Origin of the sequence: Pedobacter sp. N36a, assembly GCF_014472395.1 — a bacterium.
Classification (GTDB): Bacteria; Bacteroidota; Bacteroidia; order Sphingobacteriales; family Sphingobacteriaceae; genus Pedobacter.
This window is the reverse complement of record NZ_JACSZW010000006.1, coordinates 288358-403700: the sequence shown is the minus strand read 5'-3', so window position 1 is coordinate 403700 and position 115343 is coordinate 288358. Positions and strand designations below refer to the sequence as shown.

At 41.3% G+C, this 115343-nt stretch carries 90 protein-coding genes (2 of these 90 only partly in view); 50 read left to right on the top strand and 40 right to left on the bottom strand.

Annotated elements, in window-relative coordinates; all coding sequences use genetic code 11:
• Positions 1-1149, bottom strand: partial view of a LuxR C-terminal-related transcriptional regulator gene (locus H9X96_RS14580; RefSeq protein WP_187666995.1) — the 5' portion only. The gene continues 78 nt to the left of window position 1, outside the view; 1149 of the gene's 1227 nt are visible here — the first part of the coding sequence; it begins with the start codon at positions 1147-1149; its stop codon lies beyond the left edge, outside the window.
• Positions 1150-1769: 620 nt separating this feature from the next.
• On the opposite strand from H9X96_RS14580, the gene H9X96_RS14575 reads away from it, so the two are divergent.
• The 6 genes from H9X96_RS14575 (at position 1770) to H9X96_RS14550 (ending at position 13286) form a co-directional block, all read left to right on the top strand.
• Positions 1770-4316 carry an SEL1-like repeat protein gene (locus H9X96_RS14575; RefSeq protein WP_187666994.1) on the top strand — a complete coding sequence of 849 codons (2547 nt, stop codon included), beginning with the start codon at positions 1770-1772 and terminating at the stop codon, positions 4314-4316.
• Positions 4317-4446: 130 nt separating this feature from the next.
• Positions 4447-5397 carry a hypothetical protein gene (locus H9X96_RS14570; protein WP_187666993.1) on the top strand — a complete coding sequence of 317 codons (951 nt, stop codon included), beginning with the start codon at positions 4447-4449 and terminating at the stop codon, positions 5395-5397.
• Between the two features lie 101 nt (positions 5398-5498).
• Positions 5499-6878, top strand: coding sequence for a PP2C family serine/threonine-protein phosphatase (locus H9X96_RS14565; protein WP_187666992.1), 1380 nt, complete (start codon positions 5499-5501; stop codon positions 6876-6878).
• Positions 6879-6931: 53 nt separating this feature from the next.
• Positions 6932-10915 carry an FtsW/RodA/SpoVE family cell cycle protein gene (locus H9X96_RS14560; RefSeq protein WP_187666991.1) on the top strand — a complete coding sequence of 1328 codons (3984 nt, stop codon included), beginning with the start codon at positions 6932-6934 and terminating at the stop codon, positions 10913-10915.
• Positions 10916-10926: 11 nt separating this feature from the next.
• Positions 10927-11730, top strand: a complete 804-nt coding sequence (locus tag H9X96_RS14555; RefSeq protein WP_187666990.1) for an FHA domain-containing protein — start codon at positions 10927-10929, stop codon at positions 11728-11730.
• On the top strand, positions 11730-13286 hold the full coding sequence (locus H9X96_RS14550; RefSeq protein ID WP_187666989.1) for a serine/threonine-protein kinase: 1557 nt from the start codon (positions 11730-11732) through the stop codon (positions 13284-13286). Before H9X96_RS14555 ends, H9X96_RS14550 begins: the two co-directional genes overlap by 1 nt.
• A 20-nt stretch (positions 13287-13306) precedes the next feature.
• Here H9X96_RS14550 and H9X96_RS14545 read toward each other — a convergent pair whose 3' ends face one another.
• Together H9X96_RS14545 and H9X96_RS14540 are read right to left on the bottom strand one after the other, a co-directional pair.
• Positions 13307-14014 (bottom strand): response regulator transcription factor, encoded by a 708-nt coding sequence (locus H9X96_RS14545; RefSeq protein ID WP_187666988.1) that lies wholly within the window; start codon positions 14012-14014, stop codon positions 13307-13309.
• Positions 14007-15383 carry a sensor histidine kinase KdpD gene (locus tag H9X96_RS14540; RefSeq protein WP_187666987.1) on the bottom strand — a complete coding sequence of 459 codons (1377 nt, stop codon included), beginning with the start codon at positions 15381-15383 and terminating at the stop codon, positions 14007-14009. Before H9X96_RS14540 ends, H9X96_RS14545 begins: the two co-directional genes overlap by 8 nt.
• A gap of 152 nt (positions 15384-15535) precedes the next feature.
• On the opposite strand from H9X96_RS14540, the gene H9X96_RS14535 reads away from it, so the two are divergent.
• From H9X96_RS14535 to H9X96_RS14520, 4 genes are all read left to right on the top strand, one after another.
• Positions 15536-17881 (top strand): outer membrane beta-barrel family protein, encoded by a 2346-nt coding sequence (locus tag H9X96_RS14535; protein ID WP_187666986.1) that lies wholly within the window; start codon positions 15536-15538, stop codon positions 17879-17881.
• A 111-nt stretch (positions 17882-17992) separates the two neighbouring features.
• On the top strand, positions 17993-18568 hold the full coding sequence (locus H9X96_RS14530; RefSeq protein WP_187666985.1) for a hypothetical protein: 576 nt from the start codon (positions 17993-17995) through the stop codon (positions 18566-18568).
• 284 nt (positions 18569-18852) lie between these two features.
• On the top strand, positions 18853-19107 hold the full coding sequence (locus H9X96_RS14525; protein ID WP_187666984.1) for a hypothetical protein: 255 nt from the start codon (positions 18853-18855) through the stop codon (positions 19105-19107).
• Positions 19108-19199: 92 nt separating this feature from the next.
• The gene (locus H9X96_RS14520; protein WP_187666983.1) at positions 19200-20495 is read left to right on the top strand and encodes a serine hydrolase; all 1296 of its coding nucleotides are present in this window, start codon (positions 19200-19202) and stop codon (positions 20493-20495) included.
• A gap of 65 nt (positions 20496-20560) precedes the next feature.
• On the opposite strand, the gene H9X96_RS14515 is transcribed toward H9X96_RS14520, so the two are convergent.
• Genes H9X96_RS14515 through H9X96_RS14505 form a run of 3 tightly spaced genes read right to left on the bottom strand, consistent with a single transcriptional unit; the run spans position 20561 to position 25951 of the window.
• The gene (locus H9X96_RS14515; protein ID WP_187666982.1) at positions 20561-21463 is read right to left on the bottom strand and encodes a hypothetical protein; all 903 of its coding nucleotides are present in this window, start codon (positions 21461-21463) and stop codon (positions 20561-20563) included.
• Between the two features lie 24 nt (positions 21464-21487).
• On the bottom strand, positions 21488-22873 hold the full coding sequence (locus H9X96_RS14510; RefSeq protein WP_187666981.1) for a RagB/SusD family nutrient uptake outer membrane protein: 1386 nt from the start codon (positions 22871-22873) through the stop codon (positions 21488-21490).
• 18 nt (positions 22874-22891) lie between these two features.
• A complete protein-coding gene (locus tag H9X96_RS14505; RefSeq protein ID WP_187666980.1) occupies positions 22892-25951 on the bottom strand; it encodes a TonB-dependent receptor in 3060 nt (1019 codons plus the stop codon).
• Positions 25952-26247: 296 nt separating this feature from the next.
• Here H9X96_RS14505 and H9X96_RS14500 point away from each other — a divergent pair, with 296 nt between their 5' ends.
• A complete protein-coding gene (locus tag H9X96_RS14500; protein ID WP_187666979.1) occupies positions 26248-27264 on the top strand; it encodes a serine hydrolase in 1017 nt (338 codons plus the stop codon).
• Positions 27265-27317: 53 nt separating this feature from the next.
• On the opposite strand, the gene H9X96_RS14495 is transcribed toward H9X96_RS14500, so the two are convergent.
• The gene (locus tag H9X96_RS14495; RefSeq protein ID WP_187666978.1) at positions 27318-28613 is read right to left on the bottom strand and encodes an OmpA family protein; all 1296 of its coding nucleotides are present in this window, start codon (positions 28611-28613) and stop codon (positions 27318-27320) included.
• Positions 28614-28899: 286 nt separating this feature from the next.
• Positions 28900-29994: a hypothetical protein gene (locus H9X96_RS14490; protein ID WP_187666977.1), complete on the bottom strand. Its 1095-nt coding sequence runs from the start codon at positions 29992-29994 to the stop codon at positions 28900-28902.
• A gap of 370 nt (positions 29995-30364) precedes the next feature.
• Between H9X96_RS14490 and cobT the strand changes: the two genes are divergently transcribed.
• Genes cobT through cobC form a run of 3 tightly spaced genes read left to right on the top strand, consistent with a single transcriptional unit; the run spans position 30365 to position 32702 of the window.
• Complete coding sequence (gene cobT, locus H9X96_RS14485; protein ID WP_187666976.1) at positions 30365-31369, top strand: nicotinate-nucleotide--dimethylbenzimidazole phosphoribosyltransferase; 1005 nt, start codon at positions 30365-30367, stop codon at positions 31367-31369.
• Positions 31369-32151, top strand: a complete 783-nt coding sequence (gene cobS / locus H9X96_RS14480; protein ID WP_187666975.1) for an adenosylcobinamide-GDP ribazoletransferase — start codon at positions 31369-31371, stop codon at positions 32149-32151. Before cobT ends, cobS begins: the two co-directional genes overlap by 1 nt.
• On the top strand, positions 32136-32702 hold the full coding sequence (gene cobC / locus H9X96_RS14475) for an alpha-ribazole phosphatase (protein WP_187666974.1): 567 nt from the start codon (positions 32136-32138) through the stop codon (positions 32700-32702). Before cobS ends, cobC begins: the two co-directional genes overlap by 16 nt.
• A gap of 57 nt (positions 32703-32759) precedes the next feature.
• Here the strand turns inward: cobC and H9X96_RS14470 are convergent, their stop codons facing one another.
• Both H9X96_RS14470 and H9X96_RS14465 read right to left on the bottom strand, forming a co-directional pair.
• Entirely contained in the window at positions 32760-33374 is a 615-nt protein-coding gene (locus H9X96_RS14470) for a gluconate 2-dehydrogenase subunit 3 family protein (protein WP_187666973.1), read from the bottom strand.
• Positions 33375-33398: 24 nt separating this feature from the next.
• Positions 33399-35135: a GMC family oxidoreductase gene (locus H9X96_RS14465; protein ID WP_187666972.1), complete on the bottom strand. Its 1737-nt coding sequence runs from the start codon at positions 35133-35135 to the stop codon at positions 33399-33401.
• A 249-nt stretch (positions 35136-35384) separates the two neighbouring features.
• On the opposite strand from H9X96_RS14465, the gene H9X96_RS14460 reads away from it, so the two are divergent.
• Positions 35385-35957: a DUF4142 domain-containing protein gene (locus H9X96_RS14460; RefSeq protein ID WP_187666971.1), complete on the top strand. Its 573-nt coding sequence runs from the start codon at positions 35385-35387 to the stop codon at positions 35955-35957.
• Positions 35958-36047: 90 nt separating this feature from the next.
• Here the strand turns inward: H9X96_RS14460 and H9X96_RS14455 are convergent, their stop codons facing one another.
• Together H9X96_RS14455 and H9X96_RS14450 are read right to left on the bottom strand one after the other, a co-directional pair.
• Entirely contained in the window at positions 36048-37484 is a 1437-nt protein-coding gene (locus H9X96_RS14455; protein WP_187666970.1) for a L,D-transpeptidase family protein, read from the bottom strand.
• A gap of 192 nt (positions 37485-37676) precedes the next feature.
• Complete coding sequence (locus tag H9X96_RS14450; RefSeq protein WP_187666969.1) at positions 37677-38180, bottom strand: DUF892 family protein; 504 nt, start codon at positions 38178-38180, stop codon at positions 37677-37679.
• A gap of 249 nt (positions 38181-38429) precedes the next feature.
• Here H9X96_RS14450 and H9X96_RS23110 point away from each other — a divergent pair, with 249 nt between their 5' ends.
• The 3 genes from H9X96_RS23110 to cls all read left to right on the top strand — a co-directional run bounded on the left by H9X96_RS23110 (position 38430) and on the right by cls (position 41347).
• On the top strand, positions 38430-39023 hold the full coding sequence (locus tag H9X96_RS23110) for a cation:proton antiporter (RefSeq protein ID WP_370576740.1): 594 nt from the start codon (positions 38430-38432) through the stop codon (positions 39021-39023).
• Complete coding sequence (locus H9X96_RS23105; RefSeq protein ID WP_370576739.1) at positions 38921-39805, top strand: hypothetical protein; 885 nt, start codon at positions 38921-38923, stop codon at positions 39803-39805. Before H9X96_RS23110 ends, H9X96_RS23105 begins: the two co-directional genes overlap by 103 nt.
• A 90-nt stretch (positions 39806-39895) precedes the next feature.
• A complete protein-coding gene (gene cls, locus H9X96_RS14440) occupies positions 39896-41347 on the top strand; it encodes a cardiolipin synthase (RefSeq protein ID WP_187666968.1) in 1452 nt (483 codons plus the stop codon).
• Between the two features lie 44 nt (positions 41348-41391).
• Here the strand turns inward: cls and H9X96_RS14435 are convergent, their stop codons facing one another.
• From H9X96_RS14435 to H9X96_RS14390, 10 genes are all read right to left on the bottom strand, one after another.
• Positions 41392-45771, bottom strand: a complete 4380-nt coding sequence (locus H9X96_RS14435) for a CusA/CzcA family heavy metal efflux RND transporter (RefSeq protein WP_187666967.1) — start codon at positions 45769-45771, stop codon at positions 41392-41394.
• A 30-nt stretch (positions 45772-45801) separates the two neighbouring features.
• A complete protein-coding gene (locus H9X96_RS14430) occupies positions 45802-46908 on the bottom strand; it encodes an efflux RND transporter periplasmic adaptor subunit (protein ID WP_187666966.1) in 1107 nt (368 codons plus the stop codon).
• A gap of 118 nt (positions 46909-47026) precedes the next feature.
• Complete coding sequence (gene mgtA / locus H9X96_RS14425) at positions 47027-49711, bottom strand: magnesium-translocating P-type ATPase (RefSeq protein ID WP_222943907.1); 2685 nt, start codon at positions 49709-49711, stop codon at positions 47027-47029.
• Positions 49708-50418, bottom strand: coding sequence for an MgtC/SapB family protein (locus tag H9X96_RS14420; protein WP_187666965.1), 711 nt, complete (start codon positions 50416-50418; stop codon positions 49708-49710). The genes mgtA and H9X96_RS14420 overlap by 4 nt, the downstream gene beginning before the upstream one ends.
• Positions 50419-50669: 251 nt before the next feature.
• Entirely contained in the window at positions 50670-52037 is a 1368-nt protein-coding gene (locus tag H9X96_RS14415) for an ATP-binding protein (protein WP_187666964.1), read from the bottom strand.
• 38 nt (positions 52038-52075) lie between these two features.
• Positions 52076-52759 carry a response regulator transcription factor gene (locus tag H9X96_RS14410; RefSeq protein ID WP_187666963.1) on the bottom strand — a complete coding sequence of 228 codons (684 nt, stop codon included), beginning with the start codon at positions 52757-52759 and terminating at the stop codon, positions 52076-52078.
• 237 nt (positions 52760-52996) lie between these two features.
• Entirely contained in the window at positions 52997-54157 is a 1161-nt protein-coding gene (locus H9X96_RS14405) for an iron-containing alcohol dehydrogenase (RefSeq protein WP_187666962.1), read from the bottom strand.
• A gap of 94 nt (positions 54158-54251) precedes the next feature.
• Positions 54252-55247, bottom strand: coding sequence for an NADP-dependent oxidoreductase (locus H9X96_RS14400; RefSeq protein ID WP_187666961.1), 996 nt, complete (start codon positions 55245-55247; stop codon positions 54252-54254).
• A 19-nt stretch (positions 55248-55266) separates the two neighbouring features.
• Positions 55267-55704 (bottom strand): MarR family winged helix-turn-helix transcriptional regulator, encoded by a 438-nt coding sequence (locus H9X96_RS14395; protein WP_187666960.1) that lies wholly within the window; start codon positions 55702-55704, stop codon positions 55267-55269.
• A 285-nt stretch (positions 55705-55989) separates the two neighbouring features.
• A complete protein-coding gene (locus H9X96_RS14390; RefSeq protein ID WP_187666959.1) occupies positions 55990-56481 on the bottom strand; it encodes an Lrp/AsnC family transcriptional regulator in 492 nt (163 codons plus the stop codon).
• A 131-nt stretch (positions 56482-56612) separates the two neighbouring features.
• On the opposite strand from H9X96_RS14390, the gene H9X96_RS14385 reads away from it, so the two are divergent.
• The gene (locus tag H9X96_RS14385) at positions 56613-58001 is read left to right on the top strand and encodes an MFS transporter (protein ID WP_187666958.1); all 1389 of its coding nucleotides are present in this window, start codon (positions 56613-56615) and stop codon (positions 57999-58001) included.
• Between the two features lies 1 nt (position 58002).
• Here H9X96_RS14385 and H9X96_RS14380 read toward each other — a convergent pair whose 3' ends face one another.
• Positions 58003-59859 (bottom strand): ATP-binding protein, encoded by a 1857-nt coding sequence (locus tag H9X96_RS14380; protein ID WP_187666957.1) that lies wholly within the window; start codon positions 59857-59859, stop codon positions 58003-58005.
• 122 nt (positions 59860-59981) lie between these two features.
• On the opposite strand from H9X96_RS14380, the gene H9X96_RS14375 reads away from it, so the two are divergent.
• A complete protein-coding gene (locus H9X96_RS14375; RefSeq protein WP_187666956.1) occupies positions 59982-61298 on the top strand; it encodes a sensor histidine kinase KdpD in 1317 nt (438 codons plus the stop codon).
• Between the two features lie 2 nt (positions 61299-61300).
• Here H9X96_RS14375 and H9X96_RS14370 read toward each other — a convergent pair whose 3' ends face one another.
• Entirely contained in the window at positions 61301-61957 is a 657-nt protein-coding gene (locus H9X96_RS14370; RefSeq protein ID WP_187666955.1) for a VOC family protein, read from the bottom strand.
• A 145-nt stretch (positions 61958-62102) separates the two neighbouring features.
• Between H9X96_RS14370 and H9X96_RS14365 the strand changes: the two genes are divergently transcribed.
• The gene (locus H9X96_RS14365) at positions 62103-62534 is read left to right on the top strand and encodes a VOC family protein (protein ID WP_187666954.1); all 432 of its coding nucleotides are present in this window, start codon (positions 62103-62105) and stop codon (positions 62532-62534) included.
• Between the two features lie 78 nt (positions 62535-62612).
• Positions 62613-62858 (top strand): hypothetical protein, encoded by a 246-nt coding sequence (locus tag H9X96_RS14360; protein ID WP_187666953.1) that lies wholly within the window; start codon positions 62613-62615, stop codon positions 62856-62858.
• An 85-nt stretch (positions 62859-62943) separates the two neighbouring features.
• Here the strand turns inward: H9X96_RS14360 and alaS are convergent, their stop codons facing one another.
• Positions 62944-65646 (bottom strand): alanine--tRNA ligase, encoded by a 2703-nt coding sequence (gene alaS, locus H9X96_RS14355; RefSeq protein ID WP_187666952.1) that lies wholly within the window; start codon positions 65644-65646, stop codon positions 62944-62946.
• Between the two features lie 118 nt (positions 65647-65764).
• On the opposite strand from alaS, the gene H9X96_RS14350 reads away from it, so the two are divergent.
• The 16 genes from H9X96_RS14350 to H9X96_RS14275 all read left to right on the top strand — a co-directional run bounded on the left by H9X96_RS14350 (position 65765) and on the right by H9X96_RS14275 (position 86844).
• Complete coding sequence (locus H9X96_RS14350; RefSeq protein WP_187666951.1) at positions 65765-66100, top strand: MerR family transcriptional regulator; 336 nt, start codon at positions 65765-65767, stop codon at positions 66098-66100.
• Positions 66101-66180: 80 nt separating this feature from the next.
• Complete coding sequence (locus H9X96_RS14345; RefSeq protein ID WP_187666950.1) at positions 66181-68193, top strand: helix-hairpin-helix domain-containing protein; 2013 nt, start codon at positions 66181-66183, stop codon at positions 68191-68193.
• Positions 68194-68196: 3 nt separating this feature from the next.
• A complete protein-coding gene (locus H9X96_RS14340; protein WP_187666949.1) occupies positions 68197-70026 on the top strand; it encodes a ComEC/Rec2 family competence protein in 1830 nt (609 codons plus the stop codon).
• Positions 70027-70118: 92 nt separating this feature from the next.
• Entirely contained in the window at positions 70119-70898 is a 780-nt protein-coding gene (locus H9X96_RS14335; RefSeq protein WP_187666948.1) for an enoyl-CoA hydratase/isomerase family protein, read from the top strand.
• A gap of 81 nt (positions 70899-70979) precedes the next feature.
• Positions 70980-71657 (top strand): hypothetical protein, encoded by a 678-nt coding sequence (locus H9X96_RS14330; protein WP_187666947.1) that lies wholly within the window; start codon positions 70980-70982, stop codon positions 71655-71657.
• A gap of 116 nt (positions 71658-71773) precedes the next feature.
• The gene (locus tag H9X96_RS14325) at positions 71774-73534 is read left to right on the top strand and encodes an LTA synthase family protein (protein ID WP_255431122.1); all 1761 of its coding nucleotides are present in this window, start codon (positions 71774-71776) and stop codon (positions 73532-73534) included.
• A gap of 3 nt (positions 73535-73537) precedes the next feature.
• Positions 73538-75712, top strand: coding sequence for a S9 family peptidase (locus H9X96_RS14320; protein ID WP_187666945.1), 2175 nt, complete (start codon positions 73538-73540; stop codon positions 75710-75712).
• Between the two features lie 155 nt (positions 75713-75867).
• The gene (locus tag H9X96_RS14315; protein WP_187666944.1) at positions 75868-76677 is read left to right on the top strand and encodes an ABC transporter permease; all 810 of its coding nucleotides are present in this window, start codon (positions 75868-75870) and stop codon (positions 76675-76677) included.
• Between the two features lie 11 nt (positions 76678-76688).
• Complete coding sequence (locus tag H9X96_RS14310) at positions 76689-77462, top strand: ABC transporter ATP-binding protein (protein WP_187666943.1); 774 nt, start codon at positions 76689-76691, stop codon at positions 77460-77462.
• 4 nt (positions 77463-77466) lie between these two features.
• Complete coding sequence (locus tag H9X96_RS14305; protein ID WP_187666942.1) at positions 77467-78462, top strand: MlaD family protein; 996 nt, start codon at positions 77467-77469, stop codon at positions 78460-78462.
• 161 nt (positions 78463-78623) lie between these two features.
• Positions 78624-78821 (top strand): YtxH domain-containing protein, encoded by a 198-nt coding sequence (locus H9X96_RS14300; protein ID WP_062547638.1) that lies wholly within the window; start codon positions 78624-78626, stop codon positions 78819-78821.
• A gap of 265 nt (positions 78822-79086) precedes the next feature.
• On the top strand, positions 79087-80163 hold the full coding sequence (locus H9X96_RS14295; protein ID WP_187666941.1) for a sensor histidine kinase: 1077 nt from the start codon (positions 79087-79089) through the stop codon (positions 80161-80163).
• 10 nt (positions 80164-80173) lie between these two features.
• Entirely contained in the window at positions 80174-80932 is a 759-nt protein-coding gene (locus tag H9X96_RS14290) for a LytTR family DNA-binding domain-containing protein (RefSeq protein ID WP_187666940.1), read from the top strand.
• Between the two features lie 124 nt (positions 80933-81056).
• Positions 81057-82241: an efflux RND transporter periplasmic adaptor subunit gene (locus H9X96_RS14285; RefSeq protein WP_187666939.1), complete on the top strand. Its 1185-nt coding sequence runs from the start codon at positions 81057-81059 to the stop codon at positions 82239-82241.
• Between the two features lie 26 nt (positions 82242-82267).
• The gene (locus H9X96_RS14280) at positions 82268-85423 is read left to right on the top strand and encodes an efflux RND transporter permease subunit (RefSeq protein ID WP_187666938.1); all 3156 of its coding nucleotides are present in this window, start codon (positions 82268-82270) and stop codon (positions 85421-85423) included.
• Positions 85424-85425: 2 nt separating this feature from the next.
• On the top strand, positions 85426-86844 hold the full coding sequence (locus tag H9X96_RS14275) for an efflux transporter outer membrane subunit (RefSeq protein ID WP_187666937.1): 1419 nt from the start codon (positions 85426-85428) through the stop codon (positions 86842-86844).
• A gap of 87 nt (positions 86845-86931) precedes the next feature.
• On the opposite strand, the gene H9X96_RS14270 is transcribed toward H9X96_RS14275, so the two are convergent.
• Positions 86932-89289 (bottom strand): PAS domain S-box protein, encoded by a 2358-nt coding sequence (locus tag H9X96_RS14270; RefSeq protein ID WP_187666936.1) that lies wholly within the window; start codon positions 89287-89289, stop codon positions 86932-86934.
• Positions 89290-89339: 50 nt separating this feature from the next.
• Between H9X96_RS14270 and H9X96_RS14265 the strand changes: the two genes are divergently transcribed.
• Positions 89340-90209: an aldose 1-epimerase family protein gene (locus H9X96_RS14265; protein ID WP_187666935.1), complete on the top strand. Its 870-nt coding sequence runs from the start codon at positions 89340-89342 to the stop codon at positions 90207-90209.
• 2 nt (positions 90210-90211) lie between these two features.
• Here the strand turns inward: H9X96_RS14265 and H9X96_RS14260 are convergent, their stop codons facing one another.
• From H9X96_RS14260 to H9X96_RS14245, 4 genes are all read right to left on the bottom strand, one after another.
• Positions 90212-91408 (bottom strand): GAF domain-containing sensor histidine kinase, encoded by a 1197-nt coding sequence (locus H9X96_RS14260; protein WP_187666934.1) that lies wholly within the window; start codon positions 91406-91408, stop codon positions 90212-90214.
• Positions 91409-91581: 173 nt separating this feature from the next.
• On the bottom strand, positions 91582-92490 hold the full coding sequence (locus H9X96_RS14255) for an NAD(P)/FAD-dependent oxidoreductase (RefSeq protein ID WP_187666933.1): 909 nt from the start codon (positions 92488-92490) through the stop codon (positions 91582-91584).
• 134 nt (positions 92491-92624) lie between these two features.
• Positions 92625-93422: a DUF4249 domain-containing protein gene (locus tag H9X96_RS14250; protein ID WP_255431121.1), complete on the bottom strand. Its 798-nt coding sequence runs from the start codon at positions 93420-93422 to the stop codon at positions 92625-92627.
• Positions 93423-93434: 12 nt separating this feature from the next.
• Positions 93435-95762 (bottom strand): TonB-dependent receptor, encoded by a 2328-nt coding sequence (locus tag H9X96_RS14245; protein ID WP_187666932.1) that lies wholly within the window; start codon positions 95760-95762, stop codon positions 93435-93437.
• 135 nt (positions 95763-95897) lie between these two features.
• Here H9X96_RS14245 and H9X96_RS14240 point away from each other — a divergent pair, with 135 nt between their 5' ends.
• From H9X96_RS14240 to pdeM, 4 genes are read left to right on the top strand one after another with little or no spacing between them, the layout of a single operon-like run.
• Positions 95898-96902 (top strand): ligase-associated DNA damage response exonuclease, encoded by a 1005-nt coding sequence (locus H9X96_RS14240; protein WP_187666931.1) that lies wholly within the window; start codon positions 95898-95900, stop codon positions 96900-96902.
• Entirely contained in the window at positions 96899-98494 is a 1596-nt protein-coding gene (locus H9X96_RS14235; RefSeq protein WP_187666930.1) for an ATP-dependent DNA ligase, read from the top strand. The genes H9X96_RS14240 and H9X96_RS14235 overlap by 4 nt, the downstream gene beginning before the upstream one ends.
• 4 nt (positions 98495-98498) lie before the next feature.
• Positions 98499-101030, top strand: a complete 2532-nt coding sequence (locus H9X96_RS14230) for a ligase-associated DNA damage response DEXH box helicase (RefSeq protein ID WP_187666929.1) — start codon at positions 98499-98501, stop codon at positions 101028-101030.
• A 1-nt stretch (position 101031) separates the two neighbouring features.
• Entirely contained in the window at positions 101032-101667 is a 636-nt protein-coding gene (gene pdeM, locus H9X96_RS14225) for a ligase-associated DNA damage response endonuclease PdeM (protein ID WP_187666928.1), read from the top strand.
• A 36-nt stretch (positions 101668-101703) separates the two neighbouring features.
• Here the strand turns inward: pdeM and bioA are convergent, their stop codons facing one another.
• The 3 genes from bioA to H9X96_RS14210 are packed head-to-tail and all read right to left on the bottom strand — an operon-like array spanning position 101704 to position 104332.
• Positions 101704-102972 (bottom strand): adenosylmethionine--8-amino-7-oxononanoate transaminase, encoded by a 1269-nt coding sequence (bioA, locus tag H9X96_RS14220; protein WP_187666927.1) that lies wholly within the window; start codon positions 102970-102972, stop codon positions 101704-101706.
• Between the two features lie 2 nt (positions 102973-102974).
• Positions 102975-103412: an NUDIX domain-containing protein gene (locus tag H9X96_RS14215; protein ID WP_187666926.1), complete on the bottom strand. Its 438-nt coding sequence runs from the start codon at positions 103410-103412 to the stop codon at positions 102975-102977.
• A complete protein-coding gene (locus H9X96_RS14210) occupies positions 103409-104332 on the bottom strand; it encodes a cation diffusion facilitator family transporter (RefSeq protein ID WP_370576745.1) in 924 nt (307 codons plus the stop codon). Before H9X96_RS14210 ends, H9X96_RS14215 begins: the two co-directional genes overlap by 4 nt.
• Before the next feature lie 189 nt (positions 104333-104521).
• Between H9X96_RS14210 and H9X96_RS14205 the strand changes: the two genes are divergently transcribed.
• Entirely contained in the window at positions 104522-105715 is a 1194-nt protein-coding gene (locus H9X96_RS14205; protein ID WP_187666924.1) for a pyridoxal phosphate-dependent aminotransferase, read from the top strand.
• A 297-nt stretch (positions 105716-106012) separates the two neighbouring features.
• Here the strand turns inward: H9X96_RS14205 and H9X96_RS14200 are convergent, their stop codons facing one another.
• The gene (locus H9X96_RS14200; RefSeq protein WP_187666923.1) at positions 106013-107254 is read right to left on the bottom strand and encodes an ABC transporter permease; all 1242 of its coding nucleotides are present in this window, start codon (positions 107252-107254) and stop codon (positions 106013-106015) included.
• A 195-nt stretch (positions 107255-107449) separates the two neighbouring features.
• On the opposite strand from H9X96_RS14200, the gene queA reads away from it, so the two are divergent.
• Positions 107450-108499, top strand: a complete 1050-nt coding sequence (queA, locus tag H9X96_RS14195; protein WP_062547622.1) for a tRNA preQ1(34) S-adenosylmethionine ribosyltransferase-isomerase QueA — start codon at positions 107450-107452, stop codon at positions 108497-108499.
• Between the two features lie 94 nt (positions 108500-108593).
• Entirely contained in the window at positions 108594-109268 is a 675-nt protein-coding gene (locus H9X96_RS14190; RefSeq protein WP_187666922.1) for a 2-C-methyl-D-erythritol 4-phosphate cytidylyltransferase, read from the top strand.
• 44 nt (positions 109269-109312) lie between these two features.
• Here H9X96_RS14190 and H9X96_RS14185 read toward each other — a convergent pair whose 3' ends face one another.
• The 6 genes from H9X96_RS14185 to H9X96_RS14160 all read right to left on the bottom strand — a co-directional run bounded on the left by H9X96_RS14185 (position 109313) and on the right by H9X96_RS14160 (position 112341).
• Positions 109313-109474 (bottom strand): lmo0937 family membrane protein, encoded by a 162-nt coding sequence (locus tag H9X96_RS14185; protein WP_157262241.1) that lies wholly within the window; start codon positions 109472-109474, stop codon positions 109313-109315.
• Positions 109475-109630: 156 nt separating this feature from the next.
• The gene (locus H9X96_RS14180) at positions 109631-109852 is read right to left on the bottom strand and encodes a DUF2795 domain-containing protein (protein ID WP_008240955.1); all 222 of its coding nucleotides are present in this window, start codon (positions 109850-109852) and stop codon (positions 109631-109633) included.
• 86 nt (positions 109853-109938) lie between these two features.
• Positions 109939-110487 (bottom strand): cob(I)yrinic acid a,c-diamide adenosyltransferase, encoded by a 549-nt coding sequence (locus H9X96_RS14175; protein WP_062547620.1) that lies wholly within the window; start codon positions 110485-110487, stop codon positions 109939-109941.
• Positions 110488-110496: 9 nt separating this feature from the next.
• Positions 110497-111255: an ABC transporter ATP-binding protein gene (locus tag H9X96_RS14170; protein ID WP_062547619.1), complete on the bottom strand. Its 759-nt coding sequence runs from the start codon at positions 111253-111255 to the stop codon at positions 110497-110499.
• Between the two features lie 64 nt (positions 111256-111319).
• Positions 111320-111610, bottom strand: a complete 291-nt coding sequence (gene gatC, locus H9X96_RS14165; protein WP_187666921.1) for an Asp-tRNA(Asn)/Glu-tRNA(Gln) amidotransferase subunit GatC — start codon at positions 111608-111610, stop codon at positions 111320-111322.
• Complete coding sequence (locus H9X96_RS14160; protein ID WP_187666920.1) at positions 111607-112341, bottom strand: 1-acyl-sn-glycerol-3-phosphate acyltransferase; 735 nt, start codon at positions 112339-112341, stop codon at positions 111607-111609. Before H9X96_RS14160 ends, gatC begins: the two co-directional genes overlap by 4 nt.
• 140 nt (positions 112342-112481) lie before the next feature.
• On the opposite strand from H9X96_RS14160, the gene trpS reads away from it, so the two are divergent.
• The 4 genes in view from trpS to H9X96_RS14140 are tightly spaced (at most 50 nt apart) and all read left to right on the top strand, a layout consistent with a single transcriptional unit that may run on beyond the window.
• Complete coding sequence (gene trpS / locus H9X96_RS14155; protein WP_187666919.1) at positions 112482-113480, top strand: tryptophan--tRNA ligase; 999 nt, start codon at positions 112482-112484, stop codon at positions 113478-113480.
• 50 nt (positions 113481-113530) lie between these two features.
• The gene (locus H9X96_RS14150) at positions 113531-114145 is read left to right on the top strand and encodes a deoxynucleoside kinase (RefSeq protein WP_187666918.1); all 615 of its coding nucleotides are present in this window, start codon (positions 113531-113533) and stop codon (positions 114143-114145) included.
• A gap of 1 nt (position 114146) precedes the next feature.
• A complete protein-coding gene (gene kdsB / locus H9X96_RS14145) occupies positions 114147-114878 on the top strand; it encodes a 3-deoxy-manno-octulosonate cytidylyltransferase (RefSeq protein ID WP_187666917.1) in 732 nt (243 codons plus the stop codon).
• 14 nt (positions 114879-114892) lie between these two features.
• Positions 114893-115343: the 5' portion of a hypothetical protein gene (locus H9X96_RS14140; protein WP_187666916.1), read on the top strand. It continues 98 nt past the right edge of the window; 451 of the gene's 549 nt are visible here — the first part of the coding sequence; its start codon is at positions 114893-114895; its stop codon lies off the right edge, out of view.

The following is a 115343-nucleotide window of genomic DNA, read 5'->3' as shown; positions in this document are numbered from 1 at the left end:
GATGAAAAGTTCAGCGGCAATTTCTTTATTAGTTTTACCTTCACGAACGAGTTCAATAATTTTTAAATGACGTGGCGTTAATTTAGATGTATCTGCAGCTCTTAATGGTTGCATGCTGCCATGCGTATCAGTTGGGCTTGCATCTGTTTGCAAACGGAAATGCAACAATTCCAATTCTCTTTCAGTAGAAAGACGACCTCTTTTATTAGCTTTATTCAGCTTAAACAAAGTAATAATCAACCCAAACAACAGGAGGATAACATAAACATAAAGTAAGCTCACCTTCTTTTGGTTGCTACTTTCTACCAAATTGCGATCCTGTAAGAACTCTTTCTCAAGCTGCGCCAATTTTCCGCTACGATTAGCGGCATCATATTGACGCCTTTCTTCACTTACCTTTTTCTGTACTTCATAGGCATTCTTATAATCATCATTCTCTACGTAATAGAAGATCATGCTTTCAAGCATCATAATTCTATATAAATCTATACCGTATTTAACTGCGTAATTGAAACCCTTATTAAAAGCTTCTTGAGCCTTTTGCTTACTTTTTAATTTGTTATATAATTGGATTTTGGCTTTGTATAATACCGGCAGATGCTTAGGATTTTCTTTCTCTAAAAGCTTTATACCTTCATCAAAGTACTTTTCAGCAGCTACAACATTATCTTTTTTCAGCTCTAGTTGACCTAGGACACAGGTGTAAAACGCAAGTGTTTCTTTTTTTACATAATGAAGGAGACTAGCGTCTACTTGTTTTAAATTTTCTAGTAACTCCTTCTCGTTCTTTAAATCATAGTGAATTAAGATTCGTTCAATTAATATGCAGGTTTCCGTTTCTAGCTTATGCTCAGTTTTTTGACCTTCCTGATAGGCATTTTGAAGGTTTGTCAAAGCACCTGTATAGTTATACAATTGCTTATAAACTAAGGATTTTTGCAGGTAAGCATGGTACTTATCATAGGCACTAGATGTAGGATCGCTTATGATAGATTCTAACTTTATTAAAGATTTTTCATGTTGATTATTGCCATTTAAAACTGAAATCTCTTCATGTAATTTATTATAATTAATGGTTTGACTAACGGCAGGTGTTAGAAAATTAAAAATACCAGTTGCACAAATCAGCAATAAAAAACGTAAAAACATGTGGTGTAGAAAAAAGACCAGTTAGAAAATTAGTGTGAATTCGCGAAGATAGAAAACAATTTGAAAAAACAACTACTTAACTAAAAAGAAATAAAACTACTTGAAAAACGTACACAAAATTTATTTTTACTACGGTAGAGTTAAAGCGATCAGTCAATGAGTTAGCCTAAATCCATATGTAATTTGAGTATAAGACACACAGGTTAGTGGTCGGATACTGGTCGGGAAGAGAAGGGCCTTACAATAGGGTTCGGAGGGGGTTCGCGTAGGGTTCGCGTAGGGTTGCCTTAGTCTTTGCTATCCAAACCCTAACCGAACCCCCTCCTACAGCTAAAGAATATCAGGTCTCTTCCCAACCACAACTACAGTTCTTTTTCCTTTATAAACTGCTCCCCGCTCCAAATTATACCTTATCGGCCCAGCCATCCCGAACAGACTAACAATTACTAAGTCAATTTTATCATTAAATACACATTGACTGTTCATTTTAATTGTTTAAAAAATTAAAATATCGACCAGGCATACATTTTTGTGCTCCTGAAACGATAAGCAGCTCAATAATGGCATAAAATTGGCTCTGAATTTATTACGCTTAACGAAACCCTTTAACCTCAACTGAATTGTCACACCGCGCCTATTTATACAATCTCGATACTCCTTCAATTGCTGAAAACTCCGACATCATGATGATGGAATGGAAATATGAAATGCCGCTCATGCTCCAGCCTCTATTAATTGAAGGTGGGTTTATTGCCGGCAACAGCTACAACAATCACGTAGAGTTTAACAATTCCGGTTTATTTTATGATGCCCAACCAGGCATTGAAAACCTGAAACGCTTTTATAATTTCCTGGAAGCACAGCCTAAGCTGATTGAAAACTTAGAGAAGTTTAAAGAAGCCAGGGATAAGCTATTCAATTACCTTGATCAACTTGATGGTGCTTATTTCCACCTCGATATGTGGGACATATTCAATATGGATGATATCACTCATGAAGAGCAGGCAGCCGAATGGCTGGCCAGTATTACCTATAATAATCGGGTCATTACAGCCGCAATGGACGCAAACGACATCAGTCTCCTCAACTACAAAAACCTTAAAGATGTCAGCCCTGCTTTTACCACCTTCTCCAAACTTTTGAATTATGAAGACTATGAGTATGGCTGGATCTGCATCTATCAGGAGTACGAGGAAGAAGAAGAGTTTCAATTATTCGAAGAAAATCAGCTCTGGGGCTTTAAAAATAAGGAAGGCGAGGTGATCCTCAGTCCGCAGTTTGATGAGTTTTATACTTTCAGCCACCATGACCTCGCGGTCGTTTCAAAAAAAGGCAAATATGGCTACCTGAATACCAGCGGCAAAATTGTAATTCCCTTAATCTGGGATGATGCTTTTGACTTTGAATATTCGGAAGTCGCCGTGGTGGCATTACAAGGAAAAATGGGTCTGATCAATACCAAAGGCGAACAGGTCACAGCAATCATATATGACGACCTGAAAAGCCTTAATGATGGAACCTGTTATAACGCAACCGACGGACTCTGGGGCGTCATCACTGCTGATGGAAAAGTTGTCATCCCCTTAGCATATGAAAATGAAATTGAGGAGGGTTATGGTTACTACCACGTTAAAATTCCCGGACAAAAAAATGAAAAGATTTTCAATGAACTTTTCAATTACCTGGGCGAATATCCAGTTTCGGCCCTAGAAAACATTCAAGGAGGCTTGTTACTGGTAAAACCACATAAAGGAGTCAATTTCAGCTCCATCTTTAAAAAAGACGGCTCATTACTGGTGACCGAATTTGATAAACTCAGTATGGAAACTAATTTCCCTGACCTCCTGGTGATTAGGAAAGAGAAAAAACACGCTGCCATCAGCAGGAAAACGGAAGATTTTATCCTCCCATTTGAATACGATTCCATATTGGACATCGGAATTACCCTGGATGGCGATTATAATTATACAGACCAGGCATTGGTCCAGCAAGGAAATCAAAAAGGAATTTTCAATGGAAATCCGGAACAACTGTCCTGGCTCATTCCTCTGGATAACTATCAGCAGATCATTTGGCTGAACGGCCCAATTTTCGCCCTGAAGAAAAATAAAACCTGGGCGATTGCAAATCCGGAAAGTCAGGACTTCAGTGAATTTATATTTGACCTGATCATCCGAAAACCTGGAGATAATGGCTTTGCTTATGCTTTCAAAGACGATCAGGTGTATACAGTAACCGAAAATAGTATTAGCCCAACTGATCAAGAGGAGGCACTAGAGCATGCCAGTTATGATTATGTTTACGCCTTTGAATACGACAGCAGAAAAAGACTTTTAAGCTATGGAAAAGGTCAAAAAATGACCGATCAGCAGATCGACGATGAACTCAGCGACAGCTATTTATTATTTGAAAAGGGAGAACAGGCTTACGAAGATGAGGATTATGGAATAGCCATTTACTACTATACCATCGCCTCAGAAAAAGGTCATTCCTATTCCATGAACAATCTGGCACATATCTACTACAGCATTCAAGGGTTTAAAAATAATGACAAAGCCTACTTCTGGTACCAGAAAAATGCTTTAACTCCTAATGAAGATGCCATGAATGGACTCGGCATGTGTTACAAATATGGGATTGGATGCGATGTTGATATTGAAAAGGCCATTTACTGGTTGAATAAAGCTGCAGATGCGCAATCCGCACTGGCAAACAACAACCTTGGCGACATTTATTCAGATGAGGAACTCCTGCCCTATGACCTGGAAAAAGCATTAATTTATTATCAGCAGGCAGAAAAACATGGAGAACCCAGATACAATTGGTTGGGATACCTCCATGATTTAAAAGCGGAATACGAAAAGGCCCTGGAGTATTATAAACTAGGTGCGGAAGAAGAAAATGAGATTTCCGCCTTCAACTTCGCTATTTTAAATAGCAAAGGATTGGGAACCCCTAAAAACAATGAACTGGCGATAAAATACTTTGAGCTTTCCGCAGTGCTGGGTTATCCCAACGCACACATGGAACTCGCCAGGATTTATAGAAATGAAAAGGGATTTCAGGACGAAAAGAAAGTAGAAATACACCTAAAAGAAGCCAGAGCAGCAGATTTGGAGATACCTGAAGAACTCTTAGAAAAGAAGAAAGGTTGGTTTGGTTTTTAACTGAGCCCATGAGCTATCACTTAAACCTGTTTAGGAGGACTGCAGCTAGCGCACAGCATAGTTATTTTCACAATGAATTACCTAGCTTTACCGTTATATAAAAATTTACAAGATCATTAAACGTTAATTAATGGAAGAAAAAACTTCTTTTTGGCAGCGAATAGGTATACAAGATTGGTTTTTAAGCAATAATAACACTGATCCGGTAGCTAAGGCACAGCCACTTACGCCCGACACCGTTTATACTTATATCATAGAAAAATTCAAGGAATCTATTGCGGAACTTTCCTTTGCGGAACGCGTAGTCTTCTACCATGAATATATCATCTGCTTAAACACGGAGGATTATCGTGCTTTTATGGACAACAGAAACGGTCTATTCGGATTAATTGCACAGGAATCTGTAAAGAAATTTTATGAAATACTGAATGATTATGCAGGAACTGGCAAAAGAGTGGAACCATCCAGTAATAAATGGGTATTCCGCTTTGTTTCGCACCCTGATTATAAACCCGGAGACAAAGGTTTTATTGGTAAATTAATGCCTGATGGCGGTCAGAAGCAAGAAAATCTGAGGGTTACTTTTATTCCCCGTCAAACTGGGCTGGCCCAAACTTTCGACATCAGTAACGACATCTTAAAGGATTTCATCTTTTACAGCGAAGGTTATTACGAAATCCCCTACCTGGCCAATCTGAAATTTGCTCCGAAAAATGATTCGGTAGTCGAAAATGTAGTGCTGGCAAGATTTGAAACCACCCTGCCCGATAAAGCCTTCTCCGGAAAAAAACTGGAATACCTGATGATGTCTAATGACCTCATCGTTTCAGGAAATGAAGAAATCCGGGAAGAGGCCAATATTTTCAAAATCCCTTCTGAATGGGTAAACTCCCCGCACCTTCAAATTCGCTATCGCAAAACAGAAGATAAATTCTTTCTTTCCTCATTTGGAGAGAAAACCATTCTCAACGAAAATCTGGTAGAACGAAGTAATCCGGATGATCCAAATTGGGTAGAACTTCCCCTGAATTCAAAAATAATTCTGAATGGAATTATCGGCATCAACATATTTAAAGCCTAGCGTATGTCACAAATCCTATCCCTGGCGTTATTGTTCATATGTATCATCTTACTGATCGCACATTTTGTGTCGATTAAAAACTCGACCAACAAACAGGAATAATGGATAGCAACTATTTTGGAATTACAGATGTTGGTAAAGTACGCGGCAATAACGAAGATACTTTTGTTGCACAAAAAATAGCAGGGAACGAACTGGTCCTTGCCTGCGTAATTGATGGTGTTGGAGGTTATGCCGGTGGCGAAGTAGCGGCTGCAATTGCGAAAGAGACCATACAAATGCAGCTGAGTAAGCCATCAGGCGATATTCTGCAGTTGATGCGAAATGCAATTACTGAAGCAAACGATCGCATTCTCTCTGCCAAACAGCAGGAAAAAGCGCATGAAGACATGGCTTGCGTACTCACGATTGCAATCGCCGACCTGAGCAATAACCTGTTCTACTATGCACATGTGGGCGATACCCGATTGTACCTGCTGCGCGACAACTCCCTGATCAAAATCTCGAAAGACCAATCTTTCGTTGGTTTTATGGAGGACTCAGGACGTTTAACGGAAGAACAAGCCATGCTGCATCCTAAACGGAATGAGATCAACAAGGCATTGGGTTTCCCAGGAAGTATCAATGGCCAGGAAGAGGACATCGAAACCGGCCAATCACCTTTCTTACCAGGCGATATGATCCTGCTTTGCAGCGATGGCCTGTCGGATATGGTAAATAAAGAAAGCATCACGGGCATCCTGCTGAAAGACTTTACGCTGGAACAAAAAGGAAAAGCATTAATCGACCTCGCAAATGCGAATGGCGGCCGCGATAACATTACGGTAGTACTGGTCACCAATGACAAAGCCACATTTGTTCATGAAGCCACCAAACCAAAATCTGAAGCAAGGAAAAGGAAAACCATAACAAATCCAGCACATCTAGGTTCTGAGCAAACCAGCAGAGCGCAGCTAAATCCAGAAATAACAACTCCAGAAAGAGCAGTTTCAGAAAGACTAATTCCGGAAAACAAGAAGAAGTTAAATCCAATATTACTGATCCTCGCCTTTGTGGTCATTGCTGCAATTGCTTATTTCTTCTGGAACCAGCAGAGCCCAGAAACAAAACCGACGCTGATTCCAGATTCTACAGTAGTTGAGCCTAGCCAGGCCTTTAAACTCCAGGACACCCTGAACAAGCTGAAAGGAAACATATTAATCCTGGACACGACCATGTTTAAATCGCCAATTATGATCACTGAACCGATCAAAATTACCAGAGATAGTTTATACCTCAGGGCACAGCGAAACTTGGTCATCAAAAGTGATACTGGCTATAAAGGACCGGCATTCCTGATCTCTCCCAGTAATAAAAGCACCTTACTGGAGAATTTTACTTTAGAAAACGTAATCGATAACAGTGCTTTGCAGAAAAAAGGGGTACTCCTGAAAAATGTAAATTTCATACGAACAGATATCCCGGCGGTAAAGCCAAAATAAAACGCCGATTAAACCAACCAATAGACATCAATTATCCAGAATAACACCATAATATGGGCAAACAAACAGCAAATCTCCAAAGCAGAAATATTGAGCGTATCTTTTTACTGCTCAGTACCATCGTATTGGGGGCCTTATTTGTCACGCTTTATTTTACTCAGCAGCAAAGCTTTACGGAAGTCTACACGAGATTGAAGGAAGGCACAATGGTGAATTTAAATGATGCAGAGCCTGGTAAACGGATCAAAAACCTCCTGATAAAAGGATACTATTTCGAGGATAAAAAAGACATCAACCTGATCGAAGAGGTCGTGAGCAGCCAGGTTTCCCTGCATAAACAAGGCATAGACAACATCGGGGAGCTGAACAAACGCAAATTTTTCGTTCCCGCAGATCTCGCTTTTTCAAATGGCGGAAAAAACTTTAAAGAAAGAGTTTTGGCTTCGCGCCTGTTATTGGGCTTTACCGGAACAGACTCTTTAAAATATCAGCAGGAACAAAAACACCCGCAGCAATTACCTTCGGTCAAAGATTTCGCCAAAGGCAGTTATGGACTGAGTGGAAAGATAACCGACACGGCAAACAGGCCGGTTGCCGGTATTTTAGTACGCCTGCAAATGATCCTGCCTCAGGATACCGCATACACTGAAGACGAGGTGGTCAATGATTTCATTGCCTATTTAAGAACCGACGCAAATGGCGAATACCATTTCCAGCATTTACCAGACCATGAAGCTTATGGCGTACTCCCACTAAAACCAGGCGCTCAGTTTGGAAAATCGCAGGGTCTGCAGGAACTGGACAAAGAGGTAACGCTCAATTTTAAGCTATCTCCGCATAGCATTAAGCTGTTCTCCACCCGTGATTTCAAGATCCTGAAAAAGGAAAAATCATTGATTGTACGAACCCCGGAAAACTATAACCAATGGTACTGGATCATATTGGGCTGTTTCTTTAGCGGCTTCTTCCTGCTTCACCTCCTTCTAAAGGCTAGATATCCCCAGGCAGATCAATTGATACTGCCCATCATTATGCTGATGACCGGGCTTTCTTTCCTGACTTTATTGAGTTTACAAGACCCTTTAAGGGATCGATTTTTAGCCCGAGACAGCCTTATTTTTTATGGCTTAGGGGTATTGAGTATTGGAATTATCCTCTCCTTAAACCTGCGAAAGTTCAATGTAGACTCGCGTTTGTACCGTATGTTCCTCGTTAAAAATGCCTTCAGTAAGGCAAAAGGCTGGCAATGGGCCATCCTGGCACTTTGCTTATTGGCTTTTACCATCGTATTTGGTACCGGTCCGGAAGGCAGTGGCGTAAAAGTGAACCTCTTTGGTGTACAGCCCAGCGAAATTGTAAAATACGCCATCATCCTCTTCCTTGCTGGTTTCTTCGCCTCAAATGAGCGCTTTATCACCGAGTACAGCAGCTGGAAAAAGCGCTGGTTCTTCTTCTCATTTGCTTTAATTGCCATTCTGACCGCGATATTGCTTTACTTATTATTAGGCGATTTAGGCCCGGCAATGGTGGTTTGTTTCACCTTTATCATTCTCTTCTCTTTTTCCCGAGGAGATTTTATGATGATGCTGACCGCGATTATTATCTATGTCATCAGTGCATGGCTGCTGAATGTATGGATCGCGACTTTAGTGACCGCCGCATTGGTTTCCCTGATTATGGTGATCAATAAAAAGACCAGCGAATCGGCCATCATGATCGTAGTAGTCATGGCCGCATTTTTACTGATCGATCAGGTTCCATACCTGGATAAACTAATTCCTGGCCCTGTAAACAGGCTTAGCGAACGTAAATCCATCTGGCAGGACCCCTGGAACAATGAAGTCTATGGTGGTGATCAGGTGGCCAATGGCATCTGGGCAATTTCCAGTGGCGGCATTAGTGGTCAGGGCATCGGACAAGGTTTTGCGAAAACCATCCCTGAGGCTCATACCGACATGATCTTACCCGCAATCGGAGAAGAATTTGGCCTCGCCGGAATTATAGGCATCTTCATTGTGTTCCTAATATTTTTACACCGCTCCATCCTGATTGGGCGGCAAACCGGCATGCCCTTCCTCTTCTATCTATCAGCAGGGATCGGCATCAGCTTATTCATCCAGTTTTTACTCATCGCAGGTGGTTCTACCGGCGCATTGCCCCTATCAGGCGTGGCCCTGCCTTTCATCAGTTACGGTGGTTCTTCTCTGGTGGCGAATATGCTTGCCGCAGGATTTTTATTAGCGGTATCATTGGTAAAAGGCACAGAGGTACAGATGACTTACATCACCAAACAACAGGATAAAAACCTGGTTCCAGCCCTCCTGGCAGCGAGTATCGCAATCGTATTGCTTTCATTTACGGTAGCCGGATACATTACCCACAATAAAAAATGGGTAGTGCAGCCCGCAATGGTGGCAGACAGAAGTGGGGCACGTATGTTCAGTTATAATCCCAGAATTGCCATCTTAATGAACAAATTGGCCGCAGGCGATTTATACGATAGAAACGGATTGATATTGGCAACAGGTAACCCGGAACACATCAAAAAACAAGAACAGCAACTCAGTAATGCAGGAATTTCCTATAACCTGGATTCCGCAGAACATAAACGTGTAGACAGATATTACCCTTTTGAAGAACAGTTATTTTTCTGGGTTGGCGATCAGAATACCAATGTTTTTAACGGCAGTACCAATGGTTATTTTGCCGAATACGAACATGGTGCAGAACTCAGAGGTTTTCAAACACCAACGGTCTCCTTTAATACCCAAGCGCATAAATACCGTGAAAATAGGTTCCTGCCAAGGGGAGTAAAAGAAATGACGCTGAGCAAAAGAGATTATGCCGCATTGGCTCCGCTTTTACTTTCCGGAATCAACAGCAATGAGGTCGAAGCCTTTAAAAAACGAAACCGCAATGTGAAGCTGACCATAGATGCGGCTTTACAAACCACCATCCAGCATACCATGGCTCAGGATACTGCCATCAGAAACAGTCGGGTATCGGTAGTGATTATGGAAGATGCAACCGGCGATGTGCTCAGTTCGGCAGTGTATCCCCTCCCTCCTGTTAAAAACTGGGATCTGCTCAATACCAGCATCACCGAACAGAATAAAATGGCCGGATGGTATACCACTTCAGATCTGGGTTTTACTACTGCTACTCCTCCGGGATCAACTGCAAAAGTACTTACCGCAATGGCTGCCTTCAATAAGCTCGGCCCTGAAGCGGCAAATAAGACTTACAATGTAACGATGGCAGAGCGGATTCGAACCAAAGGCATTGAACCCGATGAAACCGGCCGTATAGATATGGAAAAGGCGGTGGTGAAGTCGAACAACGTTTACTTCATTAAAATTGCCAATGAAGAACACCTACAGGATGAAATGGCCAGCCTGTATTTAAAAACCGGGATGTTTTTACATGGTGTGGGTGGTTATTATTATGGCAGAGACACGGCGAACCTGAAACAGGAGGCCAAATGGATGGCCTTTTGGGGAAAAACAGAATTCAATACCAAGCCTAAATATGACCCGACACGTATTCGCCGGACCAGGGCTAAGGGAATTTCAGGAATGGCATGGGGACAAGGTGAACTCATTGCAACACCTGCTGCTGTAGCCAGATTGATTTCAGGCGTAGCCAATAACGGCAACCTGGTAGCCAACCGCTATGTCTTGAAAATCAGTGATTCCGCAACGGCAGTGAACCCCGCCGTTCAGCTGAGCAACAACCCACAATATGCAAATACCATTGGCGGTTATATGCTGAAACAAAGTGCCAATAAAACCGCGATACTAGGCTTAAAAGTAGCTGGAAAAACAGGTACTCCAGAGCGGATCTGGAAAAATGAAAAGATAAATGATGGCTGGTATACTTTTTATGCGCCCAAAGCAAATGGCAAAGGACACATTGTAGTGTGTATCAGAATTGAATCTACCCGAGGTTCCAGCAGAGCCGTTAGACTGGCAGGTCAGCATGTGATCCCTGCCTTATTAAAATTAGGGTACGTTAGTAAAGAAGAGAATAAAACTTAAAAAGAGATGGTATGTTTAATCTATTTAGTAAGCGAACACCAGAACCATTGCAGGATGTAAAAGCCATTAGAGAGGCCTTACTAACCGCGATCAAGCAGGAACTCCAAAAGCTTGAAGGCGGTGAAGGCAAGCACATTAAAGGCCTCGCCTTGCTGCTGGCCTGTTTGCCAGCAGAGCGGTTTATGTACGAATCAGCTGTTTTTGTGGAAGATGAACAGCGGTTTAAAAATGAAATCCAGCGCATAGTTGATGATTTTGCGATAGATTTGCCCGGCGACTGGACTTTACAGATTAACTTCGTAGAAGAATTGCCGGCAGATGCCCTCAAACTATCCAATATCAATGCCGCGCTTTACATCAGAACGCCGGAACATGTAGTGGTGACAAAGTCCAGCACTGCTTATATCCGTACTTTGAACGGAGCTTCAGAGCAGATGGAATATAAGATTACTGCTGCCGATGGAAAGATCAATATCGGGAGAGCAGCCAAAGTTCAGGTAAGTGATGGATTTTTCAGAATCAACCACATTGCCTTTTACGATGAAAGTACAGATGAGGCTAATAAATTTATCAGCAGACAGCATGCGCATATAGAATGGGACAGCAATACCGGCTCTTTTCTATTATTTGCTGATGAAGGCGGCATTCCACCCCGCAACAAGGTAAGAATGAGATCCGTAGGCGACCATAGTCCGGTAAAACTGAATGTCTCCGAGATCGGTCATACCTTACAGGAAGGTGATCAAATCATTTTAGGTGAGCTTGCCGTTTTAGAATTTAGTTATATTAATTCAGGAATTATTAATATTGTATAATGAGTAAAGTTTTTACGATAACAGAAGGATTAGAAAATCTGGGTGCCCTAAGTACAGGCGGCCAGGGTTCTGTATATAAGGGTAAACGGGTAGGAACCATCATCACAGCGGTGAAGATCATGCCAACACCTATCCATACAGAAAGTGAGGATGACAAAAACTTCATCAGGTTTAAAAATGAGGTAGAAAAACTCAAAAAGGTAAATGAAGTACCCAATCCCAATGTGGTTAAAATACTGGGATCCGGGCTTACCGAAAGCGGTTCTTTCCCCTTTATTGAGATGGAGTACATTGAAGGCCCTGATCTGGAGAAACTGTTAATGCCTCCTCATCCCCCGATATTTACGATTCAAGAACTCATTAAACTGGCCGAACAGCTGGCGAATGCCCTTGCTCATTGTCACCGTTTAGGCATTAAACATGGAGATATCAAGAGCAACAACGTAAAGTTCAATACGGAAACCGGTAATTATGTATTGCTGGATTTTGGCCTAGCCATCATGTCGGACGAGCAACGCAGAACCAGTCTGCGCCATGCCGGTGCCGTAGAATTTATGGCTCCTGAACAGCACGATGGGGAAATGTTTTTTCAGACGGATATCTACAGTTATGGCATCATCCTTTATGAATTACTTGCCGGAACGGTACCTTTCCCATTGATCAATAAAAATGAAAGCTCACGCAATCAGGTCATGATTTCGCACATGGAAGCAGAAGTGCCCGATCCGATCAGTTTACGCCTCAACAGATTGCCGGAAAGCTGGGATGCAGAGAAAAGAAAAAAAGAAGCAAATGTCCCAAGCTGGCTGCTGCACATCATAAAAAACTGCTTAGAGAAAGTCCCTGAAAAACGATATGCCAACGGTGCTGTTTTACAGGATGCAATCATACATAGAGGCGCTGATATCCTTCCAGCAGCTGTTCCAGTAACACCACAGGTTAAACCTGCAGCACCTTTGTATCAGGAAACAGCAACAGCTTCGGCAGCAGCAACTGACGAGGTCAGGTTATCGAAACCTGTTTTTACGCTCCTGATTTTATCCATTATACTCCTGGGGATGCTTTCCGCTTACGGCTTGTTCATGAAGGGCGATGGTAATGCCATGCGTACCGCTGCACTGGACACGACAAGTATAAGCAAGGCCGACACCAGCAGCAATGAACAGCATTATGAACGCGATACCACTGCAGCAATTCAGCCCGTTGCGATAGATACCGCTGCACAGCAGGCGGAAATTGACAGTCTCAGGAAAGAGTATGAAGCACAGATGGCAGCCTCCGCAAAACGTGCAGAAGCAGAAGCGAAGGCAAAAGAGAATACCCCTGTAATTGTGAGCGAGGGTAAAAAATACCAGATCCCAAAAGGAACCATCTATTTCTATGAAGCTGCAAATGCCAGTTCGCAGAAAAACGGAGTACTCGGTTTATGGAACAATGCCAAATTCAATGTAATTGAAGAAGAAAATGGCTTTATTTATGTGACACATACCAATAAAGATGGACAAGTGACCAAAGGCTGGTTAAATAAAAACGACCTTAAAGAGGTAAAGGAATAAGCCAGGCTTATTCCTTTACCTTATGAATTTGTAATAACTGAATCACCATCCACAAAGAACCTAAAGCCAACCCCTCTAACGCTTTCAATGTGGATCTTGGGATCTTTGCTCAGATACTTTCTCAACCTGCTCATGAAGACATCCATACTCCTGCCATTAAAAAAGTCTGGCTCTTTCCATAAATACACTAAAATATCTTCTCTTTTAATCAGCGCCTGCTGATTTAAACATAGATAGTTCAGTAAATCTGCTTCTTTCTCTGTAAGTATCTTTTCGAAATCATCAGATTTTAACAGCAGATTCTTATAATCAAAAGAAAAGAGACTAATATTGAAAACCTTATTGATCTTTTTAGTTTCATTTTTCGTCCGCTTTAAGATGTTCCTGATGCGCAGGATCAATTCATCCGCATCAAAGGGCTTGACGATATAATCATCAGCGCCAAGCTTTAAGCCTGCCAGTTTATCCTCCCTCATATTTTTCGCCGTGACAAACAAAAAGGGCAGCTCCGGATAATAATGGTTCAATTTCCTAGCCAAACTAAAGCCATCCAGCTCAGGCATCATCACATCCAGTACCATCAAATCGTAAGCGTTATGCTTTAACTCATCAAAAGCCTCCAGACCATTGAATACCCTGTTTACCTGAAATCCATTCATCTCCATGTACTGCTTGAGCAGGTTTCCCAGGTCAAGGTCGTCTTCTACAATCAGTATCTTGCTATCCATATTTTATCTCCAGAATAAATGTGCTTCCTGCCCCTGATCTGCTTTCCATGATCAATTCTGCCCCTATTAAATTTGCGGCTTGTTTGCTCAGGTATAAACCAAGGCCAAGCCCTTTTACATCGTGCTGATTGTGTGCAGGAACGCGAAAAAACTGATCAAAAATAAATGGCTGATAGGCTAAAGGAATCCCCGGTCCTGCATCAGTAATTTCGATCCTGTATTTACGATGCTGCACTTTACTTTTTAAAGAGATAACAGTCCCTTCCGGACTATACTTCACAGCATTCTCGATCAGGTTATTTAAGATTTTATCTAAAATCTCCATGTTGATGAAAACGTGATGCTTTTCAGGACTGATTGCGCTGATAAACTCATGGCCTTCCATTCTGATTTCCTTCACGTAATCTTGCAGATAGGAACTGATGTCTACGTTTTCCTTTTTAACTTCATCAGGAGATGACAGAGCGCTTTCCAGCACAAAATCAATCAGCTTCTGGATCTTAAAATGCTGACGATTCAGGGAAGCTAAAAGTTCATCTGTTAGCTGAGGATTGGAACGCACCTCGGTCCTTTCCAGACTCTTTAAGATCAGCCCAACAGAGCTCAAAGGTGTCTTTAGCTCATGGGTAATGTTATTGGCAAAGTCTGTTTTGATTTCGGCCAGCCTCTTTTGTCGGAACATGGCACTGAAAACCAGGTAAAAAAGGAGGATAACTGCCACAATCATTAGAAACGCCAATAGATAAATTCCTACCATACGTTTCCAGACCTCCGTTTTCCAGGTAGAGACCTCCAGATACTGGGCGCGTTGAATCTGTAATTTAATGGCCGAAGTTCCGCTACCATCTGCTTTGGGAAAACTATCTACAATGGTATTGCTGCCATTCGCAGTTAGTAAGGTATTAAGGGTTTGAAAAGGGCTGCCAAGAAAAACAAAAGGCGTATCCCTAGTAGACAATAAAGTATCGGTTTTTCCATTAAACGTGATCAGAATTTCATCATACTGCGCTTTATATTTCAGATCTTTTAAGATTTTATTGGACTGGATGTCTTGGAAAAGCTGCCTTTTTAAGCTTTCTATTTCCGCATCATCGCTCTGATTGAGCCTGGAAAATAAGGTTGCTTTATCGATCTGCTGTAAAATGAAAAGCCTGGCCAAATGCTTCAAGTTTTCCTGAGTCTTTTCCTCAAGAACAGCAATGGATGGCCTATTGATGAGTTTTCCTATTTCAGACCGGATCTCTGTATAATACTTTTCCTTTGTTAACTTATAAGTATTTAAAACCAGCGCATACTGAATGAAAGACAGGGTGCCTACAATAATCACACAGGAAGCAATTAACCATTTAATTTTTCTTTCAACTTTCATCTATCACAAATATATACCTCAACTGGGTTGCTTTTAAGAATTCTGATACCATTAACGCTTCATTAACATTGGATTAACTTATTTCAGAGGAATTCTTCTACATATTTGATTTAATAAAGAATTAAGATACGAAAAAGATAATCTATTGCAATATGCATTCAAAACTACTGACCACACTCTTAATCCTATTTTCTTTAACCTGCGCTGCACAAGTAAAAATCACAGGAAAGCTGTTAGATATGGAATCAAAACCAGTCAGCTATGCTACTGTAGTCCTACTAACCGGTGATTCTTCATGCTATCAAAACGAATTAACAACTAAAGAAGGTGATTTTATTCTGATTGCGAAATCTGGTCAGTATTTGCTTAAACTCAGCATTTTTGGAAAGCTGCTGCATCGCAAAGCCATACAGCTGAGTCATGATCTGGATTTGGGCGTGCTCCAGGTAAATTTGAACAACGAACTCAAAACGGTACATATTGTGGGTCAGCGTCCGCTGGTACAGATGGAGAACGACAAGCTGATCTTTAACGTTGAAAGCAGTCCACTAAAATCCGGATACTCAGGCCTCGATGTTCTTGCCAGAGCACCAAGGCTCCAGGTAAACGGTGATGGGGCAGTACTGTTACGAAATAAAATACCCGTAATTTATGTGAACGGCAGACAGCTATATTTAACTGGCCGGGATTTAGCCAGTTATCTTTCGAGTCTAAATGCTGAAAGGATCCAAAACATTGAAATTCAAGCCCAGGCTTCCGCCGACGCAGATGCTGCTGCTCAAGGAGGTGTGGTCAATATTATCCTTAAGAAGCCAGTAAAAGGCCTCAGCTCAAATTTCACAGGTTCCTATACCTATAGAAAAGGAAATATCTGGTCGGATTATCTAGGTCTAAACACCAATTACGGATCGGATAAATGGAATTTCTATACTAAAATCAGCTACGGAAAAGACAAGGATTTTGGGACCTACCATACGACCAAGCTTTTTTCCAGCCAAAGTAAAAATGAAGCAGATGGACTTTTCAATGGTGATAAAAGAAATGTCAACCTGCTCGCTGGAATGGTTTTCTATCCAGACAGCAAAAATGAATTTGGAGCAGAATTATATTACAACAATGGGAAAGGTTTATATACTACCCCTGAATCCTTAACCGTTTATGCCCCCTCACTTTCCTCGATCAGCAGCAACCAACGCTCAGAGAATTTTAAAAACAAAGTCTGGTATGGGGCCCTGAATTACACCTTTAAACTGGACAGGCTTGGCAGTACGCTGAAATTTATCTTAAATGCGGGACATCATGAAAACCCAAGCGACAACTCCACAAACACAGATGATGTATTTGGAAATTTCAATTCCAGTCTGACGGTTTTTAACGCTGATCCCCGCTCTGATTATTATGTAGGTCAGGGTGATCTGACGAAAAAATACAAAAATGGCTTTCAATTAAAGAGCGGATTAAAAATGAGTTCGGTAAACCGGGAGCATCAGCTGAATACCCGTATTTATCAGGCTCCAGATTACCTAATGATCAGTTATAACCAGGAAAATTTCACAAACAAAGAAAACATTGCTGCAGTTTATGGCACATTAACGGGTAAAATTTCCAAGAAAGGCAGTTTTAACCTGGGCTTAAGAGCAGAATACACTGATTTTTCCGGTAAAGATAAAATCAATACCACTCAAGTCTCCAGGCATTACTTAAACCTCTTTCCGCGTTTATATTATGGCTATACCATTGCTCCAAAAAGAACGTTTTCCATTTCCTTAGCCCGAAATATCCAGCGTCCGTCATTCCGGGATTTAAACCCTTTCATCACCAAAGAAAACGATTACTCCTACCTACAGGGAAATCCTGACCTAAAACCGCAATTTACCAATAGCCTGGACATCAGTTACCAGCTTCCGAAACAATCGCTTTCTTTTTATATCAACCATACGGAGGATTTAATCGCAGGCGTATATACCAATATCGGAAATATCACCTACTATAAACCCCAGAACTTTGGCTCGCAATCCAGGTACGGGCTTGACTATAGCTACTTCAGCAACCTTACGAAATGGTTATATACCAATACTGCCTTAGGTGCTTATTACTACAAATTTAAAAATGGTGATTTACAGCCTTCTCAATATGCTTTCAATAGTAATGTTTATACGCGGTTTAGTTTATCTAAAACCTGGTCCTCAGACTTGTTAAACGTATTTAATTCCAGATTTCAGAACTATGTAGTAAGCGCTGCTCCTCAATACAGACTTGATTTCAGTCTGCAGAAAAGCATTATTGCAGGAAAAGCACAGCTAAAATTTGCCTGCAATGATGTGTTCAATACCCAGCGCGACAAGAATTTCTCTATCTATGAGGATTTCAGCCTGGACTTCTATCAGAAAAGAAGAACCCGATCCTTCCTTTTTATGTTCGTTTATAGCTTTAGTACCCAGCAAAAAGTTAAAAACAAGGCTATTGAGGCGAACCAGGAGATCAGAGGTCGACTATAGAAACACAAACACCTCATAATGAAGCCCTTCTTTAAAAATTCATTCTTTTTTTCCTTTTGGGCATATGAACGAAGTTAGCATCCCGTACCTTTGCAAAAAAATTATTACAGAATGAGCAATATTACTCCAAACCCGGTATTGGAACACGTTGTAAACGTTATCAAAAATGTGATCAGCGACATCAAAATTGAATACACCTCTACAAACGTTGCAAACCTGAAAGACGGTAATGCACCTATACTTTTGGAACAGCATTTAGACGAGAGCGGAAAACTGGCTATCTTCATTAAAGATCCAAAGGACATCATCTTCAGTGAAGATTTGTTACCTGAGCTGAATAGCTTAGATGAAGGTGTGAAAGGAGCATTAAAAGCAGAATTAAAAGCAGCTACCATTATCATCAATGACCTGAATGTCGCTACTCAAATTATATTCCAGTCGGCAAAAGACGCATTTGACCAGATCAGCAACAGTTACGAGTTTGCAAAAAACATAGAAAAAGACATCACTAAAGTTAAAAGCACGTTTAAGTTCGGCAGTAATGTATTTGACCTTACCATCTTAAATGAACCAGAATTGATCTCTATTACACCAGAGTTTGCGGCTTCATTTAATCCTGCCATCAAAAAAACAGTGGAAGATGACGCGCAGAAAGTACAAAATGCAGTTAACGCAATGTTTAAATAAGATATTTCGTCACCGAATCAGCCCCTAGGTTTTTAAGTCTGGGGGCTTTTTTTAGTATAGAAACTCATTGAAAATTAAGCTGATCACCCCAAATTTGTTACAATAAAATCCCTTCAAAAATGCAGGTACTGATCTAGTTTTTGCTATTTTTAGAAAGTAGTCAATTATTTCCTGGAAATAAAATAATGACATTTCCCGGTACAATTTATAAAAGCTGCCAGCGTTTAAAGCTGAAATAACAAATGGGAAAAACCCTATTCAATGACGCCCTAAATCAGAATTCAATGAAAAAACTGAGGTCAAAAGTAGTAAGAGCACTAAAAAGAGAGTTTACCTTCGAATGCACCATTTCATCTAGAATGAACCAGGTTATCTTAAACGTTAAAAACATAGATTTTGAACAGCACCTTGGACAATTGATCCAACAGACACAATTGATCATTGACAAATATTTCCCTCAACGAGAAGAACACTTATGCCTGGTGATCCAGACGAATGGAAATCAGCAGAATACTTTTAAAATCTGGAAGTCCGTTTAATGAACAAAATTATTGGTTATGTTTTATTAACCTCCTGTTTTCTTACGTTAAACCCCAATACTAGTCTTTCTCAGCAATCAAAATCAGGTCAAATGAAGCACGGTTCATCTGACCTGAATATGCTAGACCGCAAAATCATACAATGGCAAAAGGATTTAAACATCCCAAATGTGGCCATTGGCATCATAGAAAATAATAAACTAATAAAATCCAAGGTATATGGAAGTCTGAATAATGGAGCTCCAGCTCCTAAAAACATGATTTTCGAAGTTGCATCCCTGACAAAAGTCGTATTTTCCACGATGGTACTTCAATTGGTTCAAGATGGAAAATGGGATTTGGATGAACCGCTTGCCAATTATTATATAGATCCGGAAGTAGCTTCAAACCCTTATTCCAAAGTTCTCAGCACTCGCCATGTACTCAGTCAGCAATCTGGTTTTGACAATTGGCGCTGGATGGATTTAACAGGGAAATTAACTTTTAACTTTGAGCCAGGTACAAAATTCAATTATTCCGGAGAGGGAATGGAATACCTCAAATCTGCGATTGAGAAGAAATTCAACCGCTCTTTAGCACAGCTTTCCGATTCCATTCTTTTCAAGCCTTTACAGCTAAAGGACACTCATCATGCATGGGATGGTAAAACAAATTTTGACAGACACAGCAGAATGTATGATGCAGATGGCAAAGAAATCACCAGAACCGACTATTCAATTAGAGCCAGTGCTGCAGCAGGTTTAACCACAACCATTGACGATCTTTCCAAATTTGCAATAGCGGTAATAAAAGGCGATCTGATTTCGAAAAAGCTCAGCCGGGAAATGATAAAAACACAGGCTGTCATTAGCCCAAATCTTCAGCAAGGTTTAGGATGGCGTATCATCAACGGCCTTCCAAACCATGAATATGCATTACAACATGCCGGAAACGATCAAGGTGTTGCGGCAATCATGGTATTACTGCCAAAATCAAAGCGAGGAATCATCGTATTAACTAATGCTGATAATGGATTAATGATGTGTAATAACGTCGTCAGAGCCGCCTTCCCTGAAGGTACACAGATTATTCACAAGGCTTATAAAAGTACAAAACTAAACGAAATACCTCCAACCATAAAGCTACCAGACAGCATTTTAAAAACGTATGTAGGGAAATATAAAAGAGAGGATGGTGTGGATGTAAGCGTTACTTTAACAAACAGTGGATTGGTATTAAGGATGGCAGGGATTCCCTTATTAAATTTGCTTCCACAAACTGAGGGTAAGTTCTTCCTTATGGACTTAGATCCTACAGTATTTTTCACAAAAAACAAAGACGGAAGTATCAACTCAGTTTCCATTAAAGATGGAGAAAATGTGATCAAATGTTTAAAAACAGCTGGTTAAAGCTAGTATCCATTGATCATTTAAACGCCTTCAAATTTGTGATTTGAAGGCGTTTTTTATTTGGGTTATTTTTTGTTTAAAAAGCCGTATTCATGCACATATTGCTGTCCATCAGTCAATATCCATTTCACAAAAGCAGTCACTTCAGGGCGATTATCTTTATAGATTAACCTAAAATCACCTTTAGGTGGTAGATTGGTAGAAATAGATTCTAAAGAATGGATTAGCTGATCAAGGTCCGCATAGAAACTTTCGTCCTTATTGATCAAGCCATCCCCATTCAAATCTGTAGGGACCACGGCAATCCCAGGCTTTGGTTTTCTTGTTTTCAGGTCATACACGATGCCAAGGTCATTATAAGCCACACCCAGTGGATCATCCACTACCGTTTGCAGTAAAACATGGTCATCCGCAATCTTTTTACCGCCTGCATTTGTCAAATCTTTCAGCTCCTCTCCCAGCACACTTGAAAATGTGGCGGAAGTACAGGCACTGCGGCTATACACCTTAAATGACACCGGCTGATCTCCAAATGCCGCAAACTTATCCTTACTGGTATTGTTGCTGAAATAAATGGATTCAAAATCCTTGGCCTTAAAGCCGCTTTTTTGTAGTTTTTCTAAACCAGGATTTTTAATATTTACAATTGGAACGATTGCAAAGCGGCTTACAATCGTATAATTCCCTTTAGCGGGATCTTTTTCTTTTAATGGCGCCGCTGAGGCATTGATATCTGGATTCGCTACTCCTTGTTTTACCACAAACTTCAAACCTGGGTGCAATTTTGAAAACTCTGCTCCCCATTTTTCAATTAATGGAAATAGGAATCGTGTTCCAGTAATGTTGATGGTGCCTTCCAGCTTTTTCCCTTCATCCGGTCCTTTAGCAGAAGCGCTTGAGGGAACAATAGAAGCCATAGCCAAGGTTGTAAAGGCTATTTTTCTTAAATTTAATGTGATTGATTTCATAATACATTTTTTAGAATTGAATAATTAATTATAACCTGGATTTTGTTTAAGCGCTTTGTCGACTAATAGCTCCTGACGGGGAATCGGGTACAGCAATTTATTGGGATCGCTGATGCCCAGCACCTGTTGTGCGAGGCCTCTGCGAATCAGGTCAAACCATCGGTGACTTTCATAAGCCAGCTCCAGTCTGCGTTCCTGTAAAACTTTCGCAATGATGAGGTTTTTGTTGGTCAGGCCATTTAAATCTTCATCTGCTGCTTTTGCGCGCAAGCGGATGGTGCGGATGTCCGCCACCGCTTCTGCCGTTCTATTTAATTCCGCTCTGGCTTCCGCACGGATCAGGTATAGTTCTGCAATCCGCAATGCATAAACCTGGTTTTCGCCGGTAGATATTTTAAAATTCATATTTCCATAGGTGATGATTCCTTTAGGAGGTGTATTGATGTCCAGTAATAAAGATTTGCGATCTCCGCCATAAGGGCCTCTTGCTAAAGCAATAAATTCATCTGTTGGCAAGAGTTCCCGCGTCCCGCCGGTCAGGTTGCTGGCGAACCAGTTTCCCGCCCATGAGTTTTTATTATTGATCGTATAATCAATTTCAAAAATGGATTCCGTTGTATTTTTAGCATTAAAGAATGCGGAATAACTAGGTACCAGACTGAATTTCGCGGTTTCTTTGATCACCAAATCGGCATAATCAATAGCTTGCTGCCATTGTCCTAAATACAAAAACAACCGTGATTTTAAGGCGTACACCGCATAAATAGAGGCACGGTTGCGATTGCCGGCAGCCGGATTTGCCGGCAACATGTTTTGGGCCGCTTCCAGATCTTCCCCAACTTGTTTATATACCTGAGCGGGCGTGCTGTTGCCAATCCCATCTCCGCTGCTTGGATTGCGTGTACTTTCTGTAATGATCGGCACATTTCCCCAAAGACGCACCAGATCGAAATACGCCAATGCACGAATAAAATAAGCCTCACCAATTGCCGTATTTCTATCAGTTTGCAGGTAAGTCTGGTCGTTTACTTTTGGAACGGATTGGATGATGTTGTTGCTGCTGTTAATGGTACTGTATAAAGCACCCCATAACGCACTCACCGAAGTATTGGTCGCAAAAACATCATGCACATCAAATTCCCGGTTGGAGGGTGAGTTGCCTACCCAGCGTAAATTATCATCGGAAAGATTGACAATATACCGGAAGGTATTGCCCTGGTAACTGTTCTGACTTAAGGCACTATAGGTACCGATTAGCGCAGCATCTGCACTTTTCTTATTCACAATGCTGTTGTCTTCTGATACGTACAGCAACGGTTTTGGGTTTAGTAAATCCTTGCAGGCATTCAGCGAAAACAATAGCGGAATCAGCAGGACCAGTTGATATTTTGAGTGGTATTTAAAGTTCATGATCTACATATTTTAACATTAAAAAGAAAGGTTAAAACCGGCCTGAAAGGTTCTCGGTTGTGAAGCAATGGCCTGATCATAGCCCATTACATTTTGATTGTCGCCCATGGTATTTACCTCTGGATCCACACCTTTGTATCTGGTGATGGTGATCAAGTTGGTTGCGGCAACATACAGCCGCACATTACTGATGTGGTATTTGGCCAGGAAAACTTTAGGCAATTTATAGCCGATGGAAAGGGTTTTCAATCTGGCATAGGAACCATCCTCCAGAAAACGATCTGAAATGATACTCGCGTTATTCCCTTTGGCGGTCATACGTGGAACTTCGGTGATGTCACCTGCTTGCTGCCAGCGCTGTAATTGTTCATCCAGCTGTGCAAAAACACCATTTCTGGAACCTCCATGTCCCATTCTATAGCGGGTATTGTTCCATATTTTATTGCCGATAGAATAGTTAAAGAATACATTCAGATCGAAATCACCATAGGTAAATTCGTTCCCGAAGCCACCGAAGAAATCAGGCCATGCATTTCCTACGATTTGCAGATCCGCATCTGAAAGCAGGCCATCTCCATTTACATCTTGAAAAATCACATCTCCATTAGCAGGATTTACGCCCAGCTGTTTGTGTGCATAGAAGGAATAAAGCGGACTCCCCTGCTGCATGATCGTCCTGTTGTCCAGGATTGGCGTATTTAACTTCTCAATCTTATTTTTATTGGTAGAGATGTTGAATCGGGTATTCCAGCTGAATAATTTACGGGCAACTAACTGTGCATTTAAAGAAAACTCAAATCCTTTATTGCTGATTTCTCCGGAATTGGAGAAGATGGAGGCGAAGCCGAGTTTTTGAGAAATCGGCTGCTGCAGCAGTAGGTTGGTGGTGTTTTTGTTATAATAGTTAAATTCCAGGTGGAGTCGGTCTTTTAGGAAACCCATATTCAGCCCTGCATTAAACTGTGTGGTGGTTTCCCATTTCAGGTTTGGATTGACCAATTGAAAAGGGACGATTCCGGAAGTACTCAGGTAGTTATTTCCACCATTCCATAAGCCCAATGCTGCAAAATCCGGGATGCCGTTCTGATTTCCAGTGAGGCCATAACTGGTATTGAATTTCAACTCAGAAAACAGGTTCAGTTCTTTGATGAAATCTTCTTCACTGGCACGCCAGGCTAGGCCCGCAGCCGGAAAATATCCCCATCGATTGTCTTTTCCAAATCTGGAGGAAGCATCTGCACGGATACTGGCATCAATCATATATTTAAGGTTGTAACCATAGCTGGCTCTTCCGAAAAAGGAGACCAGTCCGGCCTGGGATTGGCGGGAGGTACCAGTCTGACTGGCAGAGGAAGCTACTAGAGTAAACTCGTCAGTAGGATAGCCTATCCCAGTAACGCTCGTGGTTTCAAAAGTCTCTTTTTGTAAGGTGTTTCCTAAGGTCAGGTTAAATTGGTGCACATTATCCCATACTTTATCGTAACTGATCAATTGCTCATTGATCAGAGTCACGTTTCTGTTCAGGGCTGAAGTACCAATTCCATTGATCGGTGCCTGACCTAACTGCAGCTTGGAGTTGAAATAATTGTCGGCTTTACTCTCGTTGAAATCTACACTCCAGCTCGTTCTGAATTTCAGTCCTTCCAGGATTTTATACTCAGTAAAAACATTCCCGGTGATCCGCGTTCCTACATCTTTAAACACGGTTTCCTTAATTGCAGCAACTGGATTTTCAAAAAGAGAAGGTCTAGCATAACTGCCATCTTCATTAAATAAAGACAAATAGACAGGAGTATATAAAGCGCCGTTCACCGTCCCGTTGGGTACATTATTATTGGGCGTCATGTGTCTGGAAGTGTTCACCAGATTTACAGAAATACCCGTTTTTGTTTTTTCGTTAAACTGCTGACCTAAGTTGACCCGAACACTTGCCCGTCTGAAACGGTCCGGTTTTACAATGGCATCCTGATTATAATAATTTCCACCGAAGTAATAGGTTGTTTTTGCATCACCGCCTGCTACAGTAAGGTCCACATTTTCGGTTGGCGCATTTTGAAAGATCAGGCCTACCCGATCGATGGTAGGCTGTTCTTCTGGCAGGCCAAGTCCACCTTCTGATTTTGGCCTGAAAGGGCGTTTATCATAAGCACCGCCATCATTTAAAAAGGTTTCATTCTGTAAAATCCCTTCGCCCTGCCCAGTGATGGTTGGCCAAAATTTAATGGCTTTTGAAACGCCTCTATAATAACCGATATCTACTTTCGCTTTGCGGTTTAGTTTTCCGCGTTTGGTACTGATCAGCACTACGCCATTGGCACCTCTGGAACCATATATTGCAGTGGCATTGGCATCTTTAAGGATTTCGATGGATTCAATATCACCTGGGTTTAAATCGGCGATGGGCGAAGTCTGCTGTCCGCCGGTAGAAATACTCTGCAATGTTCTATTGTTGAGAAATACCCCATCTACAACATATAAAGGGTCATTACTCGCATTGATGGACGACGATCCCCTGACGCGGATAAAAATTCCAGATCCGGGAACCGAGGTATTTGAGGAAACCAATACACCTGAAGCCTGCCCTTGCAGCATTTGATCTACTCCTGCCACTGGAATATCTTCGATCTGCTTTCCGGAAATGGTGGCTACTGAGCTGGTCAGGGTTTTACGATCTTGTGCACCATATCCTACTACAATTAGATCCTGAAGCTGACTGGCTTCGGGATCTAGTTTCACATCGACAGGACTCCCATCCACGACCAATGTTTTGGTCTTGTAGCCGATGTATTTAACGATCAAAGTATAAGGGAATTTTTGGCCGGTCACGAAGTTGAATCCGCCATCCCGATCCGATGAGGCCGTATGTGTAGTTCCTTGAATGAGAATGGAGGCACCTATTAATTTTTCGCCGGTACTGGCATCAGAAATGGTTCCTTTTAAGGTAGAGTTGATCAGTGGTTTGGTTTCCTGTGCAAGAGTGTTCAGAGAAAAGAACAAAGTCAGCAGCAGGTAAAAGACTAATCCTGACCACAGTCCAGGGCCAGGTAAGGCAGGTTGTGCCCTATCAATATTTTTCATATTTTTACAATGGGTTTTTAACGTAAAAAATCAGGTGCAACGTCCAAATTGAAACCTGGTTTATTTATAGATCCTGAAGGGTGTGCTGAAAGGCCGCCCTTTATTTTTATAGTATACTTAACATTTCATAGGCTGTAATTGGTTTGGTTTTGAGCTTGATTGTAATTTGATGTAGCAAATATATAAATATAGTCTACCTTTTTAGTATACTTTATTTAAAAATCTCAGATTATCTGTTTTGTAACACTCCTCTATCTTCCGGGTCTATAAAACAGAATAAATCCCATACTGCATTTATGAAAAGATCCCTGTTTTCTATACTCGCATGCCTCCTGCTTTTTATTTTCAGCTTTCAAAGTTGGGCGCAATTACAAACCCTAAGCGGTGCTAAAATCAAGGAAGCTGATTTAGACAAATTCATTAAAAAGCAGATGGACTCTCTAGGCTTGCCAGGTTTATCCTTTGCCTTGATTAATAATGGAAAGGTGGTATACCACCGTTCATTAGGTATTTCGAATATCGAAACCAAAGAAAAAGTAAATGCGAACTCCATCTTTGAAGCGGCATCACTGTCGAAAACATTGTTTGCTTATTTTGTATTAAAACAGGTGGATCAACATAAATTAGACCTGGATACACCATTATACCGCTACTTACCTTATTCAGATATTGCCAAAGATGAGCGTTACAAACTCATTACTGCCCGTATGGTACTCTCCCATACTACAGGTTTTCCGAACTGGAGATTTTCAGATAAACGCGATGAAAACCTTTATAAATATGGGGAATTGTACCTGAAATTTATTCCGGGCACCGCATTCAGCTATTCAGGAGAAGGTTATTTTTACCTATCCAAAGTAATTGCACAACTGAATAACTTAACGATACAAACCTTAGATCCTTTATTTCAAAAGGAAGTCCGCAAGCCCCTTCATCTCCAAAAAGCCTGGTTCAGCACTGATCAATACATCACAGCGCACAAAGTTAAAGGACATGTGAATGGAAAACCATTTGACAAAGCATGGCCCACCTCCTTCCCGGAACAGGATTCAACCTGGTTTGAGGCAGCGGGAGGATTACACACGGAGGCCATGAGTTTTTCCAGATTTCTAATTGCCCTGATGGATGGCCGGGGTTTATCAAAAGAGATGAACGAAGAAATGTTTAAAGCACAGGTACAGCTGGCTAAAGACAGTCCGCATTACCTCTATAATGGCGATACCGCATGGGGTTTGGGCATTGCTATAAAACCGGTTAGTTATGGTGTACTATATGAACACGGGGGCAATAACGGTGACGCTCAGGCGGGATGAACATGAAAAGCCGTTAGGATTTAATGCTCCTAACGGCTTTTATAATTAAAACTTTATTTTTCTGTTACACGAATGTCTATGCGTCGATTCTGCGCTCTTCCTTCAGGAGTAGCATTGCTCGCCACTGGATGCTCAGGGCCATATCCTTCTGCTTCCAATCGTTTTTGATCAATGCCTAATTTTACCAATTGGTTTTTTGCCGTATTCGCACGTTCATTAGATATTTCTTTATTTGCCGCTGCATTACCAGTACTATCAGTATAGCCGCCTAATTTAAGCGTCACCATTGGATAAGCCACTAAAATCGCAGCAATATTGTTTAGCTGTTCTTGTGATTCTGGTTTTAACGTACTTTTTCCTGGTTCAAAATATAGCCTGTCGAAAGTAAACCAGGTGGTCTTATCTACTGGTTTATTTTTATCTTCGATGAATCCAATCAGTTTATTTTCTACCGAGTTCTCCGCAATGCTGATCTCTTTCCCATCAGGCAGTTTCTTGGTCATCTTCAGGCCAAGAACCCTTACAAAATCTCCGGCTTCATTCAATTTCCCTTCTACAGCCACTACCGTTGCATCCACTACACCCCCCATTTTAGACCCTGCAGTATCAATACTTGCAGAAACAGAATCTACGGTACTTGTTACTGCGGTTTGGTTGCATCCTTGTCTACCCAATAGCCACCATAAAGCGACGATAACGATAATCAGTGGAAGCAGCCATTTGATAAAACCACCGCCGGTATTTTTATCCGGCACGCTTACCGGTGTAAAAGGAGTTGCACGATGCGCTGCAGCTTTAGGAATATCCGGAATATCTAGTTTCGGAGGATGAATATTGCCGATACCTAAAGCACTGCCTAAACCGGCAGGGAGTGCCGCAGCAATTTCATTTTTACTTTCAAAGATTTTCCCTAATAAATCAGAGACACCCCAGCCTTTTGAGGCCATGACTTTGGTAATTAAACCGGTTATTAGTGGAACGATCATCGCCAGTAAACCCGCCGATTTACCCTCAGGAAGTCCTGTAGCACTGGCTAAAGCAGTACTCACTGCTCCGGAATCATTTCCAAATAAACTGCCCAGCATGGATTTTCCCTTTTCCAGCAGGCTATCATCAGAACTATTTATTAAATCTTCGGTGGGATTGGCAGCCGTAGAACCGGCTACCCCAGGCAGAATGCTATCCAGAAAGCCTCCTCCGGCGCCATTTTTGAGGATTCCCGCTAAAACCGCAGGGATACCGGCTGAAAAACCTGCTTTCACCTGATCCTCAGTTACGCCAGCTTTCTGGCTTAAAGAAGAGATCACGTTACCGCTCACCTCATTCTTTAACATTTCAATTAAATTCATGCTTATAGTTTTATAGGTTAGAAATATTAAAATTCAGACAACACTATACACCCGCAGTAATTTCAATTCGGCATTAAATCCAGTGCCTACACTATATAAAAATAAGAAATATCTTGTAATTAACATATAATAAAGTACTTAACTGTATAAGTTTTCGGAAAACTCAGGTTACTCCTTCTTTGTGAACCCTTTAGGCAGCCGAACGTCGCTGAAAGGGATCAATTCGATTTCTAACTAAGCGAAAGGCGGTAAAGGAGCTATTGTGGAAGAATAATTAGGTTAAGGATTAGTAATCGTACTTTGTGGCGTTATGTCTGCTACCATCTGGATTTTTTCCTTCACGCAAGTAATCGCCAGTCATATCGATATACTTGTTATAAGTATTTAACATTCTATAGTCCCAATAAGGATATTGACGGTCTGTCAGCAGTTTATTGACCAAAGGTCTCATTGATAAATGAAAAGCTTTACTATTCGAAGCATAAGTCATGTTGCTGCTGTGGCTAAAACCAAGCGCATGACCCAGTTCATGAACAATCACTTCTTCTGCATTCTTATTATAATGACGCATCAGCACGTACTCTGCTCCTGCAACCAGGTTTCCTCCTCCCAGTCCACTCACATTTCTAACCAAACCGGTTTCTATATTTGCTCTGGTTAAGATATCGCGGTAAACCGCTTCTTTCTTCTCTGTGCTCAATAACGTTCCATCATTAGCAGTCAGTCCTTCATAAGCCATAAAAGCAGTTTGAGTGGAAGGCTGGGAAAACAAATAAGCTAAATTGGTAAACATCACCAGACTTTCTCTGGCATGCAAAGGATTCATCCGATACCAATTGCCTGCATCTTCCTGCGACTTGCGAAAGCTGAGTTTCCATGGAATTTTAATGCTGTTTAATATTTTGTAAAACGGATCGTCTACCACTACTGTGAATGCTGCTTTAGAAAGGTCGCTCTGCCTGGCAATGGTCACCAGTTTACCACTTTCTGTATACAGCTGTTCTTCCTTTTCAGCAACCGACAAAGGGATTTTAAAAGCCACTAATGGGGTAATTGAGTCGATTTTTAACAGCTCAACTCTTTCTTCATCGCCAGCCAGCTTCAGGAAAACATGTACATCTTTGATGGTTTTCAATGTGAAATTGATCAGCTTTATTTCAGCTGTACCACTCAGTTCCACTTTAAGCGGATCACGTAAAGTGATACTGCGGGTCACCATGAGGGCAGTAGGCTCCGTATCAGCTAGCAAATTCTCCAGTCCTGTGATGCTTTTAAAGTTTAAAATTTTGGTAGGAACGACAGTCTCAATAGGTTCTTTTTCAGCCTTTTTACAAGATAAAAGAACGATGACAAACGATAAAATTAGTAATTGATATTTCATAATAGGGATTAAATATTATTTGTCCCAATTATAGCTAATTATTTCGTTTTATGTCATACATATTATCTTGATCCCCATTTAAATGGGTTCTGCTAAGCTTCCAATATCATGTGAGCTTTATCAACCTGCAAAATTTCAAGCATCGCAACCACATCGGATACGAATGAGGAGGTGTTCCATTAAAAACTTTAACAAGTCGGAAGCCAGAAAGTTCAACCAGGTACAGACACAAATGTCCAGATTGCTGTGTTCGAAAAAACAACTCTCCCTGATTTATCAATTTTAACAAGTAATATGATTAATTTCAGCCCCTGTAAGCCAGTCTCTACCGAGGTGGCTGCATTTATTCAAAATAAGCTCAACCCAGTATATGAAGGAAGAACTTCAACAAAAAATAGATTTAAAGACTAAACCGCAAGGCGCATTAGGTAAGTTAGAACTGCTTGCCCAACAAATAGGAACCGTACAAAATACGCTAAGCCCGGAATTGACCAAACCCACAATTGTGGTGTTTGCCGGTGATCATGGTATCGCCAATGCCGGTGTAAGCGCTTATCCTCAGGAAGTCACTTACCAAATGGTAATGAATTTCTTAAACGAAGGGGCAGCCATCAACGTGTTTTGTAAGCAGCACCAGATCGATCTTTTAGTAGTGGATACAGGTGTGAAGTTCAAATTTGAGCCCCATAAAAAACTGATCCAGGCCAAAGTAGAAAAAGGCACTAAAAACTTCCTGGACGAACGAGCCATGAACATTCAGGAGCTGGAAAGCTGCCTTAGTCAGGCAGAAAAGATTGTGAACAACCTGCATACCGGCGGCTGTAACATCATCGGATTTGGCGAAATGGGGATTGGGAACACTTCTGCGGCCACCATGATGATGAGTAATCTTTGCGGGTTGCCCATTGAAAGCTGCGTAGGAAGAGGTACGGCATTAAACGACGAGCAATTTGCCCATAAGATCAATATCTTAAAGCAATGTGAATTGCGGCATGGCCGTTCGGCGGATCCGGTAGCCGTATTGCAGACTTACGGTGGCTTTGAAATTGCCCACATTACCGGTGCAATGCTGGCCGCTTATGAAAACAATATGCTGATTATGGTAGATGGATTTATTGCAACAGCCGCTTACCTGGCTGCAGTCATGATCAATCCATTGCTGCAGAACAACGCGATCTTTTGCCATTTATCCGACGAAACCGGTCACCGTCAATTGCTGAAATATTTACATGCAGATCCAATATTAAGCTTAAACATGCGACTTGGCGAAGGTACGGGATGTGCAGTAGCCTATCCCCTGATCCAAAGTGCCGTACTTTTTTTAAATCAAATGGCCAGCTTTGAAAGCTCCGGCGTTTCCTCAAAAGAAGCCTAATGAAAGAAGAGCTTCGCATATTCTTTACGGCAATGATGTTTTATACGCAATTGCCTTGTCCGAAATGGGTAGACCATAACCCGGAGTACATGAACAAATCTACCCGATACTTTCCTTTGATCGGATGGCTTGTTGGCGGGCTTTCCTTCCTTGTATTTTGGCTCAGCAATTTCTTATTTGGTCTGGAAATCGGCGTCATTTTATCGCTGGCCGCAGGGGTCTACATTACAGGATCCTTTCATGAAGATGGTTTTGCAGATGTTTTTGATGGATTTGGCGGAGGATGGACCAAGTCAAAAATCCTGGACATCATGAAAGACAGTCGCCTGGGCACTTATGGCGTAGTTGCTTTGATCTTTTTGTTTGGCCTAAAATACCTGGCCTTGCAAAAGGTAGCAGGACATTTATCCTCCCCTTACCTCCTGCTCCTGGTTTTCATCACTTATCATTCCCTTGCCCGACTAACGGCCATCCAAATCACTTTTACTTCGAAATACTCCCGTGAGGATGAAAGCAGTAAATCCAAGCCTATCGCCAAATCCTACTCTTTTAAAGAGGTGATTGGTGCTTATGTGTTCGGGCTTGCCCCTTTAGCTGTGCTGACAGCCATTCAGTGGCAATTCATTTTTGTATTGCCTCCCTTAATCCTGCTTTATGTGATCAGTCAGCGGTACTTTAACAAATGGCTGGATGGTTATACCGGTGATTGTCTGGGGGCCGTAGAACAATTTGCAGAAGTAATTAGCCTGTTAACCTTTTTGGTGATATGGAAGTTTATGTAATCCGCCATACGGCTGTAGCCATACCTAAAGGTATCTGTTATGGGCAATCTGATGTCCCTTTGGCCGCATCTGCGGAACAGGACATTCAAATTTTGAGCAAGAAACTGCCCCAGGATTTTGATAAAATCTACAGCAGTCCTTCCAGCCGTTGCCAGCGATTAGCCTCACAGATTAAGGGTTTAGAGCTGGAATACGATCAGGCGTTAATGGAAATGAACTTCGGAGATTGGGAACAGCAACCATGGAACGATATGGATCAACAGGCATTAGGCATCTGGATGGCCGATTTTGTCGATAGCAAAGCGCCAAACGGAGAAAGCCTGGCTATACTTTTCAAAAGGGTACAGGAATTCATGGATCTGCTCAGGAAACAGGATTTTAAAAAGGCAGCAATTGTCACCCATGCCGGGGTAATCCGCTGTATCTGGGCGTACCTGCTGGATATTCCCCTTCAAAATATATTCAAAATCCCCGTAGATTACGGGGATGGCCTGGTATTTAGCCTGAATGCGGATAAAGCATTTGATCAGCTAAAAAAAACCAATATCTAAAAAAAATCCCTTAGCCATAACAGCTAAGGGATTCTCCACCATCAGCAGTTTGCTTTTTTAGGCAAATCCATATTGCTTTAATACATCTGCAGGCACACCTTCCCATTTATTAGGAACGTTTCCTACATAACCGATATCTTTAATACCCATTTCAGTGGTATAAAACCCTGAGGCCGTCAAGCTTCTCATCAGGTTAAAGAAGGCTACCCCTTGTTCCATTCCTGGTTTTGCTTTCTTAGGATAAGCAATCTGGTCGACCATTTCAATTTGCTGCGCGGCAGAAGCGTCTTTGAATGGTTTCTCCCAACGGTTTAAACATTGAAGATCTAACCACCTCAATCCACCTCTCATTGGTGTTTTATGTTCCGGCATATCTTTCACAATAAACTCAATAAAGTCTGGCACTTTAGCATCCGTAGCGCTTCCAGACTTATCATCTTTAGGGATGATGATATCAGAAAGCACAGCGATAGTAGCCATCTCATGCGCCGAAAAGAACTTCTCCTCCATCAGCGTCTTATCTCTGAGTACTTCCCATTCTTCTCTTCCTGCGGGAGCACCTTCTTCAGGAACTCCGGCTACTTTAGGCTCGCCTGGTTTACAAGCGTCCAATAGTACTGCCGAACTTATGGCGGTAAGTCCTAAGACTTTTAACGAATCACGTCTGTTCATAATTTTTATCTCGCTTTAAACAGATTAAATATTTTGTTTTTTCTTTTGATCCAGGATATATTCCGCAGTTCTCATAGAAAGTGCAAGAATGGTCCAGGTTGCATTTTTATCTCCTTGCTGAACAAAAGGCGCTGCATCTACCACGAATAAGTTTTTACATTCATGTGCCTGACACCATTTATTCAATGCTGATTTCTTAGGATCATCCCCCATTCTGATCGTTCCCACTTCATGGATGATCTTTCCTGGAGCCTCTAAACCGTAATTGGTTTCCGGACCAGGAATACCAGAAGTAATGATTGCGCCCATCGCATGCATCATCGACTGGAAGGTCTCCTGCATGTGTTTCGCCTGTTTCACCTCTTCATCGGCCCATTTATAGTTGAATCTTAATACAGGAATACCATATTTATCCACCACTTTAGGGTCTATCTCGCAATAGTTGGATTCTCTGGCGATAGCAGTTCCTCTACCGGCCATACCTACTGAAGCTCCGTAAAAACGTCTATAATCGTCTTTCAGTGAAGCTCCGTAACCTCCAGCTTCTTTCATTTTACCGTCTCTGCCCGGCACCATACCATTTAAGGTAGCAGTACCGCCGCCAAAGCCATAAGCTGGCATACCCATGCCACCCCAATATTCAATATGATAACCACGAGGGAAATCCAGTTTTTTATTATCTAACCACCAAGGCGAATAAATGTGTACACTACCTACACCATCTTCATTGTAACGCTTGCGGTCCATCAGCTGCGGTAAGAAACCACTTAAGCTCGCACCGGTTGAATCATGCAGGTATTTACCTACCACACCGCTTCCATTGGCCAATCCACCTGGGTGAGCCACAGATTTAGAATTCAATAGGATACGTGCAGACTCACAGGCACTCGCACCGAGAATCACCGTTTTAGCATTTACCTGATATTCCATACCATCTTTTTTATTGATGTAAGAAACACCGGTAGCCAATCCATTTTTATCCGTCAGCACTTCCCTAACCATTGCATTAGTGATTACGGTTAAATTTCCGGTTTTCACTGCTGGAATCACTAAACACGAAGAGGAAGAGAAATCACCATATACTTTACAGCTGCGTCCGCATTGTCCGCAGTAGAAACAAGGTGCACGATCTTTATTACCCGGCAAAGCCTCTGTTAAAACAGATCCCCTACCTGGAATAACCGTTACTCCGGTTTTTTCTCCTGCTTTTTTTATGAACAGCTCATTTAACCTTGGTTTTGGAGGAGCCATGAAGATTCCATCTGGTTCATTTTCGATCCCTTCTACAGAACCATAGATACCAAGAAGGCGGTCTATTCGGTCATAAAAAGGTTTTAGCTCTTCATACGTAATAGGCCAGTCGTCGGTAAGTCCATCCTTACATTTAAAATCTAAAGGCCCCATTCTCAAAGAAATTCTTCCCCAATGATTGGTTCTCCCACCAAGCATTCTAGACCTGAACCAGGCAAATTCGGTTCCAGATTTCTGCGTATACGGTTCGCCATCTAATTCCCAACCGCCATACGAGGCGTCAAAATCGCCAAAAGGTCTAGTTGTTCCTGCGCCGCGTCTTGGGGATTCCCATGGCCATTTTAACTGTTGTGCGTCGATTCTTGGGTCGAAATAAGCACCAGCTTCTAGCATTAGTACTTTTTGACCGGCATGGGCCAATACATATCCGGCCATACCTCCGCCTGCTCCCGACCCTACGATAACTACATCGTAGACCTCAGACGATTTTTTGATTTGAAATTCACTCATATATTTGGTTGAATGGTTGATGATCTAATATTATTAAAATATCACTAAATATGCAAATAGCTGAATCAAGAATGAATCTTAATAAGCTGGATCATCAATATGTAAACAAAAAAATACAAGGAAAATCAGGATCAGACCTCTGGATTCCTGCCTCTTGCCCCTTCCTTACAAGCTGAAAAACTCAGTTACTCAAAACATTTCAGTTCCAGATTTGTAATTAGACTAACGTTAAACGATAAATCAAAACCCATGAAAAACAAACATCTATTTGCGATTTTTACACTGGGGGTGATTTCCTTATCCGCCTGCCGGAACACTGAAAACATCAACGCCTCTACTACTGATTCTACCATTGCTCAGACGGTTCCGGATACGGCAACAGTCGACAGAGGTGGAGATATTTCCGCTTTTATGCAGGAGGCAGCAATTGACGCCATGATGCAGCTGGAATTAGGGAAACTGGCCGCACAGAAATCTACCAATAAACTGATCAAAAGATTTGCAGAAGTCATTGTAAAAGATCAGACTAAAACCCTAACAGACCTAAAAGCACTGGCGGCCAGCAAAAGTATGGCCTTGCCTCCTAAACTGCCAGCAGTAGATTTAAAACATATAGAAGAGCTCAAAAACATGGAGGTTGCGGCCTTTGAAAAACATTATATAGGTATGATGATTAAGGACAACGCGGCTGCAATGGACCTTTATAAAGCGGCCAGTGTAGCCGGTGACGTTAAAATCAGGAATTTTTCTACCAAAGCTTTAAGAATGTCGGAGCGTCATTTTAAACGTGCAGGCGAAATCAATGGCAATGCAGGTTATTAAGTAATCGCATCAATAAGTAACCAAATCAAGCTTATCTTAAATCCTTTCTGGGGCCTATTTTTGATGACAAGGGCCAGGGAAAGGATTTTTTTATTCTGCAATTATCTCCCGGGCTTTCATCTCTTTGTACAGCAAGTCATCTAATCCATAAATGTCGTTTCTAATTTGCAGGATATGCTGATCATCTACCCAGGCAGTAATATAAGTCAGGTAAACTGGCACTTTTGCTGGCAGTCCGATATACTTTGCTCTTGGATAAGAACGTTCCATAGCTCTTTTAATCTGGTCAAAGGTTTTTCCAGGACCAAATAAGGCCAATGCCAGTTCCATCGGTTTTTCTACCCGCACACAACCGTGGCTGATGGCTCTTCCTTTTTTCTTAAAAGCAGATCTGGCCGGCGTATCATGAAGGTAAACACTGCTATTGTTGTTGAAGATAAACTTGATTTTCCCTAGAGAATTTTGTTCTCCCGGACGCTGTTTAAAGGTGAATTGTGATATATCTGCATTTGCCCAGTCTATCCTTTCCGGGGAAGAAATCCGTTTTCCAGCTTTATATACATCGATATCATTGTTGCTGAGGTAATAAGGATCATTATTTGCATACTTAGAAATCTCCTTTCTGGCAATACTGGCAGGGATGTTCCATATTGGATTGACCTGAACACTGTAAATCATGCTATTTAGTTGAGGGGTTTCTTTAGTACCTGTATCTGTATCTGTACGCCCCTCTCCCACGCAGACTTTCATTTCCAATGTGGACCTTCCTTTTTCTATGACATTCAAGGTAAAATCAGGAATATTGACCCATACATATTTCTGGGCATCAGGCTGATTCTTCCAGCGCAGACGTTCCATATTTAATTTAATCGTCATTGCAGCATCCTCCTTATTTCTATTTATCGTCCCCTTCCCTGTTTTCAAAGCCTTTTGCAAAGCAAGGTAAGCTGCAGATGAGGGCTGTATACTGTCTAAGAAAGCCAAAAGATCTGGAGTGTCAAATACTGTCATTATTTTTGAACGGTCTGGTGCCTGTGTGGTGATGAAGTAGTTTTTATCAAGGCTATCGGGACGGATCATCCCATATTGCATCGCCTCGCTATATTTGAGCAAGGCCGAAGCCATCAGCATTTCCAGTTTCAGTTGTTCCCGATATTTCAAAGCTGGTGATCCCAGCTCTTGCTGCTTCATCTCCCTAACCAAAGGTCCAATCGCATTCAGGTAGAAATAATTAGTATCCAAGCCATGAAGCACAGATTTCCGCAGATATTCTACTATTTCTAAAGGGGCCTTACCGGGCTGAGTGATCAGGAAAGGTTTATAAAGATGATGATGATAGATACTGTCCAGCCATTGGGGATGATCAGTCAGCTGGCGATTGGCTTCTAATAGTTGCTTAAAAACCCTGGCGGAATCGTTTCGGAGTTTCAAACTTTCCTGCTGCAACCTATTTTCCTGCTGCAACCGGCTTTTCTGAAGCTCAGAATTCACAATTCCCTGTTGATCCTGACCGTATTTTTCTACCATAGTGGATCCATTAGGACGTTTTATTGCGCATGCAGACAAAAAACCTATTCCCAGGAATAATAAAAAAAGTCTTACCCTCCCCTCAATATCTAACACAATACGCTTTAACATAGATAGATGTAAATATTTAACACCAGATCATTTCTATTGTTTCCAATCTTTAGTAAAAAAGATAAAAAAATTAGAAGTATGTTATTTTGCTGATGGATTTATATAATTTCTGGCAATTTCTGAAAGGTACAAATCGGTTCTTTTTTCGTCCTGAAGGCATTCTTCGATTAATATTTTAACTTTCTGGTGGTCCATTTCAGTAGCTAAAGACATCAGGTTTCCATAGGAAGCAATTTTATAGTGCTGAATGATCTGAACCAAACCTATCAGCGCAACATCCCTTAATGGCGATCCGGTCTCCATATCTCTGATCATTGCAGATGCTTTCTCTGTTAAACACCCCACAATTTCACATTTACCCTTACTACCGTCCCGATTGAACCGCACTAAAATGGCCTTTAAATGCCCAAGGTGCTTTTCTGTAATATTGATATTGAATACGAGGACCTCTTTCAATACTTCATGCCCGGCTGCAATCCCTAATGCAGCGAAACATTTCATAAATTTTCTTTCTGCATCATAAATATCCTCCAGCCCATCAAGGAAGAAATCTTCCAAACCAATTCTGTTTCCAAACTCTTTCATGACCATTTAAATTTCGTCAATTTTTCAACCAAAGACAAGTAAAGCACTGAATTTAAAACATATACTAACAAACCACATACTCAGAAAAACCGATTATTTAATCGATTGTTTTTATGAGCAGGAACATTAATATTCAGATTATGGCTAAATATTCAAAAAAAGCAAGTAAAAAGGTCAAAAAGTGAATATAGATTTTTACTTATATTGAGGTAGATTCAGACCAGATGTCTGAATAATAACAACCTACCTATGTTTACTGAAACTCTGCTCCTGGTGCTGACACTGCTTTTTGCCGTGTTTATGCTAACTATGCTTGCGCAAAAGCTTAAAATCTCTTATCCTATATTCTTGGTGATTGCCGGCTTGGGAATCAGTTTTATTCCAGGAATCCCAAAAATTGAGATCGAACCAGAACTGGTTTTTCTTATTTTTCTGCCTCCCTTACTTTACGAATCTGCCTGGTATACTTCCTGGAATGATTTCTGGAAATGGCGAATACCTATAGCCATGCTGGCATTTGGTCTCGTATTTTTCACTTCAATTATTATCGCTTTTGTCTCCACAGCCATGATTCCGGGTTTTACTCTAGCCATGGGTTTTCTATTGGGCGGCATCATCTCTCCTCCTGATGCTGTTGCCGCAAACTCTGTTTTAAAACACATCAAAATACCAAAAAGGCTGACTACCGTTCTGGAAGGTGAAAGTTTATGGGCGCGGAACATTTCCATTTTTCAGGAGTCATGGCGGTGGTTGCCGGCGGACTATTTCTTTCTTACCGCTCCCATGAAATCCTGTCCCACAGCGCTTCCCGAATTCAGGCGATCAGTGTTTGGGCTACGTTAGCTTACGTTTTAAATGGATTGGTGTTTATCCTCATCGGACTGGAGCTACCGGTCATCATGAAAAATCTGGAAAATTATTCCATTACACAAGCCATAAATTATGGCTTGATCATCAGCATCACCATCATTATTATTCGCCTATTGTACACCCTGCTCATTACGTATATCCCCGCCTGGTTAGGAAAAACGAAACGGGCGGATCCTGTGAATCCATTATGGAAAGGTGCTGTCATTGTAGGATGGGCTGGCATGAGAGGCGTGGTATCCTTAGCTTCTGCACTTTCCATTCCTTTGCTGCTGAACAATGGAGAAGCTTTTCCACACCGCAGCCTCATTCTGTTCATCACTTTTATCGTCATCCTGGTGACTTTGGTTTTTCAGGGACTGACTTTACCACTGGTCATTAAATGGATTGGAATCAAAGATATTGAAGACTTTCCGCCAGAGGGCGAACAGGAAGCCGGAATTCGTTTAAGACTGATGCAGGCTGCTTTAAAGAGATTAAAGGAGAAGTTCAGCCCTGATATGAAAGAAAATGAACTGATTAGATTTTTAAAGAAACAGCTGGAAAGCGACATTTCCATCACCAATCAGCAATTGGAATCGCTGGAATGTGACACCACTGAAATAGAAGAAATTACGCGTTACCATGCTGTGCTGATGGATATTTATAGTGTACAGCGCAAGGAATTATATCAGCTGCGGAAGGAGAAAACATTTAGCGATGAACAGATTCGCAAACAGGAGAACCAGCTGGATTTAGATGAAGCAAAAATCTTGTAGTTATTTTTAATTCATTCAGACCGAATAAATTTTAGTATCAATCAAACAAAATGACCATTTTTCGGTCTGTAATGTAAATTGCCCTTTTTTATGAAATGGATTCTTGTTCTTGAAATTGCTTATGTGCTCTTCATCATTGCCGTTTGCCTTCGCATCATCTATGATACCAGATCGGTCAGCAAAACACTCGCTTACCTGCTCCTGGCCGTTTTCTTACCCGTTATTGGTGTAATCATCTACTTTTCTTTTGGCATCAATTACCGGGTCAGGAAGATCTACAATAAGAAGATCATCTCTGATGAAATCCAGCTGCAAAAGGTGACCTCCAGAATCATGAAGAGTTCAGAAAAAACCATTGAAGAAATGAATCCTTCATTTCAAAAGTTTAAAAAATTGGCTCAGCTCCTCTTAAATAGCAATACAAGCGGCTTAACCGGGAACAATGAAGTGAAACTGCTGATCAATGGAGAGCAGAAATTTCCGGAAGTATTACAAGCCTTAAGAGAAGCCAAACACCATATCCATTTAGAATATTACATTTTTGAAGATGAAAAAATTGGCAATGAGATCAAAGATATCTTAATTGAAAAAGCATTGTCGGGCGTGCAGGTTCGCTTTATCTATGATGATTTTGGCAGCCGGTCGATACGGAAAAAGTTAGTTCCAGCGCTTAAAAAAGCCGGCGTTCATGCTTTTCCTTTTTACAAAGTGATCTTTATTGCCCTGGCCAACCGCCTCAATTACCGGAACCACAGAAAGATCATCATCATCGACGGAAACATCGCATTTACCGGAGGGATCAATATCAGCGACCGCTACATCAATGATCCAAAGTATAATGACAAATTATTCTGGAGAGATACCCATTTAAAAATTAAGGGAACCGGCGTACACTACCTGCAGCATCTTTTCATCTCCGACTGGAACTTTTGTGCCGGAGAAGATTTAGAAATAGAGCCTGATTTTTTCAATCTCCAGGAAAATCCAGAGGGTAAAGTAGATTTGCAAATTGCCGCCAGTGGTCCTGATTCTGACCATCCAACGATATTATTGAACCTAATTCAGGCCATTGGAATGGCCGATCAGGAGATTTTAATCACCAGTCCTTATTTCATTCCTGGGATCAGCTTACTGGATGCACTTTATGTGGCCGCCTTAAGTGGGGTTAAGATTAAACTGCTTGTCCCTTTCCAATCAGATTCTATTTGGGTGTCCGCCGCAGCAAGATCTTATTACCAGGAATTACTGGATGTTGGGGTAGAAATTTATCAATATCAAAAGGGCTTTATCCATGCAAAAACCATGGTGATCGATGAAAAGCTTTCTTTTATTGGCACCGCAAATATGGATGAACGCAGCTTTGAACTTAACTTTGAAGTAAATACAGTGGTGTATGACGATGGAATTGCAAAGCAGCTGAAAGCCGTTTTTGAAGAGGATCTCGAGGTTTCAAAACTCATTGATCCGAGCGTCTGGACCGCCAGATCTGCCTGGGTACAGCTGCCCGAAAAAATAGCCCGCCTGCTCTCTCCGCTCTTGTAGCGCAGCATCAGCTTTGAAATGATCCAGAGCTACCGCCATTACAATTAAAAATCAATATCCCAAATCCCTGCAGCTTGCTCCAATTCCAGCAATGCGATGGCATTTCCATAAAGTATTTCCAGGTAACTTTGCTGAACCTCATTGAAAGTCCGCTGGGCAATTAATACCTCTACGAAACTGCTTCCCCCTCGTTTGTAACTATAGATACGACCGTCAAGCACCTTTTGTGCATCATTCAGCATACCTGAGGTATATTGCAGCACCTGTTTCCGACTGCTCATATATTGATGATAAGCCTGACTAACTTCGGTCTGGATCTGCATTTCAACCTGCTGATATTTCAGCACTGCCTGCTGTACTTTATAATCCGCACTGCGTAATGCCCCTTTGTTCTGGTTAGAAAATTTCAAGGGAATACTCATTCCAAATGAGATGGTACCAGAAGGAAGGCCAGGATCTTTCAAATTCGGAGCTACAGTATTTGCCGTCGCATTTAATGATAAACCCAAATCAGGCGTTCTGAGCGACTTTGCTAAACGAAATGAGTATTGGGATTGATTGATCTCCTGCGCTGCCACCAGCGCATCAGAACGCCGTTGCTGAGCCTCCAGAATCAGTGCAGGCAATTGGAATTCTCTTTCAAACTTCAAAAAGTCTCCTGCAGGCTGGAAAGGCAAGGCTTCCTTTTTCGCTCCCGCCAACTGCTCGAGCTGTATCAGGCTTGCCTTCCAATCCGCTTCCTGCTGGTAAACCTCGTTCAATTGAGAGCTGGCTTCCAGGCGAGACTGCCGAACATCCAAACCTGGAATGGCCCCAGATTTTAACCGGAGACTATCTGCCCTGCTCAGCTGTTTCATCATTTGATAACCATTAGTTTTGACCTGCAATAAGCGATATTCCTTCATTGCTTTCAGATAGGCCACAGTGGCTTCCATCCTTAGCTGCCTGAAATAATCGTTCGCCGACAGCTCCGAAAGCCTCCGTTCTCCATTGGCCAGCTTAACTCTTGCTTTACGCTTTCCAGCAAGTTCCAGCTGATAACTAATACCTGAAATGAGTTCAAAGCCCTTTCTTAGTCCCCCTTCCCGCTGGTCACCAGCACTAAGATTAAATTCCGGATCAGGAAACACCTTTGCACTCAGTGCATCCGCAGTGGCAATACTCACATTGAATTGTGCCGCCGCATAGCCAATATTTTGCTGGCTTACCATTTTCAAAAAGGCTGGATAAGTGATTTCATGCGGGTTAAAAGTAGTATCTACCTGGGCATGGGCATTTCCAGCAAAGCCTGAAAAAACAGAAATGAACAGCAATACCACAAGACGCTTAGCCCCGGTTTTACTCCGCTGAGTCCGGCTTTCCGCTTTACGTTCCAGGAGATAATACAAGGCCGGGACTGCAAACAGGTTAATTCCAGTAGAGAAAAGCAAACCATAAACAATCACTGTGGCTAAAGGACGCTGCACATCAGAGCCAATTCCTGTAGCAAGAGAAGCAGGCAAGAGTCCAAGTATGGCTACTGTAGCAGTCATCAGAATCGGTCTGAATCGATGCCTTGCCCCTTCCATTACGGCAATTTCAAGGGCCAAACTTTTTTCACGAAGTTGATTGATATGCGTCATCATGAGTACGCCATTCTGTATGGCCAGGCCAAACAGGGCAATAAAACCCACTGCTGAAGAAACATTCAGCGTCATCCCCCTAACATTCAAGGCTAGCATACCGCCAAATAGCGCCAATGGCACCATTCCCAAAATCAATGCAGCCTGATGAAACTTGCCAAAGGCAGCATACAGCAGCAGAAACATCAAGGCTAGTGCCAGGGGTACAATAACGGCCAGCCTGGAATAAGCGCGGCTTTGGTTTTCAAACTGTCCGCCCCATTCCATCCTGAATTTACTTTCATCGTACTTCAATTGTTTATCAATTTTAGCACGGGCATCCTTCAATAAAGTCCCTAAATCTACGTTCCGCACATTCAATTTTACGGTCAGGTGCCGTTGATTTTCTTCTCTTGTAATCGTACTTTCCCCAGTATTCAACTTCACCTCTGCAACTTGAGAAAGTGGGATTTTGGCACCCTGAGCATTACTGAGCATCAGGTTTCCAATCTTCTCCGGACTATCCCTGCTGTCGGCTTTATAACGGCAAACCACTTCAAATACACGGTCGCCAATAAATACCTCAGAAATTGCTTTTCCACCTATAGCAACTTCTATCAGTGTACTCACTTCTGCAGTATTTAATCCAAATTGGGCCATCTTTTCCCGATCAGCAATGATCTGCAGCTGTGGCAGCGCAGGTTCCTGGTCTATGGCCACATCCACGGCCCCATTTACGCTTTTCAAAATCCGCATCACATCTTCTGCAATCCTTCTGCTTTCTTTAAAATCCGATCCATAAATTTTGACAACCAATTCACTATGTGCACCGGAAATTTTATCCATTACACCGTCAATCATCGGCTGTGCAAAACCAACGGTATAGCCCGGCATGGCTTTGTAGGTTTTGGACAATTCAGCAATCAAATCCTCCTTTGTTTTTCCAGCTGGCCATTGGCTGTAGGGCTGTAAACCAATAGAACATTCAAAATGTGAAGCGGTAAAAGGATCCGTACCATCGTCATTTCTTCCCGCCTGAACCATCATATAACTTACCTCAGGATGCTGCATTGTCCGATTTCTAAGCGTGTCACTCCTCTCTCTCGCCTTGTCCAGCGTAACTCCCGGAGGAAGCTGAACCTGCAGCCATATAGAACCCTCATCTAAAACTGGAAGAAAATCCTTACCTACAGTAACACTTAAAGCGATTCCGGCACATAAAACCAGGAACAAAGGCAAGAAAACGCGTCTTGGAGACATCATGATCCGATTGAGGATCCGCTCATACTGATTAGTCAATTTCTCCAGCCATTTATTCTGATATAGCTTTTGTGGCTTACGATAAGTCAGGTAGGCTAGTCCTGGAATTAAGACCAGCGCAACCGCCAAGGCTGCGAGCAAAGCATAAGCAATGGTGAAAGCCATAGGCGTAAATAGTTTCTTTTCTACCCGCTCAAAAGCAAACAAAGGCAGGTAAGCAGTAATGATGATCAGGGTTGAAAAAATGATCGGCTTTGCCACTTTCATTGCTCTTTTAGCGATTGATTTTTCTTTTAGTGCTGCTTCCGGATCGGACTCTCTTTTTTTCAAAATTGTTTCCATCATCACAATGGCGCCATCTACCAGAATCCCAAAATCGATCGCACCCAGCGACAATAAATTGGCGGGAATATCAGTGAGCTTCATCAGAATAAAAGCGATCAACAGGGAAATGGGAATGGTAATGGCCACCAATAAAGCAGCCCTCCAGCTGCCAAGAAATACAATCAAAACGACTATCACCAATACCATCCCCTCGATCAAGGTATGTGAAACGGTCTTTAAAGTGGTATTCACCAAATCTGTACGGTCTAGAAAAGGATGGATCACTACTCCTTCCGGCAAAAGGCCATTATTGAGCTCCTCCACTGCTTTATGTACTCCTTTGAGCACTTCAGAGGGGTTTTCTCCTTTTAAAAGCAACACTATCCCTTCCAGGCTTTCACTGTAATTTCTGCTGCGATCGGTATAACCCAGGATCCCTTTGCGCTCTAAGTTTCCGTATTTTAAATCGCCGAGATCACTCACCAGGACAGGTACGCCCTTTTCCGTTTTAATCACAATCCTGCCCATATCTTCCAGGTGCTGAATCAGGCCGATCCCGCGCACGACATACCCCTGCTCACCTACATTTAAGGTACTTCCACCTGCATTTGCATTGTTTTTTTGAATCGCTTCTTCGACGTCCAGGGTACTCAAATGATACTGATCCAGCTTCGCAGGATCAAGTTCCACCTGGTATTGCGTGGTAATTCCGCCAAAATTAGTCACATCTGCCACACCGGAAACCTGTTTCAACCTGGGTATAATGACCCAGTTCTGCAAATCGGTCAGCTTCCGCAGATCCTCCTGCTTACCCTCGATGATATATCGGTAGATTTCACCGGTTGGGGAAGTCAGGGGATCCAATCCAGGTATAGCTCCGTAAGGCAAAGACAGCTCTTTTAAACGTTCTTCGATGCGGTTTCTTGCAAAATAATCATTGGTCCCATCTTTAAAAACAATGGTCACCATAGAAAGACCAAAGGTGCTTTTACTCCGCATCACCTCCATGCCCGGCATCCCATTTAAAGCCCGTTCTACGGGGATAGTGATCTGCTGTTCCACTTCTTCTGCTGCAAGACCAGGCACCTGTGTCACCACTTGAGAGGTCACATCTGCAATGTCAGGATAGGCTTCCAGCGCCAATTTTGTCCAGGAATAATAACCAAGCAAGCTCAGCATCATAAAAAGCGCCAGCATCAGCCAGTGTTTTTGTATAGAAATCAGTAGCATATTTTTCATAAAGTATCTTTTTAATCAGGCTTTCCTTATTTATTTAGCTTCGAGAAGATAAAAAGCACCTGCAGCAACCAACACGTCACCTACATTTAAGCCCTTCGTGATCATCTGCTTTCCCCGATGCTGGCCTCCTGTTTCCACTGTTTTTCGCACAAAGTGTCCTTTTTCAGTCTGCAGAAACACGAAACTGCTGTCATTTTGCTGCAACACGGCCTGTTCAGGCACAAACAGCGCATTTACTGGTTTTCCTTTAAAGCTGATCTTCGCATACATTTCCGGTTTTAAGGCAGCACCAGGGTTTTCACATTCAATGAGCACCTGAATACTTCTGCTTTCCTCATCCAGGATCTGTGCAATATGCCCCACCTTCCCCTTGATTTTTCGGCCAGGATAAGCCGTAACTTCCAGGGTCACCTCCTCTCCCATATGAACAAAACGGATGTCTTTTTCCTTGACCTGCGCGGCGACATACACCCGGCTCAATTCCGCTATTTTAACCTGTGCTCCTGATTCCGTATTCAGATAATCTCCGGTCACCAGATCATTCTGAATCACCTCGCCATTAATCGGAGAACGGATTACTAGTGACTGTCCTATTTTCAATTGATCCGCGGAAACATGATACACTTTTAAGCCTTCTACTAAATTTTTGTACTCACTTAAAATCAGATCATAAACCTGTTTAACCTCTTCTAAATCTTTAACAGAAGACACTTCATTTCTAAAAAGATCAGTTTGACGTTTTAAATCCAGTCCTGCCTTTTTCAACTGCGCTTTTGTACTAAAAAAACGTTGCTGGAGTTCAATAAAATCGGGCGATGCCAATTCAAATAGCGGCGTTCCCGGACTCACTTTCATCCCTAGTTTTATGAAAACCCGAAGCAGACGCCCAGAAAAAGGACTGGCAACTGCTGCATAGAAATTAGGGATGGCTTTTACCTTGCCCACACTGGTAATTTCCATTTGAAAAGGAGCTTCAGCTGCCGTATCCAACTGCAGTAAATCATTTAGTTTTGACAGTGCAGGAAGTACCAGCGTATCTCCCTGCAAATGGTAATTTTCGATCGGCTCGGCCTCTTTTTTTTGAGCACAGGAAGCCAGGAGCAGCAATAAACTGCTGCTCAAAATCAAATGTTTCATGTTCTTTTTTTTAATATTTATTTCAGGAAGATTTTCAACACATAAAATGAGAAACTCACTGTTTACAATGACTAAACAGTAAAATTTCTAATTTTTTATTTAACAAATAATCAGACACTTACAACCATTGACTAAACCTTTTAATAAACAAATTTTTGATATACTGTGTGAAAAGGCAATAGCTTAAAAGGATCCCAAACAGCCATGGAAAATAGCTCAGCGGTAGGGGCGTTAATTTCAAAACTCCTGCAAAAGGCGTGAAAGGGATCGCGATTCCGACTAGCATTATCAGCGTAGTTAGCGCAATCACCGGAGCTGTTGCCCAGCTTTGAATAAATGGAATTTTACGGGTTCTGATCATGTGTACAATCAGTGTCTGCGACAGTAATCCTTCTACAAACCAACCCGTTTGAAACAACGTCTGGTGTGCCGGACTATTCGCCTTAAATACATAAAACATTACAGCGAATGTGGCATAGTCAAAAATTGAACTGATCGGCCCGATAAAGACCATAAACTTGCTGATCCCTCCAGCGTCCCAGTTCTGTGGTTTCTTCAAAAACTCTTCATCCATACGGTCCCATGGGATAGAAATCTGTGAAACGTCATACAGCAGATTTTGAATCAGCAAATGGATGGGCAGCATCGGCAAGAAAGGCAGAAAAGCACTTGCACCCAACATGCTGAACATATTGCCAAAATTACTGCTGGCTGTCATTTTGATGTATTTAATGATGTTTCCAAAAGTTATACGCCCATAAATCACCCCTTTCCGAAGCACCATAAGGTCTTTTTCCAGCAAGATAATGTCGGCGCTTTCTTTCGCTATATCTACCGCAGTGTCTACAGAAATACCTACGTCCGCAACTTTTAAGGCGGCGGCATCATTGATCCCATCTCCCATAAAACCTACGGTATGGCCCTTTGCTTGTAACAAACGAACAATCCTCGACTTTTGAACAGGGCTTAATTTCGCAAAGATACTGGTGTCCTGCAACTTAGCAGAAAGCTCCTCCTCCCCCATCTGCTCCAGCTCATGCCCCAATAATACTTGCTGGAATGGAATTCCCACTTCTTTACAGATCTTTCTAGTCACTACATCATTATCTCCGGTCAGTACTTTAACCGTAATCCCCAGCTCTTGTAATCCTTCAATTGCGGGCCTTGCAGATGGTTTAGCAGGATCTAAAAAGCCAATGAATCCAGTTAAAATCATCCTATTTTCATCCCTAACACCATAATTCGAAGGACGCGGTTCATATTCCTTTATCGCCACCAATAATACCCTCAGCCCATCTTCATTTAGTTTTCTGGAAGTTCGTAGCACCGTATGGCGCATCTGCTCATCCATCAGGACCACTGCATCCTTTTCCAGGTGCAGCTGGTGATTTTCACCAGGTTCAAAAGCATGGGAACACAAATCCAGCATTTCTTCAACTGCTCCTTTACAGATCAGCAGCTGCTTTCCATTCTGCTGCTCTAAAATCACACTCATTCTCCTCCGCTGAAAATCGAAAGGAATCTCATCTACTTTATGATAATCTTCCGCAACCTTCAAATAATCATGAAGTTCCAAATGTTCGAGTATGGCCAGATCAAGAAGATTTTTTAGTCCCGTTTGATGAAAACTATTTAAGTAGGCCCATTTCAGTACTTCGTCATCATCTTCCCCAAAAACATTCAAATGCCTTTCTAAAATGATTTTATCCATAGTGAGTGTCCCGGTTTTATCGGTACAAAGCATGTCCATAGCCCCAATATTCTGGATGGCATTCAGTCTTTTCACGATCACTTTATGCCGACTCATATTTTTCGCACCTTTGGCCAGATTGGCGGTCACAATCATGGGCAGCATCTCTGGTGTTAAGCCTACGGCCATTGCGATGCCGAAAAGTAAAGCTTCAAACCAGTCGCCTTTGGTGATACCATTGATTAAAAAAATCAAAGGCACCATGACCAGCATAAATCGGATCAATAACCAGCTCACCTTATTCACTCCTTTGTCAAAACTGGTTTCCGAACGTTTTCCACTGATGGCAGCACCCACCGCGCCAAAATAGGTTAGATTCCCCGTATTGACCACGATAGCAGCGGCCGTACCGCTCAGTACATTGGTTCCCATAAAGCAGATGTTATCCAGCTCCAAAGGTGATATATCATCAGCATCCGGAACCAATGCGGCACTTTTCTCCAAAGGATGAGATTCACCAGTCAGCATTGCCTGACTTACAAAAAGATCTTTAGATTGGATAAGGCGTAGATCTGCAGGCACCATATCCCCGGCACTCAAAAATACAAGGTCGCCAGGTACCAATGCTTTCAGTTCCACTTCTTCTTTACCATTTTCTCTGCGTAAAACGGTAGCCGTGGTTTTTACCATACTCCTCAGCGCTTCCGCAGCCCGGTTGCTGCTGAATTCCTGCCAAAAACGAAGCAAAGAACTCAACACCACCATTAGTCCGACTACAATAACCGTTTTATAATCCCGCTCAGCCTCTCCAGCGAGCCCTACATCCACAATGAAGGATACGATAGCCAATATTAACAACACGGCAATAAAAGGGTTTAAAAAGGCTTGAAATAGCTGAACGCACCAAGAAGATGCCCGTTCATGCTCAATTTCATTCCAGCCAAACAATTTTCTCTTCTCTGCGACAGCTGCTGCGGTCAAACCTTCTTTATCACTATTGAGCACGGGATAAAAGAACTCTGGGGCTATTCTGGCTACATTTTTCAACTTAGTTGCTCCTGCCTCCTCAAAACCAGCAGCTGTTTTTGAATATTTCATTTTTAGTCTTTTCATAACTCTGATTGTTGTCCCGTTAATTCCCAGCTTACACGCATCACTTCCGATTCAATCGTCAGCCTGCTCACCATTTTTTCCATTAATTCGTCCTGATTTCCGACCGCAACCAGTTCAGCAGTAATGATCGCATTCGCAGGATCACCGTTATCGCTGCTGGTGAGTGCCCTCAGCATGAGCTTTTCATGATTTCCAAGATGCTGCAGCAATAGTACACGAATGTGATTTTCTACCTGCTCCTTGCATTTGATGGAAATCAAATACTCGGTTTGAGCAGTTTCACTTTTTGGATAAAATGAGTTTTTGCCTAGTTTAAGGCCTATAGGACGCAAAACGAGATGTGCGAGTACGATGAAACTTGTGGCAATGGAGGCTTCCGAAAAAAAGCCCATTCCAGAAAGTGCACCAATCGCGGCTGAACACCAGAGTGTGGCTGCGGTATTGAGGCCCCGCACATTCATTCCATCTTTCATGATCACACCGGCACCGAGGAAGCCGATACCACTTACGATATAAGAAGCGACTCTGCCACTGGCATCACCGCCGATTTTCACCGCGAGGGTAATGAATATCGCGGCACCCAAAGACACAAGGGTATTGGTACGTAATCCTGCGATACGCTGGTGCCATTGGCGTTCTATGCCAATCGCGGCACCCAAACTGAGGGCCAATAATAAACGGCTGCTGAAGTCTAGTGTACTTAACATTGCTTTTCGATATGATTCCCTTTCAGGAAAGTATCGGAAATACTAGGCTGAGTAGGGAGGGTAAATAATTAATGGCTTATAACACGGAGGCTTGTCCATACGATTTGTTTTTTGATGGCACAAAAGTACCCGAAGCCCTCGAAAAGAGCCGTTAGGGCAAGGTTAGAAAATCATTAGAAAGTGATTAGAAAGCAAGAATGCCTTCCAGAGCGAAAGTGATAAAAGTATCCGAATGAAGGCGAAAATGCTTTCTAAACGTGGGTCAGGGTCACAATAAAAGTAGTCCCTTCTCCTTTTTCAGAGATCACCGAAATTTCTCCATTGTGCAATTCGATGATTTTTTTTGTAAGTGCCAATCCAATACCGCTTCCTTCTGCATAATACCGGTTATCCCCTCTATAAAAAGGGTCAAATAAACGCAGGCGGTCTTGTTCGGAAATACCGATCCCCTGATCAGAAAAACGGAGCATGGTTTTATCCTGATAATAAGAAATCGCAACATTGGCTTGTTTATCTTCAGAGAACTTACAATTATTCTCCATCAAATTGAGAAAAGCTATTTTCAGCAAATGTTCATTTCCGTAGATAGAAATAAAGTCGTCATCTTCTGCTTCCTGATCAAAAATAAGGTTCACTTTATATTCCGGCTGGTGTTGCAGTACGTCAATTCGAGCATCTAATAAAACTTCATCCAGACGCAGTTCTTTGAAGCTAATCTCCGTTTGATCATAATTGGCGTTGGCAAGATCTAATAAACTGGTCGACAACCGCGCCAGTTTCCTCGCATCCTTTAAAGCCAGTGCGATCGCATTTTGGTACTCCAAGGGTGTTCTCTCTTTATTTTGAGAGATCTCTAATTCAGCAATTACAGTGGCCAAGGGTGTTCTCAATTCATGAGAAATATGAGATACAAACTCCTTTTGTGCATCAAAAGAATGTTCAATCCTATCCAGCATCCTGTTAAAAGTGATCGCGAGCTCGCCAATTTCATCTTTGGCATTTTCCACTTTTAACCGCTGATCGAGGTTATTAGCGGTCATTTCTTCGATCTCATCTACCATTTCTGCGACATGTTTTAAGGCCTGCTGCGCAAAAAGGTAACCTGCAAAAACGGTCAGTACCACACTGCCCAGCACAGAAATCAGCAGTATAAACCGCAGCTGACTCAACTTTGCCAGGCCATATTCATCTTTTGCTGCGGCAGTAACTATATAATCGGTTCCCTTATAAGGATACAAAAAGCCAACCGCCTGTAATTGTCCCTGGTTAAACTGAATCTCTCCTTTAGCTACGATCTCGGCGATCATGTTCTTGGTTTCCTTGATTTTGTCAATATCTACCGCATCATGGTACAACAGCTGGAAAGAAGTATCATAAACCGCTACTTCCTCCTGAAATGAATTATTTGGTGCATTTTTATAGATCAGCTGTAAAACATCTGGCTCCACTTTAGCATCCAATAACAGGTTAGTTTTGGTAATCGCGAGTTGTTTTAATCGTTTATAATACTCATCTTCTCTATTCTCTGCCGAAGAATAATAGATAAAAAAAGCAAATGCACAGATGAGCAGTGTAAAAAGCAGGGTAAAAAGAAGTGTAAGTTTATAGCGGATTTTCACAGTATCGGCTGATTAAAGCAGTTTATTAGGGCAAGAGTTTAGCTTTCTTTAAAAATAAAGCCCATTCCTGTCTTCGTATGAATCAGTTTATTTTCAAAGTTCTTATCGATTTTTTTCCTCAGGTAGTTCATGTACACATCAATAAAATTAGTACCGGTATCAAAATGAGTATCCCAAACCTTTTCGGCGATCTCTGTACGGGTCAGAATCCTTTCTTTATTGCGCAGCATATACTCTAAAAGCTTGAACTCCTTAGGTGTCAGGTTAATTTCCTCCCCCATACGACTCACTACATTCGTTTGCAGGTTCATTTCCAGATCTGCATATTTTAGTGATTTGATGATTGGAGCCTGCAAGGCACCAGCATTATGGCTCAGCAGTACTTTTATACGGGCATGAAGTTCCCGAAAATCGAAAGGCTTCACCAGATAGTCATTTGTACCGGCATCAAAGCCATCCAGTTTATCCTCGGTAGTGCCCAAGGCTGTTAACATGATAATAGGGAGTTCTGGCCATAGCTGCCGAATTTCCCGACAAAGTTCAATACCATTCAGCTGCGGAAGCACAATATCCGTGATGATCAGGTCGTAACGATTGGCAACCATTAATTTTTTGCCCATCAAACCATCATAAGCCAGCGTTACCTGATACCCATGCTCTTCCAGTCCTCTTTTAACAAGTTCCGAAACACGAAGATCATCCTCAACTAATAACAGATTCATACGTATGCTTTTTTATTTCCCCGAAAATCTTCAGGAAAAGGCTGATGGCAAATATCCAGAATTATTTCTGAATCCCGCATTTAAACGATTTTTAAGAAAAACGAATATGGTGACATTTTGCATTCCTTTGAATGGATATACCAATTTTATCAGAACAATAAGCGCAGAGCATGTCAAAATTTTTACACAAAAAAGCCCCGGATAAACCGGGGCTAAAATACTTTACTTCGTTACAATTTAATAACTCATTTCTACAATCTTCTCTACATCAGATGGAGAAAGCGTTTTATGTTCCCCTAATCCTAACCAACCTCTTTCTGTAAAGCGTTTTGAGATCTTTTGTGCTGTTCCTTCAAAATCATCTGTATACTCAGAAAGTGTCGTTTCAATCTCCATAGAATGGAAAAAATCTTCAGTTCTGGCAATGGCTGCATTAGCGATATCATCGATACTGCCTGAGGCAATTCCCCATACACGCTGACCATATTGTGCCAGTTTTTCTTTCTTCGCTTCGAAGTTATAACGATAATGACTTGGCGCAATGATGGCCAGCGTTCTTGCATGATCAATACCGAATAAGGCAGTGAGCTCATGACCCATCGCATGGACAGCCCAGTCAGTAGGTACTCCTTTTTGAATTAAGCCGTTTAAAGCCATCGTACAGCTCCACATAAAGTTGGCTGCAGACTCATAGTCTTCAGGATTTTCAATTACCTTTGGCCCCACTTCAATCAAAGTTTGCAAAATACTTTCTGCAAAGCGATCCTGTAAATGAGCACCAGCAGGATAGGTCATATACTGCTCTAAAACATGTGTAAATGCATCCGTTACCCCATTTACTAATTGGCGTTTAGGAATAGACCTGATGACTTCAGGGTCAAGGATTGAAAATTCCGGGAACAAACCAGGGCCACCCATTGCTAGTTTTTCCTGAGTTTCTTTACGTGTAATTACTGCACCAGAGTTCATTTCTGATCCCGTTGCTGGCAAAGTCAATACCGAAGCAAAAGGCAAACCTTTTTCTGTTCTAATATTTTGCGTCAGGATGTCCCATGGGGTATCACCATCGTACAATGCTGCTGCCGATAGGAATTTCACCCCATCAATCACGGAACCACCACCTACGGCCAGCATATAGGTAATCTTTTCCTCTTTGATCACTTTTAGTGCCTGCATCAAAACCTCATACTCTGGATTTGCTGGAATTCCTGAGAACTCCAGTACTTCAAAGTCTTTTAGTGCATCGATCACCTGATCGTATACGCCATTGGTTTTGATACTCCCACCACCATAAAGCACCAATACTTTAGCACCTGTAGGAATTTCTTTACTTATCTTTTTTATTTCCCCCTTTCCAAAAATGATTTTGGTTGGGTTTTTGAATTCAAAATTTAACATCTCAATATGATTATATCATCAATAAATTACTAAAATAGCGCCTTAAAATCTGCGCTCCTCTACGATTATTCTCTAATTACTGCAGGACATTGAATTAGACCTTAACGATCATTTTACCTTCATTCTTACCTTCGAAAAGGTCCATAAAGGCTTGAGGAATCTGATCAAATCCTTCCACTACTGTTTCTGCATAAGTCAATTTACCTTCTTTCAACCAAGTACTCATCTGCGCAATTGCTTCCTGGAATTTATCAGCAAATACGGATACGATGAAACCTTGCATCAAGGCACTTTTGATCACCATCGTAGTTTGAATACGAGGACCAACATCTTTTGTGGTATTGTTATATAATGAAATGGCACCACAAACGGGGATACGGGCATACCTATTGATATTTGCCAATACCGCATCAGAGATCGCTCCACCAACATTATCAAAATATACATCTACGCCATTTGGACAAGCGGCTTTGACAGCTGCAGTCATGTCTGTCGTCGTTTTATAATTGAAGGCTTCATCAAAGTGGAACTTCGATTTCAGCATGGCTACCTTTTCATCAGTACCTGCAATGCCTACTACTCTACAACCTAAAATCTTACCAATTTGACCAACTACCGTTCCAACAGCACCGGCAGCGCCAGAAACGACAATGGTTTCCCCTGCTTTTGGTTTCCCAATTTCCAGTAAACCGCAATAAGCTGTCAAGCCTGTCATTCCAAGAATCCCTAAATAAGCAGTTAAATCTGCTGCTTTAGGATCAACTTTGATTAATCCCTGGCCATTGTGGCTTTGGTATTCTTTCCATTCCAGGTTCCCGGAAACAAAGTCTCCCTTTGCAAAACCTGTCAATTTACTCTCTATTACTTCTGCAACTATACCCGATGACATCGGTTTATTCAGCTCAAATGGTGGAACATAGGATTCCGAGTCATTCATTCTGCCCCTCAAATACGGATCTACAGAAACGTATTGTGTTTTCAAGAGCAGCTGCCCATCACTGGCCACAGGCATCGCTTCTTCTATAAATTTAAAATCACTCATTACCGGTTTTCCTACCGGTCTTGCGTTCAAAAGAATTACTTTGTTCATAGCCATTTTCTTTACAATTTTATTTTCTTAATTTCTCCAATAAGTCATTCAGCACATCAGCATCTTCACTATTGAGGTCGAGCACCCCCTGATCAATAATCGCTCTGGCTGCCGTTTTTAACTTTAGCCCTTCAGGACTCAGCCTCACATACACCACACGCTGATCCAACGAATTGCGCTCTTTAACAATCAAACCTTTGTCCATTAATTTGTTCAGCAATCTGGAAACATTAGGCATCCGATCTATCAAACGATCTTTAATCAAATTAACAGTTGCAGTCTGCCCCTCCTGACCATGTAGAATACTCAGCACATTAAACTGCTGCAGCGATAAGCCAGTTGGTTTTAACGCAACAGCGATCTTGTTCAAAATCCAGTTAGAAGTAAAAATAATATTCGTGGCAGCCCGCTGCTGGGGCGTCAGAAATTGATGTTTTAATTCTTCTTCTATCTTCATATTTCAGTATTTTTTTTCAGCCTTAAGGACTGATACAAAATTATCATCCATGGATGATAATTCCAAGGGATATAAAAAGAAAATTGCTTTCAGAATGTCATTTTAAAACTATAAAAACGCAACACAGAATATAAAAAACACTATTAAAAAGATTTAAAGCCACTTTTTAAGGTAAGAATTAAACGCTTCCTTATGCTGTTCAGAAAGAGAGATCATACGATCTCCAATAAATAATGCCTCCAGATTAGATCCAATAGAAGCCCTGCACTACGCATAAACGTATTTTTACAGCAGGTGATGGGTATCTTTAATGGTGTCCATCACAAAAATACTCTTCGTTTGTGCAATTCCTGGGATTTCACTGAGCTTGTTCATAGAGAAAGAATGAAAACTTTCCATACTTTCCGTCACGATCTTGAGCATAAAGTCGAAATCTCCGGATATATTGTAACATTCCGTCACTTCTTTAAAGTTCAATACGGCATCTATAAATTCCTGAGCTGCTTTTTTATTGTGAACTTTTAGCGAGATCTGTACAATTACGATGATGCCTTTATTGATTTTTCGGTTGTCCAGCAAAGCCACATATTTCCTGATCACTCCTTCCCGCTCCATCCTTTTGATCCTTTCGTGGGTTGGAGTTGGGCTCAAGTGCACTTGAGAAGCGATTTCCCGGATCGTGAGCTTTGCATTTTCCTGCAATAACCGCATGATTTCATAATCTTTATTATCTAAAAGCAGCGGGGCCTGGCGGACTTGTTCTGTTTGAGGAGGCATATTTAAGATCAATAACGCATTTGTTCTGTCAAATTAATAAATATTAATCGTTTGTTCTAAATAAGCAGAACTTATTTTTAGTCTGTGTTACTAAAGTTACCTTTGTAAGGAAAATTTCCCCCATTACTTTTATGACTCAAAGAAAAAACTTAATCCTTGCCATTGCTTCTATTGGTATTTTTATAGAAGCATTGGATATTGCCATTGTCAACCTTGCCATTCCATCTATCCAATCTGATTACGGACTGAGCAGCGACAAAGTACAATGGTTGCAAACACTCTATGTGTTGTTATATGGAGGATTTTTGATCATCGGGGGTAAATTATCTGATCTTGTAGGAAAGAAAAATATTTTCATGGCGGGCTCTGCATTATTCCTGATTACTTCTTTAGGTGCAGGTCTTTCCAGCTCTTTTGAAATGCTGGCTTTCTTCCGTGCCGCACAGGGTATTGGTGCCGCATTGATCATGCCATCCGCTTTTTCCATTGTAACCCATACTTTCACCGAAACCCGAGAACGTGCAAAAGCCATCGGTATTTTCAGCTCATTTGCAGCCATCGGATCAGGCAGCGGACTAGCCTTAGGTGGAATTATCACTACTTTTTGGGGCTGGCATTGGATTTTCTTCATTAATGTACCTGTTTTATTGGTCATTATTAGCCTTGCCTGGCATTACCTGGCACCAGATGAATTGACGAAATCAAAATCGCGTCCAGACTTATTATCAGGTGTATTGTTGGTTTTAGTATTGTTAATGCTGAGTTATGGCGTTCATGAACTAGGCAGAATCCGCGAACATTATCTGATGCTGATCGGCCTGACCCTAGCGGTAATTACTGGTTTTAAAATCATTCAGCACAGATTGAAAGTTCAAAAAGAACCCTTAATAGATGTGTCTCTATTCCGTTCTAAAGCAACCACTACTGGTATTGGCGTATTCTTTTTACTTGGCGCTTATTTTACCGGATACATGTTCCTATTGTCCTTACTAATTCAAAAAGACATGAATTTCAGTGCAGCGAAAGCAGGTGTAACCCTGGTTCCATTCAGTATCATCTCTGCTTTATTCGCGAAGTTTGTACTTCCTCCTTTAATGAGAAGATTGAACGTCTGGCAAACCGGTGTTTTTGGGATGTCCTTAATGGTAGGTGGTGCAGGATTTTTACTGGCTTCTGTACTGATGGACCATAACCTGATCTTATTATTATGTTCTGCATGCTGTGTGTCTGGATTAGGGATGACGATCTGCTATACCAGTTTATCGGTGATTTCTGTACAGGGTATTCCACCACAGCATTACGGACTGGCATCCAGCCTAGCCTCAACCTCCTATTTTCTGGGTGGTGGCATTGGACTATCGATACTTTCTTTATTCATCAGCAGTCATCAATCCGGCAATTCAGTGAGTACCATCTCGATCCTAGTTTTGTGTGCGTATGCGATTGCTGCCCTGGCTTGGCTGGCATCTTATACAAAAAGACACGTTTCGGTTCCCAGACCTTCCCTTGCCGGACAATAAGTTACTTACTATTGATCCAGTCTTCCGCAGACTGGATCTCTGAAAAGAATTGCACCACTACACCTCCAATAGCGATATCTTCACGTTTTTTAGTAAAAAACTGAGATAGCATATCAGCCGAATTGGTCCATGCAAAATGCCTTAATCCTGCCTTTTCCACGATAGGAAACCAAGTTTTACCTACCCATTCTAAAGCATCTGACCAGGTCCCCAATACCTCTCGGTTATCGTTTAAGATTTTCGTACATCCATTGGCTTTTAACATGGCCATCATTACCATTGCTCCATGCTGTACCGATTCTCCATTGTGAAAACCAGTCCATTTGGCGTCAATACGGTGCTGCAATTTATTATAAAAAACCCTCAGATTGTCATCCTCATATAGCTGATGTCTTTCCGCTTGCGGCACCACTGTATGTGCTTTTAGAGGAAGCCGAAAATAAAATGTAGAACCAACTCCTAACTTACTTTCCAGCCAAAAACTACCCTGATGGGCTTTCAATATTTCCGAACAGATAAAAAGCCCTAAGCCTAATCCTTCATAACGTAGATCTTCATTATCCACCCGATAATAACGCTCAAATAACCGCTGCATTTCAAAATCAGCTATCCCTATTCCAAAATCCTGTACGGAAACCACTAGGTTGTCAGACTGCACTTTCCCCTTAATGATCACCTTTCCGCCATTTGGTGAATACTTAACGGCATTTGTTAAAAAATTAATCAAGACCTGTTGAATCCTTAGCTGATCTCCATGATAAGAAACATCGATATTGTGCTCCAGTAATAGTTCATGTGCTGGCGACACTGCCTGAATGCTTTGAACCGCCCTTTCCATAATTTCACTTAAATGGAAAGTACCTTTTTCAAAGGTCATATTTCCAGAATTGATCTTGGTTACATCCAATAAATCAGCAATTAACTGCTCCAGACGAGAGATCTGACTGGCAGATTTCTGTACAAAATCATGTAGTTTTTCAGGATCATTTGATCGTTTCATCAATTGATTTAAGGCCTTTATGGAGGTCAATGGGGTTTTCAACTCATGACTGGCTATTGCTAAAAACTCATCCTTCCGCTGCTCATTTGATTTCTGAATATCAATATTGGTATTTGTCCCCATCCACATTTTCAATTCCCCACTTTCGATCAATGGAATGGCCTTTCCCAAATGCCATTTATATTGTCCATCAGCCATTTTTAGGCGAAACTGCACACTGTATTCCGAATTTTGTCCCAGTGCATAACTCCAGGCCCTGATACAAACTGGAAGGTCGTCCGGGTGGACAAATGATTGCCATCCTTCACCTCTCAACTCTTCTCTAGTTTTACCGAAATCTCTACAGCAGATTTCATTCACATAATTGATGATACCGGTAGCACTTGCAGTCCAAACTTGCTGAGGCATACTATTCAATAAAAACTCCAGGTGTTTTTCACTCGCGCCGATTTCTTTTTCCTGCTGTTCTACTTTATTCCTTGCGGATATTAAATCTGTGACGTCATAACTGTACTGAATAATGTACTGAATAATGCCATTTTCATCGAAGAAAGGTGTGTATTTGGTATCCCAATATCTGGAAATACTCTGGTCTTTAAGTTTAGGATCTGGCAGTTCTACCTTCAAAACAGGCAATTGATAACACTGCTTCGTCTGCAAAATATGATGAAGCACCGGCAAAAGACCTGGTTCAAATATATCTTTACCTTTCAATTCCTCCCTTTTAAGCGCTTGTACTTTCAAATAATCATCACTGGCAGTAATCACCACCAGTTCCGGTGATAGTATTAAATAAAGTCCAGGGAGGCTTTCGTAAATATTCAAAAAGGCAACAGGCAGTTCAACTAATTGTTCCATAATCTAATGTCTTACCATCTACAAGACTCATACCACGAATCACTTGCAATGCATATTTCAAAATGATTCCTAATAGCGCTATTATTTTCCACATCATCAAATACTTTGCTTATTTTTAGGTAATGATACCAGAAATGATCTCCCGCATTGTCGAAGGCTTAAAGAGACTGGTCTATGTATTAATAGGGCCAAGCATGCATTTCAACCCTGAAAACCAGATTTTTAATGCGATCTGCCTCCTTGCCATCCTAATTATAGGGTATGGTGTGCCTTTTAATTACTACAATGGAATGGGAATTATTGCTGCCTTATTTGCTTTCTTACTGCTGGTACTGTGTTTTACTTATTATCTTTCCAGATTCAAAAAGAAGTTTAAATACAGTATTATCTTATCCTCTTTGATAATCTTATTGGCATTAGGGAGCATTTATTTTCTAAATAATGGAATAAAAGGCCCCTCTTTGCTGAATCTATCCATAGCTTTCTTTATGATCATGATCATCTCTCCCAGAGGTCAGTATTGGCTGTGGGCTATACTTTGTATGACCACAGGATTGGGATTGCTATTTTTCGAATACAAAAACCCAGGGTATATTCAGGAGGCCTATAAGGACAGAGCGGCGTTTTTCGCAGACACCGCCTCCACCTATATCATCACTATTCTGGTCACCTTTTTAGGTCTGTTTTACCTTAAAACCGCTTATTTTAAAGAAAAACAGGATGCTGCTGCGAAAACTGCGGCGCTCGAGCGGATGAACTATGAAAAGTCCAAGTTCTTCTCCATCATTGCCCACGATCTTCGTGCCCCATTGGCTTCCATACAAAGTTATATGGAGCTCTTCCGAATGGACATCCTCAGCATAGAAGAGAAAGAAATGATGGATAGAAAATTGACCAATGCGCTCAGTGGCACTCAAGAAATGCTGGACAATATGCTTTCCTGGTCCCGGGCAGAACTTAACGATGGCAAGACAGCGATGGAAATTAATAAATTGCATGAGGCGTTAAATTCTGTGATCATGATTCAAAAAGCGGCATCCAAAGAAAAGAAAATCACGTTTACCGTGGATATAGATACTTCCCTGGAATTATTTTCGAACGTACACATGCTACAGCTTATTGTAAGGAATATTATTGGCAATGCAATCAAGTTTACACCTTCCGATGGATGGATACAACTGAATGCCAGCAGGTATGGAAAAGATTGTCTGATTGCAATTCGCGATAATGGAAATGGAATCTCTGAAGAGAATAAATCAGAGATATTTTCGCTGAAAGCCCAATCTACGTATGGTACTGATAATGAAAAAGGGATTGGCCTGGGGCTATTCCTTTGTAAAGAATACACTCATGCCCAAGGAGGAAAAATATGGTTTGAAAGCCAAAAAGGCGAAGGAACAGTTTTTTATGTGTCCCTCCCCCTTCATATCCATACTTAAAATTAAGAGAAACTCAGTTCCTGGGGTACTCCCGTTCCATTGTCTAAAATCATTTTCACTGGAAAAGGTTTTGCTTTTTGAGCGGTAGGATACCAGTTTCTATCTTCATTTACCAAGATTAACAAGCCTTGTTCATCTCCCAAAACGGTAAAATCATCCTGTGCCGGCTGTTTCTCATAAATATCCAGGCTGTATTTGCTCATTAAAGTTTCTGCCAGAAAAGGAACATCATCTGATACCAGTCCGATTTCAGAAACGCACAGTATAGAGGCCCCATCAAAAGGTTTAGTAGATTCATTATCTAGGTCGTAACGGCAGATCAGTTCCAGAAGATTTTCGTTATTATCATGAAAATAGAAGGATTTTGAATTCCACAATTCAAAGTTCGAAAAGTTTGTTTCTGGTGTTACCGGGAGGATTGAGGTGCTTTGCTTTAGCCATTGATAAGCTTCCATCAGCTGATTTTTAGGAATATCAAAGGCAAGATGATATACCGGATGATCTTCCGATCCCAATACAAATGACAACTTGGTTTTTCCAATAACAAAAGACCGCTGATTTTCGCTTTTATCTTGAGTAGGGATGTTTAATATTTGGTTGTAAAACGTTTCCGTTTCTTCTAACTGATTTGTAATGATCTGTAATTCTCTAATCTCCATAACACGTAGCTTTTTGTACAAAACAAAGCTAAGACATAATGGTTAGGAAATATAACACAATAAATAATTCATAGATCATTGTTCGATTCCAAATATTCTATTACCTTAATGGAATGATCTGTTAACCAGCAAAAAGGAGAAATTTATGTCAAATGATACGACTTCAGTAAAACCGATAAAAATACAGGGATTTACACCTTTACTTTCGGTTTTCAATATGCCTGCATCCGTACGTTTTTACCGGGACTTACTCGGTTTTGATCTTATCGAAACTTCTGAAGCTCCAGAAAAACCGGATAATTTCCAATGGGCGCGATTGGGTTTAAATGGGATCGAACTGCTGCTGGAACCCCGTGGAGAAAAAACCTGCCCCAAACCCGCAACAGCTCATGATTGGCTGGAACGTCATGACATGTCTATCCACTTTGACTGTTCAGAACTAGAGCATGTTTACCAATACCTACAGTCCAGTGGCGTAGATGTGACAACGCCATCCCATACTTCCTACGGTTATAAAGCATTATATGTTAGAGATCCCGATGGATTCCCATTGGTATTTCACTCGCCGGAAGCCTAGTATTTCTTAAATTTTGCCTGCATTGATGAAACAAGCTGAAAGATATACTGTTATGCCTATATACTTAAATATTAAACTATGGCTATCCCAGAAAACCCAGAAGACAATGTTCCTCTAGATGATGCTCTAAATTCAGAAGCAGACGATCAACAAAGTCAGAAAGACATTCACTCCAATGGATTTGATGAAAATTTTGACCAACCTACTGAGGAGGAGATTGAACAACCGCCAATTGATTTACTCAAACAAGCATTTGATGCTTCGGAAGCATCTTTTACACTAGATGTTGATAAGGGAATTGCCCCGAAAAAGGATTCTATTTGACTATTCCTCCTGATCAAAATAAAAAAAGGAGCTATCTATAAAGAAAGCTCCTTTCATAGGATTTTTTACCTTTCGGCAAAATAATTTACGCTGGAATCAGCGCTTCTACTTTAGTTAAAACTGCGGCTAAGCCGTTCTTGTTCTTACCACCTGCAGTTGCATAGAATGGCTGACCACCACCACCACCCTGGATATCCTTGGCAAGCTCTCTAACAATGTTAGAGGCATTTAAACCTTTGCTCTTAATCAGGTTCTCTGAAAGCATCACTGTAATACCAGGTTTATCGTCGATTAAGGTGGTGAACACCAATAACAGGTCGTCTACCAGATCTTTCACAGAGAAAGCCAGATTTTTAACTGCATCTGCGTTCGGGAGATCTACATGAGTAGCAATCACATTTACACCATGAATAGTTTTCAGGTGATGAACGATCTCATGTTTCAGGTTAGCACTTTGCTCTCCTACTGCTTTTTCCGCTTCTTTTTTAAGCTTGGCATTTTCTTCCAATAAAGAAGATACTGCCGCTTTAAGGTCTTTATTCCCTTTTAACAAGGCCCTAAGTTCATTCAGTTCTCTATTTTGTTCTAAAATAAAGGCTTCCGCTTTATCTGCTGTAATCGCTTCAATACGTCTCACACCAGCAGCAACAGCACTTTCGGAGATGATCTTGAAATAACCAATTTGTCCGGTAGCCTTTACGTGAGTACCACCGCAAAGTTCTTTAGAATAATGGTCATCAAAAGTAATGACGCGTACAAAATCACCATATTTTTCTCCAAACAAAGCGGTTACCCCACTTGAAATGGCTTGATCATAAGGCACGTCTCTTTGTTCTTTCAATGGAATATTCTCTCTGATCTTTTGATTCACCAGATGCTCTATCTGCGCCAGATCTTCTTCGCTGATCTTCGCGAAATGAGAAAAATCAAAGCGTAAGTAATCAGGATTTACCAGGGAACCTTTTTGATTCACATGACTGCCCAGCACTTTTTTCAAAGCAGCGTGCAGTAAGTGAGTTGCAGTGTGGTTGTCTTGAGATAATAAACGCTTGTCTTCGTCTATCACGGCCCAAAATAAACCATCTAAATCTTCTGGTAAAGTATCGGTATAATGAACGATCACACCATTCTCTTTCTTGGTATCTGTAACTTCGACAAAGAACAACCTGCTATGGTCTTCTAATCTGCCGGTATCACCAACTTGTCCGCCACTTTCTGCGTAGAAAGGTGTTTTGCTCAATACAATCTGGTATTGATCTTTCCCTTTCGCATTCACCTTACGGTATTTTATAATTTTTGTTTCTACTTCAAAATCATCATAACCTACAAAATCAGTTTCCAAATCAGCATTCACCATGATCCAGTCGCCGGTATCTACTGCAGTTGCAGCTCTTGATCTTTCTTTCTGTAAGGTTAATGCTTTATTATACCCTTCCATATCCACCAGCCAGCGTTTCTCTCTGGCCATCAGCTCAGTTAAGTCTATCGGAAATCCATAAGTATCATTCAGTTCGAAAGCAAATTCTCCAGGAATGACCATCTGGTCTTTTAAGATGCTATATACCCAATTGTCATCAAATGATTTCTCAGATTCAATCGCATTTTCAGACATCAACAACTCTCCTTGTTTTTTCGTGAAATTCTCAAAACGTTGAATCCCTGTAGCCAAAGTTCTCAGGAAGGAAACTTCTTCCTCCAATACTACTTTCTGTACAAAATCCTGCTGTAAATAAAGCTCATCGAAAACACCTTTAAACTGCTCAGCCAAGACTGGTACCAATTGGTTCAAAAATGGCTCTTTCAGGTTTAAGAAAGTATAAGCATACCTTACTGCACGACGAAGGATACGGCGAATCACATACCCGGCCTTATTATTTGAAGGCAGCTGACCATCAGCAATTACAAAAGATATCGCACGGATATGATCTGCCATTACGCGCATGGCGATGTCTGTTTTCTCCTCTTTACCATATTCCACACCAGAATGTTTAGCGATCACCTGAATCATTGGCTGGAAAACATCTGTATCGTAGTTAGAAGATTTCTCCTGTAACACACGAACTAAACGCTCAAATCCCATTCCCGTATCTACGTGCTGCGCTGGTAAAGGTTGTAATGAACCATCTTTAAGACGGTTGAACTGCATGAATACATTGTTCCAGATCTCAATCACCTGAGGATGATCGGCATTCACAAGGTCTTTTCCGCTTACTGCCTCGCGTTCTTCTGCTGAGCGGCAATCCACATGGATTTCTGAACAAGGACCGCAAGGTCCCATATCGCCCATTTCCCAAAAATTGTCTTTTTTATTTCCTAGTATGATGCGGTCTTCCGGAACAAATTGTTTCCAAAGTTCGTAAGCTTCTGTATCTCTTGGCAATCCTTCTTTTTCGTCTCCTTCAAAGATGGACACATATAATTTATCCTTAGGGATTTTGTATACTTCTGTTAAAAGTTCCCAGCTCCAGGAAATGGCTTCTTTCTTAAAGTAATCTCCAAAGCTCCAATTCCCTAACATCTCAAACATGGTATGGTGATAGGTATCAATACCTACTTCTTCCAGGTCATTGTGTTTACCAGAAACACGTAAACAACGTTGTGTATCTGTTACACGCGGATATTTAATCGGTGCCTCACCAAGAAATAAATCCTTAAACTGGTTCATTCCCGCATTGGTGAACATCAAAGTAGGGTCGTTCTTTACTACAATTGGTGCAGATGGAACAATATGATGTTGTTTTGATTCAAAAAATTTTAAGTATGCCTGTCTGATTTCCTTAGCTGTCATCCTTCTCCTTATTAGTGGTGAACAAAATTAAAATTTTATTGCGGTATTCTACTAAAATCCCTTTACATTTGAACACTTTATATAAATTCCGTAAACCACTAATAATCAAGATCAAACTATGCCTTACAAAGAACGGGAAATTAATAAAATGTATTATACGATGGGCGAGGTGACCGAAATGTTTAACGTAAATGCATCTCAGATCCGCTTTTATGAGAAAGAATTTGATGTACTGCAGCCTAAGAAAAACAAAAAAGGCAACCGTTTATTCACTCCTGAAGACATTGAAAATCTAAAGATCATTTTCCACCTAGTAGATGATAAGGGTTTCACCCTTAAAGGTGCCAAGGAGCACTTAAAAAACAATACTTCTGAAGTAAAGGAAAACCAAAAGATCATCGCTTCTCTGGAGAAATTAAAAGACTTCTTATTAAAGTTAAACGATGAGATTTAATTTAAAAATTAAATTATTCTTTTATTAAACAAATAATATAGTGATTAGGCATTATGATGTCCTACTCACTATTCTTCTGTATGATACTTCTGCTCGGCTATGCCAGCATTCCTGCCCGGGCACAGGAAGAAGAACAGATGACGCAGCTCAGGGAAAACCTGGCCGAAAATGGAAAAGAAGAAGAGGATCTCTCTGCCTTCGAAGAACAGCTTGATTTTTTCAGAAAGCATCCCATAGACCTGAACCATACGAATGCTGAAGAGCTGAAGAAACTATTCTGGTTATCTCCTTTGCAGATCAGCAGCTTTTTTGAGCACTTATTGGTCAATGGAAAATTATTGGATCTGCTGGAACTACAGTCTATTTCCGGTTTCGATCTGATCACGATTGACAAAATTCTTCCATTTGTGACCCTTCATCCAGTAAACCGCTTTACCTCCTTAAAGTTTAAAGACCTTTACCTGCAAGCAGAACAGCAAATACTATTTCGATATGGCAGAACACTTGAGCGGCAAAAAGGCTTCCGTGATTTACCAGGGAGCAGGTACCGGGGTTCTGCCGACAAGCTGTTATTGAGTTACAAATACCAGTACCCTAAAATTGGTGCATTTTCCCTGCTCATGAAAAAGGATGCTGGCGAAACCATCGGTACAAAGCAGGTACCTATTGATTTTGTTTCCGGAAATTTCGCCCTGTTCAATTACCGAAGTATTCAAAAGCTGGTCATCGGAGATTATACCCTACAATTCGGACAAGGATTGACGCTTTGGTCTGGGTATTCATTGGGAAAAGGACCTGATGTGACTAGCGTAGCCAGCAAAGATTTGGGTTTAAAACCTTATACTTCCTCGAATGAAAGCACCTTTTTCCGGGGCATTGCCAGTACACTGAAATTCCCAGAAAATCTCTATTTTACCCCTTTCTATTCTTTTAGAAAACGTGATGCAAGTTTAAAAACCGATCGAAACGGTCAGTATACTTTAACCAGTATTTCTGAAAGTGGACTGCACCGCAATGCCGCTGAAATCAGGAATAGGAAGCGTCTTGGTCAGGAAGTATACGGCGCCACTTTACAGTACCTCAGCAACTCCATAAACATAGGAATTTCCAGCTACCAAACCCATTTTGATCAGACTTTCACAAGAGACAGCGGCAGTTATAAAAAATATAGTTTTGAAGGGAGAAAGCTCAGCAGCATCGGCTTCCACTATAATATCGCTTTTCAAAATATTTACTTTTATGGAGAGCTGGCGAAAAGTTTTCCTGGAGGATGGGCAGGAATACAAGGCGCGATGACCAACCTCTCCAAATCTGTCTCCCTGGTGCTGCTTTATCGAAAATACGACAAAGATTACGCAAATTTCTTTAGTCAGGCAGTTGGAGAAAACACGACAAGCAGCAATGAAAAAGGGCTTTATTTTGGCATCAATTACTTACCGCATCCGCATTGGAAATTCGCCCTATACCTGGATTATTTTAAGTTCCCGGAAAAGAAATACCGGGTAGATACTGCTTCCGCTGGTTATGAAACACTGGCACAATTGGTTTATACCCCTACTAAACAGTTTAAACTCACTGCCCGCTTTAAAACCGAAAGAAAACAGCAAAATCCTGCAGCAGCAAATAGGGTACGTTCTCTAGAAAAATTATGGAACACCAGTTTCAGATTAGATGGACATTGGAAGTTCCATAAAAAACTCAGCACTTCACAAAGGATAGAGCTGATTCAATATCAAAAAGGAAAACTGCTGAAAGAATTCGGATACCTTATTTATCAGGATCTTTATTATACCCCCATGCGTGCCAAAATATCAGGAAACATTCGGCTTGCCTATTTTAACACTCCTTCTTATCAGTCCAGAATTTATGCCTACGAAGCGGATGTATTACATGGTTCGGGCTCCGGAGGATATTATGGTCAGGGTATACGCAGTTTTTTAAACCTCAGGTACCGTTTATGGAGAAAGCTAGACCTCTGGAGCCGCTACGACCTCTATTATTACCCTCATCAGCAAGTCATCAGTTCCGGGCTGGATGAAATTAATGGAAATATAAAATCAGCAGTTAAATTATTAATCCGTCTTCAATTTTAAGACATGGATATTTCAAAGCAACCGGAACAAGTATTCCCCAGGATTCTCTTACCCTACACTTTGGGAGTGCTGATTTTTTATCATTTTAAATATGCCGGATTCCTCCCTTTATTGATCGGTCTCAATCTAGGTTTGCTCAGCCTGCTGTTCCTGCTGAACAATTATTACATCAGCATTAAAGCGTACCACTTTAAATCCGGAACTGGCTTGCTCTTTCAAGTTTTTTTCTTTTTTTTCGGTGGTCTATTGTGCTACCATCACCAAGACGACTTAAAGCCAGATGATTTCTCCAAATCAGCTAACCTTTATCTAAAAGTCAGGGTGATGAACGAACCCTATCAAAAAGGAGGTATCCTTAGATTTAAGAGCCAGGCCCTGTCGGCTTTTTTTACTGAGAGGCAAGGACAACAAAGAGGTCGATTTTCTGCTTCTCAACCGCTAAAGACCAAAACGGCATCTGGAAAAATGATGACCGCGGTTAAACTAAATCTCAAACAGCCCTTAGCCATCAACTACGGAGATGAGCTGCTGATGCCTGCCAGCTTTACCCAAATCAATCCATCGTTTCACTCTGCAGAGTTCGATTACCAGGGCTGGCTGGCCGCGCAAAATATTAGACACCAAAGTTTTTTATTACAAAATCAAGTAATGAAACTCGGTCTCAATTCTGGAAATTGGCTATTTAAATATGCAATTGCCCTCAGAACAAAACAGGTAGAGCGTTACAAAGCCTTGCTCCAGGACAATGCCGCAGTGGCCCTGGCCTCTACGCTGATCCTCGGTTATAGGGCTGACCTTAGCAAAGAAACATTTGCCGTTTATTCCAAAACGGGTACCATACATGCTTTATCGGTTTCAGGAATGCATGTAGGGCTAATTTATCTCATTTTAAACTATATCCTCGCTTTCCTTAACCAAAAGAAAAACTGGCAATATATGAAGCTATTTCTCATTCTTGGCCTATTGTGGTTTTATGCGTTATTAACCGGATGCACACCTTCCGTCTTGCGCTCCGTGATTATGATCTCCATATATTTAGTTGGAAAAACGTACTCCAGACCAGCAAATAAATACAACATTTTATCCTTCGCTGCTTTTGCTATGCTGCTACATGATCCTTTTTTAATCTGGGATGTTGGCTTTCAACTTTCCTTTCTCGCTGTTTTTGGTCTTTTATATTTACAGCCAAAATTACAGGATTGCTGGCCTATACAAAATAAATGGGCAAGTAAATTATGGGGGATGATTTCGATGTCATTAGCAGCACAGCTCTTCACCTTTCCCTTGTCTATTTATTACTTCCACCAATTTCCCTTTTTATTCCTGCTTAGCAACCTATTTATTCTCATTCCCATCACCTTACTCATGTACTTTGGGATTTTAGTGCTGATTCCAGGCCTGGATTTCCTTACTCCTATAGTCAGCTGGTTGATTCAATTTAACAACGCTGGTCTGCAATACCTTGCGGCCATTCCATATTCCAGTTTATCAGGAATTTGGATCAGTAAAATAGAATTATGGCTATTATCGATTTTTTTAGCTTTAGGTATAATGGCGCTAGTAAAGGGCAGCTCGAAGCTATTGATTACCGCTTTCGCTTTTTTCTTACCCTTACAATTTTCACTGAGCAGAACGGCAGTCCTCCGATACCAACAAGAGGAAATCATCCGTTTTCAGATCCCAAAACATAAAGCTATTGCATATGTTTTTGCGCAACACGCCACTGTTTACACTCTTTTAAAACAAGAAGACGATGCCTTTCAATATTTCATCCAACCTGTAATGGACTACCATCAAATCCGATTTTTAAAAATCATTCCAGTCCCTCCTTAGTTCTTCATTGATTTCCACACCTTTTAACCACAATGATTTGCTTTTTATTTACTTTTGAGTAGAAAAGTAAAAGAAATTTATCCCCAGATCCTATGACAGCGCCATTAGTTTTATATTCTGTTGAGCAACGCATTGCCACCATTTCAATTAATCGCCCGGAAAAGCGGAATGCTTTAAATCCGGAGCTGGTTACGCTGCTTAGGGAAACATTAATCGAGGCTTCCGAAGACGATGAGGTGAAAGTCATCATTTTAAAAGCAAACGGCAATACCTTTAGCGCAGGAGCCGATCTTGCTTATTTACAGCAGCTCCAGCAAAACAGCCATGAGGAAAACCTGGCCGATTCTGAAAACTTAAAGCGCTTATTCACCACCATCTATTACTTACCTAAAGTAGTGATTGCCCAGGTAGAAGGGCATGCCATTGCCGGTGGATGCGGACTGGCTACTGTTTGCGACATTACTTTCGCAGTACCGGAAGCCAATTTCGGTTATACAGAAGTAAAGCTCGGATTTGTTCCTGCGATTGTTTCCTGTTTTTTAATTAGAAAAACATCTGAAACAATTGCCAAAAGAATCCTGTTAACAGGAGAATTGTTCAATGCAAAACAGGCACTTGACTACGGATTGATCACTTTTGTAACAAACAAGGAGGACATTCGTCAGAAGGTAAAAGAATTTGCACTAAGTTTGTGTACGGAAACTTCCGCGAATTCGTTAATGGTAACAAAGCAATTGATTGGACAGACCACCAACCCTCAACTAGAGAGCTGCCTGTCTCTGGCGGTTCAGATCAATGCCAGAGTGAGGGACAGTGAAGATTTCAAAAAAGGTATTGCTGCCTTTATCAGCAAAGAGAAAATACAATGGTAATTAAATCATTCAATTTATCCGCACAGATACTAAATCAATACAAGCACGTATTAAATTAGCACAAACACTAAAAACTATTATATGTTAAAATCTATCAAAACCGGAGTTTTAGCTGCAATTCTTGTAAGTTCAGCCATCTTCGCAAACGCTCAAAAGAAAATCACCGAAGGAACGCTTACTTTCGGAATGGAGTATGCACTTACTCCCGAACAAGAGCCTATGGCTTCCATGCTTCCTACTGAATCTAAAATCAAGTTCAACGGCAACATATCGAGAATGGAAATGCAGCAGGGTCCAGCTACTATTACTGTGCTCGCTAACGTTGTAGATCTAAATTCTTTGGTCCTGATTGATGTGCCAGTTGCACAAATGCAATTTGCGGTAAAGGGGACTAAATCAGATTACGAAAAAGAGAAAGAAAACAATCCTAAGTTCAGTGATTTCAAAGCTACTGGAGAGAAGAAAATGATCTTAAACTATAACACTGAGAAATATACCTATAAGGACGACAAAGGTAATAGTTATGAATTATGGTCAACCAACGACATTGAACTTCCTGCAGGTTTAGTAGGCCGTGATTTCATCGGTGTTAAAGGTACTCCGGTTAAATTTACCAGCTTCAATAGAGGTGTAAAATCTACAGCCACTTTAAAAAGTCTGGTAGAAGAAAAAACTGGTCCTTTCAACTTAGATGTTCCTAAAGGATACGAAGTGAAAACGATGGAAGAGATTCTGCAAATGCAAGGTGGAGGTCAATAGCATTCGCTAAAATGTTTAGAAGCCTTATTTTTTTCCTCAGATTTTATATTTTCTGGTTGTTATTTTTCTTTACCGACCGGTTGATATTCCTTCTAATTTACCATAAAAAGCTAGCCATGGTTCCCTTATCGGAAGCCATGGCTACTTTCTACCACGCCTTACTATTAGACCTATCGATGACGGCATACCTTGCTGTCATTCCGCTTTTTGGCTATATGGTATCGCTGTTTAGTGGTTCGAAATCCGTAAATATCAAATGGATTTCTATCTACAATTTAATATTGCTGGTGATATTCAGCATCCTTTCTATTGTCAACTTTAACATTTACCGCGAATGGGGAACTAAAGTGAATGCCAAAGCTATCGGCTTTGCTTTTTCTTCGCCAGGAGAAGCGATGGCTTCCGGCGCTTCCTCCCCTATTGCACTATCTTTATTTATACTGATACTGCTCATTGCTGGTGGATATTTCTTACAAAAGCGATTGATTCCCAACCAGCTTTCTTTTCAGAAATCACCAATCTGGCTGCGCAGCTTAATTTCAGTGCTATTGCTTGCGCTTACTTTTATGTTTATCCGTGGAGGCTTCAAAGGCTCACCGATTACACAAAGTATGGCTTACTTCTCCAAGGAGCAATTGCTCAACCATGCTGCTGTAAACACAGAGTGGAACTTGCTTAGAAGTGCACTTTCTGAAAAAATGGCCAGTCATAATCCTTATATATCCTTGGATCCTAAAAAAGCAGATGAGCTGATTCAAAACCTCTATACGGCAGAGAAAGACAGCACAACTGCTATTTTAACCACCAGCAGACCCAATGTGGTCATGGTCATTATTGAAAGTTTTACTGCCGATCTTACAAAAACACTTGGCAATGAATCAGGCATTACCCCACATTTTGATTCGTTAATCAATAAGGGAGTATTATTTGACAATTTATATGCCTCTGGAAGCCGCACGGATAAAGGCCTTATTGCCAGTCTGGCGGGTTTCCCTACACTTGCTGCAGGCAGCATCGTGAAATGGCCAGAGAAATTGCAGAAATTACCCGCCATTTCCAGTTCGCTGGCCAAAAATGGTTACCATACTTCGTTCTATTATGGAGGAGAGTCCGAATTCGACAATTACAAAGCTTTTATCCTCAGTCATGATTATCAAAGGCTTATCGATAAAAATAACTTTACCGGAAATGCCCCGAAATCTTTCTGGGGACAATATGATGAGGCTGTCTTTGACAAGCAGCTGCAAGACCTGAATACAGAAAAACAGCCTTTCTATTCCACCTTGCTGACGCTGACCAATCACGAACCTTACACCCTGCCCGGTAAATCAAAATTTGGCAATTCCAACAATGTGGAGCAGTTTAAAAGTACGGCTTACTATACAGACTCTTGTATCAACGCCTTTTTAAACAACGCTAAAAAACAGCCCTGGTACAACAATACCTTATTTGTATTTGTGGCGGATCATGGCCATTTACTGCCTAAACAAAGTGACGATATTTCAACACCCGGCCGTTACCACATTCCACTCTTGTTTTTTGGGGAAGTCATCAAAAAAGAGTTCAGAGGAAAAAAATACAGCCGTGTTGGCTCACAAGTAGATATTGCCGCCACTTTACTTGCACAATTAAATATCACTGCTAAAGAATTTAAATGGAGTAAAAACCTGTTGAACCCTTATACCAAACCTTTCGCATATTTTAGCTGGGACAATGGCATGGGCTTTATTGACAATGAAGAATGTGTTACCTTTGATAATGTAGGAAAGATGACCTTATTTAATAGTAACGACAAGGACAAAGAAGGTACCGAGAAACGGTTAGACCTGGCGAAAGCTTACCTTCAAAATGTATATCAGCAATTTATAGCACTATAAAAAATGAACCTAAAAAACCTTTTTTTTAAACTGGCTTTCCTCCTTATTCTAGGAAGTTTCGGACAAAGCTATGCACAAAAACAATCTGACATTAGATGGGCCAAGGATGGCAATTCTTATTATCAGATCAAAGAATCGGGTATTGTAGCCGTTACCCTTCCTAAAAACGAGGAAAAGATCATTCTGGATCCTAGTTTCTTATATGCCAATGCCAGTAAAGGTTTAGGCGCCATTAAAGATTTTGAGATTTCTGCGGATGGGACTAAAATCCTCCTGTATACGAACAGCAAAAAGGTATGGAGATATGAAACCCGTGGTGATTATTTCGTAGCCGATTTGAAAACAAAAGAAATGATTAAAATTGGTAAGGACCAGCCAGCATCTTCATTGATGTTCGCCAAGTTCTCACCAGATGGAAATAAAGTGGCTTATGTGAGTAAGCACAACATCTATGTAGATGATTTGAGTACTCGCAGCACAAAAGCGCTGACTACTGACGGTACAGAACGCATCATCAATGGTACGTTCGACTGGGTGTATGAAGAAGAGTTTGATTGCAGAGATGGATTCAGATGGAGCCCTGACGGTGCCACGATTGCCTACTGGCAGTTAGATGCTCGTGACATCAGAAACTTTTTGATGATTAACAATACAGATTCCATATATTCTTTCAATGTACCGGTTGAATACCCTAAAGTAGGACAAAATCCATCTGCTTGTAAAGTTGGTATCGTAGACATTAACACCGCAGCTACCAAATGGCTGAGCGTACCAGGTTCTGAGGTTCAAAATTACATTCCTAGAATGGACTGGATTCCGAATACCAATGAGGTGATTCTTCAGCAACTGAATAGAGAACAAAATGAAAGTAAACTGTTTGTTGCCAATGCACAATCAGGAGCCGTAAAAAATATTTACACAGAAACTGATAAAGCCTGGATTGATGTTGGTCAGGGATGGAATTGGGTAAATGGTGGAAAAGAATTCCTTTGGTCGAGTGAAAAAGACGGCTGGCGCCATCAATACCGCATCAGTAAAGATGGTAAAAAAGAAACGCTGATCACAAAAGGTAATTTTGATGTGATCGAAACTGCTTTAGTAGACGAGAAAAACAATTGGTTTTACTACATGGCTTCTCCAGACAATGCGACTCAGAAATATTTATACAAAACAAAATTAAGCGGTGGCGGCAAACCAGAGATGGTAACCCCATCTATACTTCCAGGTACCCACAATTATGAAATCTCTCCGAATGGAATGTTTGCACGCCACAGTTATGGAAGTGCAACTGTACCTACGATTACGGAATGGATGAAACTGACGACTTTAAATCCTTTCACCATGGAAGGCAGCATCACCAATCAATTGGGTAGAATCAGGGCGCAGAAAAATCCGGTAGAATTCTTTAAAGTAACCACGGAAGATGGCGTAACGATGGATGGATGGATGAAAAAACCAGACAACTTCGACCGCACAAAAAAATACCCTGTGGTATTTTATGTCTATGGCGAACCCGCTTCACAAACCGTAACGGACACTTATGGTGCAGGACGTAATTTCTTGTACAATGGTGATATGGCAAAAGATGGTTACATCTATATTTCAGTAGAAAACCGTGGCGCACCAGCTCCAAAAGGTAGAGAATGGCGTAAAAGCATTTATAAATCTATTGGTACCTTAAACATCCGCGACCAGGCTATGGCTGCTAAAAAAATCCTGGAATGGAATTTTGTAGATAAAGAAAGAGTTGCTGTTTGGGGATGGAGTGGTGGTGGATCATCTACTTTAAACCTGCTTTTCCAATATCCTGAGATTTACAAAACTGGAATTGCGATTGCAGCGGTTGCCAATCAGCTGACTTACGACAATGTGTATCAGGAACGCTATATGGGTTCTCCTTTGAAAACTACTGAAGCGTATGTAAAAGGATCACCGATCAGCTATGCGAAAAACCTAAAAGGCAACTTATTATACGTTCATGGTACTGGGGATGACAATGTGCATTACCAGAATGCCGAAATGTTAGTGAATGAGCTGATCAAATTCGGTAAAATTTTTCAAATGATGTCTTACCCTAACCGTACGCACAGCATTAGTGAAGGTGATGGTACTTTCCAGCATTTATCGCTGACTTACACCGACTTTCTTAAGAAAAACTGTCCTCCGGGAGGAAAATAATTCCTATAATTAAAAGGATGGTCTGTAATTTACAGGCCATTTTTTTTTACTAAAACACCAGAATCTGGATAATATCGCTAATATGGCGCAAATTTTGATAAGGGTTGCACATCTCTGTTATAACACCTATTATCTGAACACATCGATACACATTAATGGATAACAAAGCTGAAAATCCAGCCATTCTACAAAAACAAGCCAAGCCGCCTGGAAAAATCACCAGGATGTTCCTGACACTTTATGACGTATGTCAGTTCGTCACCCGATTTTTCAAGGAAGGATTTCTTCCTCCTTATGAAGGAAAAGAATTGATGCGCCAATGTTATGACATCGGATATCGTTCCCTGGCTTTGATCTCCTTAACCGGATTTATTACAGGTATTGTATTTACAAAACAATCGAGACCCTCACTGGCAGAATTTGGTGCCACTTCCTGGCTGCCTTCTTTAGTCGGAATTGCCTTACTCAGAACCCTTGCTCCCCTCCTGACCTCACTCATTGCAGCTGGAAAAGTAGGCTCCAGTATTGGTGCCGAGCTAGGCTCTATGCGGGTAACAGAGCAGATTGATGCCATGGAAGTATCGGCTACCAATCCTTTTAAATTTTTAGTAACGACCAGAGTCCTCGCTTCCACCATCACCATTCCTATTCTTACTTTTTACACCGCAATGGTGGGTATGTTAGGTGCCTTGCTTAACGTTTCCCTATTTGAGGACACCAGTGCAAGAGCATTTTTCCAAGCTTCTTTAGAACAAATCACCTTTTTAGACATCACCGCATCCACCGTTAAAGCCATTATCTTTGGTTTTACCATTGGAATTGTAGGCTGCTATCAGGGTTATAATTCTTCCAAAGGAACAGAGGGTGTAGGTAAAGCGGCCAACTCCGCAGTGGTCATTGGGATGTTCCTCATCTTTATTGAAGAGGTAATTTCGGTACAGTTTTTTGGTTTATTCAGGTCTTGATCTTATAAATAATGGAACAAAAGAAACCCACCAATATGGATAAGGAAAAAGTAATAGAGATCAATGGATTATACAAATCCTTCGGTACCTATGACGTCCTTAAAGGCGTAGACCTAGATCTGTACAAAGGTGAAAACTTAGTGGTGCTTGGGAAATCAGGAACAGGAAAATCAGTATTGATTAAGATTATTGTTGGGCTGCTAACACCGGATCAAGGTGCTGTAAAGGTACTTGGCCAGATGGTGGATGAAATTAGTTACAAAGAACTTTTGGCCCTGCGCTTAAAAGTTGGTTTCTCTTTTCAAAACAGCGCGCTGTACGACAGTATGACCGTGAGGCAAAATCTGGAATTCCCTTTAGTGAGGAACCAGAGAAACCTGACAAAAGGAGAAGTGAACAATGCAGTAGAGCGTGTGCTTGATGCAGTAGGATTACTTCAAACCATCAATCAAATGCCATCAGAACTTTCTGGCGGACAACGAAAAAGGGTGGGCATCGCCAGAACATTGATCCTTCAACCGGAAGTGATGTTATATGATGAGCCTACTGCGGGATTAGACCCGATTACCTGTTTAGAGATCAATAACCTTATCAATGAAGTACAGGAAAGATTCCATACCAGTTCTATCGTCATCACACACGACCTGACCTGCGCAAAAGCAGTGGGCAACCGGGTGGCCATGTTACTTGACGGCAAATTTGAACGTCAGGGAACCTTTGATGAGGTATTCAATACCAATGATGAACGGGTAAAACCATTTTACGATTATAATTTTATACAATAACCATATGCAGGTAACAGACACGCGTCGCAAAGTAACAGTAGGAGTATTCGTATTCCTTGGACTACTCATTTTTGTATTAGGAGTTTTTACGTTGGGAGGCCAGAAAAAGACATTTGTAAAAAGCTTTACTGTTGATGTTGTTTTTAATGATATCCAGGGATTAAAAGCAGGAAACAATGTTTGGTTTTCAGGCGTAAAAGTCGGAACGATCAAAAAGATCCAGTTCTTTGGCACTTCACAGGTTCAGGTATTTTTAAGCATTGAAGAAGAAGCACATAAATACATCCATAAAGATGCCACCGCAACCATCAGCTCTGACGGGTTGATTGGTAATAAAATCATCGTAGTGACTGGTGGTACGCCTAAATTCCCTTTTGTGGAAGAAGGAGATCGCTTAAAAGCCAGCAATGCACTTTCTACGGATGACATTATGAAAACCTTCCAGGTCAACAATAAAAACCTGGTAGATGTAACTTCAGACTTTAAAATCCTAGCTAAAAACCTGGTAGAGGGAAAAGGTGCTGCAGGTGCTTTACTAGCAGATCAGCAGATTGCAGATAACTTTAAAGCGATCGTACAGAACTTAAAAGTGACCACAGAAGCGGCCAATAAAATGGCTTCAGACCTCAACACTTTCACCAGAAAGATGAATACTAAAGGTGGCTTAGCAGACAAAATGCTGACCGATACGATGGTATTTTCACAATTACAAGCTTCAGTGAATGAGCTGAAAAAAACCGCAAGTTCTGCAGCAGCTTTAACAGACAACCTGAATAAAGCCAGTTCGAAATTAAACCAGAGCGACAATGCCGCGGGTCTCTTATTAAACGACCAGAAAGCAGCAGATCAGATCAGGGTAATCATGCAGAACCTGGAAGGCAGCAGCAAGAAACTGGATCAAAACATGGAAGCTTTACAGCATAACTTTTTATTGAGAGGTTTCTTCAAGAAAAAAGCTAAAGCAGAAGCTGAGGCCGCAAAAACGCCAGTACAACCTTAAAATAAGGTTTCTAAAAATAAAAGGCCTGCTCCAGTTGTTCGAAAACAATAGGAGCAGGCCTTTTCTGTACCAGGTCAATCTATTGTTTTGTAAAAGGCAAAACTATTGGACACTTGTATTGTTTTTATAGGGAAGCAATTAATCTTAAATTACATACCATTATGGGCCTACTCAAATCTCTACTTATCGGTGCAGCAGTTTATGGGGCTGTAAAATATGCCACAAAAAAAGGCACCAACGGAAAATCTCTTGTCGACGAATTGACAGAACAGGCCCCGGAATGGCTGGATAAAGCGAAAGAATTTGGAAATGACCTGAAACAGCAATATCGTCAAACCACAGATCCTTATCAGGAATAAACGGCCTTAACTCTAAAAATCAACGGAATCCACTACTTCAACACTAGTGGATTTTGCTTTTCCCGGCAGTTGGGTAATTCATTTCTCCGCTTGGGTTGCCGATTTGGTCAGCTTGAGTAAAAAACAGACATTGCCACCCGGCTGTATTTATTATTTTTGTCCCAAAACCAGGCAAGCAACTGAGCCCCTCCTCTATTATAAAGCGCATTTTATGTATTTTGCCGATTAAAATCACCACATAGGAAATATGCTGAAACCCCGTACAATGTTTTCTAAACCTCTAAACAGACACCTTCGTTTCATTACGATTCCCTTGATCTTTGTGGTATTGAACTTATTGTCTTATTTCCTCAATCCCTATAGCCCTTATTATCAGCTATATTTTGAGAGACCTGCCTTAGAAATCATTACAGATGCCAGCTTAACACTCCTTTTCTGCGTATTAATTTTTGAGCTGAGTGTATTCAATTCTTCCATGCTGGATAAAGTAATTCCCTGGACAGAGCGTCCTTTTATGCGCTTCAGCATCCAGCTGCTCACGCAAATCGTATTCGTCATCATTTTGATGGTGCTCTTGTATTATATAGGATCATTGGTATATACCTATAAAGAAAAACCGACTTTCGAAGAAGAGCTGAACAGCATTCAATTCGTCTATGTATGTGTGATTATGGGGATCCTGATCAGTGCAGTGACTACCGGAAACTTTCTTTTACAAAAGTGGACGGCCACCATGATGGAAGCCACAGAATTGAAATTGAAAACAGCAGAATTCAAAGAGATTGCCATGCAGGCCGAACTGCAATCCCTAAAGCTGCAGCTCGATCCTCATTTTATGTTCAACAACTTCAGTACTCTTTCGGAGCTGATTTCTGAGGATCAGTTAAAAGCAGAGGTGTTCCTGAGAAATTTATCGAGAGTGTACCGGTACATGATTGCAAATCTTAAAAAAGACATTGTTTCGCTGGAAGAAGAGCTCAAATTCGTCGATGCTTATTTATACCTCATCAGGATCCGCTATGGAGAAAATGTGATTGTCTCCGTAGACATTAGTAATGACGATGACCGCGGCATCCCTCCCATCACCTTACAGCTGCTGATTGAAAATGCGATCAAACACAATGCGGCGACTAAAAGCAGCCCCTTACTCATAGCAATTTACAATACCGATTCCCACATTGTAGTGAGCAATAACCTGCAGAGAATCAAACTTTCCATTCCTTCTGCCCGGATCGGCTTACAAAATATACGAAGCAGGTACGCCTTGTTATCTGAGGATCTTCCATATATTTTAGAGAACGAAGAGTCTTTTGCGGTTTACTTACCTTTACTTCCATTATAGTCCCCGAAATATGAACATTCTAATCATCGAAGACGAAAAGCCCAATGCCAACAGACTGATTAAATTGCTGGCGGAATTGAGAGAAGACGTACATATTATGGGTGTATTGGGCAGTGTGGAAGAAAGCGTGAACTTTCTGACCCAGTATCCGCATCCAGATTTAATCCTGATGGACATCAGATTGGGAGATGGTTTATGCTTTGAAATCTTCCCAAAAGTGGAGCTTCATTGCCCGGTAATTTTCACCACCGCCTATGACGAATATGCCCTCCGCGCCTTTAAAATATACAGCCTGGCTTATTTACTTAAGCCCGTAGAAAAGGCCGAGCTAAAAGAAGCTTTGTGCATGTATGACCATGTGATACAGGAAACAAACCCCAATAAAGCCCTGGACCAATTGGTAGATTACATCAAATCAAAATCAGTAATTTACCGTTCCAGATTCCTTCTACCCTATAAAGACGGTTATAAAACTATTCTCGTTTCTTCCATTGACTACATCTATTCTGAGCATAAAATCACACACCTGGTGTTGGACGACCAGACCGATCTGATCGTACCCTTCACGATGGATGAACTGGAGGATCAGTTAGACCCGGTTTGTTTTTTCCGCGCCAACCGTCAGCATATGATTCACATCAACAGCATCTACTCCATTCATAACTATTTCAACGGCAAACTGAAGGTCATTCTGAAAAACCCGCTTGCTGGTGAAATCATCATCAGCAAGGAGAAGTCCGGGCAACTTAAAGCCTGGCTCGACCGATAATTTCGGTTATAGTTTTTCTACGTTTCAGCACCTAAAATATCCATTTCAGTCAAGTAATGGCATTTTCGCGCGGGATACAATTTATGTTTGCAGACATTTTAAATAAACATAAATTATAAAAGAGATGTTTTTCCCAAAAAACTTTAGAAACAATACCCGATATTTCTTGCTATTGTCCCTACTTTTTCCGGCCTTGTTTTTCAGCAGCTGTGGATCGAAAGCTGGACAGGAACAAGCAGGCGGAACTCCGCCACCAGCACCGGAAATCCCGGTTATCGCTGTGCTGGAACAAGCTGCGGTTACCTTTAATGAATATAGTGCTGCCATTGAAGGCAGGGTAAATGTTGACATTCGCCCGCAGGTAGACGGTTACCTGGACAAAATCTTTGTAGATGAAGGTGCCTACGTTAAAACTGGTCAGCCTTTATTTAAAATCAATGATCGTGTGTATCAGGAACAATTGAATACGGCCAATGCAGCCATGGAAGCTGCAAAAGCAAGCTTGCGTACTGCTCAGATTGAAGTGAATAAAATCAAGCCATTAGTACAAAACAAGGTGATTTCTGAAGTACAGCTAAGTACTGCAGAGGCCAATTACAATCAGGCACAAGCCGCGGTATCACAAGCAAAATCAACGATTGCATCAGCAAAGATCAATATTGGTTTCACGCTGATTAAAGCGCCAATTTCCGGCTTCATCGGTAAAATCCCCAAAAGAGTGGGTAACCTGATCAGCAAAGCCGATGCGGAACCAATGACTACTCTTTCGGACACGAAAGATGTGTATGCTTATTTCTCCATGAGCGAGCCTGCTTTTCTCCAGTTTAATGCACAGATTAAAGGTGCAAACATGACGGAGAAACTAAAAAAACTTCCTCCTGTAACCTTGGTACTAGCCGATGGCAGTACTTACCCTGAAAAAGGAAGAATTCAGCTGGTAGATGGTCAGTTCGACAAAAACACCGGATCAATCAGTCTGAGGGCAATGTTCCCAAATCCTCAAGGATTACTGCGTTCAGGAAACACCGGAAAAATCCGTTTGGAAGAGCAGCACGAACAAGTAGTCATGGTGCCTAAAGCCGCTACAATGGATATTCAGGACAAAATTTTTGTCTACCTGGTAGGAAAAGGAAATAAGTTAGAACGCAGAGCGATCAATATTTCTGGCAAAAGCGACAACAATTATCTGGTTAAAGATGGCCTTAAAAAAGGAGAAACGATTGTTTATTCAGGACTAGATGGTTTAACAGAAGAGGCGGAGATTAAGCCGAAACCCTTAAATGCGGACAGCGTTTACCGCGCTCAATAATTTACCAATTTAATATCAAAAACCACATGTTACAATCTATTATAAGAAGGCCGGTATTGGCAACGGTGATCTCTGTCCTCCTGGTCCTCCTGGGGATAGTAGGCCTTACCCGTTTGCCGATTACCCAGTTTCCCGACATTGCGCCGCCTACCATTTTCGTTTCCGGTGTATACCCCGGCGGAAACTCTGAGGCGGTTATCCGTTCTGTCATCACCCCGTTGGAAGAATCCATCAATGGGGTAGAAAACATGGACTATATGAAATCTTCTGCCAGTAATGACGGTTCCTTTTCAGTATCCATTGTATTTAAACAAGGTACAGACCCAGATCAGGCGGCAGTAAACGTACAAAATCGTGTCGCGCAGATCAACAGTCAGATGCCCCCGGAAGTATTGCAGGCAGGGATCAGTACCTCCAAACAACAAAACAGTAATGTGATGTACTTCAACGTTTATAGTGAAGACCGCACAAAATATGATGAGAAATTCCTGCAGAATTACATCAAGATCAACCTTGTTCCTGAGCTAAAAAGGATTCAGGGTGTAGGTCAGGTCCAGATGTTCGGTTCCAAAGATTACTCGATGCGCGTTTGGTTAAACCCGCAGAAAATGGCGGCCAACAACTTAACGCCAAGAGAAGTTACGGAAGCAATTTCAGATCAGAGTTTAGAGACGGCTCCGGGAAAATTCGGAGAAGAATCGAAAGAAGCAATAGAATATGTCGTAAAATACAAAGGCAAGCTAAACTTACCTGAGCAATATGAAGATCTGATCATCAAATCTACCGCTGATGGTGGTGTACTCCGTTTAAAAGACGTTGCGCGGATTGAATTTGGTGCCGCCAGTTATTCCAGTGATACAAAAATGGATGGTATGGACGCGGTCACCTTAGGTATTTTACAAGCCAGTGGTTCCAATGCGAATGAGATTGAAATTGCGGTCCGTAAATCTTTAATTAAAGCGGCGAAAGATTTCCCGAAAGGCATCAACTATGAAATTATTCAAAGTACAAAAGAGAGATTGGATGAATCGATCAGCCAGGTAAAAACAACCTTGATAGAGGCCTTTATCCTGGTATTTATTGTGGTATTCATTTTCCTGCAGGATTTCAGGTCTACCCTCATCCCCGCTATTGCCGTTCCGGTAGCAATTATTGGTACGTTTTTCTTTCTGCAGCTGATTGGCTTTACTGTGAACGTGCTGACCTTATTTGCATTAGTACTTGCCATTGGTATTGTAGTCGATGATGCAATAGTGGTGGTAGAGGCTGTCCATGCGAAAATGGAAGGCTCTGATTTAACTGCCCGCGAAGCTACCTATTCTGCGATGAGTGAAATCACAGGAGCGATTGTATCGATTACCTTGGTGATGGCGGCAGTATTTCTACCTATTGGTTTCATGGAAGGTTCTTCAGGAATTTTCTATAAACAATTCGCCTTTACTCTGGCCATTGCGATTCTGATTTCTGCGGTAAATGCACTGACCTTAAGTCCGGCATTATGTGCCTTGTTCTTAAAGAATCCGCATGCGGAAAAAGAAGGAAAGAAAACAGGCTTTTCTCAGCGCTTTTTCCGGGCTTTCAATACTTCATTTGACCGAATGACAGCAAAGTACATTGGCAGCCTAAAATGGCTGATCAAGTTCAAATGGGTAAGTTTAGGCGGATTGGCAGTCGTTACCGGAATTACCCTTTGGATGCTGAATACCACACCTAAAGGATTTGTACCGATGGAGGACGATAGTTTCATGATTTATTCCTTAACGATGCCTTCCGGTACAGGTTTAGACCGTACTACTAAGTTCATTAAAAAGGTAGACTCTACCTTCAAATCTTTTGAATCGGTAAAAACTACCACCAGTGTATCTGGATTTAACATCATGAGTAACTCGGCGAGTCCGGCTTATGGATTGGGATTTGTGAAACTGAAAGCACCAAAAGAAAGAGGTGAAGTACAGGATATGGACGCAGTATTAGGGATGGTCAATGCAAAAATGGCGACCCTGAAAGAAGGAACAGTGAGTGTATTCCGTATGCCTCCGGTTGCCGGTTATGGTGCCATTGGTGGTGTGGAGTTCGTACTACAGGACCGTACAGGTGGTGATCTGCAGAAATTCAGCCAAGTGGCCAACAAGATTGTCGGTGAACTATTTGGTGTGGATGGCGTTGCGGTTGCATTTACCACCTTTAAAGCGGATTACCCGCAATTTGAATTGGAAGTGAACGACCAAAAAGCCAAGCAACTGGGCGTAAGTGTCAGAGGTTTACTGAGCACGATACAAGTATATTACGGTGGTTCTCAGGCTTCAGACTTTAACCGTTTCGGTAAATATTACCGTGTCAATGTGAAAGCAGATGGCATTTACAGAACAGATAAAGAATCTCTGAACATGGTATTTGTAAAGAATGCCAAAGGTGACATGGTGCCTGCAAGTGAATTGGTATCCGTAAAAAAAGTATATGGACCAGAATCTGTAGACCGCTATAACCTGTTCAATTCCATCACCATCAATGCCATCGCCAAGCCCGGAGTCAGCAATGGAAAGATCATGGATGAAGTAGAGAAATTACTCGCAGAAAGGCTGCCAAACGGCTACAGCTACGAATGGAATGGCCTTTCCAGAGAAGAGAAATCTTCGGGATCACAAACGGTATTCATCCTTGCTTTGAGCTTATTGTTTGTATACTTCCTGCTGGCTGCCCAATATGAAAGTTATATCTTGCCATTGGCAGTAATGTTATCCATTCCTACTGGTCTATTAGGTGTATTTATTGCCATTAAGATTGCTGGAATTGACAACAATATCTATGTACAGATCGGATTGATCATGCTGATTGGTTTATTGGCTAAAAATGCGATTCTGATCATTGAGTTTGCTTTACAGCGCCGAAAAGAAGGCATGGATTTGATCCCTGCAGCATTAGAAGGATCAAGACTACGTTTAAGACCGATTCTAATGACTTCCCTGGCCTTCATTGCAGGTATGACCCCCTTGATGATTGCTACCGGTGGATCAGCAATGGGTAACCGATCGATCAGTACTGGTGCTGCCGGTGGAATGCTTGCAGGAGTAATTCTGGGATTGTTTATCATTCCAGTACTCTTTGTTGTATTCCAGTCTTTACAGGAAAAAATAACCGGGAAACCGGGAATAGAAAACGACCCACAGGTCAAATCTCATTAATCATGAATTACCCCCAAAAATTATATACCTGCGCTACCCTTGCCATCCTGATTACAGGATGCAAGGTGGGCAAAGAATATGTGCGCCCGGCAACCGCATTACCGGCGGAATATCGGCCTGCACAGCAGTCTGCGGATTCGACGAGCGCAGCCATATTGAGTACAAAAGCCTTCTTTAATGACGATGCTTTACAGCAGCTGATTGACAGTGCCAACACTAAAAACTACGACCTGCTGATTGCGATGAAAAATATTGAAGGCGCCAACCAAAGTTTAAAGGAAGCAAAAGTAAATTTCTTACCGGAACTGGGTTTAAACATCCAGGCCAATACCAACAGGCCTTCGAAAAACAGTTTGAATGGCTTAAGTATGGGACAATTTTTTAGCTCCAGCACTATTCAGGATTACAATGCCGCATTAAATGTATCCTGGGAAATTGGCCTGTGGGGAAAACTGAGCAGCATGAAAGGCAAAGCACTTGCTGAGTACCTTCAAACCCAGGAAGCCTCCAAACTGATCCGCAGCAAACTGGTATCCAGTGTGGCCACGGGCTATTATAACCTATTGATGCTAGACGAACAATTACGCATTGCCAACCGTACAGTTGCTTTAAATGACAGCACTTTGCAGATGACAAAACTGCAATGGGATGCCGGTTTAACTACCATCCTTGCTGTTCAGCAGGCGGAAGCACAAAAACTCAGCTCAGAGCAATTGGTACCAGCCTTAGAACAAGGGATCAGCATTCAGGAAAATGCATTAAGTCAGCTGACAGGGACACTTCCAGCATCAGTTCACCGCATAAAAAAACTACATGAAATTAATCCGGCGGTCCAAATTTCTACCGGTTATCCGGTAGCCCTATTGAGCAACCGTGCAGATGTAAAAGCCAGTGAATATGCCTTACGTGCCGCCAACGAATCGGTTGGTATTGCGCAAGCCAGCATGTATCCAGCATTAAACATTACCGCACAGGCTGGATTGAACTCTTTTAAAGCCAGCAACTGGTTTAACATTCCTGGCTCTCTGTTTGGGATGGTTGCCGAATCTGTTACGCAGCCAATTTTTCAGCGTCGCCTGTTAAAAACCAGGTTCGAAATCGCGAAAGTAGAAAGAGAGAAATCGGTGTTACAATTCAGACAAACTGTGCTTTTAGCAGTGACCGAAGTTGCTGATGCTTTAACTAAATCGACCCGATTAAAAGAACAGCTGGAATTGGCAGAACGTCGCGTCAACACCTTACGTTCGACCATAAAAAATGCAGATATGCTGTATAAAAGCGGTATGGCTACCTATCTGGAGGTGATTCTTGCACAGGGAAGTTTGCTGAAAAGCGAATTGGAACTGAGCGACCTGAAACGTCAGCGCCTGGCTGCTGATGTAGAACTTTACACTGCATTAGGTGGTGGAATCAATCCATAATTGACACTTCGTATACCACACAAAAAATGAATAACCTGACTGCGATGCCCTTAAAGCATCGCAGTTTTTTTTATGTATAAGCCCTTGTTATTTGAAGTAGATTTCAAAAGTTGTTCCCGTACCAAACTCACTGGCTACGGTCACCTTCCCTCCCATTGCATCGATCTGGTTTTTAGAGATAAATAGTCCTACGCCTCTGGAGTCTGCATTTCCATTAAAGGTTTTATACATTCCAAACAACTCAGCACCATGCTTTTCCAGGTCCATTCCGATTCCATTATCTTTGATTTTCAGCACCACTTGTTCCTCCTGCTGACAAGTCAGCTCAATTAAGGGTGGACGTTCCGGGTGACTGTACCTAATGGCATTAAAAATGAAATTGAGCAGAATACTTTCCAGATAAGCGGGATTATAATTCACCAATACACTTGGTGGTACCTTATTCAAGATGCAAGCCTTTTTCAGTACAATCTGATCGTGCAGTACGCTCAGTGTTCTATTGATGTATTCATAAAGCATTAAAGGCTCTACAATCACATTGATGTTTGTTTGGATATTGACTACCTTATTTAAATTCAGCAATGTTTCATTCAAGGAATTCGACACTGTTTTCAACAAGGCCACCATTTCATTTCTCTCTTCATTAGTGGTAGCTGATTCAATCAATGCGGAAATAGATTGAATGTTGCTGGTATGAGAACGGAGGTTATGAGACACGATATAGGAGAAATTCAACAGCCTTTTATTCTGCTCAGTCACCAAGTCAAAAGAGTGATTTAAATCTTTTTCCGCCTGCTTGTTCTTGGTGATATCAATCATAATTCCCCTCAGCATCACCACCTTTCCATCAGTAATCACCACATTCACGATGTCTCTCAACCAAACAATACTGCCATCTTTCGCAATCATACGGTATTCAAAATCATGCTGTTCCAGCTTATCGGAAAAGGCATAACAATAATGCAGACGGTATTCTCTGTCTTCCGGATGAATATGATCTACCCAAAAAGTAGGTGATGCCAGCCATTCGTCGCTGGTATAGCCAAGAATGTCTTTTGATTTCTCACTGATAAAAGCAAATTCAAAAGTGAAGGGGTTTGCCTCCCAAACGATCCCATCAATGGTATTAATCAAGGACTCAATACGTTGCCTGTACTCTACTGCAATACGCTCTGCTTCCATCCTTGCCGTCACATCCTCAACAATCGCAATATGACTGGTTGGTTTAGTTCCCGGCAGCCACAATGGCGTAATCATCAGGTTTGCCCAGACCACTGTTCCATCTTTATGTAAATACCTTTTCAAGAGTTCAAATTCAGAAATCTCACCGCTTTCCATTCGCTCAAAATAATTGAGTCCGTTATCCAGATCATCGGGATGACTCAGGGTATAAAAATGCTTCATGACCAGCTCTTCAGCGGAATACCCAAGAATTTTACAGAGTCTTGAATTGACATGAAGTAAGGCACCGGTATTGGAATCCACCTCCATGATTCCAATTGCCGCCTGATCGAATATGGTTTTAAACTTCAGTTCATTTTCCAATAATCTCCCCGCCTGATCATGTACAAGTTGTTCCAGTTCGGCAGGCCTTTTGAATACCATAGAAACCAGAAAACCGCTGAGTCCGGCAAGAAAAATGGCAAATATGGTGGGAAATATAATTTTCAGATAGGGTTTGTAGCTAGGAATACTCCTCATATATAATTTCCAATTGCCATCAGAAAAAGACACACTTTCCTGAACAGCATCTTTCGTGATGCTGATCTCCGGCATAAAAAAATCTTCCTTACCACTTACCGGATTTACCTTCGACAATTGAAAGGCATAACGTTTTTCCGTCACTTCCTTCACTCCTGCTTCCTTTAAAAAGGTATCCAGCTTGATCACTACAGCTGAAAAGCCCCAGAACTTATTGTTAAAAAACAACGGCATCCGCCCAACAATGCCTATTCCACCCTGCTTCAGCTCCAATGGCCCGGCGAAATACATCTTTCGATGTTCCATAGACTTTTTTGCTTCTTCACTAATTTCTTTAGAAAGCTTAAATACATTCAAGTTTAAAGCTGCTTCATTCCCTTTTAAAGGATAGATGTATTTAATAATACCATCAGGTACCATTTCCACTGCTTGTAAATTAGGATTAGAGATCAACAACTGCGCAGCAACAGCATCGAAATTCTTAGGAACCCCATCTTTATTGATGGTTAAGCCCAGTGTTAACGCTGCTGTATAACTGTTTTTAAGGGATTGATCTACATTGTACCGGACCACATCTAAAACACGGGTCATTTCCAACCGCTGATCGTCTTTAACCATACGATAGCGCTGATTGGAGACATAAAGAATCAGAGAGATCAGTAATAACGAAATCACCGCGCCGGTAATTTTGGGTTTTTTAAATAAAATATTGGTACTGGAAGATAGTTTTTTCTCTAGGTTCATTTTGTTGCCAAGCGGAGTCTAAATGTAATATTTAATTTTTACTTTTACCTATGATCATTTCTCTGGATAATGCACAAATTTCTGCCACTTTCTCCACTAAAGGCGGAGAATTACAACGTTTAGAAAACAAGGAAACCGCCTTAGAATATTTATGGACTGGAGATGCTAATTTCTGGGGAAAGTTTAGTCCGATTTTATTTCCTATCGTTGGGGGATTAAAGGAAGACACTTACTTTTTTGAGGGGAAAAGCTATCAGCTCCCTAGACATGGTTTTGCCAGAGACCGGGAATTTGAAGCTCATAAAATAAGCCCTGATGAAGTGTTATTTCTGCTGAAAGAAGATCAGGAAAGCCTAAAAGTATATCCTTTTGAGTTTCAGCTGGGCTTACGTTACCGATTAACTGGAAATACGCTGAGCTGCAGTTATGAAGTATTAAACACCGGAGACAATGATTTGTGGTTTTCCATTGGCGGCCACCCTGCTTTCCGTTTACCACTTCAACCCGAGTTAAGTTATAGCGATTATTACCTAGAGTTTAATAAGGATACGCAATTGAATGTACATCAGGTAACGGATAACCTGATCGAGGAGGAAACTGAGCCTATCCATTTACAGGCAGAAAAACTTAATTTAACGCATGAATTGTTCTATCAGGATGCTTTGGTATTGAAAGATATGAAAAGTAATAAGATCAGTTTGAAAAGTCTAAAAGACGAGCATGGTCTGGATTTTCAATTCAAAGGCTTTCCATTTTTCGGAATCTGGGCAGCGAAAGACGCTGACTTTATATGTCTGGAACCTTGGTGCGGCATTGCTGATGGCATTGCTCACGATCAGGAGCTCAGTAAGAAAGAAGGTATTATTCAGCTCGCGCCTGGAAAAGAATGGTCCAGGCATTGGGAGGTTACTTGTTTTTAAGGCTAGCCATTCCTGCCTGGCAGCTCAACAATAAATTTACAGCCTCGATCTTTGCCTTCGCTTTCTGCACAGATGGTTCCGTTATGGGCTTCGACTAAGACTTTTACAATGGATAATCCAAGGCCGGTTGAATTTTCGCCAGCGGTTGGCTGCGCACTTAAGCGGGTAAAACGCTGGTATAATTTACTTTTATCTTCCAAAGTAAGGCCTAATCCCTGATCCTCCACTTCAATCAGTACCCTCCCAGATCGCTCTTTTACACGAATAAAAATGTGCTTATCTGCTGGGGAATATTTAATCGCATTGTTGATCAAATTGTCTATAATTTCCGTCAGTTTACCTTCATCGGCATTCACATAAAGATCCCTTTCATAGCTGAAGTGAAGCGTCTGGTTCTTCCTTTCTGCCAATGGCTGATTCATAGAGACCACATTACTCACTAAAAAGGAAACATTTACTTTGATTAATAGCAAGTGTATTTTTCCCGCTTCCATACTGCCCACCTGCAGGAGCTCATCAATGATGCGCACCATATTGAGGCTGGCGATTTTTATCTGATCACAAAGCGTATCCACCATATCAGGATTATCTTTCTTCATCTTGATCAGATCCGCACGCACTGGAATCGTGGTTAATGGATTTTTAAGGTCGTGGGCGGTTGTATTCAGAATCTGGTTGTGCTGAGCCATACTGACTCTGGAAGCCAGACGTAGTTCAATCTGATCCATCACAATGTCTCTCAAATCTCTAAGAATCTGTTCCTCCTCTTCGCTTAATGTTCTTGGTGCTTTATCGATCACGCAAAAAGTACCCAGATTGAAGCCATCCCGGGTACGAAGTGGTACAGCGGCATAAAATCTCAATCCAAAACTACCAGCTACCAAAGGGTTAGACAGTGTTCTGGCATCTATGGATGCATCTTCGACGAGGTACAGGTCGTCAGAAAAAACCACAGATGCACAAAGACCGTCATCTTTGTCAATTTGCTGTAAATCAATTCCATATTTTGATTTGAACCAGATGCGATCAGTATCTACCAGACTCACAATTGCAATAGGTACTTTTAAAAGGTTGGCGGCAAGCTTGGTCAACTTATCAAATGAACCATCTGGTGGCGTATCAAGAATACTGTAACTTTTTAAAGCTTTTATTCTTTCTTCTTCTAATGTTGCAGTATCCAGATCTATTTGAGTCGCCATTGAGATTACCATTAATAATTATAAAGTTAGCAATGTTTCTAGCAGAAAACAAATTACGATCATTTATACCTAAACAATATGACATAAGATAAAGTTTTACGCCTGAAAATAGCTATTCTAAAAAAGATCTGTTTTACCTAAACATATTTCCTTGTGAAGAAAAAAAACCGCTTTCACCAGCTTTCAGAAATCAAGGCAGCATTAATAGAAACCCCTGATAATGTGCCTGATGCTACCGCTATAGAAACGGATCTGGCCATTGTGGTACAATCGCCGGCTGCATACAAGCCAGAAATAGTGGTTTGTTTTTTATCGTCAATTACCAAATAACCCTGCTCATTTATTTCACAGCCCAGTTTTTGAGGCAGAGAAGAATGCTGCTCCAACCCAACCTTCCCATACATTGCCTTAAAGAAATGCTCTTGTCCATCTTGCAGCAGCAGGCTTTTCAGCTGACCATTTGCCTGCAAAAGTTCTTTTACAGGAATTTCAATGACCGGAATACCATGATTCTGGAGCTGAAACCGTTGTTCTTCATTTAATTCCGCTGGCCCGTTGGTATATAAAACCAAATCTTTGGTCCATTGACTCAGTACCTGGCTAAAATGAAATGCGATTTCCCCATTGGCCAACAATGCTGTTTTTTGACCTGCGACTTCATAACCGTGGCAATAAGGACAATGGATCACAGAAATTCCCCAGCATTCCGCAAAACCTTTGATCTCTGGCATCACGTCTTTCAGTCCTGTCGCAAACAATAATTTCTTCGCTTTCAAAGATTGACCAGTCGCAGTTTTTAGCTCAAAATGGTCATTGATTTTTACGGCAGCAGTCACAAAATCATTTAAATGCGTTACAGTAGGATATTTTAGCACCTCCGCCAATCCTTTTGCAGCAATTGCGGCTGGAATTTCGCCATCTTGTGTCAGGAAGTTGTGAGAATGCGGCGTTTGCGCATTGCAGGGCTTCCCGCTATCTACCACCATGACTTTTCTTCCCGCCCTGCCTAAAGCCATTGCTGCAGAAAGACCGGCATAACTTCCACCGATAATGATTACTTCTTGTATCGTTTCTTTTTCCATCTTGTTTAAAGTTCAGGTAAGACAGTACAAAGGATATTCATGTACTGACCACTAGTTGAAAACAAAGTTAGGAACGCGAAGGGTATATGCAACTAAATTGCAACAATAAAACATAAAGATGACACAATGTTGCTTTACTTAATTAATGCCGTTCTTATACTAGAAGTATGCGCACTGAATACGCCTAAAGCACCGTTACTAAAATTAGAGGGTGGATTTGCCGGGGAAACAGGCGGCCCATTTCCTCCTGTATTCTGACCGAGGCTATAAAAATACCGGTACACATTTCGGTCGATACACTGAAGTTCTACCTGTACACTATCCCCTTTAATCAGGTCATTCAACTCGTAAAAGATCACATTGTTGACTTTACTTCCATCATCAAAGCGGTCTTCGGAGACCACATCTTTTTCTACCACTCCTTTAAACTTCAGGATATAGCGGTATTGATTGGCTATTCCTGCAGGATCTCTAAAGTTTACAGCTACATAATTTTTGGTTTCTCCGAAAAAGGTAAAGCTCTTAAACGTAAGTGAATCCATAGGCACATGAGCTGGCATCGTCGAGCTGGCACTATAAGTTTGTCCTTCCACCGTCACCGAAAGATCGTATTTGGAGCCCGATTTACCCTTGAATTTGACGCTTTGGTAGACACCTGGAGACACTTCATTAAAAACAATAGCACCAGTACCATCCACGCCAAGCACTACTTTTGCACCGCTCAGCCCATTAAATTTATTAGGCTCGGTAAAGCTATATGTTTTGGAAATTTTAACACGCTGCACCTCATTCTGGTCGCTCACCCCGCCATCAATCACCACCACTGCCGGAGCATCGTCTAGTTTCAGCGCTATTACTTTCTCACATGCGGAGAAAAGACAGATGATCATCAATCCTAAACCCCATCCTTTATCTAATTTCATTTTCTTCATGACGCTTTTAGGTTAAAATTTGAAGTTCCAGGTAACCGAAGGAATGATACCAAACAAAGTAGTCCTGACCACTTCTGTCCGACTAGGATCATTTTCATTATCCTTGAAATCAATTGCAAAAGCATTTTGTCTGTTGTATACATTATAAATTCCGAAAGACCAGCTGGATTGTAGTTTCTTGCCTGGTTTTCCTTCCAAGGTAGCCGCCACATCTAAACGGTGATAAGCCGGTGTGCGGTAAGCATTCTTCTCTTTGTAATAAAAAGCTGTTTTTCCATTGATTTCATATTTACCACTCGGATAAGTCACTGCATTTCCGGTATTGTAAACAAATACTGAAGAGAAAGTCCAGCGTGTACTGGCTTTATAAATCCCAACCAGCGAGACGTCATGTGTTCTATCTTGTTTCGCATAAAACCATTTTCCTTCATTGATCGCATCAAACTGACGCTCTGTTCTGGAATAAGTATAGCCAATCCAGCCATTGAACTTTCCAAATCTTTTCTTCAGAAACAATTCTATTCCATAAGCACGGCCATCACCATACAACAAATCAGCTTCCACATTGCTGTTTCCTCTCAAATCTGTTCCACTTCGATATTCGATCTGGTTTTGCATCCATTTGTAGTAAATTTCTGCGGAAAACTCATATTTATCATCGTTAAAATTCCTGAAATAACCGGTTGCCACCTGGTCCGCAATTTCCGGTTTCACATTATTGCTATTCATAATGTACAGGTCTGTTGGCGAAGTAGAAGTAGAGTTAGACATCAGGTGGATATTTTGAACATTCCTGTTATAAGCAGCCTTTACAGCACTGGAAGTATTCAACTGGTAACTAGCAGACAGCCTAGGCTCCAAGTTAAAATAGGTTTTAATCACTGCTCCGGAGGTATAATATTTACTGGAAACCGTATTTCCATCTTCATCATAAGTCTTGAAATTTCCTGGTCCCAATAAAGAAAAATTGCTCAATCTAAAACCATAAACTAGATTAAAACGCTCATTCACGTTCCATTCATCAGACACATACATAGCAGATTCCAATCCTTTTCTGTTCTCATAAGTGGTTGGATTGACACTCGAGCTCTCGTCTGCACTAAGCTTACCTGGGGCGATCGTGTGATGGATCACATTGAGCCCAAACTTCAGACTATGGTTGTTACTCAAGCGGTAATCAAAATCCTGCTTCAGGTTAAAATCTTTGATAGAAGAATTCACTTTAAAATTATTGTCTTCCATCATATTCTGAATCACATAGTTGTAATTGCTATAGATCAGAGAGGTGTTGGAGAACAACTTACTGCTGTATAAGTGGTTCCAACGCAAGGTAACTGTTGCATTACCCCAATTGAAGCCAAATGTATCGGCAAGGCCGAGCTTGTCACGGCCAAAATAACCGGATATATACAAGGTGTTTTTATCATCCAGCTGGTAATTTGCCTTGGCATTTAAATCATAAAAGTATAAGGTATTGCTATTGATCGAGCTATCCGGTGAAAGCTTAAAGAAAAGATCCATATAGGTTCTCCTTGCGCTCACCATAAAAGAACCTTTGTCTTTCACAATCGGCCCTTCTACTTTCAGCCTGGAAGAGATCAGTCCGATCCCTCCTTCAGCAGTAAACTCTTTGCGGTTTCCATCGTTCATTTTCAAGTCAAGAACAGAGGCCAATCGTCCGCCATACTGTGCCGGCATTCCTCCCTTGTAGACGCTTACATCCTTAATTGCGTCGGAATTGAAAGTGGAGAAGAAACCAAGTAAATGGGAAGCATTATAGACTGGTGCTTCATCCAGGAGGATCAGATTCTGATCTGTTGCTCCTCCCCTAACATAAAAGCCGCTATTTCCTTCGCCAGCAGATTTAATTCCTGGCAGCAGCTGCAAAGTTTTCAGTACATCACGTTCGCCAAGAAGCACCGGAACATCATTGATTTCACGAAGACTTAGCTTTTGTAGTCCCATTTGCGGACTACTCACGTTTTCGTTCTTTTTAGTCGCCGAAATGACTACTTCATTCAATTGGTTATCCTCCTCCAAAGCCACATTAAGTCGCAGATCTTTTGAAACTTCCACCTGTTTAACAGTGGTTTTATAGCCAATAAAACTTACCGCTACTTCATATTTACCCATTGGAATAATGAGAGAATAAAAGCCGTAGGCATTGGTTATCCCGGAAGCAGTACTGCCGCCGCTGATTTTGATACTGGCGCCAATCAGTGTTTCGCCTGTTTTTGCATCAGTCACATTCCCGCTAATGGTTCTTTTAGTTTGGGCTATGGAATACTGAAATGTTATACTCAATAAAAGTATCAGTAATAGTCTAAAGGTATGAGACATAAAAAAATAGGGTATAATATTCCTTAGATCATGCTGTAAATATCTACACGAATGGCTAAATATACTGAATGCTAAGTGTTTTCCACCGAAATAATGAAAGCAAACTTTATCTTCTTTGCAATTGTTCTAAATAGGATGGCTTTAATCAAATTTACAAATAAAGGAATATACTGCACCAAAGGTGATTTTTACATTGATCCCTGGAAACCTGTACAGCTTGCGGTAACCACCCATGGCCACGCAGACCATGTGAAATCAGGCAATGCTGCTTATCTATGTCATGAGCTCACCAAACCTATTCTCCTGCATCGTTTGGGTGGTGACTTAAAGATACAAACCCTCGCGTATGGTGAAAGCCTGCTGATCAATGGCGTCCAGCTGAGTTTATTCCCTGCTGGTCATGTGATTGGTTCTGCGCAGGTAAGACTGGAATATAAGGGTGAAATCTGTGTGATTTCCGGTGATTACAAGGTAGAATATGATGGCATCAGCACAGCCTTTGAACCCGTAAAATGCCATACTTTTGTTTCAGAAAGCACCTTTGGCCTGCCGATTTACAAATGGCTGCCCCAACAAGTGATTATCGACCAGATCAGCAATTGGCACAGCAGCAATCAGCAGCAACAAAAAACCAGCGTTTTAACAGCCTATAGCCTCGGAAAAGCACAAAGACTAATTAAAGGCCTCAGCCTTCTGCAACAAAAAATCTATGTTCATTCCGCTATAGCAAACTTGAATGAAGCCTTTATTAAAGCTGGAGTTGACCTCCCGGAAACAATTAGAATAAGTCCGGAAATCAGCAAATCTGAGCTTCAGGAAGGTATCTTAATTGTTCCTCCGGCAGTTGCAGATGGCCGGTGGATCAAAACATTACTCCATCCTGCAACTGGTATTTGTTCCGGCTGGATGCAAGTACGCGCCGGGCGCAGGTGGAGAAGTTCCGACGCTGGCTTTGCCCTTAGTGACCATGCCGATTGGCCAGGTTTACTATCCGCGATTAAGGCCACATCAGCTGAAAAAGTATACGTAACACATGGCTATACTGCCACATTCTCTAAGTATTTAAATGAAATCGGCATTGATTCTGAAGAGGTGAAAACGCAGTATGGTGTAGAAGATGAGGAGGAGGCAGTCTATTGAAACGCTTCACAGAACTGATCGCCCAGCTGGAAAGCAGCAATAAAACCAATGATAAGATGGCTGCATTGGTAGCTTATTTTAATGAAGCGGAGGAGCAGGACAAGCCTTACGTGATCGCTATGTTTACCGGAAAAAAACCTAAGCGCCCAGTCAGCACCGCCCTGCTTAGAGAATGGGCCATTGAAAAAAGTGGTATTTCCGCCTGGCTTTTTGCGGAAAGCTACCATAATGTAGGAGACCTGAGCGAAACGATCGCCCTGATTTTACCGCCTCCAACACACAGCAGCGACCTTAAACTGAGCGAATGGATCATGGCTTTGGCAGACATTAACGGAAAAGATGATGCGGTTAAAAAAACTTTTATCACCGATTCCTGGGATTGCCTGAACATTTCGGAACGCTTTATCTTCAATAAATTGATTTCAGGAAACTTTAGAATTGGAGTGTCGGGAAAAATGCTGGTCAACGCTTTAGCTAAACAGAGTGATACCCCTGCCAATCAGATCATGCACAGCATTATGGGGAAATGGAAGCCGGAAGAAATTACTTACCAGGAACTGATTGTTGGTGCGCATGTCAATACCGACCATTCCTGGCCCTATCCATTTTGTCTGGCTTACGCGCTGGATCAAGCCCCGGAAGCATTGGGGGAAATACAAGAATGGCAGGCGGAATGGAAATGGGATGGTATCCGCGGACAAATTGTAAAACGAGGCGGAGAACTTTTCATCTGGTCAAGAGGAGAAGAATTGGTCACAGATCAATTCCCAGAGCTTCATTTTTTGTTGGCGGAACTACCCGATGGAACTGTTTTAGATGGAGAAATCCTTGCCGTCAAATCGGGGAAAGTATTGCCTTTTTCCTTATTGCAGCAGCGACTAAACCGAAAAACAATTGCTAAAAACCAACTTGAAAATGCCCCTATTGGTTTTTACTGTTACGACTTACTGGAATACCAGGGGGCAGACCAGCGGGCTGAGCCCCTAAAAAATAGAAGGAAAATACTGGAACTGCTCATTTCTGGAATTCCGGCACAGGAAAACCTGTTGATGTCTCCGGTTGTAAATGCCAATTCCTGGGCAGAACTTGCGGAAATAAGAATGGATTCCAGGGCCATGAACAGCGAGGGATTGATGCTCAAAAAATTAGATTCTTTATACCATAGCGGCCGAAAAAGAGGCGATTGGTGGAAATGGAAAATCAACCCCTATAACATTGACGCAGTAATGATTTACGCACAGAAAGGAAGCGGCAGAAGAGCCGGGTTTTTCACAGATTATACTTTTGCTGTTCGTGATGGCGACCAGCTGATTACCATTGCCAAGGCTTATTCAGGATTAACAGATGCAGAGATTAAAGAGGTCGATGCTTTTGTAAAGAAAAATGCAATAGAGAAATTTGGTCCAGTGCGTACCGTTAAACCTGAACTGGTATTTGAAATTGCTTTTGAAGGTATTGCCGAAAGTAAAAGGCATAAAGCCGGTCTCGCCCTGCGTTTCCCTAGAATTGCCAGATGGAGGAAAGATAAAAAAGTGGAAGAGATCAATACTTTAGCAGATTTAAGGCAATTGTTAAATTCTACATTAGGATAGTAATATGGGCATAGAAAAGAGCAAGGGCTACCGACAAGTGTTAAAATGGCTGAAATCAGGAAAAAGAAAACCTTTCCAATTTCAAAGTGATGCCTGGCAATATTATGCGGAAGGTTACAGTGGATTGATTAATGCACCAACCGGTTTTGGAAAAACGTTCTCTCTTTTTCTGGCCGTAGTCATTGAAGAGTTGAACGAACAGGCTGAAAACAGTATAAAATTATCCACAAAAAAAGGATTAAAAAAATCTGTAAAATCGAGTAAAGGATTAAAGTTAATCTGGATTACCCCCCTTCGCTCTTTAGCAAAAGATCTTGCCCGGGCCATGCGGGAAGTTTGCGCGGAACTGGAATTAGACTGGCAAATTTCCGTTAGAAACGGAGACACCACGGCCTCAGAAAAACTGAAGCAAAAGAAACAGATGCCAGAAGTTTTGATCATCACACCCGAAAGCATGCACTTATTGCTGGCACAGAAAAACAGCTCTTCCCATTTTTATTCCCTCCGATGTATTGTTGCCGATGAGTGGCACGAGTTGATCGGAAGTAAACGCGGGGTAATGGCAGAATTGGCGATCTCCAGAATCAAAGGGATCTTAAAAGAAAAACATCCGGAACGACTGCTTAGAATATGGGGGATTTCGGCCACCATTGGAAATCTGGAGCAGGCCATGGAGGTACTGGTCCCCTACTCTGATTTGCTAAAAATCATTGTCAAGGCTGACGTAAAAAAGAAAATCCTGATCAAGTCAATCCTGCCCGATCATATCGATATGCTGCCATGGGCAGGGCATTTAGGGCATAAACTGGCGCACAAACTCTTACCCATTATCCATAAAAGTAAGACGACCTTAATTTTCACCAATACCAGAGGGCAGGCAGAATTATGGTATCAAAACCTGCTGGCATTAGATGAAAGCCTGGCGGGAGTATTGGCCATTCATCATGGCTCTATAGATTATGAATTACGCAACTGGATAGAAGATGCGCTGCATTCAGGAGTATTAAAAGCGGTCATCAGTACCTCTTCCCTTGACCTGGGTGTGGATTTTAAGCCGGTAGATACGGTAGTCCAAATTGGTTCCCCTAAAGGAGTTGCTCGATTTTTACAGCGTGCCGGAAGAAGCGGACATTCTCCAAATGAAACATCAAAAATCTATTTCCTGCCTACCCATGCGCTGGAATTGGTAGAAGCAGCAGCCATTAAGGAGGCGGCAAAAACACAGCAGATAGAAAGTCGGGAGCCCGTGGTGATGGCTTTTGACACCCTCATCCAGTACCTGGTTACACTTGCAGTAGGCGATGGCTTTAAGGAGGAGGAAATCTATGAAGAGGTAAAACAAACCCATGCTTTCCAGGAGATCTTACCTTCAGAATGGAGTTGGATCATGCAGTTTATCACGACTGGCGGCAACAGTCTCACGGCTTATAATGAATTTAAAAAGGTAGTTAAAGCGGAGGATGGGTTATGGCAGGTGGAAAGCAGGCAAATCGCCATGCGACATCGCCTTCACATCGGTACGATTGTAAGTGATGCCATGATCAAAGTAAAATATCTTGGTGGTGGATATATCGGAATGGTGGAAGAATCATTCCTCTCCAAATTAAAAGCAGGGAATAGTTTTACGCTTGCCGGAAGGGTGTTAGAATTCATTATGGTCAAAGAAATGACGGCACTGGTGAGGCGCAGCAATGCGAAAAAGGCGATCAGCCCAAGCTGGATGGGCGGCCGGATTTCATTGACTGCGAATCTAGGCAGCATCTTAAGGAAAAAATACAATGAGACACTGGATAAAACACATGAGGATGAAGAGCTGGACATCGTCTTCCCTCTTTTTGAACGACAAGCTGCCGTATCTCATGTCCCAAAAAGCGATGAGTTTCTGGTAGAATTGATTCACACCAAAGACGGTTACCATATCTTTGCTTATCCATTTGAAGGCCGTATGGTGCATGAGGCTTTAGCCGCGTTAATTGCCTATCGTCTGAGCCGTCATACCCCAATCAGTTTCTCGATTGCCATGAATGACTATGGATTTGAGTTGTTATCGGAACATCCAATTCCTATGGATGAAGAAGAAATCAGGACTTTATTCAGCCCCGCACAATTAGGAGAAGACATCGTGAGCAGCATCAATGCCACGGAAATGGCCAAAAGGAAATTTAGGGACATCGCCTGTATATCCGGACTGGTTTTTCAAGGGTTTCCCGGTAAATATACTGCCAACAAGCATTTACAATCTTCGTCGGCATTATTTTTCAATGTTTTTACGGATTATGACCCTAGGAACTTATTATTGCGTCAGGCTTATGAAGAGGCTTTTTACCAGCAAATTGAAGAACCCAGGTTATTGGCAGCCTTACAGCGCATCCAGCAAAGCACAATCATCTTGAAAAGGCCGGAAAGTTATACGCCCCTCTGCTTCCCGATCAAAGTAGACAGTTTAAGGGAAAACATGAGCACCGAAGAATTAGGGCAAAGGATTGAAAGAATGACCGTTGAGGCGGACAAAAAGAACAAAAAAAATAAAGCTTAACATGCAAATTACCTGTCGGGGAGAAATATTAATATTGAGCAAAGAAAGGGCTATTTATTGGCCGGCACAGGAAATGCTGTTCATCAGTGACCTCCATATTGGTAAACCTGCACATTTTAGAAAACATGGTATTCAAGTACCTTCAACAATTGGTGACCAGGACCTGACACGCCTTAAAGGACTCATTGAACAGTATCATCCAAAAAAATTACTGATCACCGGAGATTTATTTCACCATCAGCTGAATAGCGATATCACCGTTTTTTCGCAATGGAGAGCTACATTTCCAGACCTAAAATTTCTACTGATCAAAGGAAATCACGACAGGCTCTTGATTAAAGATTACAAAGATTTAGGGATTGAAGTTTATGAAAAAGAATTGATCTGCTGTCCATTCCGGTTTATCCACGACCGTCCAATAGCTGAAGATGAATATTACACCATCTCCGGACATATCCATCCAGGAGTCACTGTATATGGAAAAGCAAGACAAAGGTTAAGTTTGCCTTGCTTTTACTTTGGGGCATCGTATGCTATTTTACCCGCCTTTAGTGCCTTTACAGGATTAAGTATACTGAAACCACAGCAAGGCGACCGATTTTATGCCATTACACCAGGCCATATTGTTGAAGTTTAGCAGGTTTTGATGATATCCTACCGAAAAATCAGACGGTTAAATATCGTTTAAAGCCTGGTTGATGGTTTTATAAATATAATCCAGATCCTCGTCACTGATAATGTACGGAGGTAAAATGTAAATGATATTTCCTAATGGCCTTAAAATAATCCCTCTTTCCAGAAAATACGAATACAACTGATTTCTCAATCCGCTCAGATAAGAAGTATTTGTTCCTGTTTCCCATTCTATGACCAGAATAGTCCCTTTCTGACGTACATCTTTAAGCTTAGGATGGTCTTTTATCTGTGCAGCGAACGCTTCATGTTTTGCTTTTACCCTTTGGATATTTGGCAAAGTCTCCGAGCTCAAAAGAATATCCATACTGGCTAAAGAAGCTGCACAGGCAACTGGATTCGCTGTAAAGGAATGTCCATGATACAAGGTTTTCAGTTTATCGTCACTCATAAATGCTTCAAAAACCTTGTCATTACAAGTGGTTACCCCTAAAGGCATGGTACCACCGGTCAGGCCTTTGGAAAGGCAGAAAATATCAGGCGCCGCTGTTAAAGCTTCACAGGCAAACAAAGTCCCTGTACGACCAAATCCGGTCATCACTTCATCTGCAATCGTCAAAATACCCTGTTTCTGACAGGTGTCAATCAGCTGATCCAGGTATTCCGCCTCATACATCAGCATTCCTCCAGCACCAAGGACCATTGGTTCAAAGATGAAACAAGCCACTTCATTGCTCAAGTAATTGATTTTAGACTTGATCTGCGCGATATTATCCGCATTAGGAAGGTCGATAAACTCCACATCAAATAGCATGGAGCTGAAAGGATCTGTAAAAATACTTCTACCGCTTACAGACATTGCTCCAAAAGTATCACCATGATAGGCATCTTTAAAAGCAATAATTTTAGTCCGCGAGACACTTCCAGTATTAGACCAGAACTGCAGACACATTTTAAGAGCAACTTCCACCGCAGTGGATCCGTTATCGGTATAAAACACCTTTTCCTGACCTTTAGGAAGGATTTCCAATAACCTTTCCGCCAATAGTACGGCCGGTTCATGGGTAAAACCAGCAAAAATCGCATGCTCTAATACACTCAATTGCTCGGATACTTTTTTGGCAATATGGGGATGTGAATGTCCGTGGATGTTCACCCACCAGCTGGAAACGGCATCAATATACTTCTTTCCATCCTCATCAAAAAGATAGGCACCTGATCCGCTTACAATTGGTATATGCGGCAAAGCATTCTTCATCTGCGTATAAGGGTGCCAGATTACCTTCTGATCTCGTTCTGCTAAAGTCATGATTAAATATTTTTATGAAGTAGTAGTTCGACTACTTTTTGGTCTGTTTTGAAAGTCACATCCGTCACTTTAAGGTCTTTTAAATCCGTCCATCTGAAGGACTGCAGACTATCTCCCTCAAAATCAAAAGGGACAGTTTTAAAATCAAGTTCCAGCGGCTTTAGCTCTTTCACTATATAATAAATACTTAAAATCTGGCTGTCATTAAAAGATGATTTCTCATAGAAATCGGTGGTATAAATGTGATCGAGTACTTCCACTTCAGCGTAACACTCTTCCATAAATTCTCTCTTGAGTGCGTCAATCAGGCCTTCACCCAGTTCCAGTCCACCACCAGGAAATTTAGTAAAAACCCTTCCTCCCGACTGCTCATCACTAATCAAAACTTGATTGTCGGCATTGATCAGCAGACCGTATACTCTTACATTAAAATAACTCATTGATCGAAATGTTTTTGGTTTTTTGTTGCATTGTCTATCGTCCATGGAATCTCCTTTTGGAAAGCTTCCTGTCTGACGTTACAATTGGTCATCTTGCAATAATTGCAACATGCCGGCAGACAAGGGTCTGCATGAATAAAAAGTTCTGTGGTATGTTCTGCTTTCACATTGATCAACCGATCAATAGCAGATATTTCATGATGCACCTGGTTTAGATCGTAATAGTAAGGTAAAGTAATGTGACAATCGATATGCAGATCGGCACCATATTGCTGCGCTCTTAAATTATGGACATCAATCCAGGATTCTTGTCTGTTATCCTGTAAAATGTTTACAATATCTTTCACCAATTCTACATTACTTTCATCCATTAGTCCTCCTACCGACCTTCTGGTGAGCTTATAACCATTATAAACAATATAGCAGCCCAGCACAATAGAAATCGCACTATCCAGCCAGAATATTTGGGTCAGTTGTATCAGAATAATTCCAATCACCAGTCCAGCACTGGTAATCGCATCGGTCATCAGGTGTTTTCCATCAGCCTCCAGCGTAATAGAACGGTGTTTCTTGCCTGTATTGATCAGGTAAAGGCCCACCAGCAGATTCACCAAACCAGTAGCACCTATAATAGCTGCGCCTTCATATAACTGACTGATTTCCTTAGGAAAAACCAGATCATAACTAGATTTAAAAACAATGATCACTCCAGCAATGGCGATCAGAATTCCTTCCACAAAAGCAGAGAAGAATTCTACCTTTCCATGTCCATAGGGGTGATTTTCATCTTTCGGTAAAGTGGCCAGATAGATGCTGTAAAATGCAAAAGAACTTGCTAGCACATTGACAATACTTTCTGCGGCATCCGTAAGGATGGCATTGGAATGCGTCATAAAGTAGGCTACAAACTTAGCCAGCATCAGCAGGATGCTGATACATAAAGAAACGAGTATTGCTTTTTTCTGAGGTAACAATTGGCAGAGTTTAGCTGTCAAAAGTACATTTTAACCTGCAAATTACATTAAAAAGTATTTTTTTTAGTTTAAAATTCCGTTAGGTTTATATATTTGCCTTCTCACAAAATTATATTTGCTTGCGCACAAAAAATTATGACATTTTTATCCAACCGAATCAATAACCTTTCAGAGTCTCAGACCATTAAAATGGCAAAGTTAGGTAGAGAACTATCCTCAAAAGGAATAGATGTAATCAACCTTAGCTTCGGTGAGCCCGACTTCTTTACTCCAGAGTTTGTGAAGGATGCAGCGAAGATCGCTGTGGACGAGAACTACTCTTACTACACTCCTGTATCAGGTTATCCTGAATTACGTAAGGCGATTGCTGATAAGTTATTGAGAGAAAATGGACTAAGCTATGGTTTTGAGCAGATCGTAGTTTCGACTGGCGCAAAACAATCTTTGGCCAATGCTGTCATGTGCCTGGTAAACCCTGGAGAAGAGGTAATTGTGCCTACTCCATACTGGGTATCTTACTCAGAAATGATCAAACTTGCGGAAGGCGAAACTGTATTTATCAATGCAACCGTAGAAAATAACTTCAAAATTACTGGTGCACAATTGGAAGCGGCTATTACGCCAAAGACCAAATTGTTCATGTTCTCTTCTCCATGTAACCCAACAGGATCAGTTTATTCGAACGAAGAACTTGCCGACTTAGTTGCTGTATTTGAGAAACATCCAAATATCTATATCATCTCTGATGAAATCTATGAGCACATCAACTTTGTTGGAAAACATGCTTCGATTGCTGAATTTGACTCGATCAAAGACAGAGTAATCTTAATCAATGGTTTCTCAAAGTCTTATGCCATGACTGGATGGCGCGTAGGCTATATGGCTGCGAACAAAGAGATTGCTAATGCTTGTGATAAAATGCAGGGACAAGTTACCTCAGGAACTTCTTCTATCGCACAACGTGCGGCTTTACATGCTTACCAAGGTGGTTTAGAATCTGTAAGTGCTATGGTTGATGAATTCAGAAGCCGCAGAGATATCGTTTATGCTTTATTGAAAGAAATTCCAAATATCAAAGTAAACCTTCCTGATGGTGCATTCTACTTCTTCCCAGAAGTTAAAGCTTATTTCGGTACCAGCACTGGCGATTACAAAATCACCAATGCAGAAGACCTTTGTCTTTACCTTTTAAATGAAGCTCATGTATCCACAGTAACAGGTGAAGCTTTCGGTAACGAAGATTGTATCAGAATTTCTTATGCTGCTGCAGAAGATAAATTGAGAGATGCCGTATTGAGAATCAAAACAGCTTTAGAAAAATTAAGCTAATATTAATTAGCTAAAAAAATGCCGGTTCCTGGATTGGAAACCGGCATTTTTTGTTTTACAGGTATAATGTTTTGTTTGAGAATGCAATTTAGGAAGCAAAAATACCCATCCGCTTTTCATCCCCGAATCTTTGCTAAAGGGCAAACCTTCGAATGTCTGCAAAGCTAGATGTCCATTTTTGGTCTAAAGAAAATTAAGGAAAAGTTCCATGCACCATGCTACTTTCCGCACTGTGCCATTTTCTGCATCATACTGTTTAATGGCGCGAGTAAATATCCCAGCGCGCACAAGTCCTATTTAGGAGCGAATTGCTTCAACAGGGTCCAACCTCGACGCCGAATACGCCGGCCAGAACCCAGAAATCACACCAATCACTACCGAAATCGTAAATCCTAAAACAATATTCTTCATAAACAAAGTCATTTCAAAACCGCCTGCAGTCAATCCTACCGTCAGCAAGTAAACGAGCAGCAATCCAAACGCCCCTCCCAGCAAACACAATGCAATTGCTTCAAACAGGAACTGGAGCAGAATAAAATAATTCTTTGCGCCCAGCGACTTCTGAATACCGATGATATTGGTTCGTTCTTTCACGGATACGAACATAATATTGGCGATACCGAAACCACCAACTAATATCGAGAACCCACCAATTACCCAGCCGGCGATATCCACGACACCGAACATCTGATCTAGCTGATTAGATGCGATCGTACTTTTGTTCAGTGCAAAATCATCTTCTGCACCCGGTCTCGTTCTACGAATCGCCCTTAATGCGCCTCTGATTTCACTTTCCACTTCGTCCAGTGCCACATAAGATTTCCCTCTTACGGTAATTGTGGGATCATACCTATCACTTTCGACATCCATAATTCCTTTGGCAAAATTAAGGGGCATCAGTACATTTTTGTCCTGCGACATGCCCATCATATCCTCTCCTTCTTTTTTAAACACACCAACTACGGTTAGCCTTCTTCCCATTACAGAAATCGCTTTACCTACGGCCTGATCTCCATTGAACAATCCATTGGCAATATCGGCACCGATAATTACGACTGGCGCACCGGATTTACCCTCATTTTCGGTGAAGTATCTACCTTCCTGAAAATCCAGATTCCATGTTTTATTAAAATCCTGAGATGCGGCTCTGATGGAACCACCTTCTACGGAGTTACTTCTATATTTTATCGTTCTGGCATTGGCAGAGATCTCATAAGAAACACCTTCTACATACTCCAGACGATCTCTTAGGCCTTCATAATCTCTCAATGAAGGTTCTGGTCTGTTCACATATTTCCACCATGGATAATCACCGAATCCACCCCATGGCCATTTCTGTACGAATACAGTACTGGATCCTAATTTATCGATACTGGCTTGCAACTTACCTCTTAGGGTATCTACTGCGGAGAAAACGAAGATAATGGTGAAGATACCAATGGTGATCCCCAATAAGGAAAGCATGGTACGCGTTTTATTTTGGCGTAGCGCATCTAGTGCAAACCGAAAACTTTCGCCTATTAGTCTGAGAATAATCATAATTAGGGTTTAGACCAAAAGTACCCAAAAAGGTTACAGAGAAATCCTATATAATATAAAAAATACAAAGCTTTACTTAAAAACACTCCTTATGGTTGTAGATTTAACAATTCAAGGACATACAATGATGATTATTTGTGGAAAAGAAAATTATATTTCGTAAATTTGCGCCCTTAATTATCACATCGAAAAAATATGAAGTTATCTCAATTTAAGTTTAATCTACCTGAATCATTAGTTGCCAATAATCCTTCAGAGCATAGGGACGAAGCCCGTTTAATGGTTTTGCATAAAGATAGTGGCAAAATTGAACATAAAATATTCAAGGATGTTTTAAGTTATTTTGACGATCAGGATGTCATGATTTTAAACAACACTAAAGTTTTTCCTGCGCGTTTATATGGCAATAAAGAAAAAACAGGTGCAACAATTGAAGTGTTTTTACTACGCGAACTGAATAAAGAGTTGCGTTTATGGGACGTTTTAGTAGATCCTGCACGTAAAATTCGTGTTGGAAACAAGCTATATTTCGGCGATGACGACTTATTAGTTGCTGAAGTAGTAGACAATACCACTTCCCGCGGACGTACCATTCGTTTCTTATTTGACGGTACTGATGAAGAATTCAGAAAAAACATTGAAATTCTAGGAGAAACTCCACTTCCAAAATATATCAAACGTAAAGCTACTGCTCAAGATAAAGAGCGTTACCAAACGATCTTCGCTAAGCATGAAGGTGCGGTTGCAGCTCCTACAGCTGGATTACACTTCAGCAGAGAGCTGATGAAACGTCTGGAACTGAAAGGCATCAACTTTGCGGAAGTAACTTTACACGTAGGCTTAGGTACTTTCAGATCAGTAGAAGTGGAAGACTTAACGAAACACAAAATGGATTCTGAGCAATTCATCATTGAGCAGAAAGATGCAGACATCGTGAACAAGGCAATTGAAGAAAAAAGAAGAATCTGTGCGGTAGGAACTACTTCTATGCGTGCGATTGAATCTGCTGTTTCTTCGGGAAGAATGTTAAAACCAGCAAACGACTGGACGAGTAAATTCATCTTCCCTCCCTATGATTTCAGCATTGCGAATTCAATGATTACCAATTTCCACACCCCTGAATCTACTCTATTGATGATGGTAAGTGCCTTTGGTGGTTACGATTACGTAAGAAATGCTTATGAAGTAGCTTTAAAAGAAAAATATCGCTTCTACAGTTATGGAGATGCGATGTTGATCATCTAATAAAAAATACAGCGATTAAAATAGGAGATTTTGAACCATTAAGGTTTGGATCTCCTATTTTTGTTTAACAAGCGCACACAACTTTCCAAAAGAGATGAAATATTACGCAATTATAGTCGCAGGAGGTTCCGGATCAAGAATGCAAAGCAATATCGCGAAGCAGTTTTTGCTATTGAACGGCAAACCCATCCTGATGCACACCCTGGAGGCTTTTGCGAACACTGAACTGCAGCCCGAATTGTTACTGGTTTTAAATATCCACCAGCATGAGTACTGGGAAGAGCTATGCAGGCGCCACAGCTTCACGATTAAGCATTTGGTCATAAAGGGTGGGGATCAACGCTTTCATTCCGTTAAAAACGGCTTAAAGGCCATTAAAGGCAAAGGAATCGTTGCCATCCACGATGCGGTACGCCCTTTAATTTCTGCCGACCTTATTTTACGTTCTTTTGCTGCTGCCGAGACGAATGGCAATGCAGTAGCTGGTGTAAAATCAACAGACTCTGTTCGGAGCATTAATACTGAAGGAAAAACCGAGGCACTGAACAGGGAGCTGCTGCTGATGATCCAAACCCCACAAACCTTTGCCATAGCGCAACTCAGGAAAGCTTATCAGCAGCCTTTCAGAAATGAATTTACTGATGATGCTTCGGTGGTTGAATATTCCGGATACCCTATTCATGTCATTGAAGGGAGTCGTGAAAACATCAAGATCACTTATCCAGAAGACCTGGATATCGCAGCTATTTATATAAAGAAAGGCCTCTAATCATCTCAGAGGCCTCTAAATTATATTAAAAGAAATAAGAAGGATTACGCGGCTCTGTTAATGATTTTCAAAATGATAGCGATTACGGCAATCACTAAAAGAACGTGAATTAAACCACCAACATTCGGACCAAATCCCTGAAAAAAGAACCCGATAATCCATAATATCACTAATACTACTGCAACTAAATAAAGTAAATTTCCCATAACGTTTAATTTTAAGATGTGTTTTTTTTAGATGAAACCTCTATGAATGATTTCGTCATCCATGACATTACATAAACAATCATCATTCCAAAAAGGTTCTGGCACAAAAAAAGGCCCCGAGTTTACAGGACCTTTACAGTAAAAAAACGTTAAAGACTAGTATTCGTCTTCATTGAAGAAGAAGTCATCTTTGGTAGGATAATCTGGCCAAATTTCTTCGATGGTTTCGTATGGTTCCCCATCATCTTCCAAAGCCTGTAAATTTTCAATCACCTCTACTGGTGCACCTGATCTTATCCCGTAATCAATTAATTCGTCTTTTGTTGCAGGCCATGGAGCGTCTTCCAAATGCGATGCGAGTTCTAGTGTCCAATACATATTTCCTATCCTAATTAAGTTATTCTATTTGTTTCGCAAAAGTATATTAAAAAACCTGAGCAAAACAAACTTTTTTTCAACCATTTTTAGAGCCTTGGAATCCAGATGTTTTCCGTTGCTTTTGCGTCTAAATTCAGTTTTCGTGCCAAAACAAATAAATAATCGCTTAAACGGTTTAAATATATCGTCATTTTTTCGTCAACAAAGCTCTCAGAAGCCAAATGTACAGTCAAACGTTCAGCACGTCTGCATACACAACGCGCTAAGTGACAATAGGAAACTACAGTTGTTCCGCCTGGCAGCACAAAATGCTTCAATTCTGGCAACACTTTGTGCATATTGTCCATCTCCTCTTCCAGTAAAGTAATGTCAGTATCGTGGAGATCCGGGATTTTCATCCTGGATTTTTCGGGATCAGCAGCTAGTGCAGCACCTACGGTGAACAATCTATCCTGGATTTCCTTCAGCACTTTTTGATGGTGAGGGTCAATATCCTGGCACATGATGAGTCCGATATAAGAGTTCAGCTCATCTACCGTTCCATAGCATTCGATGCGTAAATGAAACTTAGGCACGCGGGTTCCACCAATTAAAGAGGTCAAACCTTTATCGCCGGTTTTGGTATATATCTTCATATTGGAAAATTAACCAATTTTTTCGAAGTCGTCACCACTTTCCTCTAATTTCACGAGGCGTGGAGAAACCGTTTTGATATCGGTATTCAGGTAATCATTTTCAATCAAACCATCACGCATCCTCACTATACGGTGGGCATGCTGCGCGATATCTTCCTCATGGGTAACGAGGATAATGGTATTTCCCTTGCTGTGAATCTCTTCCAGCAAGCCCATAATCTCTACAGATGTTTTAGTATCTAAGTTACCTGTAGGCTCATCGGCAAGAATAATCGAAGGATTATTGATCAAAGCCCTGGCCACAGCCACCCTTTGTCGCTGACCACCGGAAAGCTCATTTGGCTTATGCGTTACCCGGTTTCCCAGACCTACATTTTCCAATGCTTTATGTGCTCTTGCATCACGTTCCTTCTTATTTGCACCTGAATAAATCAATGGCAAAGCCACATTATCCAGGGAAGTAGAGCGCGGCAGCAGGTTAAAAGTCTGGAATACAAAGCCGATTTCCTTGTTACGAACTTCTGCAAGTTCATTCTCGGTCATCTGACTTACATTAATCCCATTCAACACATAAGTACCTTTACTTGGCGTATCCAGGCAGCCTAAAATATTCATCAACGTAGATTTTCCGGAACCGGAAGGCCCCATTAACGCGACGAATTCACCTTTCTGGATGTCCAATGAAACTGATTTTAAAGCATGGATCACTTCTGATCCGATCACGTATTTACGGCCTATGTCTTTGATGTTGATTAACGCTTTTTCCATTGGTAGCTAATTATTCGGGTTTTGGTTTTAGACGGCAAAGGACCTCGGAATGTTACATCCGCCTTTATTTTTCTAGGATTTTAGGCACCATAAAGAAGTTTTCATTGTGTTTCGCTGCATTTTTCAATCCATCGGCCACAGAAATTTCTTGTTTCACCACATCTTCCCGCCAAACATTCTCTTCTTCATTCATATATACCAATGGTGCTACACCTTTGGTATCCAACTCATTGAGTTGTTCCATAAAGGTAAGAATCTTATTCATATCCCCCATCAGGCTATCCACCTCTTTCTCTTCTATGGCAATTCTAGCCAGATCGGCCACTTTATATATAGTTTCTTTATCTATGGTCATGCGATAAGCAGTTTACTATTTATTAAATTAAAGATGCGTTCTTTCAACTGATCCGCATCTGTTATGGTTAAATCATGGGTCGCAACCGGCTGATGGATGTAAATATCACAAATTCCCGGCGTACTACCATATTTTGAACCATCATCCCACATTTTTTTCCATACATCGGATAAACTTACGGGCACAATGGCCAGGTTCTTTTCTATGGCCAAACGGAATGGTCCATTTTTAAAAGACTGCAAAACAGGTGGATAATGCAATCCATCTATCCCACCTTCCGGAAAGATAATCAGGCTCCAACCTGCTTCTAATCGCTCTCCAGCCTTTTTAAAAGCCCTGAAAGCAGAAATCTTACTGTCGCGGTTTACCGGAATATCAATCGTCTTAAAGAAGATTTTCAGTACTGGATTTTTCAATAGGGCATCCTTCCCCATAAAATGAAATTTCCCCTGAGCAAGGATACAGAAAATCATGATGTCCAGGTTAGAAGTATGGTTGGCGCAATAAATGTATGTCTGATTTTTATCTAAAGGCTGTTCAAAAGTAAAGCGAAAAAAGATGCCGGTGAGCCAGCTGCTGAGGAAACTATTGACTTTTCTGAGCTTATTCAATGTCAGGTAACCTTTTGGAGACTGTGCTGCAGCAAAGTAAAACGGATAAAATACCACCGAAAGAGACAAAATAACAAATATAGAATAAATGCGATGGCTATGCTTTAGAAGGCGGATCATGGATTCAAAACTACTATTTTTTTAAAGAGCAGACTGCTAATATGCTCATTCCAATGTAAATTCCTCAGTAATGCGATTGATAAAAGATAAAAATGAAATTATACGCCTCCCCAATACCTGTTTTTTCTTAATTTCGTTGCATGAAAGAAACGGTAGTTAGCGGGATACGTCCTACAGGAAAATTACACCTGGGAAATTATTTTGGTGCGGTTAAAAACTTTGTGAAGATGCAATATGATTACAATTGCTATTTTTTCATTGCCGACCTTCATTCTTTAACCACACATCCAACTCCTGACGATCTTCATGGTTATGTAAAACATGTATTAGTAGAATATCTTGCTTGCGGAATTGATCCGGAAGAAACCACCATCTATATCCAGTCTGACGTTCCTGAAGTTGCAGAGTTGTATTTATACTTGAATATGAATGCCTATATGGGCGAATTGGAGCGCAGTGCTTCTTTTAAAGATAAAATCAGGTCACAGTCTGACAATGTGAATGCAGGTTTACTCACCTACCCTACCTTAATGGCTGCCGACATTCTGATCCACAAAGCAACTAAAGTTCCAGTAGGAAAAGATCAGGAGCAACACCTGGAAATGACCAGAACGTTCGGAAATCGCTTCAACAGAATGTATAAAACAGACCTTTTCCCTGAATCTTTTGCCTTCAATTATTCAGAGAACTTAGTAAAAGTTCCAGGATTAGATGGAAAAGGAAAAATGAGTAAATCATCTGGCGACGGTAGCTGTATTTACCTATCTGACAGTCCAGAGGTGATCCGTAAAAAGGTTTCCCGTGCGGTAACAGATGGCGGACCGACGGAAGACAACCAGCCAAAACCAGAAGCCATCCAAAACTTATTTGACCTGATGAAAATTGTTTCTCCGGCAGATACAATGGGTCATTTCGATGGTTTATATAACAAATGTGAGATTCGATACGGCGATTTCAAAAAACAGCTGGCTGAAGACATGATTGTATTCAATACGCCAATTCGTGAGAAAATTGAAGAACTTTCTAAAGACACATCTTACTTACGTCAGGTGGCGAAACATGGTGCCTTAAAAGCAAGAGAAAGTGCACAAAAAACCATTAAAGAAGCAAGAGAGCTGATCGGATTCAAATCCTTTTAGTCGATACAATTAGATCATATAGCTTCGGAAGCTAGATAAATTATTAGAATATGCATATAGCTATAGTTGGAAATATTGGTGCCGGTAAAACCACCTTAACAGGGTTACTTGCCAAACATTATGGCTGGGAAGCTTTATACGAAGAGGTAGACGACAATCCTTATCTGGAAGATTTTTACAGCGACATGAAAAGATGGAGCTTTAACTTACAGATTTACTTTTTAAACAATCGTTTTCAGCAGATTGTGGACATTGAAAATAACAAACGTAATGTGATTCAGGATAGAACCATTTATGAGGATGCGCATATTTTTGCAGAAAACCTTCATGAAATGGGCTTAATGACCACCAGGGATCACCACAATTACCGCGCGATATTTGAGAACATTACCTCATTCATTAGACCGCCGGATTTATTGGTCTACCTGCGTGCGTCAGTCCCTACTTTGGTGAACAACATCCAGCGTCGTGGCCGTGAGTATGAAGCCAGTATCCGTATTGATTATTTGTCGAAGCTGAATGAAAAATATGAAACCTGGATTAAAGATTACAATATGGGGAAATTGCTGATTCTGGATAAAAATAAGCTAGATTTCACAAATAATCCAGAAGACCTGGGCAGTATTATCCGATCTATTGATGCAGAAATAAACGGTTTATTTTAAGATGAAGGTACTTGGAGTAATTCCAGCCCGCTTTGCGTCTACGCGTTTCCCCGGAAAGCCCTTAGTGGACATTCAGGGTAAAAGCATGATCCGCAGGGTATATGAGCAGGCGCTGAAAGCGAAGGGGCTCCACAAAGTAGTCGTGGCCACAGACGATGAACGAATTGCCGAAGAACTGAAGAGTTTTGGCGCTGAATACATCATGACCGGTACTCAGCACCAAAGCGGCACAGACAGGTGTGCAGAAGTCGCCAGACAATTGCCTGGTTTTGACGTGCTCATAAATATTCAGGGCGACGAGCCCTTTATAGATCCGGCGCAGATCGATTTATTGGTTTCCTGTTTTGCAGATCCGAATGTACAGCTGGCTACCCTCATCAAGGAAATTCATACAGAAAGAGAACTATTTAACCATAATTTGCCGAAAGTAGTAATGAATGCCCGCAAAGAAGCCGTTTACTTCAGCCGTCAGACCATTCCTTATCTGCGAAATGCAGAAAAAGAAAACTGGCTGCAGGCACATTTGTTTTATAAGCACATAGGTATTTACGGATATACGGCTACTGTTTTACAGGAGATTACCGCACTCCCTCCCTCTTCCCTGGAAATTGCAGAAAGTTTGGAGCAGCTGCGCTGGATAGAAAACGGTTATGCGATTCAAACCCGGGTGACCGACATTGAAACAATTGCCATTGATACCCCTGATGACCTGAAAAAGATATTGGGCGCATAAATTAATTCCCCCTTATGAAGAAACATTTTACTTACCTATTGTTAATTCTTGCTGTCTTCGCTGCCTGTAAAGGCAATAAGACCAAAGTTTCTGAGGATGATTTAAAGAAGAACCTGAAGGGCCATAAGGTCTTAAAAGCATTCAGTGATACCTTATTGCTGGACACCTTTAAAGTGGTCTTAAAAGGGCTGAAACCTGCAGATATGATCATGAATTTCAGTATCACTGCTCATGATGGCGCAAAGATTTACCAGAAAGATTTTAAAGCTACTGAGCTGTTAAAAAATTATGCCTCTACACTTGATCTTAAAAAGCAGGCGAAACAGCTGGAATTTATGCAGCAGGAGCTGAAATTATTTCTCGATGAAGAGAATTTTCTGGAGCCTGCAGTGACAGAAAATGAAAATTCGGACGCGAATACCCCGGATAAAGATTTCTATAATGAATTAAAACGCAGCGGACTTA

Excerpts from the sequence above, each read along its gene's own strand:
- H9X96_RS14570 (WP_187666993.1), top strand. The coding sequence starts at position 4,447 with ATGGAAGAAAAAACTTCTTTTTGGCAGCGAATAGGTATACAAGATTGG.
- H9X96_RS14565 (WP_187666992.1), top strand. The coding sequence starts at position 5,499 with ATGGATAGCAACTATTTTGGAATTACAGATGTTGGTAAAGTACGCGGC.
- H9X96_RS14560 (WP_187666991.1), top strand. The coding sequence starts at position 6,932 with ATGGGCAAACAAACAGCAAATCTCCAAAGCAGAAATATTGAGCGTATC.
- H9X96_RS14555 (WP_187666990.1), top strand. The coding sequence starts at position 10,927 with ATGTTTAATCTATTTAGTAAGCGAACACCAGAACCATTGCAGGATGTA.
- H9X96_RS14550 (WP_187666989.1), top strand. The coding sequence starts at position 11,730 with ATGAGTAAAGTTTTTACGATAACAGAAGGATTAGAAAATCTGGGTGCC.
- H9X96_RS14545 (WP_187666988.1), bottom strand. The coding sequence starts at position 14,014 with ATGGATAGCAAGATACTGATTGTAGAAGACGACCTTGACCTGGGAAAC.
- H9X96_RS14540 (WP_187666987.1), bottom strand. The coding sequence starts at position 15,383 with ATGAAAGTTGAAAGAAAAATTAAATGGTTAATTGCTTCCTGTGTGATT.
- H9X96_RS14535 (WP_187666986.1), top strand. The coding sequence starts at position 15,536 with ATGCATTCAAAACTACTGACCACACTCTTAATCCTATTTTCTTTAACC.
- H9X96_RS14530 (WP_187666985.1), top strand. The coding sequence starts at position 17,993 with ATGAGCAATATTACTCCAAACCCGGTATTGGAACACGTTGTAAACGTT.
- H9X96_RS14525 (WP_187666984.1), top strand. The coding sequence starts at position 18,853 with ATGAAAAAACTGAGGTCAAAAGTAGTAAGAGCACTAAAAAGAGAGTTT.
- H9X96_RS14520 (WP_187666983.1), top strand. The coding sequence starts at position 19,200 with ATGAAGCACGGTTCATCTGACCTGAATATGCTAGACCGCAAAATCATA.
- H9X96_RS14515 (WP_187666982.1), bottom strand. The coding sequence starts at position 21,463 with ATGAAATCAATCACATTAAATTTAAGAAAAATAGCCTTTACAACCTTG.
- H9X96_RS14510 (WP_187666981.1), bottom strand. The coding sequence starts at position 22,873 with ATGAACTTTAAATACCACTCAAAATATCAACTGGTCCTGCTGATTCCG.
- H9X96_RS14505 (WP_187666980.1), bottom strand. The coding sequence starts at position 25,951 with ATGAAAAATATTGATAGGGCACAACCTGCCTTACCTGGCCCTGGACTG.
- H9X96_RS14500 (WP_187666979.1), top strand. The coding sequence starts at position 26,248 with ATGAAAAGATCCCTGTTTTCTATACTCGCATGCCTCCTGCTTTTTATT.
- H9X96_RS14495 (WP_187666978.1), bottom strand. The coding sequence starts at position 28,613 with ATGAATTTAATTGAAATGTTAAAGAATGAGGTGAGCGGTAACGTGATC.
- H9X96_RS14490 (WP_187666977.1), bottom strand. The coding sequence starts at position 29,994 with ATGAAATATCAATTACTAATTTTATCGTTTGTCATCGTTCTTTTATCT.
- cobT (WP_187666976.1), top strand. The coding sequence starts at position 30,365 with ATGAAGGAAGAACTTCAACAAAAAATAGATTTAAAGACTAAACCGCAA.
- cobS (WP_187666975.1), top strand. The coding sequence starts at position 31,369 with ATGAAAGAAGAGCTTCGCATATTCTTTACGGCAATGATGTTTTATACG.
- cobC (WP_187666974.1), top strand. The coding sequence starts at position 32,136 with ATGGAAGTTTATGTAATCCGCCATACGGCTGTAGCCATACCTAAAGGT.
- H9X96_RS14470 (WP_187666973.1), bottom strand. The coding sequence starts at position 33,374 with ATGAACAGACGTGATTCGTTAAAAGTCTTAGGACTTACCGCCATAAGT.
- H9X96_RS14465 (WP_187666972.1), bottom strand. The coding sequence starts at position 35,135 with ATGAGTGAATTTCAAATCAAAAAATCGTCTGAGGTCTACGATGTAGTT.
- H9X96_RS14460 (WP_187666971.1), top strand. The coding sequence starts at position 35,385 with ATGAAAAACAAACATCTATTTGCGATTTTTACACTGGGGGTGATTTCC.
- H9X96_RS14455 (WP_187666970.1), bottom strand. The coding sequence starts at position 37,484 with ATGGTAGAAAAATACGGTCAGGATCAACAGGGAATTGTGAATTCTGAG.
- H9X96_RS14450 (WP_187666969.1), bottom strand. The coding sequence starts at position 38,180 with ATGAAAGAGTTTGGAAACAGAATTGGTTTGGAAGATTTCTTCCTTGAT.
- H9X96_RS23110 (WP_370576740.1), top strand. The coding sequence starts at position 38,430 with ATGTTTACTGAAACTCTGCTCCTGGTGCTGACACTGCTTTTTGCCGTG.
- H9X96_RS23105 (WP_370576739.1), top strand. The coding sequence starts at position 38,921 with ATGGCGGTGGTTGCCGGCGGACTATTTCTTTCTTACCGCTCCCATGAA.
- cls (WP_187666968.1), top strand. The coding sequence starts at position 39,896 with ATGAAATGGATTCTTGTTCTTGAAATTGCTTATGTGCTCTTCATCATT.
- H9X96_RS14435 (WP_187666967.1), bottom strand. The coding sequence starts at position 45,771 with ATGAAAAATATGCTACTGATTTCTATACAAAAACACTGGCTGATGCTG.
- H9X96_RS14430 (WP_187666966.1), bottom strand. The coding sequence starts at position 46,908 with ATGAAACATTTGATTTTGAGCAGCAGTTTATTGCTGCTCCTGGCTTCC.
- mgtA (WP_222943907.1), bottom strand. The coding sequence starts at position 49,711 with ATGAAAAGACTAAAAATGAAATATTCAAAAACAGCTGCTGGTTTTGAG.
- H9X96_RS14420 (WP_187666965.1), bottom strand. The coding sequence starts at position 50,418 with ATGTTAAGTACACTAGACTTCAGCAGCCGTTTATTATTGGCCCTCAGT.
- H9X96_RS14410 (WP_187666963.1), bottom strand. The coding sequence starts at position 52,759 with ATGAATCTGTTATTAGTTGAGGATGATCTTCGTGTTTCGGAACTTGTT.
- H9X96_RS14405 (WP_187666962.1), bottom strand. The coding sequence starts at position 54,157 with ATGTTAAATTTTGAATTCAAAAACCCAACCAAAATCATTTTTGGAAAG.
- H9X96_RS14400 (WP_187666961.1), bottom strand. The coding sequence starts at position 55,247 with ATGAACAAAGTAATTCTTTTGAACGCAAGACCGGTAGGAAAACCGGTA.
- H9X96_RS14395 (WP_187666960.1), bottom strand. The coding sequence starts at position 55,704 with ATGAAGATAGAAGAAGAATTAAAACATCAATTTCTGACGCCCCAGCAG.
- H9X96_RS14390 (WP_187666959.1), bottom strand. The coding sequence starts at position 56,481 with ATGCCTCCTCAAACAGAACAAGTCCGCCAGGCCCCGCTGCTTTTAGAT.
- H9X96_RS14385 (WP_187666958.1), top strand. The coding sequence starts at position 56,613 with ATGACTCAAAGAAAAAACTTAATCCTTGCCATTGCTTCTATTGGTATT.
- H9X96_RS14380 (WP_187666957.1), bottom strand. The coding sequence starts at position 59,859 with ATGGAACAATTAGTTGAACTGCCTGTTGCCTTTTTGAATATTTACGAA.
- H9X96_RS14375 (WP_187666956.1), top strand. The coding sequence starts at position 59,982 with ATGATACCAGAAATGATCTCCCGCATTGTCGAAGGCTTAAAGAGACTG.
- H9X96_RS14370 (WP_187666955.1), bottom strand. The coding sequence starts at position 61,957 with ATGGAGATTAGAGAATTACAGATCATTACAAATCAGTTAGAAGAAACG.
- H9X96_RS14365 (WP_187666954.1), top strand. The coding sequence starts at position 62,103 with ATGTCAAATGATACGACTTCAGTAAAACCGATAAAAATACAGGGATTT.
- H9X96_RS14360 (WP_187666953.1), top strand. The coding sequence starts at position 62,613 with ATGGCTATCCCAGAAAACCCAGAAGACAATGTTCCTCTAGATGATGCT.
- alaS (WP_187666952.1), bottom strand. The coding sequence starts at position 65,646 with ATGACAGCTAAGGAAATCAGACAGGCATACTTAAAATTTTTTGAATCA.
- H9X96_RS14350 (WP_187666951.1), top strand. The coding sequence starts at position 65,765 with ATGCCTTACAAAGAACGGGAAATTAATAAAATGTATTATACGATGGGC.
- H9X96_RS14345 (WP_187666950.1), top strand. The coding sequence starts at position 66,181 with ATGATACTTCTGCTCGGCTATGCCAGCATTCCTGCCCGGGCACAGGAA.
- H9X96_RS14340 (WP_187666949.1), top strand. The coding sequence starts at position 68,197 with ATGGATATTTCAAAGCAACCGGAACAAGTATTCCCCAGGATTCTCTTA.
- H9X96_RS14335 (WP_187666948.1), top strand. The coding sequence starts at position 70,119 with ATGACAGCGCCATTAGTTTTATATTCTGTTGAGCAACGCATTGCCACC.
- H9X96_RS14330 (WP_187666947.1), top strand. The coding sequence starts at position 70,980 with ATGTTAAAATCTATCAAAACCGGAGTTTTAGCTGCAATTCTTGTAAGT.
- H9X96_RS14325 (WP_255431122.1), top strand. The coding sequence starts at position 71,774 with ATGGTTCCCTTATCGGAAGCCATGGCTACTTTCTACCACGCCTTACTA.
- H9X96_RS14320 (WP_187666945.1), top strand. The coding sequence starts at position 73,538 with ATGAACCTAAAAAACCTTTTTTTTAAACTGGCTTTCCTCCTTATTCTA.
- H9X96_RS14315 (WP_187666944.1), top strand. The coding sequence starts at position 75,868 with ATGGATAACAAAGCTGAAAATCCAGCCATTCTACAAAAACAAGCCAAG.
- H9X96_RS14310 (WP_187666943.1), top strand. The coding sequence starts at position 76,689 with ATGGAACAAAAGAAACCCACCAATATGGATAAGGAAAAAGTAATAGAG.
- H9X96_RS14305 (WP_187666942.1), top strand. The coding sequence starts at position 77,467 with ATGCAGGTAACAGACACGCGTCGCAAAGTAACAGTAGGAGTATTCGTA.
- H9X96_RS14300 (WP_062547638.1), top strand. The coding sequence starts at position 78,624 with ATGGGCCTACTCAAATCTCTACTTATCGGTGCAGCAGTTTATGGGGCT.
- H9X96_RS14295 (WP_187666941.1), top strand. The coding sequence starts at position 79,087 with ATGTTTTCTAAACCTCTAAACAGACACCTTCGTTTCATTACGATTCCC.
- H9X96_RS14290 (WP_187666940.1), top strand. The coding sequence starts at position 80,174 with ATGAACATTCTAATCATCGAAGACGAAAAGCCCAATGCCAACAGACTG.
- H9X96_RS14285 (WP_187666939.1), top strand. The coding sequence starts at position 81,057 with ATGTTTTTCCCAAAAAACTTTAGAAACAATACCCGATATTTCTTGCTA.
- H9X96_RS14280 (WP_187666938.1), top strand. The coding sequence starts at position 82,268 with ATGTTACAATCTATTATAAGAAGGCCGGTATTGGCAACGGTGATCTCT.
- H9X96_RS14275 (WP_187666937.1), top strand. The coding sequence starts at position 85,426 with ATGAATTACCCCCAAAAATTATATACCTGCGCTACCCTTGCCATCCTG.
- H9X96_RS14270 (WP_187666936.1), bottom strand. The coding sequence starts at position 89,289 with ATGAACCTAGAGAAAAAACTATCTTCCAGTACCAATATTTTATTTAAA.
- H9X96_RS14265 (WP_187666935.1), top strand. The coding sequence starts at position 89,340 with ATGATCATTTCTCTGGATAATGCACAAATTTCTGCCACTTTCTCCACT.
- H9X96_RS14260 (WP_187666934.1), bottom strand. The coding sequence starts at position 91,408 with ATGGCGACTCAAATAGATCTGGATACTGCAACATTAGAAGAAGAAAGA.
- H9X96_RS14255 (WP_187666933.1), bottom strand. The coding sequence starts at position 92,490 with ATGGAAAAAGAAACGATACAAGAAGTAATCATTATCGGTGGAAGTTAT.
- H9X96_RS14250 (WP_255431121.1), bottom strand. The coding sequence starts at position 93,422 with ATGAAGAAAATGAAATTAGATAAAGGATGGGGTTTAGGATTGATGATC.
- H9X96_RS14245 (WP_187666932.1), bottom strand. The coding sequence starts at position 95,762 with ATGTCTCATACCTTTAGACTATTACTGATACTTTTATTGAGTATAACA.
- H9X96_RS14240 (WP_187666931.1), top strand. The coding sequence starts at position 95,898 with ATGGCTTTAATCAAATTTACAAATAAAGGAATATACTGCACCAAAGGT.
- H9X96_RS14230 (WP_187666929.1), top strand. The coding sequence starts at position 98,499 with ATGGGCATAGAAAAGAGCAAGGGCTACCGACAAGTGTTAAAATGGCTG.
- pdeM (WP_187666928.1), top strand. The coding sequence starts at position 101,032 with ATGCAAATTACCTGTCGGGGAGAAATATTAATATTGAGCAAAGAAAGG.
- bioA (WP_187666927.1), bottom strand. The coding sequence starts at position 102,972 with ATGACTTTAGCAGAACGAGATCAGAAGGTAATCTGGCACCCTTATACG.
- H9X96_RS14215 (WP_187666926.1), bottom strand. The coding sequence starts at position 103,412 with ATGAGTTATTTTAATGTAAGAGTATACGGTCTGCTGATCAATGCCGAC.
- H9X96_RS14210 (WP_370576745.1), bottom strand. The coding sequence starts at position 104,332 with ATGCTGGCTAAGTTTGTAGCCTACTTTATGACGCATTCCAATGCCATC.
- H9X96_RS14205 (WP_187666924.1), top strand. The coding sequence starts at position 104,522 with ATGACATTTTTATCCAACCGAATCAATAACCTTTCAGAGTCTCAGACC.
- H9X96_RS14200 (WP_187666923.1), bottom strand. The coding sequence starts at position 107,254 with ATGATTATTCTCAGACTAATAGGCGAAAGTTTTCGGTTTGCACTAGAT.
- queA (WP_062547622.1), top strand. The coding sequence starts at position 107,450 with ATGAAGTTATCTCAATTTAAGTTTAATCTACCTGAATCATTAGTTGCC.
- H9X96_RS14190 (WP_187666922.1), top strand. The coding sequence starts at position 108,594 with ATGAAATATTACGCAATTATAGTCGCAGGAGGTTCCGGATCAAGAATG.
- H9X96_RS14185 (WP_157262241.1), bottom strand. The coding sequence starts at position 109,474 with ATGGGAAATTTACTTTATTTAGTTGCAGTAGTATTAGTGATATTATGG.
- H9X96_RS14180 (WP_008240955.1), bottom strand. The coding sequence starts at position 109,852 with ATGTATTGGACACTAGAACTCGCATCGCATTTGGAAGACGCTCCATGG.
- H9X96_RS14175 (WP_062547620.1), bottom strand. The coding sequence starts at position 110,487 with ATGAAGATATATACCAAAACCGGCGATAAAGGTTTGACCTCTTTAATT.
- H9X96_RS14170 (WP_062547619.1), bottom strand. The coding sequence starts at position 111,255 with ATGGAAAAAGCGTTAATCAACATCAAAGACATAGGCCGTAAATACGTG.
- gatC (WP_187666921.1), bottom strand. The coding sequence starts at position 111,610 with ATGACCATAGATAAAGAAACTATATATAAAGTGGCCGATCTGGCTAGA.
- H9X96_RS14160 (WP_187666920.1), bottom strand. The coding sequence starts at position 112,341 with ATGATCCGCCTTCTAAAGCATAGCCATCGCATTTATTCTATATTTGTT.
- trpS (WP_187666919.1), top strand. The coding sequence starts at position 112,482 with ATGAAAGAAACGGTAGTTAGCGGGATACGTCCTACAGGAAAATTACAC.
- H9X96_RS14150 (WP_187666918.1), top strand. The coding sequence starts at position 113,531 with ATGCATATAGCTATAGTTGGAAATATTGGTGCCGGTAAAACCACCTTA.
- kdsB (WP_187666917.1), top strand. The coding sequence starts at position 114,147 with ATGAAGGTACTTGGAGTAATTCCAGCCCGCTTTGCGTCTACGCGTTTC.